The following is a 113941-nucleotide window of genomic DNA, read 5'->3' on the forward strand; positions in this document are numbered from 1 at the left end:
CGGCGTTGGAGGCGACGATATCGGCGTCGAAGGTGCGTCCGTCATGCAGCACGACGCCGGTCGCGCGCCGCCCGTCCACCGCGATGCGCGACACCTCCGCGTTCAGTTCGATCCGCCCGCCGATGTCGGTGAAGAGCTTCACCATGCCCTGGATCAGCGCGCCGGTGCCGCCCTTCGGGAACCAGACGCCCCATTCGCGCTCCAGCGCGTGGATCAGGGCATAGATCGAGGAGGTCGCGAAGGGGTTGCCGCCGACCAGCAGCGAGTGGAACGAGAAGGCCTGCCGGAGCTGGTCGTCCTTGATGAACTCCGACACCTTGGCATAGACCGAGCGCCAGGCCTGGAGCTTGGCGAGCTGCGGCCCGGCGCGCACCATGTCGCGGAACTGCAGGAACGGCACGGTGCCGAGCTTGAGGTAGCCCTCCTCGAACACCGCTCTGGAATAGGCGAGGAAGCGGCGGTAGCCTTCGACGTCCTCGGGGCTCTTGGCGCCGATCTGCCGGTCGAGCTCGGCCTGGTCGTTGGCGTAGTTGAAGGCGTAGCCGTCCTCCCAGCAGAGCTGGTAGAACGGGCTGACGGGCAGGAGCGTCACGTAGTCCGACAGCTTCTTGCCGGCGGCCTCGTACAATTCCTCCAGTGCCGACGGATCGGTGATCACGGTCGGTCCGGCGTCGAACACGAAGCCCTGGTCCTCGTAGACGTAGGCGCGGCCGCCCGGCTTGTCGCGCTTTTCCAGAAGCACCGTCTGGATGCCGGCGGCCTGAAGCCGGATCGCCAGCGCCAGTCCGCCGAAGCCCGAACCGATGACGACGGCGGACCGGGCGGGCGGGGGAACGTGCTTCATGCGGATTCCTTGGGACGGCGGGCGGCGAGGACCCGGAGGGCGCTCAGGACCGGAACCGGGGGCTTGCCGGCGAGAATGCGCACCTTGTCGCCAAAGTCCAGCCGTGCGGCATAGAACCGCGCCACCAGATCCTCCGGCAGACGGTGGAAATGCTCGAGGATCCGGTAGCGCTCCTCCGGCCGTCCGGCCTGGAACAGGAGGCGGTTCAGCATGCGGAAATAGCTGCGGTCGGACCAGATGTTGCGCGCGTGCGCGTCGAGAAGACGCGACAAACCTTCGGGCGAGATGTCCGGCGCGCGCGAGACGAGATCGGCGACATGGACGGCGTCGGGCAGCGAGTAGCCGGTGGTGGGGTGGAATAGAGCATGGGCGAGGCCCACCGTCGGCATGCCGCCGGCCGCCGCGATCAGGGCGTCGATATCGCCGCCGAGCGCGATCGGCAGGATGCCGTGCTCCTCGCGCACGAGGCGCCCCTCGCCCCAGTTCGCCGCCGCGGCATAGTCGGCGAGATGCCCGCGCAGGGTCGCGACGTCGAGATCGCCGCGGTCGGCATAGTAGGTGTCCTCGACGAGGAGGCGCGTCGGCGAGAAGGGCAGGAGATAGACGAAGCGGTAGCCGTCGCGCTGAGGCACGGTGGCGTCCATGATCACCGGGCGCTCGACGCCGTGCGGCCGGTCGAACTCCCATTCCTGGCCGAGGAACTTCTGGAAGCCGAGATCGAGATGCGGGCTCTGTCGCGCGCCCCGCCCGTCGATCACGGCGCGCGCGGTCAGCGTGCGCTGGTCGGCGAGCGTGACGGCGTTGGGCGTCACCGCCACCGCCGGAACGCCGGTCAGGAGACGCTCGCCGAGCCGCGCGGCGATCACCTCGCGGAAGCGCTCCGACGAGACCGAGGCGTAGCCGGTGGCAAAGCGGCGGCGCCGGCCGGGAAAGCGCACGTCGTAGTCGGCCCAGCGAGCCGAGACGAGCGGGGCGACCCAGTCCTGTTCGGCGGTCGACAGGTCGCCGTCGTGGAAGCTCCAGGTGTGGTTGCCGCCGAGCGCCTCGCCGCCCTCGACGACGAGGACCTTGAGATCCGGCCGGCGCATCGCGAGGCGAAAGGCGATCAGCCCGTTGGCGAGGCCGCCGCCTAGAAGGATAAGATCGGCGTCGAGGCTCATGCCACCTCCCGCGCGCGCGCCGGCCAGGCCGCTCCACCGGCTTCCGCCACCCAGGCCTCGACCGCCTCGGCCGCGCGCGTCGCTCCGCCCGCCGCGCCGATCGCCGCGCCGATGGCTGCGGCCTCCCTGCCGAACCGGGGCTCGGCAAGGAGGCGCGTCAGCGCGCGCTCCACGGCATCCGGCGTCAGGCGGCGTCGCGACAGCTTCAGGCCCGCGCCATGGTGGACGAGGCGGGCGGCGACGCCCGGCTGGTCGTAGGCGATCGGAATGGCAAGCGCCGGCACGCCGGCTTCCATCGCGTCGAGCGCGGTGTTCAGACCGGCATGCGTCACGCAGACGCTCGAAGCGCGCAGCATGGTGCGCTGGGGCAGGAAATCGGTCACGAGATCCGCATCGATGGTGGCCGCCTCCCCTGCCGTCAGACGTCCGCAATGAGCCACGACCAGACCGAGGTCAAGCCGCCGGCAGGCTTCGGCGACTACCCGGAAGAAACCGACGCGATGCCCCTGCAGCGTGCCGAGCGAGGCGAAGACGAGCGGCCGCGCGGGATCGGGCGCGAACGGCAGCGGCTCCTGCCCTTCGCCGGGCGATCGCAGGGGGCCGACGCCGAGGATCCGGCGCGCGCCGCCATAGGGAAAGTCGAAGGCCGGCAGCGTCTGCGAGATCGTGCCGAGCGGCGACAGCCAGTCCTCCATGCCGCCGAGCGGCTGGAGGCCGAGCGAGACGGCGCAGCGACGAATCGTCTCGGCCTGCCGGCGCATCAGGAGGCCCGCGACGTAGCGCCCGCCCCGGTTGCGCTTCAACCCGTCCGCGCTGTCGTCGAACGGCCAGTCGAGATAGGGCGGCGGGAGGGCCGCGTCGGGATCGATCGGCAGCGCCGAGGCGAGCGACACGAAGGGCAGGCCGAGATGGGTGGCGAGAAGGCCGGTCGCCGGCTCCATCTGGTCGCCGACGAGGGCCTCGACGCCCGCCGCGCGCAACACCGACACGCCGCCGGACACCAGCCCTTGCGTGCGCTCCGCCGCCTCCGCCACCGTGCGCAGGATGCCGAGGAGCCCGGTGGACCCGGCCTTCGGCGGCGGACGGGCCGCTGCGCCGAGCTCCGCCTCGCGGACCTCCCAAGGACCGGCACGCACCATCTCGCCGACGCCGGCGTTCATCAGGAAGGTCGAGCGGTGGCCACGCTGGGCGAGCGCCAGCGCCAGAGCCTCGAACGCGCGCGCATGGCTCGGAAACGGAGGGCAGACGAGACCGAAATGCAAAGCGGTATGCCGAGGTTGGTGCGGGCGACGAGATCACAGATAGCGTGAAACGCCCGCGGGGCGACGCAGAAGACTGTGGACGGCCATCGCATCGTCCGCAACCGGGAGAGCAACCCACGCGTTCACCCGCCATGACAGACATGGCTCCTCGCCCCGCCGCCCGCGCTTCCAACGTGCTTCTGTCCACTCCGGCGGGCCGGATCGTCGTGGGGGCTTCGATCGTCCTCGTGATGGCGGCCATCCTGGACCTGATGGGACGGCCGCTGGTCTGCGACTGCGGCACCATCCGCCTTTGGGACGGCGACCCGCACTCGCCGGGGTCCTCGCAGCAGTTCGCGGACTGGTATTCCGCGCTTCACGTCGTCTTCGGCATCGGCCTCTACCTGGCGCTCCACCGCGCGCGGCCGCACTGGCCGACGAGCTGGCTTCTTCTCACCGCCCTCGCCTCCAGCGCCGTCTGGGAGGCGATGGAGAACTCGCCCTGGATCATCGCGATGTTCGGCCAGGCGGTCGGCGCGCCGGAATACAACGGCGACAGCGTCTTCAACGCGCTGGGAGACACCGTGTTCGTGGCGCTCGGCTTCCTCGCCGCGCGCGCGCTTCCCCTCAAGGGAACGATCGCGCTGGTGCTCCTCCTCGAACTCGCCATCGCGCTCGCCATCCGAGACGGGTTCGTGCTCGGCACGCTCCGGCTTCTCGGGGTCTCGGTGCCGCCGGTCTGAGCGTCAGCGGGCTTTGGCGAACATCCAGCAGTCGCGCGGGGTGTCCTCGATGTTCGGATGCACCATCCAGCGCTTGAGCAGCCCCTCGCGATCGAGGCCGGCCTTCTCCATGACGCGCGCGGACGCGACGTTGTCGACGTCGCAGGTGGCGCCGATGCGCCAGACGTCGCGCTGCTTCATCGCCCAGGCGACGACCTCGGTCAGCGCCTCGGTCATCAATCCCTGGTTCCAGGATCGGCGCGACAGGACGTAGCCGAAGCCGATCCGTCCCGGCACGTCGCGCCGGATCGTCAGCGCCCCGCGCAGCTGCCGGTCGCGCCGGCCGAGAAGCGTGAAGGTGCGCGACGTCTCGCTGGCGATGCAGCCGGTGATGAACTCCTCGGTCTCGCGCACCGAGGTGTGCGGCGCCCAGGTCAGGTAACGCGTGACCTCGGGGTCCTGCGCGTACTCGTCGAAGATCGCACCCGTGTCGCCGAGGGCGATGGGGCGGAGGATCAGGTCTTCGGTCCAGAGCGTGTCAGGAAACATGCGGCCCTTCTGGCACGGATCACGGGCGGGGACGAGCCCTCGACCCGCGCATCATTTCACGCGGCGAAGGCGCGGGGCGGCGGCAGGCCCGCGCGGCTTGGCGCTGCCCGCCCCGGTGCGCCAGTTGTTGCCGGCGATGGTGACGACGCGGTTGCCGCGAAAGTCCGTCTCGGCGGCGATATAGCCGCGCTCGGCCATCCAGGTCAGAAGGAAGCGCCCGCGCGAGGGCGAATGGCTGCCGTAGGCGCGCGCCAGCACCTCGTCGCCGGGGCAGGGCTCGGCGTCGCGTGCCGCCTTCGCCAGAAGGAGATAGACGCCCTGCATGTCCTCCGGCAGCTCCTCCGATCGCGCCACGACCTCGGTCCAGGCCTCGTCCTCGCCGTCGGCTCCGACCCCGGCCCGCGCCAGCGCGAGCTTGCGCCGGAAGCCGGCAAGATCGAGCGCACCCGGCGACAGCCGCTTCAGCCGGCAATGGGTGAGAAAGTCCTGATAGAGGGTCTGGACGGGGCGGAACGCCGCCTCCGGGTCGGCCATCAGCTCGGTGAAGATGGAATCGATCCGCTCCTGGCGCTCGGCCAGCGTCTCCTCGTCCTCCTCCGGCTCGTCCTCCAGCGGGGCGGGCGCGGCAAAGCGCGGCGCCGAGACGCGCTCCAGAAGCTCGCGCGTCGCCACCGCCGGCTCGCGCCGAACCGGCGCCGGCAGGGCGACCGGCTCGTCCGCGCCGGCGGTGAAGATGAGATCGGCCATCTCGGCCGGGCTCGCCTCGGGCAGCGCCATCAGCACCGGGCGGCCCGAGCGTCCGGCCGTCTCCACCGGGCCGATGCGCAGCGGAATGGGCTTGCGCGACAGCGCCGGCCCGAGCGCCACGAAGTGGCCGGGCTCGAGGTCGCGGAAGCGCTCGGCCTGCCGCCGGTCCATGCCCAGAAGGTCGGCCGCGCGCGCCATGTCGATGTCGAGAAAGGTGCGGCCCATCAGGAAGTTCGAGGCCTCCGCCGCCACGTTCTTGGCAAGCTTGGCGAGGCGCTGCGTCGCGATCATGCCGGCCAGCCCGCGCTTGCGGCCGCGGCACATGAGGTTGGTCATCGCGCCGAGCGAGATGCGACGCGCCTCGTCCCCCACTTCGCCGGCGATCGCGGGCGCGAAGATCTGCGCCTCGTCCACCGCGATCAGCATCGGGAACCAGTGGTGCCGGTCGGCGTCGAAGAGACCGTTCAGGAAGGCGGCAGCGCAGTTCATCTGCACCTCGGCATCCAGCCCTTCGAGGTTGAGGACGACCGAGGCGCGATGCTGGCGGATGCGCGTCGCGATGCGCGCGAGTTCGGCGGGCGTCCGGTCTGCGTCCACCACGACATGCCCGAACCGGTCGGAGAAGGACACGAAGTCGCCCTCCGGATCGATGATCGCCTGCTGCACCCAGCCGGCGCTCTGCTCCAGGATGCGCCGGAAAAGGTGCGACTTGCCGGAGCCGGAATTGCCCTGCACCAGAAGGCGCGTGGACAGGAGTTCCTCCAGGTCCATCTCCGCCGGCTCGCCCGTGGCGGTCGTTCCGAGATCGACGGCGACCTTGGTCAAACGGCTTCACTCCGAAATGCGAACGGTCCCGCACGGCTCAGCGCACGGGCCCGCGATGTTCATGGTCGAGGAAGCCCTAATCTAGCGGAGCGGGTGTCCGATCAGGAGTCCCGCGCCGCCCGGCGTCCACAGTTATCGCTGGTTGCCCAGCCACTTGTCGTAGTCGGACACGAGAAGGTGCACCGGCGCCTCGTCCTCCTCGATCTCGGCGAAGCGCCCGATCGGCTCGGCGAAGACGTTGTCGGTCAGGTCGTCGTTGACGGTCGAGACCTCGCCGATCAGGACGTCCCCGCCCTCGCCCCAGAAGGCGTGCCAGTCGGTGCGCGGCATCAGCGTCACGCTCTCGCCCGGCGACAGGCGCAGGATGTCGCCGCCCTTCATCTGGCGCCGCATGCCGTCGGTGACGACATTCACGGGCAGTGACTTGTCGATCTCGCCGTCCGGCCCCGCCGTGTAGAGCTTCAGCGCCAGCGTCGCCCCGCCGCGGTTGATGATGTCCTCGGCCTTGAGATCGTGCCGGTGCATCGGCGACAGCTGATCCTTCCGCGAGATCATGATCTTCTCGGCATAGAGCATCCCGCGCCCCGCCTTCAGGTCGGCATTGTCGCCGTTGCGCGTCGTGAACAGGAACAAGCCGAGATTGTCGAAGTCGCCGCGCCCGTAATCCGTGATGTCCCAGCCGAGCCGCCGCTCCACGACCGCCGAAAGATCATCCCGCCGCGCCTGCATCTCGGCTGGCGAGAGATAGGCGAACGGCGGCATCACGTAGCCGAACGACCGGATGAACTCGTCGCTCTGCCGGATGATCTCGTTGACCCGCGATCTCTTCATGCTGCCCTCCTCCGGCACGCCCTCGTTGCCGATGCCCTAGCACGAGACGGGGCCGGGGCGAGAGTGCCAACGTCGATGGCAGGGGCGCTGCCCCTGCACCCCGCCAGGGGAAATGATTTCCCCTTGGACCCCTCCTCATTTGAGGCTTGTCCGAGATCGGGACGGGCCAACGGCTCGTCCCGATCTCGGAAGAGGTCACAAACGAAAAGAAGGGTTCGGGAATTCTTTCCCGAGCGGGGCTCGGGGCGGCAGCCCCGCTAACCCACCCCCGCGCCCTCACCCCAGCGCGATCTCGGGCACGTAGGCTTTGGCGCGGTCCATGTCGGCGTGGAAGGCTTCGCGCTCGCGCGCCTGGGCCTGCGGGTCGGGCAGGCGAAGGATGTAGGCGGGGTGGACGGTGACGAGGAGCTTGGTGGTGCCGCCGGGCAGGTCGATCAGCTTGGAGCGCGTGTCGCGGATCGTCACGGTCTTGCCGAGGACGGACGCGGCGGCGGTGGCGCCGAGCGCCACGATGAGCTTCGGCTTGATGAGCTCGCGCTCCTGTTCGAGCCACCAGCGGCAGACCTTGACCTCGCCCATGTTGGGCTTGGCGTGGATGCGCCGCTTGCCGCGCGGCTCGAACTTGAAATGCTTCACGGCATTGGTGACGTAGGCTTGGGAGCGGTCGATGCCGGCGGCGGCGAGAGCCTCGTCGAAGACCTTGCCGGCGGGGCCGATGAAGGGCTCGCCGGCCAGATCCTCCTGGTCGCCCGGCTGCTCGCCGACGAAGATGACCGGCGCGTCGGCGGGGCCCTTGCCGAAGATGGTCTGGGTCGCGGGCTCCCAGAGCGGGCAGGCCTTGCAGTGCTTCGCCTGCTCGCGGGCCTCCTCGATGTCTTCCGGCGGCTTGTTGAAGCCGTTGAAGGCCGGAGCCTGTGATGCCGCGCGTGCCATGTCGTTTCGCTCCGCCTGTTTCTCGTGGCGGAAACTCGGGAGCGTCGGCTGGGTTTCGATCATGCGGCGCTGCGCCGCCTCGGCGCCCCGGATCAGCGGCTCGATCAGGGTCGCCTCGGGCAGGTTGTGCCAGTACTTCTTCGGCATCTCGGCTTGCATCGCCTTCACCTTCAAGCGCGCCGGATTGAAGATCGAGGCGTAGTAGGTGAGCCAGAGCGCTTCCATGTCGTCGTCGGCGGGCTTCTGGGAGGGGTCGGCGCCCGGCGCGAAGACCATCTCGACGCCGTCCCAGTGGACGGAGCGCTTCGGCGTCAGGATGCTCCAGACCATGCCGGCGAAGCGTCTGACGAAGAACGGGGCGGTGAGTTCGACCACGTGGTGGAAGGGCTCGAACCAGGCGATGTACTGGCGTTGGCCCTCGGCGTCCTCGATCTCGCGGAAGCGCACGAAGGCCTTCATCTTGTGGCTGTCGCGATAGACCGCCTTCTGCATCTCGACGGCGCGGCGCGTGTCGGAGTCGGAGACGATCTCGAGGAGCTTCTTCTCCGACTGGAGGCGCCAGAGGAGGCGATAGGCGAAGACGAAGCGCTCAGGGTCGGCGTGGCAGATGAGCTTGCGCGCGACGTCCGGAAACGCCTTCGGAACGTTGAAGGGCGCGGCGTCAGCAGCGCGGTCCGGCAACGGCTCGGCAAAGAGGGGCGCGGGATCCTCGCCCACGGCAAAGGCCATCTCCTCCGGCGGCACACCGAGCGCCAGCGCGGTGCGGGCCGCCTCGCGCCAGCCGTCGAAATCCGCCGGGTGGTCGAGGCGCGCCAGAAACATCAGAAGAGGCTCAGCTGCTCGGCCTTGGGTGCCACCAGCCCGCGCAGGTTCTCCCGGTCGGTGAGGCCACCAGGCGTCCAGTCCAGCGCCTGCACGAAGGGGCGCACCTTTTCCACCGAGTGGCAGAGCCGGGCGACGTCGTCGAGACGCAGCGACCGATGGCGGCGCGTCGAGAGGATGCGGTCCACCGCCTTGGCGCCGAAGCCCGGCACGCGCAGGAGCATCTCGCGATCCGCCTTGTTGACGTCGACCGGGAAACGCCCGCGGTTCTTCAGCGCCCAGGCGAGCTTCGGATCGATGGCGAGATCCAGCATCCCGTCGGCCGAGCCGCCCGAGACGATCTCGTCCCGCCCGAACCCGTAGAAGCGCATCAGCCAGTCGGCCTGATAGAGGCGGTGCTCGCGCATCAGGGGCGGCTTGGCGAGCGGCAGGCGCGAGGAGGCATCCGGGATCGGCGAGAAGGCGGAATAGTAGACACGGCGCAGCCGGTAGTTGCCGTAGAGGTTCTCGGACCGGCCGAGGATCAGGTCGTCGTTCGCCCCGTCGGCGCCGATGATCATCTGCGTCGACTGGCCGCCCGGCGCGAACTTCGCCGGCTTGGCGCGGTCCTTCGCCTCGCCCTTGTGTTCGTCGATCTTGAGCCGGAGGTGCCCCATCGAGCGCTTGATGTCGCGCGGCTTCTTCTCGGGCGCCAGCGCCTCCAGCGCGATGTCGGTCGGCAGTTCGATGTTGATCGACAGGCGGTCGGCGAAGAGCCCGGCCTCCTCGATGAGCTTCGGCGATGCGTCGGGGATGGTCTTGAGGTGGATGTAGCCCGAAAAGTTCTCTTCCATCCGCAGCTTTCGCGCGATGCGCACCATCTCCTCCATCGTGTAGTCGGAGTTGCGGATGATGCCCGAGGAGAGGAACAGGCCCTCGATGTAGTTCCGCTTGTAGAACTCCATCGTCAGCTTCACGACCTCCTCCACCGAGAAGCGCGCCCTTGCGACGTTGGAGGACGAGCGGTTCACGCAGTAGACGCAGTCGTAGATGCAGAAGTTGGTCATCAGGATCTTGAGCAGCGAGATGCACCGCCCGTCCGGCGCATAGGCGTGGCAAATCCCGGACCCTTCGGTCGAGCCGATGCCCTTGGACTTCGACGAATCCCGTTTCGATGTCCCGCTGGAAGCGCAGGACGCGTCGTACTTGGCGGCGTCCGAGAGGATCGCCAGCTTCTGCATCAGGGTCGGCTTGCTCATTTTCTTTATATAGTGTTCCCGCTTCGTTCGGGCCATGCATGGCAACGGCTTTTCCACCGCCTGCGACCAGGACGCTCGAACTCGACGTGTTCAGGTCGCGTTCAGGTTGCGCCGCTCATTTTATGACCATGGATGGAACCGGATGACCGATCCCCGGTTCCTGCGGTCCGTCACTCCGGTCAGTAGCCGCGACGCTACCGCCACTCTTGGGAGAAAGCCCTTCATGCGTAAGCTGTTCCAGTCGTTCATGGCCGCCGCGGTGCTGGCCACCGGCGTCGTCACCTTCTCGGCCCCGCAGGCCGAGGCCCAGAGCTTCCGCGAGCGTCAGCGCTTCGTCGAGCGCTTCTGCGCCCGCAACCCCGGTGCCCGCGATTGCCGCGACTTCCGCCGTGACGGCCGTCGCTGGGACGACCGCCGCTACAATCGCTGGTACCGCGAGAGCTATCGTGACCGGAACCGCGGCGATGCCGCCGCTGCCGCGATCTTCGGCTTCGCCGCCGGTGCTGCCGTGGGTGCGGCCGCCAACGCCAACCGCGCGCCCGCCTATCGCGAAGGCGTCGTGGTGAGCCGCTCGCAGGCCGCCCGTTGCGCCGCGCGCTACCGCACCTACGACCCGCGCACCAACACCTACGTCGCCAACAGCGCGGGCGAGCGTCGCTACTGCAACCTCTAAACCGCAGCGATCTCTTTGCAGAAAAGGCGTCGGGCACTTGCCCGGCACCTTTTCGCATATCGGCACCTTTCCGTCATTTAAGGGTCCACGGCGGAAACTTCCGCGTTCAGCTATCGTTCATCTGCGATCGTGCTTCATCACCGTCGACAGCCGGGCGAGCGCCCGGCATTGAACGAACCGGCGGTGCCGGATGGGAGCTTTCCATGCGCAAGACGTTTCTTGCTCTCGTAACCTCTGCCCTCGCCCTGACCGCCGCCGTGCCGGCGGCGCAGGCCGATCCCTGGCGCCATCGCGACCGGGGCAACGCGGGCGACGTGCTGCTCGGCGGCGCGGTGGGCCTGGCCGCCGGCGCGCTGCTCGGCTCGGCCCTGTCGCAACCGCAGCAGCCCCGCTACTACGAGCCCGCGCCGCGCTACTACGAGCCGCCGCCGCGCCCGGTCTATGTCGCGCCGCCGTCCTACGAGGACACGATCCCCGCGCCGCCGCGCTACTATCAGCCGCGCCAGGCCCGCTATTACGATGACTACGGCACCTACACGCGCTCGAGCCATGTGGATCGTTGCCTCGCGCGCTACCGCTCCTATGACCCGCGCACCGACACCTATGTCGGCTACGACGGCTACGAGCGTCGCTGCAATCTTTGACGGGTCGTTCCGTCGGATAAGAGAAAGGGGCGGCCCCGCCGGGCCGCCCCTTCTTGCTTTCGCAGGGTCGGGAAGCGTCAGCCGCGCGCCGAGCGCACCGCCCGCTTGGTGACGACCGGCACGAGATTGGCGCGATAGGCCGACGAGCCGTGGAGATCGCCGATCATCTCGCCCTCGTCGACCGAGACGCCGTCGAGCGCCTCCGGCTCGAAGCGGGCGGAGAGAGCCGCCTCGCCCTCGTGCCAGCGGAAGGCGCCGTTGGAGCCGGCGCCCGTGACGGCTACGCGGGTCTCGCCACCGCGCCGGGCGACGAAGACGCCGCACATGGCGTAGCGCGAGGCGGGATTGCGGAACTTCTCCCAGCCCGCTGCGTCCGGCGCCTCGAACGAGACGCCCGTCACGATCTCGTCCTCCTCCAGCGCCGTCTCGAACAGGCCGAGAAAGAAGTCGTCCGCCCCGATCTCGCGCCGGTCGGTGTGGATCGTGCCACCGAGCGCGAGGAGCGCCGCCGGGTAGTCGGCCGCCGGGTCGAAGTTGGCGACGACGCCGCCGATCGTGCCCATGTGGCGCACGGCGGGATCGCCGATCAGGTTGGCAAGCTCGCAGAAGATCGGGCAGACCGCCTCGATCTCCTTGGAGGCCGCGACCTCGGCATGGGTGACGCCGCCGCCGATCCGCACGCGCCGTCCCTCGACCGAGATCCCCTTGAGATCGGCGATGTGACGTAGGTCGATCAGCGCCGAGGGGCTGGCGAGCCGCGCCTTCATGGTCGGGATCAGCGTCATGCCGCCCGACAGGTACTTGCCCTCGCCGCCCGAGGCGCCGACCAGCGCCTTGGCCTCGTCGAGCGATCCGGCACGCTTGTATTGCGTCTGGTACATGCGTCCCTCCTCAGGCCGGGTTCGACACGGCGCGCAGCGCACGCCAGACCTTTTCCGGCGTCGCCGGCATGGTCAGCGCGTTGTTGCCGATCGCATCGGTGATGGCGTTGATGACGGCCGGCGGCGAGCCGATCGCGCCCGCCTCGCCGCAGCCCTTGATGCCGAGCGGATTGGTGGTGCACGGCGTCTCGGTGGTGAGCACCTGGAACATCGGGAGGTCCCAGGCGCGGGGCATCGCGTAGTCGTTGTAGGAGGCGGTCACGAGCTGTCCCGAATCGTCGTAGTGGACGCCTTCCAGAAGCGCCTGACCGATCCCTTGAGCGAGGCCGCCATGGACCTGGCCCTCGACGATCATCGGGTTGACCACGGTGCCGAAGTCGTCGGCCGCGACGAACTGGACGATCTCGGTCTTGCCGGTCTCCGGGTCCACCTCGACCTCGCAGATGTAGCAGCCGGCCGGGAAGGTGAAGTTCTGTGGGTCGTAGAACGCGCCCTCCTTCAGGCCCGGCTCCATGCCGTCCGGCAGGTTGTGGCCGGTATAGGCGCCGAGCGCGACCTCGTGCCAGGCAAGCTTGCGGTCGGTCCCCGCGACCTTTACCTCGCCGCCCTCGATCACGATGTCCTCGTCGGCGGCCTCGAGGAGGTGCGCCGCGATCTTTTTGGCCTTGGCCTCCACCTTGTCGAGCGCCTTGGCGATCGCCGACATGCCGACCGCGCCCGAGCGCGAGCCGTAGGTGCCCATGCCGAACTGCACCTTGTCGGTGTCGCCGTGGATCACCTGGACGTTGTCGACCGGCAGGCCGAATCGCTGCGAGACGAGCTGGGCGAAGGTGGTCTCGTGCCCCTGGCCGTGGCTGTGCGAGCCGGTGAGGATCTCGATCGTGCCGACGGGATTGACCCGCACCTCGGCCGATTCCCACAAGCCGACACCCGCGCCGAGCGAGCCGACGGCCTTGGACGGGGCGATGCCGCAGGCCTCGATATAGCAGCTCATGCCGAGCCCGCGCAGCTTGCCCTTGGTCTTGGCCTCCGCGCGCCGGGCCTCGAAGCCCGCGACATCGGCCGCCTTCATGCTGGCTTCCAGCGAGGCGTTGAAGTCGCCCGTGTCGTAATTCATGATCACGGGGGTCTGGTGCGGGAAGGACGTGATGAAGTTCTTGCGGCGGAACTCGGCCGGCGACTGCTTCAATTCGCGCGCCGCCGTCTCGACCAAGCGTTCGACCACGTAGGTCGCCTCCGGCCGCCCGGCGCCGCGATAGGCGTCCACCGGCACGGTGTTGGTGTAGACCGCCTTCACGTTGGCGTAGATCGCCGGGATGTCGTACTGGCCGGACAGGAGCGTCGCGTAGAGGTAGGTCGGCGTCGCCGACGAGAAGAGCGACATGTAGGCGCCGAGATTGGCGATCGTGTCGACGCGAAGCGCCGTGATCTTGCCGTTCTCGTCGGTGGCGAGCTCCGCCTTCGTCTGGTGATCGCGCCCGTGCGCGTCGGTCAGGAAGGCTTCGGAGCGGTCGGACGTCCATTTCACGGGAACGCCGGTGCGCTTGGACGCCCAGAGACAGACGATCTCCTCCGGGTAGATGTAGATCTTGGAGCCGAAGCCGCCGCCGACATCCGGCGCGATGACGCGCAGCTTGTGCTCGGGGGCAACGTTGTAGAAGGCGCTCATCACGAGCCGCGCGACGTGCGGGTTCTGCGACGTCGTCCAGACCGTGTAGTGGTCGTCGGCCGGGTCGTAGAGCCCCAGCGCGGCGCGCGGCTCCATCGCGTTGGGCACGAGGCGGTTATTGACGATGTCGAGGTGCGTGACGTGCGCGGCCTTCGCGAACGCCGCCTCCGTCGCGGCCTTGTCGCCGAGCTCCCAGTCGAAGCAGAGGTTGCCCTGCGCCTCCGGGTGGAGCTGCGGCGCGCCGGCTTCCAGCGCCCTCGCGCCGTCCACCACGGCGTCCAGCACCGCGTAGTCGACCTCGACGGCTTCCGCCGCGTCGCGCGCCTGCGCCCGCGTCTCGGCCACCACCACGGCGACGGCCTGGCCGACATGGCGCACCGTGCCGACAGCGAGCGCCGGCCAGGCGCCCATCTTCATGCCGGTGCCGTCCTTCGACGTCACCGCCCAGCCGCAGATCAGGTTGCCGATGCCGTCGCCCGTCAGCTGCTCGCCGTCGAGCACGTCGATCACGCCCGGCATGTCGCGCGCGGCCGAGGCGTCGATGCCCCGGATCGTCGCATGCGCGTGCGGCGAGCGGACGAAGGCGGCGTATTTCATGCCGGGGACGACCATGTCGTCCGTGTAGCGGCCGCGACCGGTGATGAAGCGCCGGTCTTCCTTGCGCAGGACGCGCGCGCCGATGCCCTCGATACCCATGAGATCCTCCCGAGATCGAAACTGGTAGGTCGGCACGCGCCTGGCGTGCCGGAACGGTCGGCCCTGACGCCGGCCCTATTCGGCCGCAACGCGCTGCGGCTCGGCGGCAGCGCCCGAGCCTTCGGCGGCGGCCAGGATCGCCTTGACGATGTTGTGGTAGCCGGTGCAGCGGCAGATGTTGCCGTCGAGCTCGTCGCGCACCGTCTTCTCGTCGAGCGAGGCGCCGTGCCGCGCGATCATGTCGACCGCGGTCATGATCATGCCCGGCGTGCAGTAGCCACACTGCAGGCCGTGATGCTCGCGGAACGCCGCCTGCACCGGATGGAGATCCTGCCCCTTTGCGATGCCCTCGATCGTGGTCACCTCGGACCCCGAGGCCTGCACCGCGAGCAGCGAGCAGGACTTCACCGCCCGCCCGTCGAGATGCACCACGCAGGCGCCGCACTGCGACGTGTCGCAGCCGACATGGGTGCCGGTGAGCCCGAGGCCCTCGCGCAGGAACTGGACGAGCAGCGTGCGGTCCTCGACCGCGCCCGTCATCCTGCGCCCGTTCACCACCATGGAGACTTCGGTCATACGCGTCCTCCCGAGACGACCTTGCCAAAGCGCCCCGAGACCGGGGGCCCTTGCCCGCCGCGCGGCTCGAGGGCGCATGGGGCGCCGCCGCGTTCTCTTGTCGGGCAGGCCGAGACTGCAACGGCGGGCCGCCGGGCCGCAAGCGAATTCTGGAACCGTTCCAGCGCGAGCGGCGGGATGTCCGGAAACGGGCCGCCGGACGCCCGCGCGACGCAAGGTCGCGGATGCCCTGCCGGGAGGCCCTGGTGCCGGGACCGGGACTGTGGCGCAACTCCCACAAAACCTCTCGTGAATCTTGCGCGAGGCTCACCAAGCGGTTGTTATTTGAGCCCGGTCCGGCATTTTGAATCGGTGTCGCTCGGGGACGGCGGCCAGGGTTTTCCTGCCTCGAGAGGCGGGCCGCAGCGGCTCCAAACCGCTGGAAAGCCGGCCTTCGCCCCGAACCCGAAGAGACCGCCTGGGCGAAGAGAGCATCCGCGTTGATTTCTGGATTGACCCGTCTTGCCCGCCCCGTGGCGGTGATCGCGTCCCTGACCGTGGCGCTCGGCCTTGGCCTCGGCGCACCCGCCGCCCGCGCCCTCGACCTCGGCTTTCTCGACCCGTTCAACCTCTTCGGCCCGTCGGACGACGAGAAGGCCGCCGCCGAACTGCCGGACCCCGTCCGCTACGAGGTGACGATCAACGTCTCGCCCAACGAGGACGACCTGCAGGACACACTGGAGGCCGCGTCGACCCTGAAGGCCGACGAGGACGAGCCGGTGTCGGGCTCGCTCGGCCTTCTCGCCAAGGCCAAGGGCGACCGGCGCCGTCTTGTCGGCACACTGTACGAAAACGCGCGCTACGACGGGCTCGTGACCATCCGCATCGAGGGCCAGGACATCGCGACGCTGGCGCCTGACGCGACCTTCGACACCTCGCGCCCCGTGCCGGTAACGATCGACGTCAATCCCGGCCCGCTGTTTGAGGTCGGCACCGTGCGCCTCGACGCCAACGGCGTGCCGCTCGATCCGGCGACCTACGACCTGACGCCGGGCTCCTCGGCCGATTCGGTGCGCATCCTGCAGATCGAGAAGCGCATCGTGCAGGACCTGCGCAACGAAGGCCGCCCCTTCGTCGCCGTGACGCGCCGCGACATCGTGGCCGATTCGGCCACGCAGCGCCTCGACATCGCGATCACCCTTTCGCCCGGCGAGACGATCCCGTTCGGCCAGACCTTCGTCACCGGCAACGAACGGATGGAGCCCGGCTTCATCGCCTACATGACCGGCATCCGCCCCGGCGAGACCTACTCGCCGCAGGCGCTCGAAAAGGCGCGCGAGCGGCTGCGCAAACTGAACGTCTTCTCCACCGCCACGATCCGCGAGGCGGACGCGCAGGCGCCCGACGGCACGCTGCCGATCCAGGTGACGGTCGCCGAGCGGCCCCGCCGCGTGATCGGCGCGGGCGCCACCTTCTCCAACACCGAAGGCGCGGGCGCCAACGCCTACTGGGAGCATCGCAACCTGTTCGGCCGGGCCGAAAGCCTTCGCATCGAGGGCTCGGTCTCGCGCATCGGCGCCAACACCCTGTCCGACACCGGCCGCGAGACCGACGGCTTCGACTACAAGGCCTCGGCCGTCTTCCGCAAACCCGGCGTCCTCGGGCCGGACTCGGTCTATGTCGGCTCCATCACCGGCCTTCGCGAGCAGCCGCTCGCCTACGACCGCCAGTCGATCGCGGTCAGCAACGGCGTCGAGTACATGATCGACGACCAGCAGAAGGTGGCCGTCAGCCTGCTTGCCGAATACGAGACCGTCGGCACCTATCTCGGCGAGAACGAGTTCCTGCTCGCCTCCGTGCCCTTCACCTACACCTACGACGGGCGCGACAACGAGCTGAACCCGACCGAGGGCTTCCTCGCCAAGCTCTATGCCGAGCCGACCTACGAGATCGAGGACGGCACGCCCTTCATCAAGGCGCGCGGCGACGTGTCGGCCTATCTGTCGCTCGACGAACGCGACCGCTTCGTCGTCGCCGGACGCGTCGGCTACGGCGTCATCGCCGGGGCCGACCTTGCCGACGTGCCGACCGACCGGCGCTTCTTCGCGGGCGGCGGCGGCTCGGTGCGCGGCTACGTGTTCCAGTCGATCGGCCCCTACTATCCGCCGTTCCCGCTGCCCGGCACCAATCCCCTCTTCGTCGACACGCCGACCGGCGGCCTGTCGGTGTTCGAGGCCTCGGCCGAGCTGCGCTTCAACGTCACCGACAAGATCCAGGTCGTGCCCTTCGTCGATGCCGGCACGGTCGGCGACGACTTCGCGCCCGACTTCGGCAACCTGAAGATCGGCGCGGGCGTCGGCGCCCGCTACCTCACCGGCTTCGGCCCGATCCGCGTCGATGTCGGCATTCCGCTCGACCCCGGCCCGCGCGACGGTTCGTTCCAGATCTATGCCGGCATCGGACAGGCCTTCTGAATGATCGCGATGCGCCTCCTCTCCGCCCTCCTCCTGAAGCTGCGCCTGCTCGCGCTGGTGGCGGCCGCGCTCGTCGCGGCGCAGCCGGCGCACGCGCAGTTCCTCGCCGGCCAGCTCGAGAATCTCCTGTCGACCGAAGACCGGCAGGTGAAGATCCAGGGCCTCTCCGGCGCCTTCAGCGGCGAGGTGCGCATCGACGAGGTGACCGTCGCCGACCGCGACGGCGTCTGGCTCACGCTGCGAAACCTCGCGCTCGACTGGTCGCCGCTGGCGCTGGTGCGCAAGACCGTCGAGGTGCAGAACCTGTCGGCCGGTCAGGTGGTGATGGACCGCCTGCCGCGCGCGGCCCCACCGACGACTGAGGAAAGCTCCGAGCCCTTCTCCCTCCCCTCGATCACCGCCCGCATCAACCGCATCGCGATCAACGAGTTCGTCCTGAACGAGGCGGTCGCCGGCATCCCGGCGCGCCTTGCCGCCGAGGCCGCGCTCAACCTGTCGCCCGATCCGACGCAGCTCGACGCCTCCGCCACGATCCGCCGCCTCGATCAGGGCGGCGACATCGCGCTGAAGATCGGCTTCCAGCCGGACGCCAACCGTCTGGAGATCGCGGTCAACGCCAGCGAGCCGGCCGGCGGCCTGGTCGCCGGGCTCCTGAAGCTGCCCGGCGCGCCGCCCGTCAGCCTGTCGATCAACGGCACCGGCCCGTTCGACAACTTCGCCGCCGACGGCACGCTGGACCTCGGCGCCGAGCGCGCCGCGACCCTTCGCGCCACCGTCCAGAACGGCGCGGACGGCCGGCGCATCGGCGTCGACCTCACCGCCCTCTCCGCCCCCTTCGTGCCGCTCGCCTATCAGGGCGTCGTCGGCGACAACCTGCAGCTCGCCGCCAACGTCCTCCTGCGGACCGACGGGGTGATCGCGATCGACAGCGGCCGTCTCCAGTCCGGCCCGCTCGACCTGTCTGCCTCCGGCACGTTCGACCGGACGGGCGCCGGCAACGACCTCACCGTCGCCCTGCGCACGGATGCCGCCAACCCGGTGCCGCTCGCCTTCGGCAATGAGGGCGCGCGCACCGCGCTCGAGATTTCCTCGATCGACGCGACGCTGCGCGGCAGCCTGTCGGTGGCGACGCTCGATGTTGCGGCGAGCGCGCGCACCGCCGGCTTCGAGGACTATGTCGCCAACGCCGTGACCTTGAAGGCGACGAGCCCGGGCTTCGATCTCAACAACCTGATCGGGCAGATCGTCGTCGACCTCGGCGCCCAGTCCGCCTCGGTGCCGGACGGCATCGCCGCGCGCGTCCTCGAAGGGCCGATCGCCGTCAATGTCGACGGCGCGCTGACGGCGGACGGATACACGTTCAACACGGCGAAGCTCACCACCGGGGCGGCCAATCTCGCGCTCTCGGGCAACGCCGCCTCCGATTTCTCGACCTTCCAGCTACGCGTCGACAGCGACATCGAGACCGCCGCCCTGTCGAGCGACGCCGTGCCCTATGTCGGCCCGCGCGTCGCGATCGCGGGCTTTGCCCGGCGCGCGGCGGACGGCTCGCTCAGTGTCGAAGCCTTGCGTGTCGACGGCGATGCGCTGGACCTGTCGGGGTCGGTCAACCTCACCGGCGAGGAGATCGCCGCCGCGATCACCGGCCAGATCAACCAGGCCGCTATCGCCGACGCCGCCCTCAACGGCCAGGCGCAGTTCGACCTCAAGGCCTCCGGCACCACCAGCGCGCCCGCGATCGACCTCACCGCCAGCGCCTCCAATCTCGAGGTCGTCGGCCGGCAGCTGACCGATCTCCGGGCCCGTGTCCAAGGCACCTTCGCGCCCGAGGCGCCCGCCGGGACGGTCGCCGTCAACGGCACGTTCGACGGCGCGCCGCTCTCACTCTCGGCCGATCTCGCGACCGAGGGCGACGTGCGGCGCCTGCGAAACCTTCTCCTGCGCCAGGGCCAGAACCGGGTGGAGGGTGAGGTCGCGCTCGACGGAGAGAACCGGGCGACCGGCGCGATCCGCCTGGCGATTGAGGACGCGACGACCCTTCTCGCGCTCGCGGGGCAAGATGGCTCGGGCGATCTCAACGGCACCGTGTCGCTCGCGGTCGGCAACGGCGGCACGCCGGTCGCCGATCTCGACCTCACCAGCAACGCGCTGACGCTGACGCGCAACAATGCCGAGACGGCGCTGCGCGGCGCCCGCATCCAGCTGCGCGCGACGGACTACCTCACCGCGCCGCGCGCCACCGGCACCGTGGCCGCCGCCTCGATCACGGCCGGCGGCCTGACGGTCGCGCGGCTGAACGCCGCGCTGGAGGAGATCAACAACGCGACCGCCCTGAACGCCTCGGCCCGGATCAACGGCGTGCCGACCGAGCTGTCCGGCGATCTCGCCTTCACCGACGCCGGCACCGTGATCGAGCTGCGGCGGCTGACCGCCGCGATCCCCGATGCACCGGTCGCGCTCGCCGCCCCCGCGGCGGTGACGCTCGGAAGCCTGCGCACGACTTTGAGCGAAATCCGCCTCAACGCCGGCGCCGGCTCGCTCACCCTGTCCGGCTCGGCCGGCGACCAGCTCGACCTTGATCTCGCGCTCGACCGTTTCCCGCTCGCCATCGCCAATCCGTTCGTGGCAGGCCTCGATGCCGCCGGTACGGCGAGCGGCACGGTGGCGGTGGGCGGCCTGTCGTCGGCGCCCGACCTCGACTTCGATCTTCGCGCCGAGGGCGTGGCCACCGCGCAGACGCGCGCCGCCAATCTGCAAGGCGTGAACGCCGCCTTCGCCGGCCAGTACCGCGACGGGACGGCGACCCTGTCGGCCGCGCGCGTCGATCTCGGCTCCGGCTTCATCGAGGCCACCGGCACGGTCGGCGAGGCGCTCGACCTCGACCTCAACATCTCCAACCTGCCGGTCGCCCTCGCCAACGGCTTCGTCGACGGGCTGGGCGCGGAGGGCACGATCAACGGCACGGCCTCGGCCACGGGATCCCTGGAAAACCCGGCCGTCACCTTCGATCTTGCGGGACGCGGCATCACCGCCACCGAGATCCGGCGCGCCGGCGTCGAGCCGGTCTCGCTCGACCTTGCGGGTCTCTATCGCGGCGGCACCGCGCGGCTCGACCGGGCGCTCCTCACCGCAGGCACCGGACGGATCGAGGCGACGGGCACGGTCGGCCGGGCGCTCGACCTTCGCCTCGAGATCGTCGACCTGCCGGCCGCGCTCGCCAATGGCCTGCGCCCCGGCCTCGACGCGCGCGGCACGCTGAACGGACAGGCCACCGCGACGGGGACGCTCGCCGCCCCGAACGGGACCTTCGCGCTCACCGGCAACGGCCTTTCCGCCGCGCCGCTGCGCCAGGGCGGGGTCGAGACGGTCACGCTCGACATCGCCGGCACGTTTGCCGACGGCACGGCCCGTTTCGAACGGGCGCGGGTCGACACCGGCGCTGGGTCGCTGGACGCCAGCGGCACGGTCGGGCGCGCGCTCGACCTGCGCGTCGTCCTCGACCGGCTCCCGGTGGCGCTCGCCAACGCCGTGCAGCCAAGCCTCGACGCGCGCGGCACCCTGTCGGGCAATCTCGCGGCGACGGGATCGATCGCGGCGCCCCGCGCGACCTTCGACCTCCAAGCCGCGGACGTCTCGGTGGCGCAGACGCGCGCCGCCGGCGCCCCGGCGATCAACGCCACCGCCGCCGGCACCTATGCCGACGGCAGCGTCCAGCTGCAGACCGCCCGCGTCGACCTCGGCACCGGCTCGGTGACGGCGTCCGGCACGGTCGGTCAGCGTCTCGACCTCAACGTCGCCTTCGACAACGTGCCGGCGTCGCTGGCCGCGGCCGCGGCGAGCGGCATCGACCCGCAGGGCACGCTGAACGGGACCACGCGCGCGACCGGCACCTTGTCCGCGCCGCGCGCCGACTACGACCTCCGCCTCGGCGGCTTCTCGGTGACGCAGACGCGCGATGCCGGCGTCGGCCCGCTCGACATCGCCGCGCGCGGCACCTACGCCGACAACCGCGTGACGGTGGACAGCTCGCTGTCCGGCTCCGGCCTCGCCTTCACCGCCAACGGCTCGGTCGGCCTGTCCGGCACGCCGACCTTCGATCTTGCCCTGAACGGCACCGCCCCACTGTCGATCGCCAACCGCATCCTCGCCGAGGGCGGCCGCTCGGTGCAGGGCACGGTGCGCGTGGATGCCCGCGTGCAAGGGACGGCGGCAGCGCCCAATGTCACCGGCACGATCTCGACCGCCGGCGCGTCCTTCGTCGATACCGGCGCCAACCTGTCGCTGAACAACATCAACGCGCAGGTCTCCCTCAACGGACAGACCGCGACGCTCACCAGCGTCACGGCGCAGCTCGGCGCCGGCGGCACCGTCAGTGTCGCGGGCACGATCGGCATCGGCGCCGGCTTCCCGGCAGACCTGCGCATCCAGGTTGCGGACGGACGCTACGGCGACGGCGAACTCTTCACGGTGCGCCTCGATGCGGGTCTGACCCTGACCGGCCCGTTGACCGGCAACGCGCTTCTTGCCGGCACGGTGAATGCGCAGGAGATCGCAATTATCGTGCCGGACAACCTGCCAAGCTCGGTCGCCGAGATCGACCTGAAGCGTCGCAACACGCCGCCGGCCGTGCAGCAGCAGATCCGAGAGATCGACCCGCCGGGCAAGGGCGGGGGGGGGGCGAGCGGGGGCATCCGCCTCGATGTCACGCTGAACGCGCCGAACCGCGTCTTCGTGCGCGGCCGCGGTCTCGATCTCGAACTGGGCGGAACGATCCGCGTCACCGGCCCGATCTCCGATATCGCGGTGAGCGGCGGGTTCGAGCTGCAGCGCGGGCGCTTCCAGCTCCTGTCGCGCCGCCTCGACTTCCAGCGCGCGACGCTGACCTTCGACGACGGTCTCGTCCCGACGCTGGACTTCCTGGCCGCGTCCGACACCGGCGAGGTGACCGTCTATATCGCGATCACCGGGCCGGCCAACGATCCCGCCTTCAACTTCACCTCCTCCCCCGCCCTGCCGCAGGACGAGGTGCTGGCGCGGTTGATCTTCGGCCAGGGCACGGCCGACCTGTCGCCCCTGCAGATCGCCCAGCTCGCCTCGGCCGCCGCCCAGCTGTCGGGCGTCGGCGGCTCGACAGGCCTTCTCGACAACCTGCGCTCGCAACTCGGCGTCGACGATCTCGACATCCGCACCACGGCGGACGGCAAGACGTCGGTCGGCGTCGGCCGCTACATCAACGAGAACACCTATGTCGGCGTCGATTCCACCGGCCGCGTCTCGATCGACCTAGAGCTCGGGGCCGACATCAAGGCGCGCGGCGCGGTGACGGCGAACGGCGGCGGCGAGGTCGGCGTCTTCTACGAAAAGGAATACTGAGCCGCGCAACCGGGACCGGGCGTTCCACGTTTCCGATTGTCTTCCCGAAAGGGGTTTGTCAGCAGGAGTGGACCCATGAGCACCGAGTCTCTGAAGCACGCCAAGTTCGACCGCGACGACGGCACGTCGTTCGATTCGCCGATGGCCGTGGTCGAGGACGGGTTCCTGGACGGCCACGAGAAGCACTCGATCCTCGGCGAGTGGAAGCGCCGCGTCGATGCCGAGAACCGGGCCGACGGCATCGACCCGATGTCGCAGACGCTCGACCACGCCATCGAGAAGCTGGCAGGACTGAAGACCTGAAGCGCCATCACGCGGCCGTGACGCGATTGGCGATTGCGTAACGGCTTTGCGCTAGCCTCCCCTGGCTTCGGGCACGAGGCGATGGTCGGGTTCGATGCAGGCTTTTCGGGAAACTGTTGGGCACTGCGGCAAAACGCACTATCCTTCGGCGCCCAAGCGCGAGCCCGCCGGCTCGCCCCCAGAAGCCATGGACCGAGCGCGTGACCGATCAGTCTTCGAACGACGCATCCCTTGACCAGTTGAAGGCCCGCGGCGAAGCCGCCGCGGCAAGGGGGATCCGGGCCCTGTTTGCGGCCGACGCCGAACGCTTCCGCCATTTCTCGTTCCGCCACGACGACCTCCTTCTCGACGTCTCCAAGACCGCGCTGTCGGCCGACGATCTTTCGGCGCTCCACGCCTATGCCGAAAAGGTCGGCGTCCTCGAGCGCCGCGACGCGATGTTCGCGGGCGCCCGGATCAACACGACCGAGAACCGCGCCGTGCTGCATGTCGCGCTGCGCGCCCAGCCCGAGGACGGGTTCGCGGTCGAGGGCCAGGCAGTCGGCGCCGAGGTCGAGGCGGTGCTCGCCGCCATGGCGCGCTTTGCGGGTGGCATCCGCGACGGCTCGATCCGGGGCGCGACCGGCGAACGCATCACCGACATCGTCAACATCGGCATCGGCGGCTCGGATCTCGGGCCCGTCATGGCCGCGATCGCCCTCTCGCCCTACCACGATGGCCCGCGCGCCCATTTCGTGTCGAACATCGACGGCGCCCACATGGCCGACACGCTGAAGGGCCTCGATCCCGCGACGACGCTCTTCATCGTCGCCTCCAAGACCTTCACCACGATCGAGACGATGACCAACGCGCAGACCGCGCGCGCCTGGGTCGCGAAGACGCTCGGCGAGGCCGCCGTTGGCGCCCATTTCTGCGCGGTCTCGACGGCGCTCGACAAGGTCGGCGCCTTCGGCATCGGCGAGGACCGCACCTTCGGCTTCTGGGACTGGGTGGGCGGACGCTATTCCGTCTGGTCGGCGATCGGCCTGCCGCTGATGATCGCGATCGGCCCCGAGCGCTTCCGCGAGTTCCTGGCCGGCGCGCGCGACATGGACTGCCATTTCCGGCAGGCGCCGGCGGCGGAGAACCTGCCGCTCATCCTCGGGCTCGTCGGCTGGTGGCACCGCGTGCCGCAGAAGCACCGCACCCGCGCCGTGATCCCCTACGACCAGCGCCTCGCTCGCCTGCCGGCCTATCTCCAGCAGCTCGACATGGAATCGAACGGCAAGCATGTCGGCCTCGACGGGCGCCGCGTGGAAACCGCGACGGGACCCGTCGTCTGGGGCGAGCCCGGCACCAACGGCCAGCACGCCTTTTTCCAGCTTCTACACCAGGGCACCGACATCATCCCGGTCGAGTTCATCGTGGGCGCCAACGCGCACGAGACGAGCCCGGAGATGCGCGTCCACCAGGACCTGCTTCTGGCCAACTGCCTCGCCCAGTCGGAAGCCCTGATGAAGGGCCGCACGCTGGAGGAGGCGAGGCGACAGCTTCTGGACGCCGGCTGCCCGGCCGACGAGGCCGAGCGCATCGCCCCGCACCGCGAGTTCTCCGGCGACCGTCCGTCGCTGACGATTCTCTACGACAAGCTCACGCCCTTCGCCTTCGGCCGCCTCGTCGCGCTCTACGAGCACCGCGTCTTCGTCGAGGCCCAGCTCTTCGGGATCAACGCCTTCGACCAGTGGGGCGTCGAGCTCGGCAAGGAGCTGGCGACGGGCCTCCTGCCGGTCGTACGCGGCGAGGCCTCGACCGACGGCCGCGATTCCTCCACCGCGGGCCTCGTGTCCGCGATCGCCACCTTGAGAACCTGAGACCCGCCATGACGCCATCCAGCCTCGCCGTCCGCCAGGATCGTCTCGAGCCCGGCGACAAGTCGCAGCCCCGGCTCAACGATGCCGACACGATCGCCAAGGAGATCGTGGAGAAGCTTACCTACTCGATCGGCAAGACCACCGGCGCCGCGCGCCTGCACGACTGGCTCGAAGCCACGACGTTGGTGGTGCGTGACCGCATCATCGACAACTGGTTCAACTCGACGATCGAGACGCGCCGCTCCGAAGCCAAGCGCGTCTGCTACCTGTCGATGGAGTTCCTGATCGGCCGCCTCCTGCGCGACGCGATCTCGAACCTCGGCCTCACCGATCCGATCCGCGAGGCGCTGGCGCGCTACGACGTCGAGCTCGACCTCGTCGAGCTCCTGGAGCCGGACGCCGCGCTCGGCAACGGCGGCCTCGGGCGCCTCGCCGCCTGCTTCATGGAATCCATGGCCTCCACCGGCGTGCCCGGCTACGGCTACGGCATCCGCTACGTCCACGGCTTCTTCCGCCAGGAGATCGTCGACAGCGCGCAGGTCGAGCTGCCCGAGACGTGGCTCAAGCACGGCAACCCGTGGGAGTTTGAGCGCCGCGAGAGCTCCTACGAGATCGGCTTCGGCGGCAAGGTCACCTCGATCGAGGAGAACGGGCGCACCCGCTTCGTCTGGCGCCCGGCCGAGCGTGTGCTCGCCGTCGCCTACGACACGCCAGCGGTCGGCTGGCGCGGCAACCACGTCAACACGCTGCGCCTCTGGTCGGCCCAGTCGCTCGACCCGATCCTGCTCGACGCCTTCAACGCGGGCGACCACATCGGCGCGCTTCTGGAATCCAACAAGGCGGAGGCGATCACCCGCGTCCTCTACCCCGCCGATTCGCACCAGGCGGGCCAGGAACTGCGCCTGCGCCAGGAGTTCTTCTTCTCTTCGGCCTCGCTGCAGGACATCATCCGCCACCATCTCGCGCAGTACGACGACCTCACCAACCTCGCCGATAAGGTCGCGATCCAGCTGAACGACACCCACCCGGCGGTGTCGGTCGCCGAGCTGATGCGCCTTCTGGTCGACGTGCACGGCATGGAATGGGACGCGGCCTGGACGATCACGCGCGCGACCTTCTCCTACACCAACCACACGCTCCTGCCGGAAGCCCTCGAGACCTGGCCGATCCATCTCTTCGAGCGGCTGCTGCCGCGCCAGATGCAGATCATCTACCAGATCAACGCGGGCGTCCTGCGCGAGGCGACGCAGGGCCAGGGCTTCGACGACAGCACGATCTCGGCGATCTCCCTGATCGACGAGGGCAACGGGCGCCGCGTGCGCATGGGCCAGCTCGCCTTCGTCGGCAGCCATGCCGTGAACGGCGTGTCGGCGCTGCATACCGAGCTGATGAAGCAGACCGTGTTCCACGACCTGCACCGCCTCTATCCCTCGCGCATCGAGAACAAGACCAACGGCGTGACGCCGCGCCGCTGGCTGCACCAAGCCAATCCCGGCCTGTCGGAGCTGCTCGACGAGACCATCGGACCGGGCTTCCGCGACCATATCGAGGAGATCGCCAAGCTCGACGCGCATGCGGACGACGCCGCGTTCCAGGAACGCTTCGCCGCCGTGAAGCGCGAGAACAAGCAGCGCCTCGCGACGCTGGTGCAGGAGCGCCTCGCGATCACGCTCGATCCGGGCGCGATGTTCGACATCCAGGTCAAACGCATCCACGAATACAAGCGCCAGCTCCTCAATATCCTCGAGACGGTGGCGCTCTACGAGCAGATCCGCTCGCTGCCCCATCTCGACTGGACGCCGCGGGTCAAGATCTTCGCCGGCAAGGCCGCGCCGTCCTACGTGCAGGCCAAGGAGATCATCCATCTGGCCGGCGACGTGGCGCGCGTCGTCAACTCCGACCCGACGGTGCGCGGGCTCCTGAAGGTCGTCTTCATCCCGAACTACAACGTCTCGCTCGCCGAGATCATCATGCCGGCGGCGGACCTGTCGGAGCAGATCTCGACCGCGGGCCTCGAGGCGTCGGGCACCGGCAACATGAAGTTCGCCCTCAACGGCGCGCTCACGATCGGCACGCTCGACGGCGCGAACGTCGAGATGCTGGAGCATATCGGCGAAGACAACATCTTCATCTTCGGCCTCAAGGCCGACGAGGTGGCGAGGATGCGTGCCGAAGGCCATGGCGGCCAGGCGGTGATCAACAGCCAGCCGCTCCTGCGCTCGGCGATCGATTCCATCTCCGCCGGCGTCTTCAGCCAGGGCGATCCCGGCCGCTACGCCAACCTGATGAACTCGATCCGCGACCGCGACTGGTGGATGATCGCCGCCGACTTCCGGGCCTACTGGGACAAGCAGCGCCAGCTCGACGTCCTGTGGAAGGACCGCGGCGCCTGGAACGCGATCGCCGCCCGCAACACGGCGCGCATGTCCTGGTTCTCCTCCGATCGGTCGATCCGCGAATACGCGCGCGACATCTGGAAGGCGGGCCCCGACGCCGTGTGAGGCGACGCCTACACCCGCCCAATCCGACCCGACGGAAGGGCCGATGTCCCGCATCGGCCCTTTTTCGTGCGCGCAAGGCGGCTCGCCCGTGCAAAATCTCTGTGCAAAGGGCGACAGCCGATAGTTGCCGCGCGATCATCGGCTCTATCTTTCCACCGTGGAAACGAAGAAGACTGGCAGTCGGCATGCCCTTTGCGCGGGAGCGAGGGGAACTGCGCAGGAGGAGACGAGGATGGCAGATCACCGGCGCGCGGGGCCGATCTCGCGTGACACGATGGCCTATGTGCTGGCCGGCGGGCGCGGATCGCGCCTGATGGAGCTGACCGACGACCGCGCCAAGCCGGCCGTCTACTTCGGCGGCAAGTCGCGCATCATCGACTTTGCCCTGTCCAACGCGATCAATTCGGGCATCCGCCGCATCGGCGTCGCCACGCAGTACAAGGCGCACTCGCTCATCCGCCACCTCAACCGGGGCTGGAACTTCCTGCGTCCGGGCCGCAACGAGAGCTTCGACGTCCTGCCCGCCTCGCAGCGCGTGTCGGAAGACCAGTGGTACGCCGGCACCGCCGACGCGGTCTATCAGAACATCGACATCATCGAGGCCTACGCGCCCGAATACATCGTGATCCTTGCAGGCGACCACGTCTACAAGATGGACTACGAGATCATGCTGCAGCAGCATGTCGACACCGGCGCGGACGTGACGATCGGCTGCCTCGAGGTGCCGCGCATGGAGGCCGTCGCCTTCGGCGTGATGCATGTCGACGAGAAGAACCAGATCACCGCCTTCGTCGAGAAGCCGGCCGATCCCCCCTCGATTCCTGGCCGTCCCGACACGGCGCTGGCCTCGATGGGCATCTACGTCTTCAACACCAAGTTCCTGGCCGCGCAGCTGCGGCGCGACGCGGCCGACCCCAATTCCAGCCGCGACTTCGGCCACGACATCGTGCCTTACGTCGTCAAGCACGGCACGGCCTACGCCCACACGTTCTCCTCGTCGGTGGTGCGCTCGGAGGCCGAATACGGCTCCTACTGGCGCGACGTCGGCACGGTGGACGCCTACTGGCAGGCCAATATCGATCTCACCGACGTCGTGCCGCAGCTCGACATCTACGACCGCGACTGGCCGATCTGGACCTATGCCGACGTGACCCCGCCGGCCAAGTTCGTCCACGACGAGGACGGGCGCCGTGGCATGGCGATCTCCTCGCTCGTCTCGGGCGACTGCATCATCTCCGGCGGCTCGCTGCACCGCTCGCTCCTGTTCACGGGCGTGCGTCAGAACTCCTACTCGGTCCTGGACGAGGCCGTGGTGCTGCCGCACTGCCATATCGGGCGGGGCGCGCGCGTCACGCGCGCGATCCTCGACCGGGGCGTCCACATTCCGGACGGACTGGTGATCGGCGAGGATCCCGAGCTCGACGCCAGCCGCTTCCGGCGCTCGGCCGGCGGCGTCTGCCTCGTCACGCAGTCGATGATCGACCGGCTCAGCCAGGGATGACCACGGTTCTCTCCGTCGCGTCGGAGGTCTTTCCGCTGATCAAGACGGGCGGGCTCGCCGATGTGGCGGGTGCGCTGCCGCTGGCGCTCGGTGCGATCGGCGTCGACGTGACGACGCTGATGCCCGCCTATCCGTCCGTGCTCGCCCAGATCGGGGGCGCCGAGACGGTCGCCGCGATCGACGATCTCTTCGGCGGGCCGGCGCGCATCCTCGCCGCCGAGGTCGCGGGGCTCTCGATGCTCGTCCTCGACGCGCCGCATCTCTTCGACCGGCCGGGCGGCCCCTATGTCGGGGCGACGGGCTACGACCATCCCGACAACTGGGCGCGCTTTGCCGCGCTCGGCCGCGCCGCGGCCCTGATCGGCACCGGCCTCGTGCCGGGCTACCGGCCCGACATCGTCCACGCGCACGACTGGCAGGCGGCGCTGGCGCCCGTCTATCTCGAGGCGGCGGGGAGCGAGCGTCCGCGCACCGTGATCACCATCCACAACCTCGCCTTCCAGGGCGCCTTCCCGCAGACGATCTTTCCCGAGCTCGGCCTGCCGCAAAGCGCCTGGGGCGTCGACGGCGTCGAATACTACGGCTCGGTCGGCTTCCTGAAAGGCGGGCTCCGGGCGAGCGACCGCATCACCACGGTCAGCCCGAACTACGCGCGCGAGATCCTGACCGCCGAGGGCGGCATGGGCCTCGACGGCCTGCTGCGCGGCCGCGAGGACCGACTGTCGGGCATCGTCAACGGGATCGACGTCGAGACCTGGGACCCGAACACGGACCCCCACGTCGCGGCGACCTTCGACCGCGACGCGCTGTTCCGCCGCGTCATCAACAAGCGGGCGCTCGAAGCCGAGTTCGCGCTGGAGGAGGACGACACGCCGCTGCTCGCCGTCGTCAGCCGCCTGACCTGGCAGAAGGGCCTCGATATCCTCGCCGAGAGCTGCGACGACATCGTCGCCGCCGGCTGTCGCCTTGCCGTCGTCGGCTCGGGCGACCGGATGCTGGAGGGCGCATTCCTGTCGGCCGCCGCGCGTCATGCGGGCCGCATGGGCGTTCGCATCGGCTACGACGAGGTCCTGTCGCACAAGGTGCAGGCGGGCGCCGATGCGCTGCTCGTCCCTTCCCGCTTCGAGCCCTGCGGCCTCACCCAGCTCTATGCGCTGCGCTACGGCTGCCTGCCGGTCGTCAGCCGCGTCGGCGGCCTTGCCGACACGGTGATCGACGCCAACTTCGCCGCGCAGACGGCGGGCGTCGCCACCGGCATCATCTTCGCGCCCGTCACGCGCGAGGCGCTGATAGAGGGCGTCCAGCGCCTCATCGCGCTCTACGCCGACGCGCCGCTGTGGCGCGACATGCAGCGCACCGCCATGGCGAGCGACGTGTCCTGGACCGCCAGCGCACGGCGCTACGCCGACCTCTACAACGGCCTTCTCCAGGAACGAGCCTGATGATCCGAACCGTCGCGACCAAGCCCTTCGACGACCAGAAGCCCGGCACGTCGGGCCTGCGCAAGAAGGTCCCGCATTTCGCGCAAGAGAACTACGCCGAGAACTTCCTGCAGGCGATCTTCGACGCGACGGAACGCCCGGCGGGCTCGGCGGTCGTGATCGGCGGCGACGGGCGCTATCTCAACGCCACCGTGATCCGCAAGGCGATCCGCATGGCGGCCGCCAACGGCGTCGCCAAGGTGATCGTCGGGCAGAACGGGCTCCTGTCGACGCCCGCCGCCTCCAACCTCATCCGCCAGCGCAAGGCGGCCGGCGGCATCGTCCTGTCGGCCTCGCACAATCCCGGCGGCCCGGACGGCGACTTCGGCATCAAGTACAACATCGCCAACGGCGGCCCGGCGCCCGAAGGCGTCACCGACGCGATCTACCGCCGCACGAAGGAAATCCAGGACTACCGGATCTGGGACGGCGAGGCGCCGGACCTCTCGGTGATCGGCACCAGCCGATTGGGCGACATGGAGGTCGAGATCGTCGATCCCGTCGCCGACTATGCCAGCCTGATGGAGACGCTCTTCGACTTCGGCAAGATCCGGCAGGCGATCGAGGGCGGCCTCACGCTGCGCTTCGACGCCATGCACGCCGTCACGGGTCCCTATGCCAAGGAAATCCTGGAGAAGCGTCTCGGGGCGCCGGAGGGCACCGTCCTCAACGGCGTGCCCTCCGAGGACTTCGGCGGCGGCCACCCCGATCCCAACGTCGTCTGGGCGGCGCCGCTGGTCGATCTCATGATGGGCCCGACGGCGCCCGACTTCGGCGCGGCGTCCGACGGCGACGGCGACCGCAACATGATCCTCGGGCGCGGCATCGTCGTCACGCCCTCCGATTCGCTCGCGGTTCTCGCCGCCAACGCGCATCTGGCGCCGGGCTACGCCAAGGGCATCGCCGGCATCGCCCGTTCGATGCCGACCAGCGGCGCGGCCGACCGCGTGGCGCAGAAACGCGGCATCGGCATCTACGAGACGCCGACCGGCTGGAAGTTCTTCGGCAACCTCCTCGACGCCGGCAAGGTGACGATCTGCGGCGAGGAGAGTGCGGGCACCGGCTCCGACCACGTGCGCGAGAAGGACGGGCTCTGGGCGGTGCTCCTGTGGCTCAACATCCTTGCAGAGCGCGGCCAGTCGGTCGCCGAGATCGTCAAGGCGCACTGGGCCGAGTTCGGCCGCAACTACTACCAGCGCCACGACTACGAGGAGGTCGACAAGGCGGCGGCAGAGGAGCTGATGAACTCGCTTCGCGGTCGCCTCGCCTCCATGGCCGGCCAGCGCTTCGGCACGCTCGTCGTCTCCGAGGCCGACGACTTCTCCTACAAGGACCCGATCGACGGCTCGGTCTCGACCGGCCAGGGCGTGCGCATCGTCTTCTCCGGCGGCTCGCGCATCGTCTTCCGCCTATCGGGCACCGGCACGGTGGGCGCGACCTTGCGCGTCTATCTCGAGCGCTTCGAGCCCGATCCGTCGCGCCACGACCTCCCCGTCGAAGAGGCCTTGAAGGAACTCGTCGAGACGGCGGACGCGATCGGCGAGATCAAGGCGCGCACCGGCCGCGCCGAGCCGGACGTTCGCACCTGAGCGCAGCCGCATCCATGGTCGGCGCGCGGCGCATCTCGCCGCGCGCCGTCTGCCTCGTCGCCCTGATCGTGGCCGCGACCGCCGCAACGCTGCTTGCCATGGGCCGCGTGCCGATCTGCGAATGCGGCACCGTGAAGCTCTGGCACGGCGCGGTGGCGAGTTCGGAAAACTCGCAGCACCTGTCGGACTGGTACTCGCCGTCCCACCTCATCCACGGCTTCCTGTCCTACGGGCTGACGCATCTCGTGATGCGGCGCTGGTCGCTCGGCGCGCGCCTCGTGGTGGCGACGGCGATCGAGGCGGCGTGGGAGATCGCCGAGAACACCGACGCGGTGATCAACCGCTACCGCGAGGCGACGATCGCGCTCGACTATTTCGGCGACAGCGTGGTGAATTCCGCGGCCGACATCGGCTTCATGATCGCGGGCTTCCTTCTCGCCTCGCGCCTGCCGGTCTGGGTCACGATCGCGATCGCGGTGGGCTTCGAGGTCCTCACCGCCTGGCTGATCCGCGATAACCTTACCTTGAACGTCCTGATGCTTCTCTATCCTCTCGAGGCGGTGCGCGACTGGCAGGGCGCCTTGTAGGGACGGGCGGGCGGGATGACGATGATCACGGCGGAACGGGGCGTTCCCCAGCGACTCGGCGCGAGCGTTGCGGCGGACGGCGTCCATGTCGCGGTCTTCTCCGCCCACGCGACCCGCATCGAACTCTGCCTCTTCGATCCGGCCGGCATCAATGAGCGCGAGCGCCTCGCGCTGCCGGGCCGTGCGGGCGACGTCCATTTCGGCTTCCTGCCGGGGCTGGCGGAGGGCGCCCTCTACGGCCTTCGCGCCCACGGGCCCTACGATCTCGCGCGGGGGCATCACTTCGATCCGGCGAAGCTCCTCGTCGACCCCTATGCCCTTCGGCTCGATCGACCCTTCGTCTACCATGCGGCGCTCGGCGCGCCGGTGGAGCGGCAGCTCGACACCGCCGCCCTCGTGCCGCGCGCCGTGGTCTGTCGCCCCGACGCCGGTGCTTTGGCGCTGCCGTCCCGGGCGCCCGGCTTCACCTACGAGCTTCTGGTGCGCGCCTATACGCAGCGCCACGAGGGCGTGCCGGCTCCTCTGCGCGGCACGCTCGGTGCTCTCGCCGAGCCCGCCGTTCTCGACCATCTCGAGCGCCTCGGCGTCGAGACGGTGGAACTGATGCCGCTCACGGCCGCGATCGACGAGCGGCATCTCGTCCATCTCGGCCTGTCGAACGCCTGGGGCTACAATCCCGTCTGCCAGATGGCGCCCGACCCGCGCCTCGTGCCGGGCGGCTGGGCGGAGGTGCGACGGGTAACGGAGGCGTTGCACGCGCGCGGCATTCGCGTCCTTCTCGACATGGTGCTGAACCATTCGGGCGAAAGCGACCATGGCGGGCCGACGCTCAGCTATCGCGGCCTCGACAACGCCAGCTACTACGCCGCCGACCCGCATGAACCCGACCGGCTCGTCAACGACACGGGCACCGGCAACACCTTCGCCTTCTGGCGCGAACCCGTGATGCAGCTCGGGATCGACGCGCTGCGGGCCTTTGTCGAGTTCGGCGGCATCGACGGGTTCCGCTACGATCTCGGCACCATCCTCGGGCGCGGCCCCGAGGGTTTTGCGCCCGATGCGCCGTTCCTCCGGCGCCTCGCGGGCGATCCGGTGCTCAAAGATCGCCTCCATGTGATGGAGCCGTGGGACATCGGTCCCGGCGGCTATCAGGTCGGCCGGTTCCCGGCACCCTTCCTCGAATGGCAGGACCGGTTCCGCGACGACGTCAGGCGCTTCTGGCGCGGCGACAGCGGCCTCCTGTCGGCGCTCGCCACGCGCCTGTCGGGCTCGCCCGACCTCTTCGCCGGGCCCGGCCGCGATGCGGCATTCGGCGTCAACTTCATCGCCGCTCACGACGGGTTCACGCTCGCCGACGTCGTCGCCTACGAGGACAAGCACAACGAGGCCAACGGCGAGGGGAACCGCGACGGCCACAACGAGAACCATTCCTGGAACAACGGCACGGAAGGGGCGAGCGCCGACCCCGCGATCCTCGCGGCGCGGCAGCGCGACATCCGGGCGCTTCTCGCCACGCTCTTCGTCTCGCGTGGCAACCCGATGATCGTCGCGGGCGACGAGCTTGGCCGATGCCAGGGCGGCAACAACAACGCCTATGCGCAGGACAACGAGACGGTCTGGGTCGACTGGGCGGCGGCGGACGAAGGGCTCGTCGCCTTCACCGCGCGCCTCGCCCGGCTCCGGGCGGACACGCCGGCGCTCCGCTCCCCGGCCTTCCTGACGGGAGCCGAGATGGAGGACGGTCCGGACGTCACCTGGCTCGGGGCGGACGGCGCGGCGATGGCGCCCGCCGACTGGCAGGACGGGGAGCGACACTGGCTCGGCGCGCGCATGGCGGTGGACGGCTCGGTCGCGACCGTCGTATTGAACGCCGGCCACGAGGCGTTTTCACTCCAGCTTCCCCCTCCCTCGCCCGGTCGCGCGCATCGCCTCGCGCTGGCTTCCGACCAGCCGGTCGCGCCCGAGCGAACGCTGTCGGCGGGCGCTCCCCTCCTTGTCGGCGCGCGCTCCGTCGCGATCGTCGTGGAAGGCTGAGCCCGGCCGTTTGCTCCAGCGCGCCGAGGCGCCTATGTGACGGCGGACAGAATGCCGGCCGAAGGGGCCCGAATGCCGATCCGCCAGCTTACCGAGACCCTGATCGACCAGATCGCCGCCGGCGAGGTGGTGGAGCGGCCGGCGAGCGTCGTGAAGGAGCTCGTCGAGAACGCGCTCGACGCCGGGGCGCGCCGCATCGAGATCGCGACGGCCGGCGGCGGCAAGAGCCTCATCCGCATCACCGACGACGGCTGCGGCATTCCGGAGGCCGAGCTGCCGCTCGCCGTCCGGCGCCACTGCACCTCCAAGATGGAGGGCGGCCTTCAGGGGATCGAGACACTCGGCTTTCGCGGCGAGGCGCTGCCCTCGATCGGCTCGGTGGCCCGGCTTTCGCTGCGCTCGCGGGCGCGCGGCGCAGACGGCGCGCACGAGATCCTCGTCCATGGCGGGCGGCAGGAGGGGCCGCGCCCCGCCGCGCTCTCGGGCGGCACGGTGATCGAGGTGCGCGACCTCTTCCACGCCGTGCCCGCACGCCTCAAGTTCCTGAAAAGCGACCGGGCGGAGTCGGCGGCGATCACCGAGGTCGTCCGGCGCATCGCAATCGCCTTTCCCTCCGTGCGCTTCGAGCTGACCGGCGAGGACCGCAGCCCCCTCGTGCTGCCCGCGGTCGACGAGGCGGCGGCGCTCCAGCGCATCGGCGAGATCGTCGGCGAGACCTTCGCCGACAACGCCTTCACGCTCGACGCGGGGCGCGAGGGCGTGTTTCTTGCCGGCCACGCGGGTCTGCCGAGCTTTCATCGCGGCACGGCGCAGCACCAGTATGTCTACGTCAACGGGCGTCCGGTGCGCGACCGGCTGATCCTCTCGGCGATCCGCGGCGCCTATGCCGACGTCATGCCGCGCGACCGGCATCCGGTCTGCGTCCTGTTTCTGCAGGTCGATCCGCGCGACGTCGACGTCAACGTCCATCCGGCCAAGGCCGACGTGCGCTTCCGCGACCCCGGCCTCGTGCGCGGGCTCGTCGTCGGCGCGATCCGGGCGGAGCTCGCACGCCTGTCGCTTCGCGGCTCGACGGAGGGCGCGGACGGGCTGATGGCGCGCTTTCGCGCTGGCGGCACGGACGAGCCGGCGGCGGCTCCCACGGATGCCGCCCATGCCCCACGGCCGGCTTTCAGCTTTTCCGAACGGCCCGCCGCTCCTTACGATCCCGCCCGCTCCCCCTCGCGCCCGCTGGACGACCGGAGGGCGGATTTCGGCGGCTTCCAGCCCTCCGCCCGCACCGACCGCTTCGAGGAGGCGGCCCCCGCCCCGGTCCGGGCCGAGTTTCCGCTCGGCGCCGCGCGCGCCCAGATCGGACGCGCCTTCATCGTCGCCGAGACCGAGGACAGCCTCGTCCTCATCGACCAGCACGCCGCCCACGAGCGCCTCGTCTACGAGGCGCTGAAGGGGGCGATGCACTCGAGCGCCCTGCCCTCGCAGATGCTCCTAATCCCGGAAGTGGTCGACCTCACCGAGGCGGAGGTCGAGCGCCTCGTGGCGGAGGAGGCGGTGCTGCAGCGCTTCGGGCTCCATCTCGAGCGCTTCGGGCCGGGCGCCGTGATGGTGCGCGAGACGCCGGCGATCCTCGGCGAGGTGGATGCGCCGACGCTGGTACGCGAGATCGCCGACGAACTGACGGAAACGGGCTCGGGCTCGGGGATCCGCTCGCGCGTCGACCACGTCGCCGCCACCATGGCCTGCCATGGGTCGGTGCGCGCCGGGCGTCGCCTGCAGGCGAGCGAGATGAACGCGCTCCTGCGTCGCATGGAGGCGGTGCCGGCGTCGGCGACCTGCAACCACGGGCGCCCGACCTTCATCGAACTGAAGCTTGCCGACATCGAACGTCTGTTCGGGCGGCGTTGACATGGACGCCCGTTTGGCCCGAACAACGCCACAACAGCTTTCCGGAAGAAGACCTACCCGATGATGAACCGAATGGACGGCGGCGGCGAAGCCAAGCTGCGCTACGGAGACGGCGACTTCGAGGTGATCCGCCCCGGCGCCTTCGTGCGCTGCGCGGTGACCGGCGAGGCGATCGCGCTGGACCTTTTGAAATACTGGAGCGTCGAGCGCCAGGAGCCCTATGCCGACGCCGCGGCCTCGCTCAAAGCCGAGACGGGCACGGCGACCGGCGGCTGAACCGCGGGCGGCCGCGCGCGAAACGCCGCCTCGGCCGCCAGAAGGATCGCCTCGGGCGCGGCCGGCTCCTCGAACCGCAGTGCGACGCGCAAGACCCGCGAGGCCTCGCCGAGCAAGCGCGCCTGCGGCCCGCCGGCCAAGAGCCGGACATGGTCCTTGGCCGTCGTCACCGGCACCAGTCCCCTGGCCTCGGCGTCCGACAGAAGCGCGTGCGCCTCGCCTTCCGTGAAGGGGTGGTGGTCGGGAAAATCGCGCCGCATCTCGACCTCGGCACCCACCTCCTCCAGCGAGGCCTGGAACTTTCCGGGGTTCGCGATGCCGGCAAAGGCGAGGCAGCGTGCGCCGCGGAGCCCTGCCGCGTCGACCGCCGCAAGGCGCGCGCGATGGACCGGCTTGCCGTCGGCGGCCGCACGGCGCGCCACGGCATCGCCCGACTCGCCCGCGCCGACCACGAGAACAGCGTCGACATGCGGCCATTGAGCGCCTAGCGGCGCGCGCAAGGGGCCGGCGGGAAAGGTGCGCCCGTTGCCAAGGCCCGTGGCCCCGTCGACCACGAGAAGCGCCAGGTCCGGCCGGAGCTGCGCGCTCTGGAACCCGTCGTCCATCAGGAAGAAGTCGCAGCCGGCATGACGAAGGAGAAGCGCCCCGGCCGCGCGGTCGGGCGAGGCGGCGGTCGGCGCGCGCGCCGCCAGAAGCAGCGCCTCGTCGCCGACGAGCGCCGCGCCGTGGCGGTCGGGCTCGACCAGAAGCGGCAGGCGCGACGCGCCGCCATGGCCGCGCGTCAGGAAGCCGGGCGTTCGCCCGAGCGCTCGCGCGGCCTCCGCGAGCGCCATCGCCGTCGGCGTCTTGCCGCCGCCCCCCAGCGTGAAGTTGCCGATGCAGATCACGGGAGCCGCGGCCGGGCGGCGCGGGGCCTCCGCCATGCGACGCCCGGCCACGCGCCCGTAGACGAAGGCGGCGGGCTCGAGGAGCGCCGCCTGCCAGCCGAACGGCTCGAACCAGAAGCGGGGCGCGCGCCAAGGGATCAACGCCGGTCTCCCCCGCGATCCATCGAGACGGCGAGGCGCAGCGGCAGGAGATAGGGGTCGAGGGCCGAGAGCGTCCGGCGCAGCGCCCCGCCCATTTCCTCGACGCTGTCACCAGCGGCGCTCGCCATCGCGCGCCGCGTCTCGGGATGGGCGAAAAGCTCGGCCACCGCCGCCTGCAGGGCGGGCGCGTCCGGCACGATCCGCGCGCCGCCGCGCTCGATTAGCCGGCCGTAGATGTCGCGGAAGTTCTGCACCAGCCGCCCCGACAGGATCGCGGTGTTCAGGCGGGCGGCCTCGAGCGGGTTCTGGCCGCCCTCGGAATGGATCGACTTGCCGATGAAGGCAATGTCGGTGAGACGGAGATAGAAGCCCATGTCGCCGATCGTATCGCCGAGCAGCACGTCGGCGGTCGGGTCTGGCAACTCGCCCCGGCTCCAGCGCGCGACGCTGAGGCCGCGCCCCGTCAGCATCCGGAACACCGCCTCGGCGCGCTCGACATGGCGCGGCACGATCACGGTCAGAAGGCGCGGCCGCTCCTCGCGCAGCGCCAGATGAATGTCGGCGGCCATCGCCTCCTCGCCCTCGTGGGTCGAGACGGCGGCCCAGACCGGGCGCAGGCCGATCATCCGGCGCGCCTCGTCGAGGTCCTCGCGGTTCACCGGCGGGGCGGCGATGTCGGCCTTGAGATTGCCGACCGTCGTCACCGCGCGCGCGCCGAGAAGATGATAGCGCTCGGCATCGACCTCGGACTGCGCGGCCACCAGGGCGAAGCTTTCCATGATGGATTCGGCCAGCCGCGGCGCGGCGCGCCAGCGCTGGAACGAGCGGTCCGACAGGCGAGCGTTGACCAGCACCTGCGGCACGCGGCGACGCGCGAGCTCGCCGAGCGTCACCGGCCAGATCTCGCTTTCGGCGACCAGCGCGAGATCGGGCTGCCAGTGGTCGAGGAAGCGCGCCACGCAGGGGCGAAGGTCGAGCGGCACGTATTGATGGATCATGCCGGGCACCAGCCGCTCGGCGATCATGTTGGCCGAGGTCACGGTGCCGGTGGTGACGAGGACGCCGATGCCCTCGCCGGCCAGCGTCTGGGCGAGCGGCATGATGGCCAGGCTCTCGCCGACGCTCGCGGCGTGCACCCAGACCAGCGGCCGGTCGTGCGGGCGGATTTCGGACGGGAAGCCGTAGCGCTCGCGGCGGCGCGGGCGCTCCTCCTTGCCCTTCGACGCCCGCCAGGCGACGTAGGGGCCGATCACCGGATAGGCGAGCGAGCCGGCGACGCGGTAGGCGCCGAGCGCCCGTCGGGCCCAGAAGTCGCTCATGGCCGGTCTCCGTCGGCCAGGGCGAGGGCCTTCTCGTTGGCGGCCTCGATGGCGCGCGTGATGACGGCGCGCAGGCGCTCCATCTCCTCCGGCCCCGCATCGGGCGGCACGGTGATCGGATCGCCCATCACGACGGCGATGCGCCCGAACGGCAAGGGCAGCGTCGTCCTGTCCCAGCTGCGCCGGACGACATGGCGCCGGCTGGTGACCGCCGCGCTCGGGATGATCGGGCGTCCCGACAGCTTGGCGAGCGTGACGATGCCAAGGCCCGCCTCGCGCGGGGTGCCCTTCGGCACGTCGGCGATCATGCAGACGCCGAAACCCTCGCCGAGGCTGCGACGCAGCTGGATCAGCGCGCGCGCCCCGCCCTTCTCGCGCACCGCCTCGCGCACGCGCCCGCCGGACCCGCGCACCGTGCGGATTCCGAAACGCTCCACCACGGCGGCGTTCATCTCGGCGTCGGCGCTGCGCGACAGGAGGGCGACATAGGGAAGCTCGATCGGCCGGAAGAAGGGAGCCAGGAGATGCTGCCCATGCCACAGGCCGACGATGGCGGGATGATGGCGGGTGAGGATCGCGCGGAAATCACTCGAGCCGGGCGCGGTGCGCTGGGCGAGGCGGATGAAGCGCAGCGCGCCATGGATGACCCCGGCGCCGAGGCCGACCGCCGCGCGCGAGCGCAGCCAGGACTTCGAGCGGCGCTGCAGGCGCACGCGCCAACGCTTGCGCGGCGCCTTGCCCCCGCCCGAACCCGCGATCTCGTCCACGCGCGCCGGCGCCCGCTCGTCAGACCGTCTCGGGGTCGAGGAGGCGGTGGAGATGGACGATGAAATAGCGCATCGAGGCGTTGTCGACGGTGGCCTGCGCCTTGCCGCGCCAGGCGGCGAGCGCCGAGGCGTAGTCGGGGAAGATGCCGACGACGTCGAGCGCCGACAGGTCGCGGAAATCGACGCCCTGGAGGGAGGAAAGCTCGCCGCCGAACACGAGGTGAAGGCGCTGGCGGGGTTCGGCTTCGCTGACCATGAAACGGGATCCGATGTTGCGGGCGGGCCGGTGCGCCGCCGGGAGTTTCGTCAGGCCGCGAGAGCGGCGTAGGCGCGCAGGCGCTCCACGATGTCCGGCGCGCCGGCGACCAGAACGCCATGCCTTCTGGGGACGGGATTGTAAAGGTGGGGGCCGGTGTCCAGCCCCGCCAGGACGCCGCCGGCCCGCTCCAGGATCAGGTCGGCGGCGGCGATGTCCCAGTCGTTGGCGCGTGCGCCGACCAGCGTTCCGTCGAGCCGGCCGCAGGCGACCATGGCGAGGCGAAGCGCCAGCGAGGGGATGTTGGGCGCGTAGTAGACCGGCGCCTGCGTGCGCCCCGCGATCTGCCGGCGCATCGGCTCGGGCATCGAAAGGCGCAGCGTCTCACCTAGCCCGCCAGGCGACTGCACTGCGATCGCCGCGCCGTTCAACTCGGCCGCGCCGTTCGCCGAGGCCGAAAAGACCTCGCCGAGCGAGGGTGCGTCGAGGACGCCCGCCACCGGCCGGCCGGCGGACACCACCGCGATCGAGACGCACCAGGTCGGCTCCCCGCGCAGGAACGCGCGCGTGCCGTCGATCGGGTCCACCACGAAGAAGCGCTCCTCGCCGCCATCCGAGGGCCGCGAGGCGGTTTCTTCCGAGATCCAGCCGTAGCCCGGCCGTGCGGAGAGAAGCGCCGAACTCAGGTAGTCGTCGACCGCCAGATCGGCCTCCGAGACCGGGGACTGCCCCTTCCACCAGACGCGCGGGTCGCGACGCCAGAAGCGCGCGGCGATCCGCCCGGCTTCCGCCGCGACCTCGCGCAGGAGGTCGAGATCGGCGAGGGCGTCCGCCACGCTCAGCGTCCCGCCACCGTCATCTCGCCGATGCGCAGCGTCGGCACGACAACCGAGAAGCGCTCGTCGCGATCGTCCGCCGGCTCGACGGCGGCGAGCATGTCGAGGAGGTTGCCGGCGACCGTGAACTCCGACACGGGACCGGCCAGACGGCCGTTCTCGATCAGGAAGCCCGAGGCGCCCCGCGAATAGTCGCCGGTCACGAGATTGGCGCCGGAGCCGATCATCTCGGTCACGTAGATGCCCGAATGCGTGTCGGCGACGAGGGCCTCCGGGGACCGGGCGCCCGGCGTCAGCGTCACGTTGGTCGAGGAGGGCGAGACGCCCGACGACGAGCGCGAGGCGCGGCCGTTGGTCTGGAGCTTCAGCTCGCGCGCCGTGGCGCTGTCGAGGATCCAGTGGCGCAGCATGCCGTCCTCGACGAGGGCGAGACGCTCACCCGCAACGCCCTCGCCGTCGAACGGACGCGAGCCGGCGCGGCGCTGAAGGCGCGGCTCGTCCACGAGGTCGAGGCCGGCGGGCAGCACGCGCTCGCCCATGCGGTTCTTCAGGAAGCTCGTGCCGCGCGCGATCGCCGCGCCGTTGATCGCGCCGAGAAGGCTTCCGATCAGCCCGCGCGAGACGCGCGGATCGAGCACGATCGGGTAGCGGCCCGTCGCGACCTTCTGCGGGTTCACCCGGCGCACCGCGCGCTCGCCGGCGCGCCGGCCGATGGCGGCGGCATCCTCGAGATCGGCGGCGTGGATGCGCGAATCGAAGTCGTAGTCCCGCTCCATGCCGGTGCCCTCGCCCGCCACCGCGCTGACCGAGCGCGAGAAGCCCGAGCGCTGGCGCGAGCCGGAAAAGCCGGTCGAGGTGACGAGGACGAGGCCGGTGACGCCGTAGCTCGCCGAGGCGCTGCCGGATTTCGTCACGCCCGCCACGCCGAGCGCGGCCGCCTCCATCTCGCGCGCCGTCTCGATCAGCGCCTCGCTCGAGATCTCGGTCGGGTCGAAGAGGTCGAGGTCGGGCCGGTCGGGGGCGAGCAGCGCCGGGTCGGCCAGACCCGCATAGGGATCTTCCGGCGAGACGCGCGCCATGGCGACGGCGCGCTCGGCCAGCCGGTCCATGTCGGCGCGAAGGTCGGCCGAGACGGTCGCGACCCGCCCGCCGACGAAGACGCGCAGCGACAGGTCGTCGCTTTCCGAGGATTCCAGTTCCTCCAGCTTGCCCATGCGCACCTGCGCGCCCTGCGAGCGCGAGCGCACCACGGCGGCATCCGCCGCGTCCGCGCCGGCCCGTTTGGCGGCCCCGATCAGGCGCGCCCCGAGGTCTTCGAGCCGTCCGATGTCGTCATTCATGGGGAAACCGCCGAACCTTTTGCATCCGCACCATCTATTATGCCATTGGCTGCCTTCAAGCCGTCGTCAAGCCGCCGCGCCCGGCGCGCCCGCGCCGGTCATCCCCCGGAGCCGGCCATGGCAGAGACCGCACCGCTGTTTCTCGAGATCCTCCTGATCCTCGGCGGCGGGATCGTGGCCGGCACGCTGTTCAAGCGGATCGGGCTCGGCACCATCCTCGGCTATCTTTTCGCGGGCATCGTCATGGGGCCGATCCTGCGCCTCGTGCAGCACGGGCAGGACGAGATCCTGCATATCGGCGAACTCGGCGTCGTGTTCCTGCTGTTCATCATCGGGCTGGAGCTGAAGCTCTCGCGCCTCTGGGCGCTGCGGCGGCAGATCTTCGGGCTCGGCCTCGCGCAGGTCGTGGTGACGGGCGGCATCCTGACGGCGGGCCTGTCGTTCATCCTGCCCGGCTGGAACGCGGCGGTCGTGATCGGCTTCGGCCTCGCGCTGTCGTCGACCGCCTTCGCGCTGCAGCTTCTGGAAGAGTCCGGCGAGATCAACCTGCGCTTCGGCCAGACCTCGTTCTCGATCCTCCTGTTCCAGGATCTGGCGATCGTGCCGCTCCTCGCCATCCTGCCGGTGCTGGCGCCCGGCACCGACAGCACCGCCGCCTTCGACCCGTGGGCGATGGCGCGCTCGGTGGGCGCGCTGGTGGCGCTCGTCGTGGTCGGCCGCTACCTGATCAACCCGCTGTTCCGGGTGCTGGCGAACTCCGGCGCGCGCGAGGTGATGATCGCGGCGGCGCTCTTCGTGGTGCTCGCCTCGGCGCTCCTGATGGGCCTTGCCGGCTTCTCGATGGCGATGGGCGCCTTCATCGCGGGCGTGCTCCTGGCCGAGTCCTCCTATCGCCACGAACTCGAGGCCAATATCGACCCGTTCCGCGGCCTGCTGCTCGGCCTGTTCTTCATCGCCGTCGGCCTGACGCTCGATCTCACCGTGATCGCCGACTACGCCTGGATCGTGCTTCTGGGCGCGCCTGCGCTGATGGCAGCGAAGGCGGCGATCCTCTACCCGCTCTGCCGCCTGTTCGGCGAAAGCCATGCCGTGGCGCTGCGCACGTCGCTGGTGCTGCCGCAGGGCGGCGAGTTCGCCTTCGTCCTGTTCTCGGCCGCGACCGCCTCGGCGATCCTCGACGGGGCGACCGGATCGATCCTCGTCTCCATCGTCACGCTCTCCATGGCGCTTACGCCGCTCGCCGACCGGCTGGCGCGCCGCCTCGTGCCAGACGAGGAGCGCGCCGACGAGATGGTGGAGGACTTCTCCGGCGCCGAGCAGTCCGACGTCCTGATGATCGGCTTCTCGCGCTTCGGCCAGATGGCCGCCCAGGTCATGCTGTCGAGCGGGCTGGAGATGACGATCATCGACTCCTCGGCCGAGCGCATCCGCGCCGCCGGCCGCTTCGGCTTCCGGATCTATTTCGGCTCGGGGCTCCGGCGCTCGGTGCTGGAGGCAGCCGGCATCCGGCAGGTCAAGATCGTCGCCGTCTGCACCAACAAGCCGGAAACCACCAACGCCATCGTCGACCTCATCCATTCGGAGTTCCCGAACGTCGCGATCTTCGCGCGCTCCTACGACCGCAACCACTCGCTCTCGTTGCGCGAGCGCGGGGTGACGTTCGAGCTGCGCGAGACGCTGGAATCGGCACTGCGCTTCGGCGGCAAGACACTGGAAGCCCTCGGGCTGGAGCGCGAGGAGGCGGGCCGTATCGTCAAGGACGTGCGCCGGCGCGACGCCGAGCGTCTCGCCCTCCAGCAGGCCCGCACGGCCGGAACCGGCTCGACGGTACTCGGCCGGGGCCGCGTGTCGCCCGAGCCGCTCACCAAGCCGAAGGACGGCGCGCGGGTGCGCCAGCCGCGGGGCGCGGTGCCCGCGCATCTCGCCAATTCGGGCGAGAACCAGCCGACCTGACGGCCGGCCGGTTCGGTCATCGCCGCGGCGTCGGGCGCGCGGCTCAGTGCGCCTTCTTCTTGTGGACCTCGCTCTCGCTCTTCAGTGCCTTCGAGCCGGTCTTGGCCTTCACCAGGACGGCGGGCTCCTCCTTCGACGCGTTGCGCGTGATCTCCTTGCCCTTGATCGTCTTCGTCACCTTCTTGGTGAAGCGCGCCTCGACCTTTCCCTCGGCCTTGCCCTTGCCGTAGGACCACTCGACCGTGTCACCCTTGGAAACCGTGCTCATCGCAAGCTCTCGCTGATCCGTTTCGATGGGTGGGCAAGTCGCCAGCCGCCCGCCGCGTTCCCTGTCTCCGCCGTTCGTCCACCGACATTCGGTCGCACCCACCGAGGCCGGAACCGCGCTTTGATCCGCCGCGTTCCCGACGGCTGATCCGCCACGTGAACCCCGCCCCATGAACAAGCGCCTCGACTCCCACGCCGAACGGTTCGGCCTCACCATCGTCGACCCGGCCGACTTCGGCGTCGAGATCCACCCGCACGGGCGTGGGCAGCGCATCTGCTTCACCAACGGCGAGACGATCACCGACAAGACGCTGAAGGCGCGGATCAAGAAGCTGGTGCTGCCGCCGGCCTGGCGCGACGTGAAGATCTGCGTCGAGGAGAACGGCCACATCCAGGCGACCGGGCGCGACGAGAAGGGGCGCCTGCAGTACCGCTATCACGACGACTGGGTGAACGTGCGCAACGCGGTCAAGACCGAGCGGCTCCTGCGCTTCGGCCGGGCGCTGCCGAAGCTGCGCAAGCGCATCGCCCGCGACCTGAAGCGCCAGGGCACCGACCGGCGCGGCACGGCGGCGGTGGCCGCCCGCCTCATCGATGTCGCCGCCATGCGCCCCGGCCACGAGAAATACGCCAAGGACGGCGGGCGCGGCGTCGCCTCGCTGCGCCGCGAGAACCTGAAGATCGCCAAGAAGCGCGCGGTGCTACGCTTCGTCGGCAAGTCCAACAAGGCGCATGTCATCGAGATCGCCGAACCGGCGCTGGTGCGCTCGCTCGACCGGATGCGCCGCGAGCGCGGCGCCAAGCGCCTGTTCCGTTTCCGCGAGAAGGGCGCGACGGCGGCCCGGGACCTGACGGCTACCCTCCTCAACGAGTACCTGCGCGACTCGTCGGGCAAGAAGGTGTCGGCCAAGGACTTCCGCACCTTCCACGGCTCGGCCGAGGCGCTACGCTTCCTTCTGGAGGAAGTGCCGCCGGAGAAGGCCGATACGCCGCCCAAGCGCAAGCGCGCGGTGGCCAAAGCCATGAAGTCGGTGTCGGAACTCCTGCGCAATACGCCGACCGTGGCGCGCGCCTCCTACGTTCACCCCGAGATCGTCGCGGCCTTCGAGGAGGAGCGGCTGCCGGCGGATCTGATGAAGGGCCGGGTGCGCGAGGGCCTGACGCGGGTCGAGACCGGCCTCATGCGCTTCCTGGAAGAGACGGCGACGCAGTAGCGCCGCGGCCGTCGAGGAGGTCGCCGAGCCGGCGCTTCACCTCCTCGCGCACGCCGCGCGTCTCCAGAAGGATCGTGCGCGCGCGCAGGAAATCGAGCACGCGGTATGGCGAGACCGGCGGCTGGACGAGGATGTCGGGCGCGGCGCAGGCGAGCTTTGCCCGGATCACCGCCGACATCATCAGCTGCGAGGCGCCGAACATCGCCTCGACCGGCGTCGGCAGCGGCAGCACCCCGCGCTCCGGCCCCCCCGTGACGTCGCAGGCGACGACATGGGTCACGGACCCGCCGAAGACGTCGAACGGCAGGGGATTGGTGATGCCGCCGTCGACCAGCACGAGACCGTCGCGCCGCACCGGCCGGAACAGCGCCGGGAGCGCCGCCGAGGCGGCGAGCGCGCTGACGAGATCGCCCGTCTCGATGGCGCATTCGAGCCCGCCGTAGAAGTCCGTCGCCATCACGGTGAGCGGGATGGCGAGCCCGTCGAAACCAACGGGAAGACCGGGCGGCAGGAAGGCGGCGACGACCCGCTCGGCGTTGAGCTGGCCGAGGCGCAGGCCGCCCTCGGCGCGGAACTCGGCGAGCGTCGGCGGCCGGGTGCGCCACAGCGTACCGAAGACGTGCCGGCGCGTGGCGAGCACCGCGAGGACGTGATCCTCGATCGCGGCGGCCGAAAGGCCGCTCGCCGCCACCGCCCCGACGATCGCGCCGATCGAGGCGCCGGCGATGCGGCTCGGCCGGACCCCGAGGTCCTCGAAGGCGGCGAGCACGTGGAGATGGGCGAGCCCCCGTGCGCCGCCCCCGCCGAGCGCCAGCCCGATCCGGGTCTCGGACGCGGATCGGCCGCCCGCAAGGGACGGCCGCCGGGTGTCGGGAGGGGTCACGCGGCCGCTCAGGCGTCGGCCGGGCCGACCGTGATGATCGTCGGATCGACCGACAGGAGCCGCCTGGCCTCGGCCTTCACCTGGTCCAGCGTCACCGCGTCGATCAGGCCCTGGCGCCGCTCGATATAGTCGGTGCCGAGATCGTCGAGCTGGATGCCGACCAGGGTCGAGGCGATCGACAGCGACGACGACAGGTTCTGCACCGCGTAGGAGCCCTTCACGAAGGCCTTGGCGCGGTCGAGCTCTTCCTGGCTCGGGCCCTCGTCGGCGAGGCGCTTCAGCTCGGCCCGGATGATCGCGATGCTCTCCTGCGCCTTGTCGGCGCGGGTGGCGGTGGAGCCCGCCAGCATCGCGGCATGGTCGTAGTTGGTGAGATACGAGCCCGCGCCGTAGGCAAGGCCGCGCTTCTCGCGGATTTCCTTGTAGAGGCGCGAATCGAACGTGCCGCCGCCGAGGATGTGGTTGGCGAGATAGGCGGCGAAGAACTCCGGCGCGTCGCGCTTCACACCCGGCAGCGCGAACTGGATCTGCGTCTGCGGCAGGTTGAGCGCGACGTTCGCCTGCTGGCCGGTCACCGGCTGGATGTCGGGCACCGGAACGAGGTCGGCCTTCTCGCGCAGCGGCAGGAAGATCTCGTCGAGCCGCGTCTTCAGCGTCGCCTCGTCGATCGCCCCGACGACGCCGACGACGAGATTGTCGCGGCCGAACGTCTTTTGGCGGAAAGCGCGGAGGTCGTCGGCGGTCACGGTCTTCAGCGTGTCCACCGTGCCTTCCGAGGGGCGCGCATAGGGATGGCCGGGGAAGACGGTCGAGCGGAAGGCCTTGGCCGCCAGCGTGCCGGGGTCCTGCTCGTTGGCCACGATGCCGGCGAGAAGCTGGCCGCGGATGCGCTCCACCGGCTCCTGATCGAAGCGCGGCTCGTTGACCGCAAGACGCAGGAGGTCGAAGGCCGCGTCCTCGTTCTCGACGATGGTGCGGAAGTTGCCGGAGAAGTTGTCGTAGCTGGAATCGAACGACAGGGAGACGCCGAGCTCGTCGAGCTTGCCCTGGAAGGCCGCGCTGTCGATGTCGCCGGCGCCTTCGTCGAGAAGGCCGGACAGGAGGTTCGCCGTGCCCTCCTTGCCGGGCGCATCCTGCGTCGAGCCCGCGCCCTTGAAGGCGAAGCGCATGGCGATCAGAGGGTTGGTGTAGTCCTCGACCAGAAGGGCGTGGATGCCGCCGGGGCTCGTCACCTCCTTGATCTCGACGGCGTGGGCCAGCGAGACGAGGCTGAGCGAGAGGCCGGCGACGAGGCCGAACACGGCGGTGGCGCGGCGGAAAGGCTTGAAAAGCGCGTTCATGGCTGGGGATCCGTCGTCGCGAAGGGTCAGGAGCGGGTGTCGCCGGGGACCGGCGCGCCGTCGGTGGGAGCCACCGCGCCGGCCGCCTCGGGCGATCCGGCGGGGGCCTTCGCCTCGGCGCTGGTCTCGGCATCCGCCGGCAGGAGGTAGCCGGTGACCGAGCGCTTCGGCTGGAGATAGGCCTTGGCGGCCGCGTTCACCTGATCGACCGTCACCGCCTCGATCCGGTCCGGCCAGCTCTCGACCTTCTCGATCGTACCGCCGGTGGAGAGCGCCGCGCCATAGCGCCGGGCCATCGAGGTCTGGTTGTCGCGCTGGTAGATCAGCGCCTTGCGCACGCGGTTCTTGGCGGCTTCGAGCTCGGCCGCGGTCACGCCGTCGCGGGCGATCTTCTCGACTTCCGCATTCACCGCCTTCTCGACCTGATCGAGCGTGGCGTCCCCTCGCGGCGTGCCGTAGGTCATGAACTGGCCGTCGTCGAGCGCGGTGCCCTGGTAGTAGGAACCCGTGCCAGCCGCGATCCCCTGGTCGACGACCAAGGCGCGGTAGAGACGGCTCGTCGTGCCGCCGCCGAGGATGTCGGCGAGGAGATCGAGCGCCTCGGACTCGCCGGGCTTGGCGTTGTTGTCAGAGGGCACGAGCCAGGTCGTCTGGACGCTCGGCTGCGTCACGCGTGCGTCGCTCAAGGTGACGCTGCGCGCGGCCAGCGGCTCGGGCTCCTGCGGGCGCTGGCGCACGCCGGGATCGGCCCGGCGCGGTACCTTGCCGAAGGTCTCCTGCGCATACGCCTTCACCTGATCGAGCGTCACGTCGCCGGCGATCAGGAGGGTCGCGTTGTTCGGGGTGTAGAAGCGGTCGTAGAAGGCGATGGCATCGTCCTTCGACAGCTTCTCCATCTCGTTGCGCCAGCCGATCACCGGCGTGCCGTAGGGATGGTTCTGGAACAGCGCCGCGTCGACGGCCTCCGAGAGCTGGGCGCCCGGCTCGTTGTCGATGCGCATGCGGCGCTCTTCGAGGATCACATCGCGCTCGGGCAGCACCACCTCGTCGGTGAGGACGAGGTTCTCCATCCGGTCGGCCTCGAAGCTCATCATCTCCTTCAAGGACTCGACCGGCACCTGCTGGTAGTAGGCGGTGTAGTCGTAGGAGGTGAAGGCGTTCTCCTCGCCGCCGATCGCGGCGACGGCGGCCGAGAACTCGCCCTGTTTGTGCGTCTTCGTGCCCTTGAACATCAGGTGTTCGAGGAAGTGGGCGATGCCCGACACGCCCTTCGGCTCGTCGGCGGAGCCCACCTTGTACCAGATCATCTGGGTGGCGATCGGGGCGCGGTGGTCGGGCAGCACCACGACCTGCAGCCCGTTGTCGAGCGTGAAGCTCTCGATCGCCGGGCGCATCGCCTCGGCCTTGGCGGCGGCTGCCTCGCCCGCCGGGCTCGCAGCCGTGGTCGGGGCGGGTGCCGGCTGCGTGCCTTGCGCAAGGACCGGGGTCGCCAGCGCGATCGCCAGCGCGATCGCGGATACGCCGGCACGTCGGATCGGGAAGCTCATCGAGGCGGGTGTCCTTGGGCTCAGAGAATCCGGGGGCTCTGGAAATCCGGGGGCTCGGAAAGTCCGGTTCCTCCGGGGATATGGAGGAGCGCGAGAAAAGGCACCAATTACGATTTTGTAAGGGCGTGCCTCGGTTTCGGCGTCAGCTCGCGGGCCGCAGGAAGCGCAGGCGCGTCTCGCCCATCGCCCGCTCGTCGAGGAGGTCGAGGCCGGGCACCGGCTCGAACGGGGCGTCGAGCGCCTCCTCGAGGACAATCATCGCCCGGGAGGCCAACCAGCCGCCGGCGAGAGCGCCCGCCAGCGCCGCTTCGCCGAGGCGCCGGCCGTAGGGCGGGTCGGCGAGCACGAGGTCGAACGGATCGATCGTGCCGGCGTCGCCCAGCCGCGTGGCATCGCGCCGCAGGATCTTGGTACGCCCGCCAAGGCCGAAGGCCTCGATATTGGTGCGGATCAGCCCGCGCCCCTCGGCGCTGTCCTCGACGAAGACGCCGTAGCGGCAGCCGCGCGACATCGCCTCCAGCCCGAGCGCCCCGGTGCCGGCGAAGAGGTCGAGGACGCGCCCGTCCTCGAAGCGCACCCCGAACCCGTGGGCGAGAATGTCGAACAGCGCGCCGCGATGGCGCTCGGAGGTCGGCCGGATCGCGTCGGTCGAGGGGGTGGCGAGCGGACGCCCTTTCAGGGCGCCCGCCACGATGCGCATGCCCACGCGCCGTCAGCCCTTGCGCGGGCCGGACCGGGGCGGACCCGAGCGGGGACCGTCGCCCTTCGGCCGGAACGGCTTGTCGCCGCCCGTGCGCGGACGATCGCCGCCGCGCCCTTCGCCGGAGCGCTCACCGCCGAAGCGTCCCTCACTCCGGGGCGGACGGCTGCCGCGGCTCTCGTCCTCGGCCGCGCGCCGGGCGGCCCGCTCCTCGCGGGCGGCCTTGGTCTTCTCGCCGACCGCGCGCGCCCCCGGTGCCATCCAGACATTGGCGGTGCGCTTGGGCGCCGACGGCGGACGACGTGTCGGCCGATCGCCCGCGTCGTCACGATCCCGCCCGCCGGCCGGCTTGTCGCCGAAGGCGCGCGGCTTGCGCTCGCCGAACGGCTTGGTCTCGCGCTTCTCGAACGACCGCTTCTCGCCGTCGTCGCGGCGAGGGCGCGGCGCCTGCGTGTCGAGGCGGCCGAGGGCCTCCTCGCGCTTGGCATTGCCGAACTTCTTGCGGTTCATGCGCGGCGCGTCTTCGGAGTTGCTGACCCACTCGCTTTTCGCCCCGGCGGAGCGCTTGGGCGTCTCCTCGCCCTCCTCCGACCGGCGGCGCTCGGCCGCCACCGGCTTGTTGGAGAACGGGTTGACGATCGGCGCGTCGAAGTCGGCGCCGGCTTCCTCGATGAGGGTCGGCCCGAGCTGGTCGCGCAGCATCCGCCCCTTGATCTCCTGCACCGCGCCCTCTTCGAGCTCGCCGAGCTGGAACGGACCGAAGGAGAGGCGGATCAGGCGATTCACGTCGAGGCCGAGATGGCCCAGCACGCGCTTGACCTCGCGGTTTTTGCCCTCGCGCAGCCCGATCGTCATCCAGACGTTCGACCCTTGCGTGCGGTCGAGCGTCGCCTCGATCGCGCCGTAGAAGACGCCGTCGACCGCGATGCCCTGGCGCAGCTCGTCGAGCTTCTCCTGGCTGATCTCGCCGTGCGCGCGCACCCGGTAGCGCCGCAGCCAGCCGGTGGACGGAAGCTCCAGGATGCGGGCGAGGCCGCCGTCGTTGGTGAGGAGCAGCAGCCCCTCCGTGTTGATGTCGAGCCGCCCGACGGTCAGGACGCGGGGCATGTCCTCCGGCAGGCGGTCGAACACGGTCGGGCGCCCTTCCGGGTCGCGGTTGGTGGTGACGCTGCCCGCCGGCTTGTGGAAGAGCCACAGGCGCGTGCGCTCGATCGGCGGCAGGGGCTTGCCGTCGATCTCGATGCGGTCCGAATTCGTGACGTCCTGCGCCGGGCTGTCGAGACGCTTGCCGTTCAAGGTCACGCGCCCGTCGGCGATCATCCCTTCCGCGTCGCGGCGCGAGGCGATGCCGGCGCGTGCCAGCCGCTTGGCGATGCGCATCGTGCCGGGTGCGCCGTCCTCGCCGTCCGTCGCCCCGCTGCGCGGCCGCTCGCCCATCGGCCGGGCGCGGCGCTCGGTCTCGGCGCCGTCATGGCTGAGACGACCGTAGGAACGCGGACGCTCGCCGCCCTCGCCCTCGCGCTTCGCTCCAGCATGCGAGAACATGCCGCGCGAGCGGGGCGCGAAGGGCTTGTCGCCGTCGCGGCGGGGCGCGCGTTCGCCGCCCTCGGAGCGCTCTTCGCGCGGGCGGAACGGACGCTCGCCCCGCGGCGGACGATCGCCCCCTTCGGTGCGCGGCTTGAAGCTGCGGGCCGGACGGTCGCCGCCCTCGCTGCGGTCACGGAACGGGCGCTCGCCGCCCTCGGTGCGCGGCTTGAAGGACCGGGCAGGACGCTCGGCCCCACCCTCGTCGCGCGGACGGAACGGACGGTCGCCCCGCGGCGGACGATCGCCCCCTTCGGTGCGCGGCTTGAAGCTACGGGCCGGACGGTCGCCATCCTCGCTGCGGTCGCGGAACGGACGCTCGCCGCCCTCGGTGCGTTCACCGCGCGGCTTGAAGGACCGGGCCGGACGCTCGGCCCCGCTCTCCTCGCGCGGACGGAACGGACGGTCGCCCCGCGGCGGACGATCGCCGCCTTCGGTGCGCGGCTTGAAGCTGCGGGCCGGACGTTCGCCACCCTCGGTGCGCTCGCTGCGCGGCTTGAAGGCGCGTGCCGGGCGCTCGCCCCCGCTGTCCTCGCGCGGACGGAACGGGCGGTCGCCACGCGGCGGGCGGTCGCCGCCCTCGGCACGATCGCTGCGCGGCTTGAAGGCGCGGGCCGGGCGCTCGCCCCCGCCGCCCTCGGGGCGCGGCCGGAAAGGACGGGCCGGCCGATCGCCGCCCGCGCCGCCCGGCTTGCCCTTGAAGCCGCCGGGCTTGCCGCCGCGCGGACCCGAGCCGCCTTTGGACCCACCCTTGGACCCGCCTGGGCCGCGTCCTGCGCCGCCGCGGCCGGAACGGCCGCCCTGGTTCTCGTCGCTCATCTTTTCGCTATGCCTTGTGTTCTGGGGCACGCATAGCAAACTCCCGTCGATCAAACGAGAGACCTTGCATGTCGCGCTGGAATTCCATGGATGAGGCGCTTGTCGAGGCCCGGTCCGCCGAGGCCCGCGGCGAGACGCCGGTCGGTGCCGTGGTGGTGCTGGACGGGCAGGTCATCGGCCGCGGCGGCAACGAGACCCGCGCCCTCTTCGACCCGACGGCGCATGCCGAGATTCTGGCGATCCGGCGGGCCTGCGAGGCGATCGGCTCGGAGCGGCTGGTCGGGGCCGATCTCTACGTGACGCTGGAGCCCTGCGCCATGTGCGCGGCGGCGATCTCGTTCGCGCGCATCCGGCGGCTCTACTTCGGCGCGGGCGACGCGAAGGGCGGCGCGGTGGAACACGGTCCCCGCTTCTACGCCCAGCCGACCTGCCACCACGCGCCGGAGGTCTATTCCGGCATCGGCGAGACGGAGTCCGCCGCGCTGCTGCGCGACTTCTTCCGCGCCCGGCGCGACTAGCGCCGCGTCAGAAGGGCCAAAGGCTCTTGAGCTTCGAGCCGAGAGTCTTCGTGCCGTTGGCGTTGCGCTGCTTGGCATCCTCGTCGACGCCGGGATCGCCGGCGGGCGCGGTGGCGGCGGGCTGGCGATAGGTCAGCGGCGGCTCCGACAGGTAACGGCGCTGGCTCGGGTCGCCCTGGCGGCCGACGCGCGCGCGCTCGTTGGCGGCCACGCGCTGTCCGGCCATCTGCTTGGACGAGATCCAGCTGCCTTCCATCTCGGCGCGCTTGCCGACGGTCGAAGAGACGGTCGCCTCCTCGCGCGTCATGCCCTCCTTGTCGGCGGTCATGAAGGCGACCGGAAGGGCGCCGTCGCTGCCGTCGGGCGCGGCAGCGCGCAGCCGGGCGCGGCGCTGCTCGGGCGATTCCGGCCAGTTCGCGTCCATGCTCGAGGCCGACGCCACGCGCGGCGGCGGCAGCACGTCGCGCTTCTGCGACTTCACGAGTTCGGGGCGGGGCGAGTAGTCGACGCGCGTCCGGTTCGAGGACCCCAGCGTCAGCATGCCGTCGAGGTCGTTGAACAGCTGCTGGCCCTGGCTGGTGCCCGTGCCGTAGGTCGGGCCCATGCAGCCGCTGAGCGCCAGCGCGGCAGCGCCGAGGGCCAGCATGCGCGAGCCGACGCGAACGGTGGTGTGTGTCATGCCGGGCGTTTCCCCTTGTGTCTCGTGACCGCTCGGGCCCCATCGAGGTCGCGCGGGGACCCCTCCCCCCGCGCCTTTACTCAGGACAATCCGGCGATTTTACGAAGAGCTTCTAGGCGAGAGCGCGTTCCGAGTCCAGAAACGGCAACGATCTCGTGACCATAAGGCAACGGCCGCGCTTCAAGCGGCCGCCGCCTTGAGTTCGCGCAGCGCGTCGGCGTCGCGCGGGGTGACGTCGGGATACTCGGGGTCGGTGCCGACGAGCGGCGAGACCTTCCACGACCGCGCGCACTTGCGCCCCTCGGCCCTTGCCGGCACCACCGCGATGCCCGGCGTATCGGGCAGCGTGAAGGCACCTTCCGGAGCGGCTGCGCCGGTGAGGGCGATGTCGCTGGTGATCGCGATCTCGGCGAGGTCGACCTCGCCGAGGAGCGCGCGCAGGCCTTCGTCCGCGACATGCACCACGGGCGCCGCCTCCAGCGAGGAGCCGATGCGCTTGGCGCGGCGCTCGTCCTCCAGGGCGCCGGTGACGACGCGGCGCACGCGCCGGATCTGCCGCCAGCGCTCCGCCAGCGCGTCGTCGACCCAGGCCGGATCGCACGGCCGGAACGCTTCCAGATGCACCGAGCGCGCTTTCGGATAGCGGCTCAGCCACGCCTCCTCCATCGTGAACGGCAGGAGCGGCGCCAGCCACGTCACGAGGCGGTCGAACAGGATGCGCACGACCTGGAGCGCCGCCCGGCGGCGCACCGAGGACGGCGCGTCGCAGTAGAGCGCGTCCTTGCGGATGTCGAAGTAGAAGGCCGAAAGCTCCACCACCATGAAGTCGAGGAGCGTGCGGGCGATGCGCTTGAAGTCGAAGGCGTCGTAGCTTTTCAGGACCACGGCCTCGATCTCGGCGAGGCGGTGGAGCATCAGGCGCTCGAGCTCGGGCATCTCGGCAAGGGCCAAGTCGTCGCCCCGGTCGTGCGCGAGCGTGCCGAGCATCCAGCGCACCGTGTTGCGCAGCTTGCGATAGGCGTCGACATTGGTCTGGAGGATCGTCTTGCCGAGGCGCAGGTCCTCCGAATAGTCGGACGAGACCACCCAGAGACGCAGGATGTCGGCGCCGGACTGATTGATCACCTCCTGCGGCGTCACGACGTTGCCGAGCGACTTCGACATCTTGCGCCCGTCCTCGTCCATCACGAAGCCGTGCGTCAGCACCGCGTCGTAGGGCGCGCGGCCGCGCGTGCCGCAGGCTTCGAGCAGCGAGGAATGGAACCAGCCGCGGTGCTGGTCGGAGCCTTCGAGATAGAGGTCGGCCGGCCATTTCAGGTCGGGGCGCTTCTCCAGGCAGAAGGCGTGGGTCGAGCCGGAATCGAACCAGACGTCGAGGATGTCGCGCACCATCGACCAGCGCGATGCGTCGTGCTCGTTGCCGAGGAAACGCTCCTTGGCGCCCGCGGCGAACCAGGCGTCGGCGCCCTCCTTCTCGAAGGCTTCGCGGATCCGCGCGTTGACCGCCTCGTCCTTCAAGACTTCGCCGTCCTCGTCGACGAAGACGCAGATCGGCACGCCCCAGGCGCGCTGGCGCGACAGGACCCAGTCCGGCCGGTCGGCGATCATGCCGCGCAGGCGGTTCTGCCCGCTGGCCGGCACGAAACGCGTGTCGTCGATGGCCGCAAGGGCCCGGCCGCGCAGCGTGTCGCCGCCCGACGGCTTGGCCCCGTCGAGCCCGTAGCCGGCCAGGTCCTTGTCCATGTGGACGAACCATTGCGGCGTGTTGCGGAAGATCACCGGCTTCTTGGAGCGCCAGGAATGGGGATAGGAATGCTTGAGGCGTCCGCGCGCCAGCAGCCGGCCGGCCGCCACCAGCGCGTCGATCACCCGCTTGTTGGCGTCGCCCTTCTTGCCCTTGTCGTCGATGACGCGGCCGGCCCCGCCCTCGGCGTCCGGTCCGAAGCCCGGCGCGTCCTTGGTGTAGAAGCCGTCGTCGTCCACCGGGAAGGGGATCGACGCGTCGATGCCGCGCGCCTCGATCTCGCGGCGCGCCGAGGTCCAGGCCTCGAAGTCCTCGCGGCCGTGGCTCGGCGCGGTGTGCACGAAGCCCGTGCCCGCGTCGTCGGTCACGTGGTCACCGGCCAGAAGCGGCACGGCGAACCCGTAGCCGCCGCCGAGACCCTTCAGCGGATGGTCGCAGAGGAGGGCGGCAAGGTCGGCGGCGGACACGTCGCGCAGGCGGCGGAAGCCGCCCTCCGGCACCCGCGCTTTCGCGAAGACGTCGGCGGCCAGCGCATCGGCGATCACCAGGCGCTCGCCGTGGGCGGCCCAGCGCGGGTTCTCCGCATCGTCCGGCGCGCTCACCTCGTAGAGGCCGTAGGCGATGCGATCGGAATAGGCGATGGCGCGGTTGCCGGGGATGGTCCAGGGGGTCGTCGTCCAGATCACGACGCTCGCGCCGTCGAGCGGGCCGACATCGGGCGAGCCCGCCTTTGGGAAGCTCGACACGCCGCCGTTGAAGGCCGGCGTGAAGCCGTTGGCGGCCGGACGGACCGCAAACTTCACCCAGATCGTATCGGACTCGTAGTCCTGGTACTCGACCTCGGCCTCGGCGAGCGCGGTCTTCTCGACCACCGACCACATCACCGGCTTGGAGCCGCGGTAGAGCTGGCCGGACATGGCGAACTTTAGGAGCTCGCCCGCGATCACCGCTTCGGCCCCGTAGTTCATGGTGAGATAGGGGTTCTTGAAGTCGCCCTCGACGCCGAGGCGGCGGAACTCGGCCGACTGAACGCCGACCCAGTGTTCGGCATAGGCGCGGCACTCGCGGCGGAAGGCGATCATCGCCGAGGCGTCCGTCAGGTCCGGCTTCTGCCGCCCCTTGGCGCGGTAGTTCTCCTCCTCGATCTTCCACTCGATCGGCAGGCCGTGGCAGTCCCAGCCGGGCACGTAGTTGGCATCAAAGCCCCGCATCTGGAAGGAGCGGGTGATGACGTCCTTCAGCACCTTGTTCAGCGCATGGCCGATGTGGAGATGGCCGTTGGCGTAAGGGGGGCCGTCGTGGAGGACGTATTTCGGACGACCGGCGGCCTCGCGGCGCAGCGTGCCGTAGAGATCCATCTCGTCCCACTTGGCGATCCACTGCGGCTCGGCCTGGGGCAGGCCGGCCCGCATCGGAAACTCGGTCTCCGGCAGGAACAGGGTCTTGGAATAGTCGGTCTCGGGACGCTCGGTCATGGCGGCAAACTCGTTCAGGGGCTGCGTCGCGGCTGCGGAGACGGAAGCCTTGAGGCTTCGGGCGGCGAAGCCCAGCGGCAAGGGAGGGGGCATGGGGAGGGCCCGGAGATCATCGTCCGGGCGCGGCACGTCGTCCCGGCTCCGGCGGCACCTGTCAGCGCCGGCGCGGAACCGGGCGGCTAATTCGCGATCCGGCGTGCGCGGGGGCGCCGGGCGGCAGGGCGGCCGTTCTGTCCATCGCCGCTTCCTATCAAAGGGACCGGCCCGGTTCCAAGGACTTTTCTCAGATCAGAAGGCGAGCGCGGCGTCGAGCGGCGACAGCGGGCGGACACCGGAGAGAAGCGCGCGCGCTTCTGCGGCATCGATGTCCATGCGCGCGATCAGCGCCTCGGCCGATTCGAAGCGTTCCTCGCCGCGGATGAAGCCGAACAGCGAGACCGAGACCGCCTCGCCGTAGAGATCACCGGAAAAGTCGAACAGGAAGGTCTCGAACAGCGCCGCGCCGTTGTCGAAGGTCGGGCGGCGCCCGTAGCTCGCCACCCCGTCGTGGAGCGAGCCGTCGGCCCGGCGCAGGCGCACGGCATAGATGCCGTGGGCGAGCAGACCGTCGTCCGGCAGACCCAAGTTGGCGGTGGGATAGCCGAGCGTGCGCCCGAGCTTCGCCCCGTGGCCGACCGTGCCCTCGATCGTCCAGCGGTATCCCAGAAGCCCGGCAGCGGCCGCGACATCGCCGTTCATCAGGTCTTCGCGGATGCGGCTCGAGGAGACCGTGTTGGCGCCCTCGTCGACGAAGGGCGCGATCGAGGTGACGCCGATGCCGAGGTCCCGGCCGCGTGTACGCAGGAAATCGAGGTCGCCCTGCCGGCGAGCGCCGAAGCGGAAATCATAGCCGACGACGACGTGACGCGCGCCGAGGTCGCGGTGCAGCGTCTCGGCGACGAAGGCGTCGGCCGGATGGGCGGCATAGTCGAGATCGAAGCACTGCTCGACCACGGCCTCGACGCCGAGGAGGCCGAAGAGCCGGGCCTTCAGGGGCGCGGGGGTCAGGCGCTCCACCGGATGCTGGGGCCGGAACACGGTGCGCGGATGCGGCTCGAAGGTGAGCACGAGGCGCGGCGCGCCGGTCTCGGCGGCGAGCGCCGTCAGCGTCTCGACCACCGCCTGATGGCCGCGATGGACGCCGTCGAAATTGCCGATCGCGACGACACCGCCGCGAAGCTCCGGCGGCAGGGCGGCCGCACCCGGAATGCGCTGGGCCGGCCCCGTCATCGGAGCGCGGGCATCACGAAGCGGGCATGGACGCCGCGCGCCAGAAGCTCGGCCGACAGGAGGATGGGATCGCCGATCACCTCGGACAGTTCGTCGCGATGGATGCCGTGCGAGATGAAGAGGCAGTCGGCGCCGTGGTTCACGGCGCCGAGGACATCGGTCATCAGCCCGTCGCCGATGCACAGGACCCGGGCGCCCTCGCCCACCACCCGCCGGGCGACCGCGTAGATCGGAGCATGTGGTTTGCCGGCGAGATGCACCGTGCCGCCGATCGAGGCGTAGACCGCGGCGACCGCGCCGGCGCAGGGGATCAGCTGGTCGCCGATGTGGACCACGAGATCCGGGTTGGCGCAGATCATCGGCAGGCCGCGCGCCGCGCAGCGCTCCAGCAGGGGCCGGTAGGCCTCCGGGTCCTCGACGCGGTCGTCGAAGAGGCCGGTGCAGACGATCGCTTCGGCGCCCGTCTCGTCCTCCAGTTGCAAACCGAGACCGTCGAAGATGTCGAGGTCGCGCTCCGGGCCGATATGCAGCACCCGCCGCGAGCCCGCCTCGATCAGCGCGCGCGTCGCGTCGCCCGAGGTGACGATGGCGTCGAAGCTGTCGCGCGTGACGCCGAGCGCGGCGATCTGGCGCTCCACGCCGTCGGCCAGGCGCGGCGAGTTGGTGAGGAGTACGACCGTCTTTCCGGCGCGGCGCGCGGCGGCGAGCGCCGAGACCGCGGCCGCGTGGCTCGCCACCCCGTCATGGACAACGCCCCAGACGTCGCAGAACAGGGCGTCGTAGCCCGCCAGCACCTCGTCGAGGCTGCGAATCGCGCGCATCGCGCCCTCGGTCATCGGGTGGCTCCGGCTCATGTCCATCAGGAGCCCCGCGATATCGGAGCGCGGGGGGCGGGGTCAAGCGAGCGGCGGGGCGCGGCGACCTTGCGCGAAACTGGCCGCGCCCTTGACACGGACGGGGCCGATCTCCTATCTCCCCCGTCGTTAGCACTCGGCCGAGCTGAGTGCCAGAGATCGGAACGGGCGCGCTCCGGCGGCCCGTTTCTTCATCCAGCCTTTTGAGAAGGTTCGACTGAGATGGCCAATGTGAACTTCCGCCCCCTGCATGACCGCGTCGTCGTGCGGCGCGTCGAGTCCGAAGCGAAGACCGCCGGCGGGATCATCATTCCGGACACCGCCAAGGAGAAGCCGCAGGAAGGCGAAATCGTGGCGGTCGGCGCCGGCGCGCGCGACGAGACCGGCAAGGTCAACCCGCTGGAGGTCAAGGCCGGCGACCGCATCCTGTTCGGCAAGTGGTCGGGCACCGAGATCAAGCTCGGCGGCGAAGACCTCCTGATCATGAAGGAATCCGACATCCTCGGGATCGTCGGCTGACCTTGTCGGCCTGAGACAGAAATTCTCAAACCCCAACGGGAGCCGCAGGCCGAACGGCCGCGCCCCAGGAGAGAACGAAAATGGCAGCCAAAGAAGTCAAGTTCGGCCGTGATGCCCGCGAGCGCATGCTGCGTGGTGTCGACATCCTCGCCGACGCGGTGAAGGTCACGCTCGGCCCCAAGGGCCGCAACGTCGTCATCGACAAGTCGTTCGGCGCCCCGCGGATCACCAAGGACGGCGTGTCCGTCGCCAAGGAGATCGAGCTGGAGGACAAGTTCGAGAACATGGGCGCCCAGATGGTGCGCGAAGTGGCCTCGAAGACCAACGACAAGGCCGGCGACGGCACCACCACCGCGACCGTTCTCGCCCAGGCGATCGTCCGCGAGGGCGCCAAGGCCGTGGCCGCCGGCATGAACCCGATGGACGTCAAGCGCGGCATCGACGCGGCCGTCGCCAAGGTCGTCGAGACGCTGGTCTCCTCGGCCCGCAAGATCGAGACCTCCGACGAGGTCGCCCAGGTCGGCACCATCTCCGCCAACGGCGAGAAGGAAATCGGCCAGATGATCGCCTCGGCGATGCAGAAGGTCGGCAACGAGGGTGTCATCACCGTCGAGGAAGCCAAGACCGCCGAGACCGAACTCGAGGTCGTCGAGGGCATGCAGTTCGACCGCGGCTACCTCTCGCCGTACTTCGTGACCAATGCCGAGAAGATGGTGGCCGACCTCGAGGACGCCTACATCCTCCTGCACGAGAAGAAGCTCTCCAACCTCCAGGCGATGCTGCCGGTCCTCGAGGCCGTGGTGCAGTCGTCGCGTCCGCTCGTCATCATCGCCGAGGACGTCGAGGGCGAGGCTCTGGCCACGCTCGTCGTCAACAAGCTGCGTGGCGGCCTGAAGATCGCCGCCGTCAAGGCGCCGGGCTTCGGCGATCGCCGCAAGGCGATGCTCGAGGACATCGCGATCCTCACCGGCGGCCAGGTCATCTCCGAGGATCTCGGCATCAAGCTCGAGAACGTCACGCTCGACATGCTCGGCCGCGCCAAGAAGATCTCCATCACCAAGGAGAACACCACGATCGTCGACGGCAACGGTGAAGCCGACGGCATCAAGGCCCGCGTCAGCCAGATCAAGCAGCAGATCGAGGAGACCACCTCGGACTACGACCGCGAGAAGCTCCAGGAGCGTCTGGCCAAGCTCGCGGGCGGCGTCGCGGTGATCCGCGTCGGCGGCTCGACCGAGGTCGAGGTCAAGGAGAAGAAGGACCGCGTCGACGACGCGCTCAACGCGACCCGCGCGGCCGTGGAAGAGGGCATCGTCCCGGGCGGCGGCGTGGCGCTCCTGCGCGCTTCGAACGCCGTGGACCTCAAGGGCGAGAACGCCGACCAGGACGCCGGCATCGCCATCGTCCGCAAGGCACTCCAGGCCCCGATCCGTCAGATCGTCCAGAACGCCGGTGGCGAGGGCTCGATCGTGGTCGGCAAGATCCTCGACAACTCGTCGCTGACCTACGGCTACAATGCCCAGACCGGCGAGTACGGCGACATGATCCAGGCCGGCATCGTCGACCCGGTCAAGGTCGTGCGCTCGGCGCTTCAGGACGCGGCCTCGGTCGCGGGTCTCCTCGTCACCACCGAAGCCATGATCTCCGAGGCCCCCAAGAAGGACTCGGCCGGCGGCGGCATGCCGGGTGGCATGGGCGGCGGCATGGGCGGCATGGGCGGCATGGACTTCTAAGTCCGACAGGACGCGGAAGGTCATCAAGCCGCCCATCACGAAAAGTGCCGAAACCGGGCAGGCCCGGTTTCGGGCGGCGGCATGGGCTTCCAACTCCGGCCGTTCAGTTCAGCTGAATGCAGGAAGGCCCGGCGGAGCGATCCGCCGGACCTTTTCAGTCTATTAGAACAAGGCATCGCCTCGGCCCGCCGGGAACGTCACTCCGGCAGGAAGTCCTGGTCGCGAAGCTGGGCGAGTGAATAGGGGCAGACCTGCGGGAACGTGTTCCGATCGAAACCTGTCTCCACGGATGCTTCCCTGCGCGCGTCGCCATAGATATCGGCGACGATCTCGCTGGCCTTCGCCGCAAGACTTGGATTGCGTTTCTCCCGACGCGCGATGTTGCTCCGCTCCCTGAGAATGGTCAGCTGCCAGGATCGAGAGCGCCGCTCCACCTGGAACTGCCATTTGAGAAGATGGAAGATCAGGAGACGGTAGCTGGATTCCAGCGCGTGCCTCTGCTCGCTTCCCATGCTCTCCACCTCCTCCACCAGATTCGCCAGATCGAGTTCCCCGAAGCGCTTGAGGCGCAGGAGCTCGGCCTGTTCGAAGGCCCAGGCGTGGAAGTCGTCCTCGTAGTCGGTGGGCGAGGCGAAGTAGGGCGTCTCTTTGGCAAGGCTCATGGGCGGCCCTTCCGGTTCCCGTCGTTCATAAACTAGCGTCCCATCGAGCGATTTGCACGCGGGCGTGCATTGTCAGCATCCTCGCCCGCTTCCATAAGCCCTTCGGCGCAAACGCGGGGGCGGTCCTTTGAGCGATTTCTTCATCTTCTTCTTCGTCGGCGCGCTCGCGCAGCTCGTCGACGGCGCGCTCGGCATGGCCTACGGCGTCATCTCTTCGACCGTGCTGCTCGGCTTCGGTGTCCCGCCCTCGGTCGCCTCGGCCTCGGTGCATACGGCCGAACTCTTCACCACCGCCGCGTCGGGCACCGCACACATCGCCAACCGCAACATCGACTGGAAGCTGTTCCGCCGCCTCGTGCCCTTCGGCATCCTCGGCGGGGTGCTCGGAACCTATGTCCTCACCTCCGTCGACGGCGCCACGATCCGCCCCTTCGTCGCCGCCTATCTCGGCATCATCGGCGTGATGCTGACACTGCGCTCGTTCCGCAGGATGCCGCGGGCGCAGACGCCGATGCATCTCGTGCCGCCGCTCGGGGCCGCCGGCGGCTTTCTCGATTCGGTCGGCGGTGGCGGTTGGGGACCGATCGTCACCTCGGGGCTGCTCGGGGCCGGCGGTCAGCCGCGCTACGTCATCGGCACGGTGAATGCGGCGGAGTTCCTCGTCACGCTCGCCGTCTCGCTGTCGTTCCTCCTTGCCCTCGTGACCGGGCACTGGGAGGAAGCGGGGGATCTGTCGACGCACGCTCTGTCGGTGCTGGGGCTGATCGCCGGCGGCATCCTCGCCGCGCCGCTCGCGGGCTTTGCCGTGCGAAAGATCCCGGAGCGCCTGCTCCTGCGAATCGTCGGCGTCCTGATCTGCGGCCTCTGCGTCCAGCAGATCGTCACGCTCCTTACATAAATGTAATTCTTGGCCAGGAACCTAATTTCTCGGCTCCCGTTTTTTCCCCGACGCCAGCATGAGCTGGCCCAACGAAACGGAGCAATTCCATGGTCGACAAGAATCAGGTCCAGGGCGGCGCGAAGGAAATCGGCGGCAAGATCAAGGAAGCCGCCGGCAAGCTGGTCGGCAACGATCGCCTTCAGGCCGACGGCATGGCGGATCAGGCCGAGGGCAAGACCCAGAAGAACTACGGCAAGGTCAAGGACGCCATGAAGGACCAGGTCGGCCTCAAGAAGCACTGACCCGCGTACGAATCGTTTGAGTGGGAAAAGCCGGCCGGAAGGCCGGCTTTTTCGTGTGCGCGACGGGTTTCTCGCCGCCGCACGGCATGGTAACGCCGCCCGGACGGCCCGGCGTTCTGCGGGCGCCTTTCCGAGGGGAATGCGATGACCAAGACCCGCCGCGAGACCGATTCCATCGGCGCGATCGACGTTGCCAGCGATCGCTACTGGGGCGCCCAGACCGAGCGCTCGCTGAACAACTTCCGCATCGGCACCGACCGGCAGCCGATCGCCGTGATCCACGCGCTCGCCACCGTCAAGAAGGCCGCCGCGCGCGTCAACCAGGGTTACGGCAAGCTCGACGCGACGCTCGCAGACGCGATCGTCGCTGCGGCCGACGAGGTGATCTCGGGCCGGCTCGACGACCATTTCCCGCTCGTCGTCTACCAGACGGGCTCGGGCACGCAGACCAACATGAACGTCAACGAGGTCATCTCGAACCGCGCCATCGAGGCGCTGGGCGGCGAGATGGGCTCCAAGAAGCCCGTGCACCCGAACGATCACGTCAACATGGGCCAGTCGTCCAACGACGTGTTCCCGACCGCGATCCACGTCGCCGTCGCGATCGAGGCGACGAACCGCGTCCTGCCGGCGATCGACAAGCTTCACGATGCGCTGGATGCGAAGGCCAAGGCCTTCGACCACATCATCAAGATCGGCCGCACGCACACGCAGGATGCCACCCCGATCACGCTCGGCCAGGAATTCTCCGGCTACGCCGCCGCGCTGAAGCTGGGCAAGCGCCGCATCGAGCAGGCCATCGAGGACGTCTACGCGCTGGCTCAAGGGGGCACGGCGGTCGGCACCGGGCTCAACGCCCCGGTCGGCTTCGACGTGAAGATCGCCGACGAGATCGCCAAGCTCACCGGCCTGCCCTTCCGCACGGCCGAGAACAAGTTCGAGGCGCTCGCCTCGCATGGCGCGCTGACCTTCTTCCATGGCTCGCTGAACGCTCTCGCCACCGACCTCTTCAAGATCGCCAACGACATCCGCTTCCTCGGGTCGGGCCCGCGCTCAGGCCTCGGCGAGCTCTCGCTGCCCGAGAACGAGCCGGGCTCCTCGATCATGCCGGGCAAGGTGAACCCGACGCAGGCCGAGGCCCTCACCATGCTCTGCGCCGAGGTGTTCGGCCACGAGACGACGGTGACCGTCGCCTCGTCCCAGGGGCATTTCGAGCTTAACGTCTTCAAGCCGGTGATCGCCAACGCCGTCCTGTCCTCGATCCGGCTTTTGGCCGACGGCATGGATAGCTTCCGCGAGCATTGCGTCGAGGGCATCAAGGCCAACGAGGACCGCATCCGGTCGCTGATGGAACAGTCGCTGATGCTGGTGACGGCGCTGGCGCCGACCATCGGCTACGATAACGCCGCGACGATCGCCAAGACCGCTCACAAGAAGGGCACGACCCTGCGCGAGGAGGCGCTCGCCTCGGGCCTGGTGTCGGGCGAGGACTACGACCGGATCGTCGACCCCGCGGCGATGACGCGTCCGGGCTGAGACGGCACGGAAGACATGACCGAAGGGCCGCCTCGCGCGGCCCTTTCTCGTTTCAGGCGCGCGCTGCGGGCGAGCCGGTGTAGAGCTGCGTGCTCTCGGCCTGCGTCAGGATCTGGTAGCGCTCGAACTGGGCGAGGACGTCGGACAGGACGTCGGCCTTGGTGAAGCCGGTCACGTCGTAGCCGCGGCTGCCGTCGGAGAAGATCGTCCGCGCCGCCCAGATCATCCGCCGTCCGTCCGACGAGGCGCGCGTGTCGGCGGCCGAAAAGGCCATGGCCGGCTGCGCCACCGGCTCGACCCCGTACACGAAGTCGCGCGTGCCGTCGGCCGGCACGGTCAGAACCACCGGGCCGTCGCCCTCCCCCTCGAGCCGCGCGTCGAGCCCGCGCCGCACGAGTTCGTCGCGCACGTCCGACAGGGCGGGCCGGGCGGTGTGTTCGAGGAAACGGCGCACGTCCCGCTTGTTGGGCTCGTGCAGGATGGCGCCGAGCCGCGCCTGCCAGTTCGCCCCGCGCACGAGGACCGCCGGCTGCGCCTGCCGGTGCTCCCTCGCCCGCGCGACATCGGCCTGCATGCCGCGCAGCAGGCCGAAGGCGAGGAGAAGAAGAATGATCGCAAAGGGCAGCGCGGCGATCAGCGTCATCGTCTGCAGGCCGACGAGCCCGCCGGCGAACAGCAGAAGCGCCGCCACCGTCCCCTGCACGACGCACCAGTAGATGCGCTGCCAGACGGGCGTGTCGTCGCGGCCGCCCGACGCCAACGCATCGACGACAAGAGAGCCGGAATCGGCCGACGTGACGAAGAAGATGCCGACGAGGACGACGGCAAGCGTCGAGGTCACGCCGCTGAGCGGCAGGTACGCGAAGAACTGGAACAGGGCGACCGGCAGGTTCTCCTGCACCTCGCGCGCGAGCGCGCCCGCCGCCGGGCCAAGGTCGAGCGCGATGGCCGAGTTGCCGAAGACGGTCATCCAGAAGAAGGTGAAGGTCGAGGGCACGAAGAGGACGCCGAGCACGAACTCGCGCACCGTCCGTCCGCGCGAGATGCGGGCGATGAACATGCCGACGAACGGCGACCAGGAGATCCACCAGGCCCAGTAGAACAGCGTCCAGTCGCTGATCCAGGCGCGCGGCTCGTAGGCGTAGAGCGTGAAGGTGCGCGGCAGGAGGTCGTCGAGATAGGCCCCGATGTTCTGGACGAAGGCCTTGAAGATGAAGGTCGTCGGCCCGACCACGAGCACGAAGAGCATCAGGACGATGGCGACGACGAGGTTGCCCTCCGACAGGCGCCGCACCCCCGCGTCGAGGCCGGAGACGACCGACAGCGTCGCCGCGCCCATCACCACGACGATCAGGAGGATCTGCACCCAGACCGCATTCGGCACGCCGAGGAGGTGGTTGAGGCCGGCGTTCATCTGCAGGACGCCGAGGCCGAGCGAGGTCGCGATGCCGAACACGGTGCCGCAGATCGCGAAGACGTCCACCGCGTGGCCGATCGGCCCGTCGATGCGCTCGCGGATCAGCGGATAGAAGCCCGAGCGGATCGTCAGCGGCAGGTTGTAGCGAAACGAGAAATAGGCGAGCGACAGGCCCACGACGGCATAGATCGCCCAAGCATGCAGCCCCCAGTGGAAGAAGGTGAATTCCATCGCCTGGCGCGCGGCCGCGATGGTGCGCGGTTCGGCTTCGGGCGGCACGGAATAATGCAGGATCGGCTCGGCGACCGCGTAGAACATGAGGCCGATGCCCATGCCGGCGGCAAACAGCATCGCCAGCCATGAGGCATAGGGGTAGTCCGGCTCGGCGTCGTCCGGCCCGAGCTTCAGGCGGCCGAAACGGCTCAGCGCGAAGAACAGGACCGAGAACAGGAGGATGCCGACCGTCAGGAGATAGAACCAGCCGAACGTGTCCAGCACGAAGGCCTGCGCCGCGCCGAAGAGACGCTCCGCGTCGCGCGGGAAGAGGACGCCGACGAGCACGAGGGCCGCGATGATGGCGCTGGCCGGAAAGAACACGGGCGGGCGGATCTTGGATGTCATCGTGGGCTGGAACTCGGTGGACGAGAGAAACGACGGACGGCGGCGTGAGCCGCGCCGAACGCGTCCCGCCGATTGTCCCGTCTACGGATCCAGCTAGGGCACAACCCGGACGAACACAGCGGTTACGGCACGTTGTCGAGGCATCCCGAGGGGATTGTCGCGCATCCTGCTGCCAATCGCGTCGATTGGTGGTCTGCGCGTTGACGATCAGTCGCTTTCCAGACGCCTATCCCGCGCTGCGGCGCTGCGTCAGAAGATCGGTCACGGATTTCCTCAACGCACCCACGGAGCCAGACCCCATGAATTCCGCCGCCCTTCTCGCCGGACGCGTCCTCCTGTCGATCCTCTTCATCGTGTCCGGCTTCGGCAAGCTGACGGGCGCGGCCGGCTTTGCCGGCTATCTCGCCAGCCTCGGCGTGCCCGGCGGCATCGCCATGGCCTATCTCGTCGGCGCGGTGGAGTTCTTCGGCGGCCTCGCGATCCTCGTCGGCTTCCAGACCCGCATCGTCGCCTACGTGCTCGCCGTCTTTACGGTGGGCACGATCCTGACCGCCCACATGGGCGACGCCACGCAGGCGATGAAGAACCTGTCGATCGTCGGCGGCTTCCTGGTGCTCGGCGCAGTCGGCGCCGGCGCCTACTCGGTGGACGCACGCCGCGGCACGCCGACGCTCGCCCGCGTCTGATCGCCCGCCGTCATCCCTGACTCTTGAGCGGCCGCCCCTCGGGGCGGCCGTTCTGCGTAGGTCAGAACCGCGCGATGAGCGCGTCCAGCGCCGCCGCGCGGCCCGCATCCCCGTCGGTGCGATGGGCAAGGGCGAGGCACGCCTCGGAGCGCAGGATCACGCCGTCCTTCAGGACGCGCAGCCGGTTGGCCGTCAGCGTCGATCCGGTCGAGGTGATGTCCACGATGATGTCGGCCGAACCCGCCGCAGGCGCCCCTTCGGTGGCGCCGAGGCTCTCGACGATCCGGTAGCTCTGGATGCCGTGGCTTCTCGTGAAGAACCCTTGCGTGAGCCGCCAGTACTTGGTCGCGATGCGCAGGCGTCGCCCGTGCCGTTGGCGGAACGAGGCGGCCACATCGCCGAGATCCTCCATCGTCTCGACGTCGATCCAGCTGTCGGGCACCGCCACCACCACGTCGGCATGGCCGAAGCCGAGCCGCGAGACGATGCGCCCGCGCCGGTCGAAGTCGGGCATCGTCTCGCGCAGGAGGTCCTCGCCGGTGACGCCGAGATCGATCGCCCCGTCGCGCAGCTCGCGCGCAATCTCGGACGCCGAGAGAAGCAGGACCTCGAGCCCATCGGCGCCCTCGACGCGGGTGCGGTAGGATCGCGCGTCCTCGCTCGGATGGACCGTGATGCCGGCTTCTCTGAGCGCCGCGACGCACTGGTCCTTGAGGCGGCCCTTGGATGGAATGGCGAGCGTCAGGGTCATGGCCGGCCCTCCCCCCCGGCGGCCACGGCCGCCGCGATCCGGTCGAGATCGAGCGCGAACCCGACCGCCGGGATTGGCGTCGGCGCGCCGAGATAGGAGACGAGCCGGTCGTAGCGCCCGCCGCCGACGAGCGGCGGCGTACCGGGCGCGGCGGCGATCTCGAACACGAGGCCGGTGTAGTAGTCGAGCGTACGCCCGAAGGCGGCGCGATAGCGGATGGGGCCGAGATCGACGCCGGCCGCCCGCAGCGACGCGGCGCGAGCGCGAAACAGCTCCAGCGCCGGCCCGAACTCGACGCCCGATTCCGCCTCCATCGCCTCCAGCCGGGTGGTCGCCTCGTCCAACGGGCAGTCCAGCGCCAGAAACGCCCGCAGCCGGTCGAGATAGGTCGAGCGCAGCCGCGTGTTGGCGAGCGCCATCTTCTCGACCAGCCGCTCGGCGATCTCCTCGGGGGTCCGCCCGCGGTTTGGCGGCAGGCCGCCCGCGTCCATCAGGGTCCGCACGTGGTCGGCCAGCGCCGTCGTGTCGCCGGTGCGCAGGAGTGCGCGCACCGCCGGGTCGAGATCGAGCGGGTCGCTGTCCGCCTCGCGCGACAGGGCGGCGAGCGCAGCCTCCAGAAGATCGTCGCGGCCGAAGCAGCGCACCAGCCGGCGCTGCCAGCCGGCCGGCAGGTCGAGTGCGGTGAGAAATGCCTCGAACAGCGCCTGATCGCCGACGGTCACCGCGGCCGGCTCCGGCAGCCCGCAGGCGCGCAAGGCGGCCAACGCTTCCGCTAGCGCCTGCGAGTCGGCGGCCGCGCGGTTCTCGTCGCCGAGGTTCTCGATGCCCGCCTGACGGAACTCGGCCGGCTCGCCCCGGCGCTGGCGGAACACGGATCCGTTGTAGGCGTAGCGCTGCGGCAGACCGGCGGCCCCTTCGATATGGGCCAGGCACACGGGGATCGTGAAGTCGGGCCGCAGGCACAGCGTCTCGCCGCCCTCGCCGCGCGTCAGGAAGATGCGCCGGCGCAGGTCCTCGCCGGCCGTGTCGAGATAGGGCTCGGCGCGCTGCAGGAGCGGCGTCTCCACCGTCACCGCGCCGAGATCGGCAAACAGCGCGGCGAGCGCGGCGTCGAAGGGCGCCGGGCTGCCGCCCGGCCGCGCGGCGCCCGATCCGGACAGGAGGCTCATCGCGTCAGGCCGCCCCGCCGGCGCGCTCGAGGATCGCCCGGACGGCGGCCACCAGATCGGCCTCGTCGACGAGTTCCTGACCGGCGCGCATCTCGCGCCATTCGGCGTTGTCCTCGACGCCGGCCGACAGTTCCTTGCCGAGCGCGAGGTCCTTGACCTGCACCTTGCCGGCCGCCTTCTCGTCGCCGCCCTGGATGACGACGACGGGCGCGCCGCGCCGGTCGGCATATTGCAGCTGCTTGCCGAACTGCTTCGGATTGCCCTGGAACACCTCGACCGGCACGACGGGCTGGCCGGGGCCGTTCAGCGCGGCGCGAAGCTGCGTCGCCATCGCCTGGTAGTCGGCCATCCGGTCGCGGTCCATCACGGTGACGACCACCGGGCCGGTGCGCCGCTCGCCTTCGAGGCGCCCGAGGTTCTTCAGCGCGGTCTGGAGGCGCGAGACGCCGATCGAGAAGCCGGTGGCGGGCACGGGCGTCGCGAGGAAGCGCGAGACGAGGCCATCGTAGCGCCCGCCGCCGCCGACCGAGCCGAACTGGACCTTCTGGCCCTTCTCGTTGACGACGTCGAACAGGAGCTCGGCTTCGAAGACGGGGCCGGTGTAGTATTCGAGGCCGCGCACGACGGACGGGTCGATCTTGACGCGATCGGCCTCGTAGCCGGCGGTGCGCGCGAAGCTCTCGATCTGGGAGAGTTCGTCGAGACCGCCGTCGACGCCCGCATGGCCCCCGAAGGCCTGGCGCACGCCCGACAGCCCGTCTGCGTCGAAGATCCTGAGGACGCGCGCGATCGTCGTCTCGTCGAGCTCCGCGCCCTTGGTGAAGTCGCCTTTGCCGCCGCTCTCGTCGAGGCGTCCGGCGCCGAGCAGAAGCTTCACCCCGTCCGCGCCGAACTTGTCGAACTTGTCGAGCGCGCGCAGCACCGTCAGCCGCCGCCCCTGGTCGCCCTCGAGGCCGATCGCGTCGAGAATGCCGTCCAGCACCTTCCGGTTGTTGACCCGGATGACGTATTGGCCGCGCGCGATGCCGAGCGCTTCCATCGTGTCGGCCATCATCATCGCCATCTCGGCGTCGGCCGAGACGTTCGGCGCGCCGACGATGTCGGCGTCGAACTGCATGAACTGGCGGAAGCGGCCGGGACCCGGCTTCTCGTTGCGGAAGACATAGCCCGCGCGATACGACCGGTAGGGCTTCGGCAGATCCTCGAAACTCTCGGCGACATGGCGTGCCAGCGGCGCGGTCAGGTCGTAGCGCAGGCTCAGCCACTCCTCATCGTCGTCCTGCAGGGAGAAGACGCCCTCGTTCGGGCGATCCGAATCGGGCAGGAATTTGCCGAGCGCGTCGGTGTATTCGAAGAAGGGCGTCTCGACCGGCTCGAACCCGTAGGTCTCGTAGACGTGGCGGATGGTGGCGAGCATCCGGTCCTGCGCGTAGAGGTCGCTCGCGCTGCGATCCACGAAGCCGCGCGGCTGGCGCGCCTTGACGCGGGAGGGCTTCTTCGGGGCCATGGGTCGTTCCAGACGTGACGGGGCGGGGCGCCGAGGAGCACCCCGCGAAATGTATGCGGATGGCACGCGTCCTAGCCCATCCGGCGCCCCAGCGGCAAGGTTTGCGGGGTCTAGACCGGCCGCTTGAAGGCCGCGCGCGCACGCCGGCACGCGTCGTGTGCGCAGCATCCGGCGAGATGATCGTTCACGAAGCCCATGGACTGCATGAAGGCATAGGCCGTGGTCGGGCCGAAGAAGGTGAAGCCTCGAGCCTTCAGGGCCTTGGCAAGGCGCTGGGAGGCGGGAACCTGCGGGTTCGCCCGCGCCCAGTCGAGCGTGACGCTGGCTGGCCGCTCCTCCTCCGGCGGCTCGAAGCGCCAGAGGAAGGCGGCGAGCGAGGCGCCGGTCTCCTCGCGCAGGCGCCGCGCCGCCTTGGCGTTGTTGATCGCGGACGCGATCTTGCCGCGGTGGCGCACCACGCCGGGGTCGGCGAGGATACGCTCGACGTCCGCCTCGCCCATCTCGGCCACCGCCTCGATCGCAAAGCCCGCGAACTGGCGGCGGAAGGCCTCGCGCTTGCGCAGGATGGTGATCCAGGACAGGCCGGACTGGAACCCTTCGAGGCAGATCTTCTCGTAGAGGCGGTCATCGTCGGCGCTCGGCCGGCCCCATTCGCCGTCGTGATAGGCGACGTAGTCCGCCCCCTCGCCCGCCCAGGCGCAGCGCGCCGTCCCGTCCGAGCCGGTCCGGAGGCCCTCCGCCGTCGTCTCCATCCCGCGCTCCCTCGTCTCCATTCGTGATGCGGCACATTTGCCGTGGACTGTCGCCGGTCGCCGCTTGCGCGTCGCCCTCGCCGCCCGCCAACTGACGGCGGGCCGGCAGCATGGGCATGTGAGCGCGATGGTTTGGGGCAAGCGGGGCAGAAGGGCAATGGCAGGACGCCTCGGCGGCGCCGTGCTTGTCGCCGGTCTCCTGTCCGCCGGCCCGGCGGCGGCCCAGCGCCTGCCGCCCGACGCCGCCCTGATCGACGGGTTCGAGCGGGTGGTGTTCGGGGCGGAGATCACCGGGTCCCTCAGCGATTCGACCTATCTCAAGCGCTTCGCCGGCCCGGTGCGCTACCGGATCGACAACACCGCGGCGACCGACCGCCGCGCGGCCGTGCGCGCCTTCATGCGCCAGATCCGCCGGCAGATCGGCGGGCTCGAGGTCGCGGAAGCCAGACCCGGCGAGGACGCGAACTTCGTCGTCCACGTCGTCGACCGCAGCGACTACCAGCGCATCGGCCGCGAGGTCTATCGCAGCCCGTTCATGCGCGTGCCCGGCAACTGCGTGGTGCGCGCCTCCTACGGGCGCGCCGGCATCACGCGTTCGGACGCGATCATCGTGTCGAACGAGGGCGACGCGCTGTTCCGCCGCTGCCTGATCGAGGAGGTGCTGCAGGGGCTCGGGCCCCTCAACGACAATGCCGACGCGCCCGACAGCGTCTTCAACGACACCTCGAAGCTGACGAACTTCGGGCCCTACGACCGGGTGCTGATGAACATGCTCTACGATCCCCGGCTGAAACCCGGCATGAGCCAGGCCGAGGCCGCGCCGCTCCTGCCCGCCGTCCTGCGGGACGCTCGCCGCCGCGCGCGCGGCTGAGGCGCCGGAGGCTTTACCGCCCGTTCACCCTGCCCGGCGGAAGCGCGGGACAGCGCATCTCCGGGGCCCCGCGATTCACCTTTCGCTGGCGATTGGCCCGGCATCCTCGACCCTAGGTTTTCGCGCGCCTCCTTGAGGGTCGCTGCGCCGTTTGAACGAGGTTCCCGGATGCGCCTGCTCCTCGCGTTCTCAGCCCTGTCGCTGATCGGCTCCATGACGCTTGCGGCCGAAGCCCGCGACCGCCGTCCGCTCGCCGTGCCGCCCAGCGTCGCCGAGCCCTGGGTGCGCCAGCTCTCGCCGGGCTCGGGCGTCGTGCCGGGCTACGCCCGCCGCCATCTCGCCGCCCCGATCGCACCGGGCACGGTGGTCTTCGAGGGCAACATCCCGGTCGGCGTGATCCCCGAGGGCGGCGGTCCGATGCAGCCGCTGGGCGCCTATCGCCAGGGCCGCGCGCCGGTCGTCTTCGGGGAACCGGCCCGTCGCGCCGCGCCCGTGTTCGGGAGCACGCGCCGCACCGGCGGCCCGGTCTACGCCTCGGCGTTCGCGGCCCCGCGCGCGGCGGCCCGCCGCGAGGCGCCGCCGCGCGGCATGGACCCGGCCTTCCTGCCGCAGCGCGTCGACTATGCCGGCGGCTATGCGCCCGGCACGATCGTCGTCGATACGCGCTCGCACTACCTCTACCACGTCGAGACCGGCGGTCGGGCCATGCGCTACGGGGTCGGCGTCGGCAAGGAGGGCTTCGGCTGGTCCGGCAGCCACAAGGTCACCCGCAAGGCCGAATGGCCCGGCTGGACGCCGCCCGCCGAGATGATCGCCCGCGAGCGCGCCAAGGGCCGCATCCTGCCCGACCACATGCCGGGCGGCGAGGCGAACCCGCTCGGGGCGCGCGCACTCTATCTCGGCTCGACGCTCTATCGCATCCACGGCACCAACCAGCCCTGGACGATCGGCCAGTCGGTGTCGTCCGGCTGCATCCGCATGCGCAACGAGGACGTCATCGACCTCTTCGATCGCGTCGACGTCGGCACCCGCGTCGTCGTGCTCTGACTGCAACAGAGAGTTGCAAATCCGCGACTGGGGACTCGGCATGGGCGACGACGCGCTCCACCATTGTCCGTGACCCTTAACGAACCCGTCCTCCGCTCTCCTGCCAAGGGAATCCGCCCATGAAGACGACGCCTCTCCTCCTCGCCCTCATGGTGGGCCTCGCGCCCTTCGCGGCTCCGTCCACCGCCAGCGCGCAGGCACAGGTGCGGGTCTACGACCACGCCAGCGGCCAGTGGATCTCGGGTGACCGCGCCCGCATCCGCACCGAGACCGTCCAGCGCAAGACGCAGATGATGAAGAAGCCGGACGCGCGCTTCGCCCGCCAGTCGGTGCGGATCGCGACCAAGGAAAAGCCTGGCACGATCGTGATCGATACCGACCGCAAGTTCCTCTACTTCGTCGAGGGCAACGGCCTGGCGACGCGCTATGGCGTGGGCGTCGGCAAGGAAGGCTTCTCCTGGGGCGGCACCATGTCGATCGGCCGCAAGGCCGAATGGCCGGGCTGGACGCCGCCGGCCGCCATGCGCGTGCGCGAGAAGGCCAAGGGCCGCATCCTGCCGGCCTACATGCCGGGCGGCCCGGAAAACCCGCTCGGCGCGCGCGCCATGTATCTCTATCGCGGCGGCGGCGACTCGATGTTCCGCATCCACGGCACCAACCAGCCCTGGACGATCGGCCTCAACATGTCGTCGGGCTGCATCCGCATGATGAATGACGACGTCGCCCATCTCTACGAGCGGGCCAAGCGTGGCACCAAGGTCGTCGTCATCGGCCCGGGCCAGCCGAACCGCCTCGTGCAGGAGACCGGCACCGTGCGTCCGGCCGGCCGTAAGCCCGGCCTCTTCGCTGGCGTCTTCGGCTGATCGCAGTCCCTCTAAGCGATATCGAACGGCCCGCCTTCGCGCGGGCCGTTCGCCGTTCCTACTCCGCCGCGACGGCCGCGGGGCGCGGCGTGAACCCTTCGAGCGCGGCGGGCCTCTCGCCGCCGAAGGCCCAGTCGAGAAGCTCGACCGTGTGGACGATCGGGATCGCGGTGGCCGAGCCGATCTGCGTCATGCAGCCGATATTGCCGGTCGCGATGATGTCGGGCCGGATGCTCTCGATGTTGGCGACCTTGCGGTCGCGGAGCTTCGCCGAAATCTCCGGCTGCAGGATGTTGTAGGTCCCGGCCGAGCCGCAGCACAGGTGTCCCTCCGGCACGTCGCGCACCGTGAAGCCGGCCTGCGCCAGAAGCACCTTCGGCGCTTGGCCGATCTTCTGCCCGTGCTGCATCGAGCAGGCGGAATGATAGGCGACGACGGCGTCCACCGGCCGCTCGGGCAACGGCAGGTCGAGCGTCGCCAGATACTCCGTCACGTCCGTCGCCAGCGCCGAGACGCGCGCGGCCTTCTCGGCATAGGCCGGATCGAGCCGTAGCATATGGCCGTAGTCCTTGATCGTCGTGCCGCAGCCCGACGCCGTGATCACGATGGCTTCGAGCCCCCGCCCCTCGATCTCGGCGGTCCAGGCGTCGACGAGGCGCCGCGCGAAGCCGAGCGCCTCGTCCTCGCGCCCCATGTGGTGGACGAGCGCGCCGCAGCACCCCTCGCCCGGCGGCGAGACGACCTCGATGCCGAGCCGCCCCAAGAGCCGGACGGTCGCCGCGTTGATGCCGGGATCGAGCACCGACTGGGCGCAGCCGGCGAGGATCGCGACGCGCCGCCCTGCAGACGCGGGCGCGACGGGCCGCACCGGCACGGCCGGCAGATGCGTCGGCGCGAGCCTCAGCATGGCCGCAAGGGGTTTGAGCGGCTTGATCCCGTCGAGCGCGCCCGCCAGCGGCCGCCCGAGCCGCGCGGCCTGGAGCGCCAGGCGGAAGCGGCCGGGATAGGGCAGCACCTTGGCGAGAAGCCACCGGATCAGCCGGTCGGGGAGCGGACGCCGATAGGTCCGCTCGATATGCACCCGCGCATGGTCCACGAGATGCATGTAGTTCACGCCGGACGGGCAGGTGGTCATGCAGGCGAGGCAGGAGAGGCAGCGGTCGATGTGGGTGACGGTCTTCTCGTCCGCCGGCCGGTTGTTCTCCAGCATCTCCTTGACGAGGTAGATGCGCCCGCGAGGGCTGTCGAGTTCGTTGCCGAGCGTGACATAGGTCGGACAGGTCGCCGTGCAGAAGCCGCAATGCACGCACTTGCGCACGATGCCTTCCGTATGGGCCGTGTCCGGATCGCGCAGGGCTTCGGGGGAGAAGGCGGTTTGCATGGGGCTTTCATCTTTCGAAGAGCGTGTGCAGCCTTCGGCCGAACGATATTGATACCGCTATTCGGCCTGGCTCGCGCCGGCTCCCAGCGATCGTGCGCCGAACCGGATTGCGGTGACGACCTGCCATCGCTCCACCGTCGGGAAGTTTTCCAAAAACTCGTCGATCGACATGTTGTCGATGAGATGGTCGATCAGAGCATCGACGGGAACACGGGTCCCCGCGAAGACGGGGGTTCCCGACAAAATATCGGAGTCGCACGAGATCGCTTGATCGATCGTCATCTCGCTCATCTCGTTTTCGGCGGACATATCAGCCCATCCGTCCGGGATTGAGGATGCCCTTGGGGTCGAACTGGTCCTTCAGGCGCTGCGACAGGGCCGCGAGCGGGCCAGGCTGGGGCTGGAACACCGGGACGGCCGCACGCTCGGCGAGGCTCGCGCGCACGAGGGTCGCGTGGCCGCCGCCGTGGCGGGCGAGCTCGGTGCGGACCGTCTCGGCTTGCGGTCCTCCATCGAGGCGCAGCCAGACGAGACCACCCTGCCAGTCGTAGAAGGCGTCGGCGGCGAGCCGCATCCGCAGCGCCATGACGAAACCCGGCGCGCGCGTCGGCGTCATCGAGATGCGCCAGACCGGTCGCTCGGTGCCGTCCGCAAAGGGCATGACATCGCGCACGTCGCGCCAGAAGGCGGCGGACGCCTCGCCCTCCAGCCGCTCGAGCGACCCGACGCGCTGGAGACCCACGCCGAGGTGCGCGGCGCGCGCCTCGACCGACGGGCCGAACCCGTCGAGCCGGATAGCGGTGGCCGCCTCCCGCCCGAGCGCGCCCTCGGCAACGCGCGCCGGAATGCCGTAGGGCAGGTGCGCGGCGCCGGACGCCTCCGCCGAGGAGCCCATCGCCGCGGCCATCGCGCCGGCCGCCGCCTCGTCGTCGAGCCCGCGCACCACCAGCGTCGTCTCGGCCGGGGGCTTCGGCATCACCTTGATCGTCAGGTCGGTAAGGACGGCGAGCGTGCCGAAGGAGCCGGTCATCCCCTTGGACAGGTCGTAGCCCGTCACGTTCTTGACGACGCGCCCGCCCGCCTTGAAGGCCTCGGCCCGGCCCGAGACGGCCGACAGGCCGAGGATGTGGTCGCGCGCCGCTCCCTGCTTCAGCCGGCGCGGACCGGACAGGTTGCAGGCGATCGCGCCGCCGAGCGTGCCGAGGCCACGCGGGCGGCCGTGCAGCGGGCCGTAGTCCATCGGCTCGAAGTCGAGGCGCTGCCCCTTCGCCTCGACCAGCGCCTCGATCTCGGTGATCGGCGTGCCCGCTCGGGCCGACAGGACGAGCTCTTCTGGCTCATAGAAATGGAGGCCGGACAGCGCCGACAGCGAGAGCGTGCGGGCCGCCTGGACCGGGCGCCCGAACCCGGCCTTGGACCCCGAGCCCTCGACGGCGAGCGGTGTCTCGTCGGCGAGCGCCGCGGCGACGATCTCGAGGACCTCCTCCGGCGAGCGGGGACGAAGCGTGTCGCCGGACGGGCGCGCATGGGATGCTGAGGACATCAGAACCGCGGCAGTTCGGGGAAGGGCAACTGCCCTTTGTGGACATGGAGCCGGCCGAGTTCGGCGCAGCGGTGCAGCACCGGGAACATCTTGCCGGGATTGAGAAGGTGCTTGGGGTCGAAGGCGCATTTCACCCGCTGCTGGTGCCGCAGGTCGTCCTCGCCGAACATCTCGGGCATCAGGTCGCGCTTCTCGATGCCGACGCCGTGCTCGCCGGTCAGAACGCCGCCGACCGCAACGCACAGGCGCAGGATGTCGGCGCCGAAGTCCTCGGCGCGCTGCAGTTCGTCGTCCTTCGAGGCGTCGTAGAGGATCAGGGGGTGGAGATTGCCGTCGCCGGCATGGAAGACGTTGGCCACCGCCAGGCGGTGCTTCTGCGACAGGGCGCGCATGCCGGCCAGCACCCGCGGCAGTTCCTTGCGCGGGATCGTGCCGTCCATGCAGAGATAGTCCGGCGAGATGCGGCCCACCGCCGGGAAGGCCGCCTTGCGTCCCGCCCAGAAGGTCATGCGCTCGGCATCCGACTGCGAGACGCGCGCGGTGGTCGCGCCGTTGCCCTGCGCGATGCCCTCGACTTCCCGCAGGAGATGGTCGACCTCGGCGCCCGGCCCGTCGAGTTCGACGATCAGGAGCGCCTCGACGTCGAGCGGGTATCCCGCATGGACGAAATCCTCCGCCGCGCGGATCGCGGGCGCGTCCATCATCTCCATGCCGCCGGGAATGATGCCGCGCGCGATGATCGCGGCGACGCAGGCCCCGGCCTGCTCCGATGTCGGGAAGCCGATCAGGACGGCGCGCGCCGTCTCCGGCTTTTGCAGGATGCGCACGGTGACCTCGGTGACGACGCCGAGCAAGCCTTCCGAGCCCGTCAGGAGGCCGAGGAGGTCGTAGCCTTCCGAATCGAGGTGCTTGCCGCCGAGGCGGATCACCTCGCCCTCGATGGTGACGAACTCGACGCCGAGAACGTTGTTGGCCGTCAGGCCGTACTTCAGGCAGTGCACGCCGCCCGAGTTCTCCGCGACATTGCCGCCGATCGAGCAGGCGATCTGCGAGGACGGGTCGGGCGCGTAGTAGAAGCCGGCGTGTTCGACCGCCTTGGTGATCCCGAGGTTCGTCACGCCCGGCTGCACCACGGCGCAGCGGTTGTCGAAGTCGACCTCGAGGATGCGGTTGAACCGCGACAGGACGAGGAGCACCCCGTCTTCCAGCGGCAGCGAGCCGCCGGACAGCGACGTGCCGGCGCCGCGCGGCACGACGGGGACCTCGGTCTCGTGGCAGTAGCGCAGCACGGCGGCCACCTGCGCCACGGTCTCGGGCAGCACCACGACGAGCGGCATCTGGCGATAGGCGGTCAAGGCGTCGGTCTCGAAGACGCGCATCTCGACGCCGGCGTCGACCACGCCCTCGCCCGGCACGATGGCGCGCATGGCGGCCACGATCGCGGCCCGCCGGGCCATGATCTCGGGCCGCGGCTTCGGCATCGCGATGGTCATCGGCGCCTCCCGTGATTATGTTGTCGATTGGTCTTGGACGCAGATTAGAGCAATTCCGAGCCTCCACGAAACCCGGACGCCGCAATTTGTGACGGGAGATACGGGAGGACCCGGCGGCCGAGGAGGACGTCATGGTGCGGATCGAGCGGGCCGGCACGGTGATCGAGGTCACGGTCGACGACATCACGGAATGCAAGCTCGACGCGATCGTCACCGCAGCCAACCCGAGCCTTCTCGGCGGCGGGGGTGTCGACGGGGCGATCCATCGCGCGGCCGGTCCCGAGCTTCTGGAGGAATGCCGCACGATCGGCGACTGTCCGCCGGGCGAGGCGCGGATCACCTTCGGCTACCATCTGGCCGCCGCTCGCGTCATCCACACGGTCGGCCCGGTCTGGCACGGCGGCACGCAGGGCGAGGACGAGGTGCTGGCGAGCGCCTACCGGGCGTCGTTCGCGCTGGCGCACGAGAACGGCCTCCGCTCGATCGCCTTCCCGGCGATCTCCACCGGCGTCCACGGCTTCCCGAAATGCCGGGCCGCCCGCATCGCGGCGCGCGAGGCGCTGGCGGCGGCCGACACCGGCCATTTCCGGCGCATCGTCCTCGTCTGCTTTTCCCCAGCGGATGCGGCGACCTACGGCCGTGCGCTTGAGGTGGCCGAAAACAAAGATAGTTGAGCCGGGAGGCGCCGGGCTTCATCGGTTTGAAACGGAGGCGACCTAGCGTCCGCGCCCATGAAGCTGACCCGCCTCTTCGCCCGTCCCGGCGAGCGCATCCTTGCGATGTCCATTTTGTGCGTGTCCCTCGTGATCGCAACGATTACGTCGGTGCGACATACGCCGATCGACTGGTCCGGCTACGCGCTGCAGGCGGCGCTCGTCCTGGCGGTAGGCTTGGTCGGAGCCGCCTATCGCTTCAGCGGGAGGGACGAGCGCCTCGCTTCCGCAGCGCTCTCGACGGCCCTGCTCCTGCAGTTCACATCGGTCCTTGCGACGTACAACTACCTTCTTCTGCCCAACTCCGGTTTCGCGCTCGATCCATGGCTGGCGCGAAGCGATGCGCTGATCGGCTATCGTTGGAGCGACTGGGTGGAGTGGAGTGCCGGCTGGCCGCACCTCGCGAGGCTTCTGGGATGGATCTACGCCTCGACCCTGGCTCAGATCGCAGTGCTTATTCTGGCACTGGCCGGACTGCGTCTCTGGACAATGCTGGACCGGATGCAGGTGACGCTCGTCTTCGCGGCGATCGCGACCGTCGTCTTCTGGGGTGCCTTCCCCTCGATCAGCATTTCCGCCTTCCAGACGATCTCAGCGGAAGCCGCCCGCATCGTAGCGCCGATGGTGGGGCCGGACGTCGGCTCCATGCTCCTTCATCTGCTCCGGCACGGGCCCGATAGGATTTCTCCTGACGAGATGACCGGCGTTATCGGCTTCCCGTCGTTCCACACCGTGCTGGCGCTCTTGTGCACGCGATTCGCCTGGCCTGTTCGTGCTCTGAGATATCCGTTCCTAGCGATCAATCTCGCGATGGTCCCCGCAATCCTGCTGCACGGCTCCCATTACGTTCTGGATCTCTTCGGCGGCCTCCTATTTTTCGTGGTGGCGAACGCGGCGGCCCGCAGAACGGTCGCCGCGCTGGATGCAACGTCCGGCGCCAACCGCGTGGAGACGGCGCTCGCCCCCAGTCTCTAGTTCTGCACGGCCTGCACCGATCCGCCTTCGACGCGCATGTTCGCGCCGTTGACGAAGGACGCGCGCTCCGAGACGAGGAGCGCGATCGCGGCGGCGACCTCCTCGGCCTCGCCGCGCCGCTTCTGGACGATGCCGGGTCGCTCCTCCTCGAGGGAGGTTCGATCGCCTCCTCGAAGAAGACGCCCTTTTCCTCCGCTCGCTTCTTCATCATCTCGTCGGTCATTGGCGTCGCGATGAAGGCGGGCGCGACCGTGTTGACGAGGACGCCGTCGGCCGCGAGTTTGTAGGATAAGCCTTTCACAAAGACGGCTAACGCCGCCTTGGCTGTATTGTATGTCGCTTCCTCCGAGCAGGGCTGCACGACGTTTTCCGACGCGACACAGACGAAGCGCCCTCAGCCGCCCCGCTTCATCACCGGCACGGCGGCCCGCGCCACGCGCACGGCCGACAGAAATCGGTCCGGCAGGCCTCCTCGTCGTCCGCGTCGGTCATCTCGAGCGGGTCGCCCTTGGCGCCGGTGTTGACCCCGACGTCGACCGTTTCGAAACGCTCGACCGCCGCTGCGACGAGCGCATCGACCTCGCCTGGCTCGTCACGTCCGCCTTCACCCCGATCGCCTCGCCGCCGAGCGTGGCGACCTCGCGTTCCAGCACGTCGGTCTTGACGTCGCTGACGACGAGCCGCACGCCCTCCTGCGTCAAGAGCCTGGCCGTCGCCCAGCCCATGCCGTCGCTGGCGCCGGTGATGATGGCGACGCGCCCGCCGATCCGAGGATCCATGTCGAGTTCCTCGAAGGGTTTCCCGCGCGCGCCCGGCGGCGCGGGTGGAAATCGCCGGGCGGCTCGCTACAACGAAGGAAGCCGGCGCGCTCGATGAAGCCACGGCGAACCGTCCGCAGCCCGTCGGGCGCCGCCCGACGCCTCGAGGAATTGCATGCCCGACTACGATTTTTCCGGCCAGCGCCTGTTCCTCGATGCACCCCTTGCCGCGGGCGAGGCGGTCGAGGCGGATGCCGGCCAGACGAACTACCTTCTGAATGTCCTGCGCCTTGACGACGGCGCGGGCGTCCTCGTCTTCAACGGACGCGACGGCGAATGGCGCGCGCGGCTGAAGCGCGAGGGCAAGAAGCGCCTGTCGCTCGTTCCCGAAAGCCAAGTCCGCGAGCAGACCCGGGCCGCCGACCTCCACTACTGCTTCGCCCCGCTGAAGAGCGCGCGCCTCGACTACATGGTCCAGAAGGCGGTGGAGATGGGCGCCGGCGTCCTGCAGCCAGTCCTGACGCAGCACTGCCAGGCGCCGCGCGTCAACGTCGAACGCATGGCGGCCAACGCCGTGGAGGCGGCCGAGCAGTGCGGCATCCTGTCCGTGCCCGAATGCCGCGAGGTGCTGCGATTCGATCGGTTCCTCGCGGAGCGGGACAGCGCACGGGCCCTGATCTTCTGCGACGAGCGCGCGGACGCTGCGAGCCCGCTCGAGACGCTCGGGGCGCTGAAAGGGCAGCCGCTCGCGCTCCTGATCGGCCCGGAAGGCGGGTTCTCGGCAGGCGAACGGGCCAGCCTCCTCGCGCTGCCGAACGTTCATCGCATCTCGCTCGGCCCCCGCATCCTGCGCGCCGATACCGCGGCGGTGGCAGCCCTTGCCGCCATCCAGGCGAGCGCGGGCGACTGGATCGCCGCGTGACGCGGCCGCACCGTTCACCGGATGCCCCTTGCCTGCCGCCCGGAAAGCGGACAGACACCGCCCCTATATGCAGGGGTCCTACGACCCCGGCGATCCCGACTTCTGCCCGGAGCCTCCGATGGCGCGCGACACCACCGACCTGACCCCGATCCGCTCCGTCGACGAACTGGTCGCCCATATCGCCGAGGGCGAGAAGCCGCCGCAGGATTTCCGGATCGGCACCGAGCACGAAAAGTTCGGCTTCTACACGGCCGACCTGTCGCCCGTGCCCTACGAGGGCGATCGCGGCATCCGTCGCCTTCTGGAGGGCATGGCCGCGCTGTCGGGCTGGGAGCCGATCCTCGACGAGGGGCGGATCATCGGGCTGGCGGGCGCCAGCGGCCAGGGCGCGATCTCGCTGGAGCCCGGCGGGCAGTTCGAGCTGTCGGGCGCCCCGCTGGAGACGCTGCACGAGACGTGCATCGAGACCGGCCGCCATCTCGCCGATGTCAGAGAGATCGCCGATCCCCTCGGCATCCGCTTCCTCGGGATCGGATCGAGCCCGCTCTGGCGGCTCGACGAGACGCCGGTCATGCCGAAATCGCGCTACGCCATCATGGCGCGCTACATGCCCAAGGTCGGCACGCGCGGCCTCGACATGATGTTCCGCACCACCACCATCCAGGTGAATCTCGACTTCGCCTCGGAAGCCGACATGCGCGCCAAGATGCAGGTCGGCATGCGCCTGCAGGCCGTCGCCTCGGCGCTGTTCGCCAACTCGCCCTTCACCGAGGGGCAGCCGAACGGGCTCCTGTCCTGGCGCTCCGACGTCTGGTCCGACGTCGACAACCAGCGCTCCGGCCTCCTGCCCTTCGTGTTCGAGGAGAGCTTCGGCTATCGCGACTATGTCGAGTGGGCGCTGGACGTTCCGATGTATTTCGTGATGCGCGAGGGGCGCTACCACGACGCGACCGACATCACCTTCCGCCAGTTCCTCGACGGCGCGCTCAAGGGCCGGGTCGCACAGCCCGAACCCAACATGGGCGACTGGGCGAACCACCTGTCGACGCTGTTCCCGGACGTGCGCCTCAAGCGCTTCATCGAGATGCGCGGCGCCGACGGCGGGCCGTGGCGCGGCATCTGCGCCCTGCCCGCCTACTGGACCGGCCTTCTCTACGACGAGGGCGCGCTCGACGCCGCGATGGAACTGACGCGCGACATCGACTTCGACGAGGCCTCGCGCCTGCGGGCGGGCGTGCCCCGCCTCGGCCTCGCGACCCCGTTCCGGGACGGCACCGTCCTCGATCTCGCGCGCGAGACGCTGGAGATCGCCCGGCAGGGTCTTGCTGCGCGCGCGCGCCTCAACGAGGACGGCCACGACGAGACGATCTTCCTCGCGCCGCTCGCCGACATCCTGGCGCGCGGCGAGACGGCGGCCGAGGAGCTTCTGCGCCTCCATCGCGGGCCCTGGGGCGGGCGGATCGATCCCCTGTTCCAGCATCTCGCCTACTGAAACGGGGCGAACGGCGGCGACATGCCGCCAACCGGCTTGGCAGCGCCGCCAGGGCGCGTCATGTTGCCCCTTCGCGCCGTGCGGCGTCTCGCACGGGGGAATACGGGGACCGGAATGACCGATTTCTTCGACTGGCTCACCGCCACCGACGCGGGCGTCCTGGCCGACCGGCTGGCGACGCAGTTCCGTCTCAGCCAGGAGGAAATGCGCCGCACGACGGACGCGCTGGTGCCGGCCTTCATGCTGGGCTTCCAGCGCTCGATGCTCGACCCCGATGCCTGGGGCAAGCTCCTGCGCGGTTTCGCACCGTCGTTGCCCTTCGGCACGGCGTCCCCCCTGCCCTCGCAGGAAGCGGGCGAAGCCTTCGTGCGCACCCTGTTCGGACCCGAGCTCGCCGGTGCGGTGGCGCGCCAGGCCTCGCTCCTCAGCGGTCAGGCGCCGGACGTGATCGAGAAGATGATGCCGGCCCTCGGGCTCCTGTCGTTCCAGTCGATGCTGCAGACCATGGCCGCCTTCGGCCGGCAGGCGCCGGGCTCCTATCCGAGCGACCCGGCGGGGCAGGCGATGGCGGAAGCCATGCGCCGGTCGGCCAACGCGCTGGAAGCCTTCAGCCGCCCCGCCGACGCGCCACGCTCGCAGCAGCAGGCGATGACCGATCTCTTCGCCGGCGCCTTGCGCGGCTGGCCCTGGATGAACGCGGCGGCCGCCCAGCTGATGGACCCAATGGCGCTGATGACGGCCTGGACCACCGGCTGGATGCGCCCGTCGGCGCCCGCCGCACCCCCGCCGCCGCGCCAGCCCGCCCCGGCGCCCGAGCGAGGGAGCACCGCGCCGTCCGGTCCCTTCGCGTTCGCCGGGATGCTGGCCAACGCGCAGTCGCTGCAGGCGGAGTACATGCGCGAGATGCTCGGGCTGTTCGATCGGTACGGCGCCGGCCCGCGCGCGCCCGGAAGCTGAACGGAGCGGCGGAGGCCCGATCCTGCAAGGCTTGGGGCGCGCCGACGCAAGTTTGCACGCGAACGCTATTGGAAGAGCGGGGCCCTGCCGCCTATAATCCCGCGCATCGTCAATCGAGGGACTCGAGGTCCCTCACGGATACCGGATGCTAGTCGCTAACCTTCTGATCGTCGTCTTCCTGATTCTTCTCAACGGCTTTTTTGCGATGTCGGAACTGGCGGTGGTCTCATCCCGCCGCGCCCGTCTCCAGCAGATGGCACAAAGCGGGAAGCGAGGGGCGGAAGGGGCGATCAAGCTGATCGACGACCCGACGAGCTTCCTGTCCACCGTCCAGATCGGCATCACGCTCGTCGGCATCTTCGCCGGCGCCTACGGTGGCTCGGTGTTCGCCGGCCCGCTGGCCGAGTTCCTGGCGCCGCTTCCGGTGATCGGCGCCTATGCGGAAGGCTTCGCCTTCGGCCTCGTGGTCGTCCTCATCACCTATTTCTCGCTGATCCTCGGCGAGTTGGTCCCCAAACGCTTCGCGCTGGCCAATCCGGAGGCGATCGCCTGCTTCGTGTCGTCGCCGATGCGTGCGCTCGCCAAGATCGGAGCGCCGATCGTCTGGTTCCTGCGCGTCTCGACCGAGACCGTGGGCAAGCTCGTCGGCGCCAACGAGAAGAACGAGAACGCCGTGACCGAGGAAGAGGTCAAGGCGATGATCGCCGAGGGCACCGAATCGGGCGTCTTCGAGGAGAAGGAGCGCGAGATGATCGAGGGGGTGCTGCGCATCGCCGATCGCAACGTGCGTTCCATCATGGTGCCGCGTCCCGACGTCGCCTGGATCTCGCTGGCCGATTCGCCGGACGCGATCCTCGACGAGATCCATTCGAGCGGCCACTCGCGCTTCCCCGTCGCCTCCGAGGACGTCGACGACCTCGTCGGCGTGGTGCAGGCCAAGGAACTCCTGGAGCAGTACCGCCAGACCGGCTCGATCGACGTGCGCACCGCCGTGCGCGAGCCGCTCTACGTCAACGAGACCATGCCGGTCCTCAAGCTTCTCGACCGGTTCCGCGCGGTCAACATCCACATGGCGATCGTGCTCGACGAGTACGGCTCGTTCGAGGGCGTGGTGACGCCGACCGACATCCTCGCCGCCATCGCGGGCTCGCTGCCCGAGGGCGCCGAGGAGGACTATTCGGCCGTGCGCCGCGACGACGGCTCCTATCTCATCGACGCCGGCATGCCGATCGACGACGTCGAGCGGACGCTCGGCTCGGCACAGCTGCCGCGCGAGCGCGACTACGAAACGCTGGCCGGCTTCATCCTCGACCAGTTCGGCCACATCCCCGAGGTCGGCGAATCGATCCAGTACGGTGCCTGGCGCTTCGAGGTGGTCGATCTCGACGGGCGGCGCGTCGACAAGATCCTCGCGGTGCAGACCGGCGAACTCGTGGGCGCGATGCGCGAGGACGCCTGACCGCGCCGGCGCAGCTTGACGCCCGGACATGAAAAAGGCCGCCGCGGTTCCTCGCGGCGGCCTTTTCTGTTGGGGCTTGCGACGCTCAGTCCCGGCGGGGGCTGACGCGGCCGCGCCGGCGGGCGGCGGCGAGCGCCAGCTTGAAGGTCGGGTCCTCGCGCCAGTCGGCGTGCAGCGCCTCGTGCACGTCGTCCCGCTTCAGACCGATGTCCTTCAGGAGGTGGTCGGGAAGCTCGGACACGCGATAGGCGGCGCGGCGATTGAGGAGCGTGCGGACGATCGCGCGGAAGGCGGGAAAGGCCAGGCCACCCTTGGTCGGGGCGAGCATGTCCATCACGGACGGGCGGGGCGTCTTCGTAGCGAGCGTCATGGCGAGGTCTCCTTTCGAGGGCCATACGGTGCGTCGGGACAAGGCGGGGCCGTTCCGCCGGACGGAGGGTCCGGCGGCGGAAACGATCGGCGCGGTGTTGACGAGGATGGAGATAGATCGGCTTGACGGATCAGGCCAACGAATGTTCCTTATGAACAGCATCATCAATCCTGATGGGTCGCCGCCATGGCCTCGCCGCTCGATCTCGACCAGCTCCGCACCTTCGTCGCCATCGTCGACACCGGAAGCTTCACCCGCGCGGCGGAGGAGGTGTTCAAGACGCAGTCCGCCGTCTCCATGCAGGTGCGCCGGCTGGAGGAGCGGCTCGGCGCCGATCTCTTCGAGCGCAACGGGCGGACCGTGAAGCTTACCGACGACGGGGCACGGCTCCTGACCTATGCGCGGCGGATGCTCTGCCTCAGCCAGGAAACCCTATCGGCCTTCGACGAGGAGACGATCGAGGGCCACGTGCGCATCGGCCTGCCGGACGACTATGCCGAGCGCTTCCTGCCGGAGATCATGGCCCGCTTCGTGCGGTCCAACCCGAGAGTGGAACTGCAGATCGCCTGCGAGACGACCTCGAGCCTGATCGAGCACGTCGAGAAGAACCATCTCGACGTCGCCCTCGTCTGCCCGACCAAGACCCATGCCTGGTCCGAGATCGTGCGCACCGAACCGCTGCACTTCGTCACCTCGGCCGCCCATTCGGTGCACGAGGAGCCCGTGCTGCCGCTGGCGATCGGCCGGCCGGACTGCGGCTGGCGCCAGCAGGGCATCGAGGCGCTGCGGCGCGTCGGGCGCGAGCACCGCATCCTCTTCACCTCGTGGTCGGCGCAGATCGTCACCTCCGCCGTGCTCGCCGGGCTGGCGGTCAGCGTGCTGCCGGAATGCGCGCTGCGGCCGGGCATGCGCGTCCTCACCGAGGCCGAAGGCTTCCCGCGGCTCACCGACGCCCAGATCGCCCTCATGCGTGGGCGCAACAGCCAGTCCTCGGCGGTCGCGGCGCTCGTCCAGCACATCCGCGAGAGCCTGCAGAACCTGCCGGTAACGCCGCGCGAGACCATCGCGTCGCGCCTGCCGGAAACGCGGATGATCCGCTCGCAGCGCCTGCGTCCGGGCGTGGGGCTTGCCGGATGGTGAAGCGTGCACGCGCGGCGATCGCGCCGGTCGAGGACGTCGTGGAAGCCAAGGCCGGCAGCAACGTCGCGGAATATTCCGTCTCGGAGATTTCCGGCGCGCTGAAGCGAACGGTCGAGGACACGTACGGGCACGTGCGGGTGCGCGGCGAGGTGTCGGGCTATCGCGGGCCGCATTCGTCGGGCCACGCCTATTTCGCCCTCAAGGACGACCGCTCGCGGCTCGAGGCCGTGGTCTGGCGCACGACCTTCTCCAAGCTTGCCTTCAAGCCCGAGGAAGGGCTCGAGGTCGTCGTCACCGGCAAGCTGACGACATTCCCGGGCTCGTCGAAATACCAGATCGTGGTGGAGGCGATGCAGCCGGCCGGGGCCGGCGCGCTGATGGCGCTCCTCAACGAGCGCCGGCTGAAGCTGGAGGCCGAGGGGTTGTTCGCGGCGGACCGGAAACGCCCGCTGCCCTTCATGCCGCGCGTCATCGGCGTCGTGACCTCGCCGACCGGCGCGGTGATCCGCGACATCCGGCATCGCATCGCCGACCGCTTCCCGCTCCACGTCCTCGTCTGGCCGGTGCGCGTGCAGGGCGAGACCTGCGGCGAGGAGGTCGCGGCCGCAATCGACGGGTTCAACGCCATCGAGCCGGGCGGCCCGGTTCCGCGGCCGGACGTCCTCATCGTGGCGCGCGGCGGCGGCAGCCTCGAGGATCTCTGGGGCTTCAACGACGAGGGCGTGGTGCGCGCTGCCGCCCGCTCCGCCATCCCGTTGATCTCGGCGGTCGGGCACGAGACGGACTGGACGCTGATCGACCATGCGGCCGACCGCCGGGCGCCGACGCCGACCGGGGCCGCCGAGATGGCCGTGCCGGTGCGCGCCGACCTCGTGGCGACGCTCGCCGCAATGGACGCGCGCGCCTCGGCCGCGGTCTCGCGCACCCTGCAGGCCGAGCGCCGCGCCGTTGCCCACCTCGCCCGCGCCCTGCCCTCGCCCGACCTCCTCCTGTCGCTGCCGCGCCGCCGGCTGGACGAGGCCGAGACCGGGCTTGGACGCGCGCTGCGCTTCTACACCGCCGAGCGCCGGCGGATGCTCGGCGACGCGGCGGCCGAACTCTCGCCCACCCGCCTCGAAGCGGCGATCCGCGACCGCCGCGCCGACCTGCGCCACGCCGAGGCCGGCATCTTCCACGCCCTCACCCGTGCGCTCACGCGGCGCCGCCACCAGCTGGAACGACTGGAAGGATCGCTCCGCCCGCATGTCGTCGCCGCGCGCTCCGACCAGGCGCGCCTGCGTCTCGCGCAGGCTGGCGAGCGCATGGACCGGGCGTTCGGCGATCTCGTCTCGCGCCGCAAGGTGGCGCTCTCGGGAGCCTGGCGCGTCGCCGCCAGCCTCGACCCCCGGCAGGTGCTGGAGCGGGGATACGCCATCGTGCGCGGGGCCGACAACACGCCGATCACGAGAGCCGAGGACCTGAAGCCCGGCACCGCGTTCGAGGTGGAGTTCGCCCACGGCCACCGCCGCGCGGCCGTCGCGACCGAGGGGGACGGCGAGGCACCGCGCCCTGCCAGGCCGGGACGGCGCAAGTCCGTGCTTGCGACGGCGACGGACCAGGGCGACCTGTTCTGATCGCCCGCTATGCGGTCAGTGCATCGATGTTGTGCCGTTCAGCGATCTTGAATTGAAAAGTTGATTCCCATACGCGTGATAGTTGACGGCTGAACACCCGATCGATCAAATCAGTCCCGAAACGATTCTCGTTTGTCCGGAGCCTGCGTTGTCCGCCCAGCTGCCTCCCCAACATCAGCCGAGCGGTCGGGGTTCGAGGCGGATGCTGACCGGGGAAATCATCTGGGAGTTCGGGCAGAACACCATGTCGGTCAGTCCGGAGCTCGCCGAGCGGCTGGGTTTCGAGCGCACCAGTGCTCATGCGGTCGAGATCACGAGCTTTCGCGATCGCGTCGTCCGCGAGGACCTTGTCGTCCTCTACGAGCGCATGTCGCGCAGCTTCCTGCGCTCGGAACCGATGGTCAACGTCTACGGGCTCCATCTCGCCGACGGGACGGTCCGCCGGGTGCGCAGCCTCAGCCAGTGGAAGATGAGCGACGCCGGCCAGCCGACGCTCTACACGGCCTCCATCGCGGAGGTGCAGAGCCGGCTCCACAGCGGGATCGAGGACGAGTTCATCGAACGCATGATCGACCTGCGCTTCCTCGCCGAGCGGGCCGAGGACGACCGCTACCGGCAGATCGTCGACCGGATGCTGCGCGAGATCTGGACGCACCGCCGCCCGACTTGAGGCCGGGCGGCGGTGCGGCGATCAGGCGGCCTTCTTCAGGGTCGCCATGTCGATCACGAAGCGGTACTTCACGTCGCTCTTCAGCATCCGCGCATAGGCCGCCTCGATATCCTTGATGTCGATCATCTCGATGTCCGAGGTGATGTTGTGCTCGGCGCAGAAGTCGAGCATCTCCTGCGTCTCCGCGATGCCGCCGATCAAGGATCCCGCGAACGAGCGGCGCTTCCAGATCACCGAGAAGGCGGCGACCGAGAGCGGCTTCTCCGGGGCGCCGACCTGGCACATCGTGCCGTCGCGCTTCAGGAGGTTGAGGTAGGCGTTGACGTCGTGGTCGGCGGCGACGCAATCGAGGATGAAGTCGAAGGAGGTCGCGTGCGCCTCCATCTGCTTCGGATCGGTCGAGACGATCACCTCGTCGGCGCCCAGACGCTTGGCGTCGTCGGCCTTCTTCGGCGAGGTCGTGAACAGGACGACATGCGCGCCCATCGCATGGGCGAGCTTCACGCCCATATGGCCAAGACCGCCGAGACCCACGATGCCGACCTTCTGGCCCGGCTGGACGTTCCAGCGGCGCAGCGGCGAATAGGTCGTGATCCCCGCGCACAGGAGCGGCGCGACGGCGGCGAGCTCGAGGTTCTCCGGGATGCGCAGCGTGAAGCCCTCGTCCACCACGATGGCGTCGGAATAGCCGCCCATCGTGACCTTGCCGGTTTCCTTCTCGATGCCGTTGTAGGTGCCGACGAAGCCGTTGTCGCAATACTGCTCGAGGCCGTCGGCGCAGTTCGGGCAGTTCTGGCACGAGCCGACCATGCAGCCGACGCCGGCGAGGTCGCCGACCTTGAACTTGGTGACGGCGGAGCCGACCTCCGACACGCGGCCGACGATCTCGTGGCCGGGCAGGCAGGGGTAGATCGTGTTCTGCCACTCGTTGCGGGCCTGGTGCAGGTCGGAATGGCAGACGCCGCAGAACAGGATGTCGATCTTGACGTCCCGCTCGCCGACGTCGCGGCGCTCGAACGTCGTGCGCGACAGCGGCTTGTCGGCGGAGTCCGTGGCAAAGCCTTCGCAGCGGAACATGGGCAATTCTCCGTTGATGGGTATGGGCGCGCAAATAGGTCCGACCGGTCGCGCGCAAAGGGTCATGGCGCGATGGCGCCGACAGGGGCGTGACAGCCGTGCGGGGCGACAGTTTGCAGCAGGCGCAGGCGGAACCCGTTGGCCGCCCAAACTTTAGACGGGCTCGAAGATTCCATTTCGGTCCTGCGGAGCCCATGCCCCCATCATCTTCAGCCGACCGCCCGGCGCTGGTCTTCCTCCACGCCCTCGGCTCGAGCCGCCACGCCATCGACGGCGTCGCCGCGCGTCTTGCCGACCGTTTCGACGTCATCGGCATCGACCTGCCGGGTTTCGGCGAAACCCCGCTCAGCCGAGGCACCAGCGTCGAGGACATGGTCCGCCACGTGGCGGGCGAGGTGTCCGGACGCCTGCCCTCCCGCTGGCTGCTGGCCGGCCACTCGATGGGCGGAAAGATCGCCACCGTGCTCGCCGCGCGCACGCTCGCCGGCGAGGAGCCGCTGTTCGGCCTCTCCGGCATCGTTCTCCTGGCGGGCTCGCCGCCGTCACCTGAGCCGATGGACGAGGCGCGGCGCGAGGACATGCTGGCTTGGGTCCGCGGCGGAGAGACGCTCGGCGACGAGGCCATCCGCCAGTTCATCGACGCCAATGTCGGCGCGCCGCTGGCCGCCGAGGACGACGCACGGATGGAACAGGACCTTCGCCGCACGACGGGGGAAGCCTGGGCCGCCTGGCTCGAGCGCGGCAGCCGCGAGGACTGGTCAGAGATGGTCGGGACCCTGCCGCTGCCCGCCCTGATCCTCGCCGGCGGCGCGGACGGCGACCTCGGGCCCGACGGGCAGCGCGAGACCAACGCGCGCGTCTATCCGCAGGCGGTGATGGAGGTGCTCGACGGCGCCGGACACCTCCTGCCGCTGGAGCGCACGGGAGAGGTGGCGGACGCCATCATCCGCTTCTGGGACGAGCGCGCGGGGCTCGGGCCGACGGTTCCCCGGGAAATGACGCAGCTTATCGCCTCGCCGCGCGTCAGCGCGCGCACCCGGGGCATCTTGGCCCGCCGGCTGCTTCCGGCCGACGCCGCGCCACGGTTCCTGAGCGACGCGCAGCGCCGGACGTTGCGGGCGCTCGCCACGCGCGTCGTGCCGCAGGACGGCCCGCCGATCGACCTTGCGACCCTCGTCGAGGGGCAGATCGTGGAGGGCAAGGGCGATGGCTGGCGCCCCGCCGTTCTGCCGAACGACAGGGAGGCCTACACCCGCGCGCTCGATGCGCTGGAGGGGCTCGACGCCCTGCCGGAAGCGGAACAGGACGCGCGTATCACTGACGTCGCCGAGGGGCGCTTCGCACCGCCGGCCGGGGGTTTGAGCGCCGATCAGATGTCGGCGTGGTTCGAGGACGCGCGGGTCGATCTCGTGCGCCACTGGCTCGCCCATCCCGCCACGATGGCGCGGATCGGCTTCGATGGATTTGCCAACGGCGGCGACGGCGCGCGCAAGCAGGGCTTCGAGCGCCTCGGCGCCGGCGAGCGCGAAGGCTGGGAACCGGTTTTGGAGACGGCCCGATGAAGCTTGACAACATGCGCACCCACGGCGTCAACGACACGGTCGATGTCGTGGTCGTCGGCACGGGTGCGGGCGGCGCGCCGCTCCTCGCCATGCTGGCCGCCAAGGGCCTCAGCGTCGTGGCGCTGGAGGCCGGCCGCAATTTCGAGCCCGGCGAGCATACGCCGGACGAGATGGAAGGCTCCGACATCAACTGGATGGAGGAGCGCCTGTCGGGCGGCGACACGCCGACCGCCTTCGGCCCCAACAATTCAGGCATGGGCGTCGGCGGCTCGACGCTGCACTGGGGCGCCTTCACACCCCGCCCGAGCGAAGCCGACCTGACGCTGCGGTCGGGCAGCGGCGAGGGCCTCGACTGGCCGATCGTCCATGCCGAGGTGATCCGCTACATCGAACGGGTCGAGCGCTTCATCGGCGTGTCCGGCCCGGCGGACTACCCGTGGGACCCGGCGCGCCGCTATCCCCTGCCGCCGGCCAAGCGCAACGCCTCGGCCGACATGATGGCGCGCGGCTGCGAGGCGCTCGGCATCCGCGCCACCGACGCGCCCGCCGCCCTCGTCTCGCGCGACTGGGCCCAGGAGGCGGCGCCGCTCCGGCAGGCCTGCGTCAACTGCGGCTCGTGCCACCAGGGATGCCGCAACGGCTCCAAGGCGAGCATGGACACGACCTACCTGCCTCTCGCCGTCTCGATGGGCGCCGAGATCCGGCCGGAGGCGCGCGTCCACACGATCGAGCGCGATGCCGCGGGCCGTGTCACGGCTGTCGTCTACCGCCGCAACGGGCGCGACGAGCGCCAGCGCTGCCGGCACTTGATCCTGGCCGCCGGCGGCGTCGAGACGCCGCGCCTTCTCCTCCACACGGGGATCGCCAACGGCAGCGGCCAGGTCGGGCGCAACTTCATGGCGCACGGCGCGACGCAGGTCTGGGGTCGTTTCGATACCGAGATGCGCGGCTGGCGCGGCTATCCATCCTCGCTCCTGACCGAGGACACGATCCGGCCCGAGGACGCGGATTTTGCCGGCGGCTACCTCATCCAGAGCCTCGGCGTCATGCCGCTGACGATCGCGACGACGATGACGCGCGGCGCCGGCCTCTGGGGCAAAAAGCTCGTCGAGGCGATGGACCAGTACCGCTTCATGGCGGGCGTCGGGATCAACACCGAGTGCCTACCCTACGACGACAACCGCCTGGAGCTCTCGGACGAGGTCGACGACTTCGGCGTGCCCAAGGCGAAGGTCACCTTCAGTCTCAAGGACAACGAGCAGCGGATCGACCGGCACGCCGTGCGCACGATGAAGGCCATCGTGGAGGCGGCCGGCGGACGCGACATCCGCGTCCTGCCGCGCACGGCCCACACGATCGGGACCTGCCGGATGGGCACCGACCCGTCCGCGTCGGTGGTCGATCCGGACGGTCGCAGTCACGAGATCGAGAATCTCTGGATCTGCGACAACTCGATCTTCCCGAGCGCGGTGATCGCCAATCCGGCCCTCACCATCATGGCCCTGTCGCTGCGGACCGCCGAGCGGTTCCTCGCACGAGCCTGATCAGGCGGTCGCCGCGATCACCTCGGCAAGCGTTGCCGCCATCTCGTCGATCTGCCCTGCCTCCACGATGAGCGGCGGGGACAGGGCGATGATGTCGCCGGTCACGCGGATCAGGAGACCGCGTGCCAAGCACTCTGTGAAGACGTCGTAGGCGCGCGTGCCCGGCGCGCCGTCGCGGGGCTGGAGCTCGATGCCGGCGACGAGGCCGATCGTGCGCACGTCGACGACATGCGGCGCATCGGCCAAGGCGTGCATCGCGTTGGCGAAGTGATCGGCGAGTTCCCCCGCCCGGGTCAGGAGGCCTTCGCTCTCGTAGATGTCGAGGGTCGCAAGGCCTGCGGCGCAGGCGGCCGGATGCCCGGAATAGGTGTAGCCGTGGAAGAGCTCGATCGCGCCCTCCGGCCCGTGCATCAGGGCGTCGTGGACATGGCGCCCGGCAAACACGGCGCCCATCGGGATGACGCCGTTGGTGAGGCCCTTGGCGGTCGTCACGAGGTCGGGCACGACGCCGAAGTGGTCGGTCGCAAAGGGCGAGCCGAGACGGCCGAAGCCGGTGATCACCTCGTCGAAGATCAGAAGGATGCCGTGGCGCGTGGCAATCTCGCGCAGGCGCTGGAGGTAGCCCTCCGGCGGCAGGAGGACGCCGGTGGAGCCGGCCACCGGCTCGACGATCACCGCGGCGATCGTCTCCGCGCCGTGCAACGCGACGAGGCGCTCCAGATCGTCGGCAAGCTCGGCGCCGTGCTTCGGCAGGCCGTCCGTCGTGAAGGCGTTGCGGGCGATGTCGTGCGTGTGGCGGAGGTGATCGGTGCCCGGCAGGGTCGGAAAGACGCGGCGGTTGTTGACGAGACCGCCGACCGAGATGCCGCCGAAGCCGACGCCGTGATAGCCGCGCTCACGCCCGATGAGCCGCGTGCGCGTGCCCTGCCCGATCGCGCGCTGGTAGGCGACCGCGATCTTCAGGGCGGTGTCGACGGACTCCGAGCCGGAGCCGGTGAAGAACACGCGGTCGAGCTTCTGGCCCTCCGGTCCCGGCGCGATGGCCGCGAGGCGTTCGGCGAACTCGAAGGCGATCGGGTGACCCATCTGGAAGGACGGCGCGTAGTCGAGCGTCATCAGCTGGCGCTCCACCGCACTCGCGATCTCGCGGCGCCCGTGCCCGGCATTGACGCACCAGAGGCCGGCCGTGCCGTCGAGGACGCTTCGCCCGTCCATGTCGGCGTAGTACATGCCGCTCGCGCTCGCGAGGAGCCGCGGCGCCTGCTTGAACTGCCGGTTGGCCGTGAACGGCATCCAGTAGCTGTCGAGGGCGGGCATGTTCGGGCGGGCGTGATGGTTCATGGGATCGGCTCCTGACGATGCCGAAGGGAAACCCGGATCGCTCGCCGCAACAAGTCCTTTTCTGGCGGTCGCCAAGACCTTGATCGCGTTGACCCGGCCCGCCGGCATGTTCGATATGTCGAACGGCTGCAACGGGGAGAATGGTCGTGGATGCAATCGATATCGGCGGCCGGCTGCGCCAGCTCCGCCTCGCTCACGGCCTGTCGCAGCGCCAGCTCGCCAAGCGCGCCGGGGTGACCAACTCCACCGTTTCGCTGATCGAGGCGAACGCCACGAACCCGTCGGTCGGGGCGCTGAAGCGCATCCTCGACGGGCTGCCGGTGGGTCTCGCGGAATTCTTCGCCTTCGAGCCGGCGCCCGACGCGCGCGTCTTCTTCCGCGCGGACGAGCTCGTCGAGATCGGCAAGGGCCCGATCTCCTACCGCCAGGTCGGCGAGAGCCTGTTCGGCCGGGCGCTGCAGATCCTGAAGGAATGCTACCAGCCGGGCGCCGACACCGGACAGGTGCTCCTCGTCCACGAGGGCGAGGAGGGCGGCATCGTCCTGTCCGGGCGGCTGGAGGTGACGGTGGGCGAGGAGCGCCGGATCCTCGGACCCGGCGACGCCTATTATTTCGAGAGCCGCAGGCCGCACCGCTTCCGCTGCGTCGGTCCCAACCCTTGCGAGGTCGTCAGCGCCTGCACGCCGCCGACCTTCTGACGACGGGCGTTACAGACCGCCCATGTGGAGAGACTTCAGCTCCAGGTACTCGTCGATGCCGTAGGCCGAGCCTTCGCGCCCGAGGCCCGACTGCTTCACGCCGCCGAACGGCGCCGATTCCATCGACACGGTGCCCGTGTTGAGGCCCACCATGCCGAACTCCAGCGCCTCGCCGACGCGCCACGCGCGGCCGATGTCGCGCGTGTAGAAGTACGACGCGAGGCCGAAGGGCGTGTCGTTGGCGATCCGCACCGCCTCGTCCTCGGCGCCGAAGCGGATCAGCGGGGCGAGCGGTCCGAACGTCTCCTCGTTGGCGATCAGCATCGAGGTGTCGGCACCGGTCAGAACGGTCGGGGCGACGAAACGGCCCTTCGTGGCGTCGCGGCCGCCGGTCACGAGCTTCGCTCCCTTCGACAGCGCGTCCTCCATGTGGCGGACCACCTTCTCGGCCGCCGCATCGTTGATCAGCGGGCCGACGGTCACGCCGTCGTCGAAGCCGTTGCCGAGCTTCAGCTTGGCGGTCTCGGCGCCCAAGCGTTCGGCGAAGCGGTCGTAGATCCCGTCCTGCACCAGGATGCGGTTGGCGCAGACGCAGGTCTGGCCGGCATTGCGGAACTTCGACATCATCGCGCCGGCCACCGCCTGGTCGAGGTCGGCATCGTCGAAGACGATGAAGGGCGCGTTGCCGCCAAGTTCGAGCGAAAGCCGCTTCAGCGTCTTGGCGGACTGCTCCATCAGGAGGCGGCCAACCGGGGTCGAGCCGGTGAAGGAGAGCTTGCGCACCGTCTCGTTGCCGGTCATCTCGCCGCCGATCGGCGCGGCCTTGCCGGTGACGACGCTGAAGACGCCCTTCGGGATGCCGGCGCGCTCGGCGAGGACCGCCAGCGCCAGCGCACAGAAGGGCGTGAGGTCGGCGGGCTTCAGGACGATCGGACAGCCGGCGGCAAAGGCCGGGGCGGCCTTGCGGGTGATCATCGCGATCGGAAAGTTCCACGGGGTGATCGCGACGCAGACGCCCACCGGCTCGCGCAGCACGAGGATGCGCCGGTCGCCCGTCGGGCCGGTGAAGGCGTCGCCGTAGATCCGCCGGGCTTCTTCCGCGAACCACTTGGCGAAGCTCGCGCCGTAGGCCACCTCGCCCCGCGCCTCGGCGAGCGGCTTGCCCTGCTCGGCCGTCATGATGGCGGCGAGGTCGTCGGCGTTCTCGAGAATGAGGTCGTTCCAGCGCTCCAAAATCGCGGCGCGCTTGGCCGGCGGCGTGCGGCGCCACGCCGGAAACGCCTCGTTCGCCGCCTCGATCGCAGCCCGCGTCTCGGCCGCGCCGCAGTCGGGCACCGTGGCGATCACCTCGCCGGTCGCGGGGTCGACGACGTCGATCGTTCCGGCCGTGTCGATCCATTCGCCGGCAACGAGAGCCTGCGTGCGCAGGAGGGACGGGTCTTTCAGACGGCTCTGGAGCTGCATGCCGGCTTTCCTTCCAAGTCTGTTCACAACGAGATGCGGGACGCGGGCGCCGATCTTGCCCTTTCGCAGGCGCATCGCAAGCGCGAAAGCGGTGCGATGCGCGGGCCGGCGTCGGCAAGGCCGCGGCACACGACGCATGCCGGATCGGTCTCCGATCCACCGGCGCCTGGATACAGTCGATGTCCAATCCATACGGCACGACGAAATCGCGCGGCCGGCACGCAACCAATCGACCTCACGCGGACTTGATAGCCGGCTGAACGCAGGCGGCGCGCACGTGCGCCCAGGTCACCGGGGACGAAACCGCATGAGCACCATCGCCGCCGCGCCGGGCGCGCAGGTCAAGTCCACGCCCTCGCGCTCGATCCGGGCGCTGGGGGCGGTCAACTTCTTCCTGGCAGACGTCCGGGATGGTCTCGGGCCGTTCCTCGGTATCTTCCTGGTCGGTCAGGGCTGGAGCGCCGCGGAGATCGGCCTTGTCATGACGATCGGCGGCATCGCCGGCATGCTGGCGACGACGCCGCTCGGGGCGCTGGCCGACGCCTCGCGCGCCAAGCGCTTCATGGTCGGCTTCTGCGCCGCCCTCGTGATCGTCGCATCGCTCGCCATCCTCTTCGTGCCGACCTTCGCCTTCGTGACCGCCTCGCAGATCGCGACCGGCATCGCGGGCGCCGCGATCGGCCCGGCGCTTGCCGGCCTGACGCTCGGCCTCGTCGGCCAGAAGGGCCTTGCCCCGCAGCTCGGGCGCAACGAAGCCTGGAACCACGGCGGCAACGTTTTTGCCGCCGCCGGCGCCGGTTTCTTCGGCTACGAGTTCGGCCTGCCCGCCGTGTTCATCCTGATGACGATGATGGCGGTCGGATCGATCGTCGCCGTCCTGATGATCCGCCCGGACGACATCGACCACGACGTGGCGCGCGGTCTCGACCGCAAGGAGGGCGCCGAGCGCGAGGCGCCGTCGGGCTTCAGCGTCCTGTGGAAGTCGCGCCCGCTCCTGATCCTCGCCGCGACCCTCATGCTCTTCCACTTCGGCAACGGTGCGATGCTGCCGCTTCTCGGCCAGCAGGTGGCAGCCCAAGCCGAGCAGGATACGACCATGGGAGCGGCAACCGGCACCGCCAGCGCAACGCCGAACGCCGCAGCCGACACGACCACGACGGCCGTCTCGCCGGGTCAGTCCACCGCCGGTCGCCCGGCTTCGGAGCCGGTGCGCCAGCCCTCGACGCTGCAGACGCTCCTCTCCGATCCCGTGTCCTACACGGCGGCCACCGTCATCATCGCGCAGCTGACCATGATCCCGATCGCGCTGGTCGCTGCCGGGTTCGCCAGCCGGCGCGGCTACTTCCTGCTGCTGGTGGCCGCCCTCGTGGCGCTGCCGGTCCGCGGGCTGATCGCGGGCCTCTGGCCGAACCCCTATGCGCTGATCCCGGTGCAGATGCTGGATGGCGTCGGCGCCGGCCTCCTCGGCGTCGCGGTGCCCGGCCTCGTCGCGCGGATGCTGCGCGGCACCGGGCACATCAATGCGGGTCTCGGCGCTGTCATGACGGTCCAGGGCGTCGGCGCGTCGCTGAGCCCCGCGATCGCCGGCGCGATCGTCACGAGTTTCGGCTATTCCACCGCCTATCTGTCGCTCGCGGCCTTTGCGATGTGCGGATTGGTGCTATGGCTCGTCTCCTCGCCCAAGGTCGCCGCCGCCTGTTCGGGCGACTGACGACGAACCTGCAGCCATCGCCCGTTTTCGACCACCGCCTCGGGGCGTGCCGCCCGCGAGCCCAAGACCCTGCGGCCCATGACCCAAAGCCTTCCCATCGCCATCTGGGTGGTCAGCGCCCTCACTGTCTTCGGCGTCATCTTCCGGCCGGGAAACTGGCCGGAGTGGATCTTCGCGGTGGCGGGCGCGGTGATCCTCGTCGTGCTCGGCCTCCTGCCCTGGCAGGAGGCGGCCCAGGGCGTCGAGATGGGGACCGACGTCTACCTGTTTCTTGCCGGCATGATGCTGCTCGCCGGCACCGCGCGGCGCGAGGGGCTGTTCGACTATCTCGCGGCCTTTGCGGCACGCTCGGCGAAGGGCTCGCCGCAGCGCTTGTTCCTTCTCGTCTACCTGATCGGCACGCTCGTCACGGTGTTCCTGTCGAACGACGCGACGGCCGTGGTGCTGACCCCGGCGGTGATCGCGGTGGCGCGGGCCGCCAAGGTCGCCTCGCCGCTGCCCTATCTCCTGATCTGCGCCTTCGTCGCCAACGCCGCCTCGTTCGTGCTGCCGATCTCCAACCCCGCCAACCTCGTGGTGTTCGGCTCGGACATGCCGGCGCTCGGCGAATGGCTGGCGCGCTTCACGCTGCCGTCGATCCTGTCGATCCTTGCGACGTTCTGGCTCCTGCGCTGGACGCAGCGGAACGAACTCGTCGGCACCACCGACACCGATGTCGCCATTCCGCGGCTCTCGGTCGGCGGCCGCATCGCGGCGATCGGCCTTGTCGCCGCCGCACTGGTGCTCCTCGTCTCCTCGGCGATCGGACTGGAGCTCGGACCGCCGACGCTGGTCGCGGGCCTCCTCACCGCCCTCGCGGTGACGATCGGCGAGCGCTCGAGCCCGCTGCCGCTCGTCCGGGAAGTGTCCTGGGACACGCTGGTGCTGGTGGCGGGCCTCTTCGTTATCGTGCGTGCGCTCGAGGTGAGCGGATTGCAGGCGACGCTGATCGACACGCTGCAGGGGCCGCTGAACGCAGCGCCCGATGCCGGCGCCTTCGCCTCCGGCGCCGCGCTCGCCTTCGGCACCAACCTCACCAACAACCTGCCGCTCGGCCTTCTCGCCGGCGCCTTCACGACCGCCGCGGACCTTCCGCAGAAGGTGGTGGACGCGATCCTCGTCGGCATCGACATCGGCCCGAACCTGTCGGTCACCGGGTCGCTCGCGACCATCCTCTGGCTGACGGCGCTGCGCCGCGAAAACCTCGATTTCGGGGCCATGGCCTTCCTGAGGCTCGGCTTCGTGGTCATGCCGCCCGCGCTCGTCCTCGCGCTCCTGGCGGTCGTCTACCAGCCTTGGGGCTGATCGCCACAACGGGGCGGGTCCGGGTTGCGGGCCGCTCGAAGGAAGCGCATTCTCGATCCCTCACCGGGGAGACCGTCGATGTTCCTCGAATACCGAAACTGGCGACCGCCCGAGCCGATCAAGCCCACCCCCCGCCTGTCGAAGCGCGGGGAGCGGGTGCTCTTGTGGGTGCTCGGCGTGAATTTCGCGATGCTGCTCTTCGGCCCGCTAGCCGGGACCAGCGTCTTCCAGGGCCTCTGGGCGCTGGTCTTCGGCTGACGGCGCGCGCCGTCAGGCGTCGCTCGCCTGCGCGTTGACCGAGCTTTCGGCAAGGTCCGACAGGATATCGTCGGTGTTCTCCTCCTCGATCAGCGTTTCCTTGAGGAGATCGGCAGCTTCGTCGAGGCCGAGCTGGCCGGCCCAGGCGTAGAGCGTGCCGTAGCGCGTGATCTCGTAGTGCTCGACAGCCTGCGCGGCGGCGATGATCCCGGCGTCGAGCGCCTCGGACCCCGCGAACTCCTCCATCACCTCCTGCCCTTCCGCGATGATGCCGAGGATCGCCTGGCATTCGACGCCCTCGGGCTTGGTGTCCAGAAGCCCGAACACCTCGTCGAGGCGCGCGACCTGCCCCTCGGTCTCATCGAGATGGACGCCGAGCGCCGACTTGAGATCGGTGGAGACGGCAGCTTCCATCATCTTCGGCAGCGCCTTCAGGATCTGGTTCTCCGCGAAGTAGGTGTCCTTCAGCTGATGGAGGAAGAGGTCGTGCAGCGTCTTGTCGGCCATGGGGCGCCCTCGATGTCGGTTGCGGACCGGGCGTTGTCGCCGGGATCCTCGGCGGGTGAAGCCGCCGTCCGCCGCCCGCGTTCCCCGCCGTCTTCGTAGCCGTCTGCCAACATGGGCGGCCCTGCGACATTCCGGCCCGTGCCCGATCGCCGTGCCCTGGCGTTGCCTCATGAGCCAATTCCGCATGACCCGAAGAGATCCGCCTTGCCCCTTCGCTTCCTGATCGTCGCCAGCGAGACCCCCGACCAGCGGGAGGCCCGGCGAAAGGACGTCGGCGCCGCGTCCGACGAGACCTATGCCGACACGCTGCGGACGATCGAACCGGAGATCGTGTGCGAGACCGTCTCCTGCGTCGACGGGACGACACCGCCCTCGCCCGAGACTCTCCGCGCGTTCCACGGCATCGTCCTGTCGGGATCGCCGATCCAGATGCACGCCGACACGCCGGAAACGCGCTCGGCGGCCGCGTTCATGACGCGCGTCTTCGAGGCGGGCGTACCCGCATTCGGCTCCTGCGCGGGTCTTCAGATCGCAAGTGTCGCGGCTGGGGGACGGTGCCAGCCGCGCTCGCCGCGCATGGAGGCCGGGTTCGTGCGCGGCATCGTCGCGACCGATGCCGGGCGCGTCCATCCGCTGCTCGCCGGGCGCCCGCTGACCTGGGACGCGCCGGCCATGCATTCCGACGAAGTGTCCGTCCTGCCCGACGGGGCGAGGATCCTTGCCGGCACCCGCACGACGCCCGTCCAGGCGGTCGAGATCCGCCACGGGGCCGGCACGTTCTGGGGCGTCCAGTATCACCCCGAACTCTCGCTTGCCGAGATCGCCGCCGCGCTTCGCCGCCAGAAGGAGGACCTTCTGGAGGAAAAGCTCGTCGCCGACGAGGCGGCGCTGGAGGCCCATGCCCGGCGGATCGAGGCGCTCGATGCCGAGCCGGAGCGGCGCGATCTCGCCTGGCAGCTGGGTCTCGACCGGGAGGTGACGGAGCCCGGGCGTCGCATGCGCGAGATCGGCAATTTCATTGCCCACGCGGCGTCTCGGAAAGCCTCATAACCGTTGTAGATCAAGGGCTTGATACCCATATCAGGGAGGCGAAACAAACCCCCGGAACCCTGATGAAACCCGACCTTCTCCATGCCCTTTTCCACGACCTTCAGGCCTATGGCTCTGTGCGCCTCAAGAAGTCGAAGCTCCTCTGGATGCTCGGCCGCGTGCTTGAGACGCCGACCGTCTGGGACATGCTGATGCGCGAATGGGCCGAGTTCGGCCAGACGAAGCCGCTTTACGGCTTCCAGCACGGCGACGAGATCACGCTCGCGGTGCAGGCGAGCGAGGACATCGGCGCGCGCTGGACGACGCGGCGCGAGCCGGCCCATCGTCCCGTCCCGCTCCTTCAGCATCTCGAGCCGGCGGCGGCCTGAGGCCGCCGTTCAGCGCACGAGGATCGCGCGGAAGTCGTTGACGTTGGTGAAGGTCGGACCCGTCACGACCAGCCGATCCAGCGCCGCGAACGGCGTGTAGGCGTCGTGGTCGGAGAGGTGCCGCGCGAGATCGATCCCGCGCCGTGCGGCGTCCGCCGCCAGCGAGGCGTCGAACCAGGCGCCGGCATTGTCCTCCGACCCGTCGATCCCGTCCGTGTCGCAGGCGATCGCGGACATGCCGGGTTGCCCGTCGAGGGCATGAGCCAGCGACAGGAGATACTCGCTGTTGCGCCCACCACGCCCGCCCTTCTTGTCGGCTCCCACCGTCACCGTGGTCTCGCCGCCCGACAGGAAGAGGGTCGGCCGGCTGACATGCGCGGCGCGAACGCGGGCCGCATGCTCGGCCCCGACCGCGCTCGCCTCCCCCTCGATCGCATCACCCCAGATCACCGGCTCGAGCCCGAGGCCGCGCGCCGCCTCGGCCGCCGCCTCCAGCGCCATCATCGGCGTCGCCAGCATGTGGAAATCGCCGTAATCCTCGCGCAGCGCCGTGTCCGCATTGGCGAGGATCGCATCGCGGATGCGGTCGTCCACCGCGATCTTGTATCGGTCGAGGATCACGAAGGCCTCGTCGGGACCGCTCGCTGTCGCGACGGTCGGTCCCGAACCGATCGTGCCGGGATCATCGCCCGGGACGTCCGAGATCGCATAGGTCACGAGGCGCGCCGGGGAAACGGCCCGGGCGAGACGCCCGCCCTTGATCCGTGAAAGCGCCTTGCGGACGGTGTTCATCGCATCGATCGGGGCGCCGCTCAGAAGCAGCGCGCGGTTGATCGCCTGCTTGTCGGCGAGCGTCACGCCGGGCGCCGGCAGGGCGAGGAGCGACGACGCGCCACCCGAGATCAGGACCACCACGAGATCGTCGGCACCTGCGCCTTCGGCGAGGTCGAGGATGCGCCGTGCGGCCGCCTCACCGGCCGCGTCCGGCACGGGATGGGAGGCCTCGACGACCTCGATCCGACGGGTCGGGACCGCATGGCGGTAGCGGGTGACGACCAGCCCCTCGCAAGGGCCGTCCCAGACGTCCTCGAACGCGGCGGCCATGGACGCCGCAGCCTTGCCGGCGCCCAGCACCAGCGTGCGCCCGCGCGGGCGCTCCGGCAGGCGCCCCTCGAACCGTCCGGCCGGCATCGCATGGCGCAGCGCCGCCTCGAAGACCTCGCGCAGGATCGCGCCGTCACCCTCGGTCATGAATGCCCTCCCCCTTCCGCCCGCCGGCCCGCATGCCGTCGACGAAGACGTCCATCAGGCGGATCACGTTGTCCTCCCAGTCCGGCTGCTTGGCCATCAGGCAGAGGCCGATCAGCGTCTGGAGAAGGTCTTCCGCGCCGACGTCGTCCCGGATCTCGCCGGCCTCGACGCAGCGCTGGAGCAGCATGCCGACGGCGCGCGTCAGGTGCCGGAAGGAGAACGCGTAGATCTCCGAGCCGCTGTCGATGGCGAGCGCCAGCGTCGTCAGCATGCCACGCTTGGTGGCGACGAGGCGAACCTCCTCGCGCAGCCACAGGCGGAGCGCAGGCAGCGGCGGCTCGCTTAAAGCCAGCGTCTCGGCGAGTTGCGCGAGCTGCTCGACCTCGCGGCGGTAGACCGCCTCGAACAAGGCTTCGCGCGTCGGGAAATGGCGATAGAGCGTCCCGATGCCCAGCCCCGCGCGGCGCGCCACGGCCTCGAGGCTCGCGCTCCCGTCGGCGACGCGGAAGACCTCCGCCGCAGCCGTCAGCAGGCGATCGCGGTTTTTCGCCGCGTCCGCCCGGACCTTGCGCGTTGCCTTCGGAGCGTCAGTTTCCATTTCCGGAATTGGAATGCCTCCAGTCTTGTAAACGGAGGCTGCCTCCGTATAATTGGCGTGCGGCGCATCGGCCTCTGAAACCGGCCGGCCCGCCTCAGCCTGATCGGCGCCGAGCCCTGCAGCCCCCGGTTCCGACACATCCGGTTCGACATATCACCGAAAGGGTGACGGCATGAACCACTCGATTCAACTGACCATCAACGGGGAACGGCGCGAGGTGATCCTCGACGATCCGCGCGTCACCCTCCTCGACCTCCTGCGCGAGCGAGAGGGCCTGACCGGCACCAAGAAGGGCTGCGATCGCGGCCAGTGCGGCGCCTGCACCATCCTCGTCGACGGGCGGCGCGTCGTGTCCTGCCTGTCGCTCGCCCTCTCCCACGACGGCGCCGACATCGTCACCATCGAGGGCCTGGCAAAAGACGGCGAGCTGCATCCCGTCCAGGCCGCCTTCATCGCCCATGACGGCTTCCAGTGCGGCTACTGCACGCCCGGCCAGATCATGAGCGCAGTGGGCCTCATCGCCGAAGGCCAGACCGACGGCGACCCCGAGCGCATCCGCGAGGGGATGAGCGGAAACCTCTGCCGTTGCGGCGCGTATGCCGGCATCACCGAGGCGGTGATCGAGGCAGAGGCCACGATCGCGGGCCCGCGTCAGGAGAAGGCGGCATGAACCGCTTCGACTACATTCGCCCCGAGACCGTCGCCGAAGCGGTGGCGGCCGCCGCCCGGCCGGGCTCGGCGTGCCTTGCCGGCGGCACCAACCTCCTCGACCTGATGAAGGGCGGCGTCACGCTTCCCGAACGGATCGTCGATCTCACGTGCCTGCCGGGCCTGTCGGCGGTCGAGACCCTGGGCGACGGCAGCGTGCGGATCGGCGCCCTCGTGCGCAACGCCGATCTCGCGCACGACCGCGCCTTCGCCGCGCGCTTCCCGGCCGTCGCCGAGGCGCTGCTGTCGGGCGCCTCGGGACAGTTGCGCAATGCGGCGACCGCCGGCGGCAACATCCTGCAACGCACGCGCTGCCCCTATTTCGCCGACACCGCGAGCGCCTGCAACAAGCGCGAGCCCGGCTCCGGCTGCGATGCGCGGGGCGGCGAGAACCGCTCGCACGCCATCCTCGGATGGAGCGACAGCTGCATCGCCACCCACCCGTCGGACTTCTGCGTACCGCTGGCAGCGCTCGGTGCCGTGGTCGAGCTCGAAGGGCCGGAGGGCCGGCGCGAGGTGCCGCTCGTCGACTTCCACCGCCTGCCCGGCGACACGCCCGAGATCGAGACCGAGCGGCGCGCGGGCGAGATCGTCACGGCGCTGCGTCTGCCGGCGGACGCCGCCGGCTTTGCCGCGCACGCCCGCTATCTGAAGCTGCGCGAGCGCACCTCCTACGCCTTTGCCGTGGTCTCCACCGCCGCCATGCTGCGGATCGAGAACGGGCGGATCGCGGAGGCGCGGATCGCGCTCGGCGGCGTCGCCCTGAAGCCGTGGCGCGCGGTCGAGGCGGAAACGCGTCTCCACGGCACCGAGCCCGGCATTGCGGCCTTCGAGCAAGCCGCCGAAGCGGCGCTCGCGGGCGCCCGCCCCTCCGGCGACAACGCGCACAAGATCGAACTCGCCCGCCGCCTCGTGGCGCGGGCCCTGCAGCTGGCGGCTGCCGGCACGCCCGAGCGCGTGCCCGCCCTGCCCGGCTCTCCCTTCGCCCCGGTTCCGGAAGGAATGCTCCATGTCTGAGATCGGCCTCACCAACGATCCGGCGCGCATGCGCCATGGCTCCAACATCGGCCAGCCGATGACGCGCCGCGAGGGCGTCCTGAAGGTGACGGGCGCCGCGACGTTTGCCGCCGACAACCATCCGCCCGGCATGCTCTACGCCGTGCCGGCCACCGCCACGGTGGCGCGCGGGCGGCTCGTCTTCCTGGACGAGGCGGCGGCGCGCGCCCATCCCGGCGTCGTCGACGTGATGACCACCGCCAACCGGCCAAAGCTGGCGATGGACCCGGACGCCAAGACCAACCCGTTCATGTTCCGGCTCGACCTCCTGCAGAACGATCACGTGCGCTATGCCGGCCAGCCGATCGCGGTGGTGATCGCCGAGACGCTGGAAGCCGCGTCGGAAGGCGCGCGGCTCCTGAAGCCGCGCTTCGAGGCCGAGCCGGCGCGCGTGACCCTCGACGACGCCGAGAGCTTCGTGCCCGAGGTCGTCGGCGCCGGAAACCCGGCCGAGGCGGCGATCGGCGACGTCGAGGCCGGGATCGGCGAGGCCGCGCTCGTGGTGGACACGACCTACGAGACGCCCGCCCAGTACCACAATGCGATGGAGCCGCATGGGGTCGTCGCGCGCTGGGAGGGCGACAAGCTCATCCTCGACATGCCGACGCAGGCGCTCGCCATGGCCCAGCAACGTCTTGCCGGCCTCTTCGGCATCGCGCCGACCGACATCCATATCCGCAGCCCGTATCTCGGCGGCGGTTTCGGCTCCAAGGGCTTTCCGGCCGGTCCCCAGGTACTCGGCATCATGGCGGCGCGCATGACCGGGCGACCGGTCAAGCTGGTTCTCCGCCGCGACCAGATGTACGGCCCCGTCGGCCATCGCGGACCGACCCGCCAGCACATCCGCGTCGGCCTCCAGTCCGACGGCGCACTGACGGCGATCGAGAACCGCACCCGCACGGCGTCCTCGACCTTCGACGACTTCTTCGAGCCGGCGGCCGACGTCGCCCATACGCTCTACGCCGCCCCAGCGATCCGCACCGCGCACGAGGGCGTGCGCCTCGACACCGGCACGCCGCTCTTCATGCGTGCGCCGGGCGAAGCGTCGGGCTCGATCGCGCTCGAATGCGCCATCGACGAGGCCGCGGAGGCTGCGGGGATGGATCCGCTGGCCTTCCGGCTGAAGAACTACGCCGAGCGCGAGCCCATTTCCGGCAAGCCCTTCTCCTCGAAGGCGCTGCGCACCTGCTACGAGGAGGGCGCCCGCCGCTTCGGCTGGGCAGGGCGGCCGTCGGAGCCCCGTTCGATGCGCGACAAGGCGGGACGGCTTCTCGGCTGGGGCATGGGCACGGCGACCTTCCCGGCGCTGATGTTCCAGGCCAAGGCTCGCGCCACCCTGCGCGCCGACGGCTCGGGGCTTCTCGAAACGGGCGCCCACGACATGGGCCAGGGTGCCTGGACGGCGCTGGCACAGATCGCGGCCGACGCCGTCGGGCTGCCGATCGAGCGCGTCGAGTTCCGCGCCGGCACGTCGGACCTGCCGGACGCCGGCATCGCGGGTGGTTCGGGCCACACGGCGACCGCCGGCATGGCGCTCCATTCGGCCGGTCAGGCGGTGATCGCCAAGCTTGCCGAGATCGCCACCGCCGACGAGGCCTCGCCGCTGTTCGGGGCGGGCAATATCGGCACGCTCGCGCGTGACGGTCGCCTCGTGCGCCGGGACGACGAGAGCCGGGGCGAAGAGTTCGCCGTGATCCTCAGCCGGGCCGGTCTGGAGACGATCGAGGCCGACGGCCAGGCGGCCGCCGACCCCGCCGCCCAGGAGACCTACGCCATGCACGCTCACGGCGCGGTGTTCGCCGAGGTCAGCGTCGATCCCGACCTCGGCCAGATCCGGGTAACGCGCCTTGTCGGCGCGTTCGCCGCCGGCCGCGTGATCAACCCGCGCATGGTGCAGAGCCAGCTTTATGGCGGCATGATCTGGGGCCTGTCCTTCGCCCTGCACGAGCACGCGGTGATGGATCGCCGGACGGGCCGTGTCATGAATGCAGACCTTGCCGAGTATCGCATTCCGGTGAATGCCGACGTGCCGCCGATGGAGGCGATCCTCGTCCACGAGGACGACCCGCACGTGAACGCGCTCGGCATCAAGGGTGTCGGCGAGATCGGCATCACCGGCACCGGGGGCGCCATCGCCAACGCGGTGCGCCACGCCACCGGTCGCCGCATCCGCCGCTTCCCGATCGGCCTCGCCGATCTCGTCGGCTAGCCGTCCAGCGGCCAAGGAACGGCCGCCCCCGCCTTGCCGTTGGCATCCTGGATGCAACGGGATGGCGGGGGCGACCCATGACGGACTGGAACATCGTCTGGCGGCTCGGGCTGGCGTCGCTCTCGGGGCTGGCGCTCGGTCTCGACCGCGAGTTGCGCGGCATCTCGGCCGGCGTGCGCACCCATGCCCTTGTCGCCCTCAGTTCCGCCCTCATCACCATCTCGGCGCTCGAGCTCCAGGCCAGCCTTTCGGCCCGGGGCGAAAGCGGGCTCGACCCTTTGCGGGTGATCCAGGGATTGGCGCAGGCCGTCGGCTTCGTCGCGGCCGGCGCGATCTTCGTCTCGCGCGGCAGCGTGCACAATCTTACCTCGGCCGCCAACATCTGGCTCGCCGCGGCACTCGGCATCGCATCGGGCGCCGGCCAGTTCCGGCTCGTCGCCATCGGGCTGGCGTTCGGGACCGTGATCCTGACCGTCGTGCGCATGTCTGAACGCTTTCTCCCCCGCCGTGACAGACGAAAAGGAGGTGCAGGGGACGAAACGCGAGGCCCGGACCGGGGCTGACCGTCAAGCCATCGGCACGTCCCAGACCTCGCCCGGCAGCATGGGGCGAAAGCGCTCGCGCGCGATGTCGCGGTTGCGCAGCGTCTCGGCGAGAAGCCGGCCGGGCTCGTCGATCGGCTCGTCGGTCAGCTGGAAGGTCGACCAGTGGTGGCCGGCCGCATACTGCGCCTTCGCCAACACCATGCCCGCCACGGCGTCTTCCGGCCCCTGGTGCTGGCCGGCCATAAACCAGCGGGGCTCGTAGGCGCCGATCGGCAGGATGGCGAGGCGAAAATCGCCGTGCTTGGCAGCGGCCGCGCGGTAGTTGATGCCCTCGTGGAAGCCAGTGTCGCCGATATGGTAGATCCGGCCGGCCGCCGTCTCGACGACGAACGCTGCCCACAGCGCCATGCGCCGGTCGCGAAGGCCCCGCGCCGACCAGTGATGCGCGGGCTCGACATGGATCACCGCACCTGGCGTCTCGATCCGGTCGCCCCAGTCCCCGACCTGAAGCCGCATGCCCGGCACCGCGTCGAGCACGATCCGATCGTTGCCGAGCGGCGTGACCACCAGCGGATCGTGCTCGGCCTTCAGCCGCGCCAGCGTGTCGACGTCGAGATGGTCATAGTGGTTGTGGCTGAGAAGGATGAGGTCGATCTTCGGCAGGCGCTCGAAGGCGATCCCCGGCTCGACCACGCGCCTTGGGCCGAGGAAGGAAACCGGTGAGACGCGCTCCGACCAGACCGGGTCCGTCAGGATGTTGAGACCGGCGACCTGCAAGAGAAGCGTCGCATGCCCGACCATGGTCAGCCTGAGGTCCTCGACCCGGGCGTCGGGCACGGCCGCCGGGAACGGGCTTTCGACCCGCTCCGGCCAAGCGGCGCGCTCGCTGCCCCCGCCGAAGCGCCAGCGCAGGACGTCGGTGAAGGGGCGCGGCTCGATGCCGCCCGGATTGAAGAAGCGCGTCCCGTCGAAATGGTCGCTCGGTGGGCCGTCGTAATAGCGGTTGCCGGCCATCGCGGTCCTCGTGCCTGCGACCGTGGCGGTCGCCGCGGCGCCGAGCCCCAGGAGCTGAAAGATCTGTCTTCGGTTCATCGGGGGCAAGATGAGGCGCGCCCGGCCATCGAACAAGGTCGCCGGAGCCACCGACCGGCACGATCACGCGAACGCGTCGAGCCGAACGAACGCCGGCGCGTCGTGATGCCTTTAAGGCGGCGAGAGTTCAGTGGGGCGGATGCGGACCCCGCAGCATCGGAATGGGCCGGCGGCGAGCTTGCGGACGATCGACGATCATCCCTGCGGCTCGGTGGTCGCCGGCAGCATCAGCCGGTTCCCGATCCCCTGGGTCGATCGTCAGATGCCGGACGCCACCCTGAGGATGCGCCTTGCCCCTCGCCTATTCGCCGCTCGTGACGGCGGCGCGCCCCACCGCCATCGCATCCTCGATCGCGGCCTGCAGCGACGAGGGCGAGGAGGGCTTCGAGCAGATCCGGGCCGAGGGATAGCGCTGGCGAAGCTGCTGGTCGTCGGCGTGGCCGGAATGGAAGATGATGGGAACCGCGGCGGCATGCAGCGCGTCTGCCACCGGAAACACGTCGCCGTCCTTCAGGCGGACGTCGAGGATCGCGCAGTCGGGGGTCTTAGCCGAGAGCCCGTCCCCGGCCTCACGCACGGTCGGATAGGGACCGTCCATCTCGTAGCCCATTCCGGTCAGCACATCCTCGATATCCAGCGCCACGAAGAACTCGTCTTCCACCACCATCACGACGCTAGACACGAGCAAGAACCTCCGCGGGCAAACGCATCTCGATCTGGAAACGCCCCTCGCCCGTCGAACGGCGGATCTGCGTGTCCAATTGACGAGAAGACGTTTGAACCAGAAGGGTTCCAAATCCCGGCTCGCCATCATCGGCCTTGGTTCGGTCGGATTGTTCCAGCCAGGAGAAGTCCAGCCCGTCGTCCTGCAAGGTCCACGACACGAGAAGCCGCCCGCTATCTGCTCCGAGCGCCCCGTATTTGTAGGAATTGGTCGCCCATTCGTGGAGAAGGAGGGCGAGCGGCGAAAGGTAGCGCCCGTCGATCGTGGCGCTCGGGCCTTCGAGTTCGATATCGGCCTGCCCGCGATAGGCCGCCAGCGTCGTCTCGAGAAGTTCGCCGAGATCGATCGCGTACTGCTCGCCCGAGGGGGCGGCCAGCGAATGGGCCCGGCCGAGCGCCGCGATCCGCTCGCGCATCCCGCGCGAGAAGGCCCGCACGTCGGAATGGGTGCGCGAACCTGCCGTGATCATCCCGCCGATGATGGCGAAGAGGTTCTTCACCCGGTGGTTCATCTCGCGCAGCATGATCTCGCGCGTGTTGGTCGCCTCGCGCTCGGTGGTCACGTCGATCGAGACGCCGACGAGGCGCCGGGGCGCAGAATCGGCGACGAGACGTCCGAACCCCTTGAGGTAGCGCGTCTCGCCGTCCTGCGCGGCCACGCGAAAACTCGCCTCGAAGTCCGCCTCGCCCGAGGCCGCGCGCCCGAGTTCCTCCTCGATGCGCTCGCGGTCCTCCGGCTCGATCGTCGCCAGGAGGTTCTCGATGCGATGCGTCTCGGCATCGTCCGCCCCGAAGAGGTCGCGCTCGGTGGGGTCGAGGATCACCTGGCCGCTGTCGGGCAGATATTCCCAGATGCCGATGCCGCCGGCCTTCACCGCCAGATCCAGGCGCTCGCGCTCGGCGGTCAGTTCGCGCTCCAGCGACAGGGCGTCGGTGATGTCGGTGAAGACCAGCGTCACGCCGTCGACGCTGTCGGTCTGCGTGCGGTAGGGCATGATGCGCAAGGACAGCGTCCGGTCGGCCTTGCGCAGCGTGACGCGCCTTTGCATCGGCGCATTCCCCTCGAGCACGGCCTCGGCGTCGCCGAGATAGGCGTCGTCGTCGAGGCGGCTCGTCATGTCGGCGAGCGGGCGACCGCGGTCGGAGGGCTGGAACGGAAAGAGCTTGAGCGCGGCGGCCGTGAACGAGCGCAGGCACAGGTTGCGATCGAGGACGACCACGGCGAGCTCGGTCGATTCGAAGAAGTTGCGAAGGTCGGCGTTGGCGACGGTGATCTGGTCGACCTTGCCCTTCAGCTCGTCGTTGACGGTGGACAGCTCCTCGTTCGTCGACTGAAGCTCCTCGTTCATCGACATCATTTCTTCATTGGAGCTTTTGAGCTCCTCGTTCGCCGTCTCCAGCTCCTCCACGGTCGAACGCAGGCGATGGCGCGTCGAGCGCAGCTCGTGCTCCAGCGTCTCCAGGTGATCGTCGCCGTCGCTCATCGCCACGAGGTCGGGGTCCGAGGCCGCGTGGAAAGGCGCCGTCTCGCGAAACACGAAGAGGAACGTGCCGTCCGGCATCGGATCGCACACGACCTGCACCTCCTGGGTGCCGTATTCGGACTTCACCTCGACCGCGTTCACGACGAGCCGCTTGCCGTTGTCGCGGACCTGACGAAGGAGCGGGCCGACGACGCTGCGAAGGCCCGGCTTGGCGAGCGAGGTCGCGCTGGAGCCGCCCGCCCGCGAGACGGGGAAGTCGAAGAAGCGGCTGAGCGGCCCGTGCGCGGCGGCGATGTTGCCGTCCTGATCCAGCACCAGCGTCGCCGGGGCGTAGCGGTCGACGATCCGGCGCAGGAGCGCCGTCTCGTCGCTGTCCTGACCGCCGAGCCGTCGCCCGCCGGCGTCGGCGGAGCGCACCGGGCGGCGCATGCCGCTGCCCGGCAGGTCGATCGGATATTGCGGCGCGCCGGGCGAGCGCTCGAAGAGGCGCGCCTGATGGTCGATCGCCGGAAACAGGTATTCGAATCGGCTGACGCTCTCGGACGGACCGAGGAAGAGGTATCCGCCCGGCCGCACGGCGTAGTGCATCAGCGGGATCACCGACTGCTGCAGGCGATCGTCGAAGTAGATGAGGAGGTTCCGGCACGACAGAAGGTCGATGCGCGAGAACGGCGGATCCTTGACGAGGCTGTGCGGCGAGAAGCGGATAAGGTCGCGGATCGCCGGGACGATCGCGAAGCTTTCCGCATGGGGCACGACGTAGCGCTCGCGCCAGTCGGCGGGAATGTCGGCGAGCGCGGAGGCGGGATAGATCCCGTCGCGGGCGATGCGCAGCATGCGCTCGTCGATGTCGGTGGCGAAGATCTGGACGCCGAGCGGCTGGCCGGTCTCGCGCGCGACCTCCGCAAAGATCATCGCGATCGAATAGGCCTCCTCACCGCTCGAGCAGCCGGGCACCCAGACGCGCAGGTCCTCCTCGCCCGCGTGCTCGCGCATCAGGAGCTCGATCGCCTTCTCGCGCAGGACCTTGAAATGTTCGGCGTCGCGGAAGAAGCGCGTGACGTTGATCAGGAGATCGCGAAACAGCGCCTCGCATTCGGCGCCGTCGGCGCGAAGGCGCGCGACGTAGCTGCGGCCCGTGTCGAGGCCGAGGACATGCATGCGGCGCTCCACCCGACGCACCAGGGTCGAGCGCTTGTAGCCGGAAAAGTCGTGCCCCACCGCGCTGCGCAGGACGCGCGTCAGGTCGCCCACGA

At 70.0% G+C, this 113941-nt stretch carries 96 protein-coding genes and 2 pseudogenes (2 of these 98 only partly in view); 48 read left to right on the plus strand and 50 right to left on the minus strand.

Going from position 1 to position 113941, the window contains the following annotated elements:
* The 3 genes in view from ASF65_RS14565 to ASF65_RS14575 are tightly spaced (each overlapping or abutting the next) and all read right to left on the minus strand, a layout consistent with a single transcriptional unit that may run on beyond the window.
* On the minus strand, positions 1–844 hold the 5' portion of the coding sequence (locus ASF65_RS14565; protein WP_055890517.1) for a phytoene desaturase. Its footprint begins 659 nt before the window's first position; only the first 844 of its 1503 coding nucleotides appear in the window; the start codon lies at positions 842–844; its stop codon lies beyond the left edge, outside the window.
* Positions 841–2004 carry a lycopene beta-cyclase CrtY gene (gene crtY, locus ASF65_RS14570; RefSeq protein ID WP_055890519.1) on the minus strand — a complete coding sequence of 388 codons (1164 nt, stop codon included), beginning with the start codon at positions 2002–2004 and terminating at the stop codon, positions 841–843. Before crtY ends, ASF65_RS14565 begins: the two co-directional genes overlap by 4 nt.
* Positions 2001–3266 carry a glycosyltransferase gene (locus ASF65_RS14575; RefSeq protein ID WP_055890521.1) on the minus strand — a complete coding sequence of 422 codons (1266 nt, stop codon included), beginning with the start codon at positions 3264–3266 and terminating at the stop codon, positions 2001–2003. Before ASF65_RS14575 ends, crtY begins: the two co-directional genes overlap by 4 nt.
* A 140-nt stretch (positions 3267–3406) precedes the next feature.
* On the opposite strand from ASF65_RS14575, the gene ASF65_RS14580 reads away from it, so the two are divergent.
* The gene (locus ASF65_RS14580) at positions 3407–3988 is read left to right on the plus strand and encodes a DUF2585 family protein (RefSeq protein WP_055890523.1); all 582 of its coding nucleotides are present in this window, start codon (positions 3407–3409) and stop codon (positions 3986–3988) included.
* A 3-nt stretch (positions 3989–3991) separates the two neighbouring features.
* On the opposite strand, the gene ASF65_RS14585 is transcribed toward ASF65_RS14580, so the two are convergent.
* The 5 genes from ASF65_RS14585 to ASF65_RS14605 form a co-directional block, all read right to left on the minus strand.
* Complete coding sequence (locus tag ASF65_RS14585; protein ID WP_055890525.1) at positions 3992–4516, minus strand: GNAT family N-acetyltransferase; 525 nt, start codon at positions 4514–4516, stop codon at positions 3992–3994.
* A 51-nt stretch (positions 4517–4567) separates the two neighbouring features.
* Positions 4568–6088, minus strand: coding sequence for an ATP-binding protein (locus ASF65_RS14590; protein ID WP_082505627.1), 1521 nt, complete (start codon positions 6086–6088; stop codon positions 4568–4570).
* Between the two features lie 132 nt (positions 6089–6220).
* A complete protein-coding gene (locus tag ASF65_RS14595; RefSeq protein WP_055890526.1) occupies positions 6221–6919 on the minus strand; it encodes a D-lyxose/D-mannose family sugar isomerase in 699 nt (232 codons plus the stop codon).
* 276 nt (positions 6920–7195) lie between these two features.
* Entirely contained in the window at positions 7196–8674 is a 1479-nt protein-coding gene (locus ASF65_RS14600; RefSeq protein ID WP_055890528.1) for a UdgX family uracil-DNA binding protein, read from the minus strand.
* Complete coding sequence (locus ASF65_RS14605; protein WP_055890530.1) at positions 8674–9912, minus strand: putative DNA modification/repair radical SAM protein; 1239 nt, start codon at positions 9910–9912, stop codon at positions 8674–8676. The genes ASF65_RS14600 and ASF65_RS14605 overlap by 1 nt, the downstream gene beginning before the upstream one ends.
* A 223-nt stretch (positions 9913–10135) precedes the next feature.
* Between ASF65_RS14605 and ASF65_RS14610 the strand changes: the two genes are divergently transcribed.
* Together ASF65_RS14610 and ASF65_RS14615 are read left to right on the plus strand one after the other, a co-directional pair.
* Positions 10136–10585: a BA14K family protein gene (locus ASF65_RS14610; protein WP_055890532.1), complete on the plus strand. Its 450-nt coding sequence runs from the start codon at positions 10136–10138 to the stop codon at positions 10583–10585.
* Positions 10586–10788: 203 nt separating this feature from the next.
* Positions 10789–11229, plus strand: coding sequence for a BA14K family protein (locus ASF65_RS14615; RefSeq protein WP_055890534.1), 441 nt, complete (start codon positions 10789–10791; stop codon positions 11227–11229).
* A gap of 77 nt (positions 11230–11306) precedes the next feature.
* Here ASF65_RS14615 and ASF65_RS14620 read toward each other — a convergent pair whose 3' ends face one another.
* The 3 genes from ASF65_RS14620 to ASF65_RS14630 all read right to left on the minus strand — a co-directional run bounded on the left by ASF65_RS14620 (position 11307) and on the right by ASF65_RS14630 (position 15051).
* The gene (locus ASF65_RS14620) at positions 11307–12110 is read right to left on the minus strand and encodes a xanthine dehydrogenase family protein subunit M (protein ID WP_055890536.1); all 804 of its coding nucleotides are present in this window, start codon (positions 12108–12110) and stop codon (positions 11307–11309) included.
* Between the two features lie 10 nt (positions 12111–12120).
* The gene (locus ASF65_RS14625) at positions 12121–14475 is read right to left on the minus strand and encodes a xanthine dehydrogenase family protein molybdopterin-binding subunit (RefSeq protein ID WP_055890537.1); all 2355 of its coding nucleotides are present in this window, start codon (positions 14473–14475) and stop codon (positions 12121–12123) included.
* A 75-nt stretch (positions 14476–14550) separates the two neighbouring features.
* Positions 14551–15051, minus strand: coding sequence for a (2Fe-2S)-binding protein (locus ASF65_RS14630; RefSeq protein ID WP_055890539.1), 501 nt, complete (start codon positions 15049–15051; stop codon positions 14551–14553).
* Positions 15052–15542: 491 nt separating this feature from the next.
* Here ASF65_RS14630 and ASF65_RS14635 point away from each other — a divergent pair, with 491 nt between their 5' ends.
* From ASF65_RS14635 to ASF65_RS14690, 12 genes are all read left to right on the plus strand, one after another.
* On the plus strand, positions 15543–17504 hold the full coding sequence (locus tag ASF65_RS14635) for an autotransporter assembly complex family protein (protein WP_055890541.1): 1962 nt from the start codon (positions 15543–15545) through the stop codon (positions 17502–17504).
* A complete protein-coding gene (locus ASF65_RS14640; protein WP_055890543.1) occupies positions 17505–22877 on the plus strand; it encodes a translocation/assembly module TamB domain-containing protein in 5373 nt (1790 codons plus the stop codon).
* Positions 22878–22952: 75 nt separating this feature from the next.
* The gene (locus ASF65_RS14645) at positions 22953–23180 is read left to right on the plus strand and encodes a hypothetical protein (RefSeq protein ID WP_055890545.1); all 228 of its coding nucleotides are present in this window, start codon (positions 22953–22955) and stop codon (positions 23178–23180) included.
* A 200-nt stretch (positions 23181–23380) separates the two neighbouring features.
* Positions 23381–25030 (plus strand): glucose-6-phosphate isomerase, encoded by a 1650-nt coding sequence (gene pgi / locus ASF65_RS14650; protein ID WP_055890546.1) that lies wholly within the window; start codon positions 23381–23383, stop codon positions 25028–25030.
* An 8-nt stretch (positions 25031–25038) separates the two neighbouring features.
* Positions 25039–27531 carry a glycogen/starch/alpha-glucan phosphorylase gene (locus ASF65_RS14655; RefSeq protein WP_055890548.1) on the plus strand — a complete coding sequence of 831 codons (2493 nt, stop codon included), beginning with the start codon at positions 25039–25041 and terminating at the stop codon, positions 27529–27531.
* A gap of 232 nt (positions 27532–27763) precedes the next feature.
* On the plus strand, positions 27764–29032 hold the full coding sequence (glgC, locus tag ASF65_RS14660) for a glucose-1-phosphate adenylyltransferase (protein ID WP_055890552.1): 1269 nt from the start codon (positions 27764–27766) through the stop codon (positions 29030–29032).
* The gene (gene glgA, locus ASF65_RS14665; protein ID WP_055890554.1) at positions 29029–30474 is read left to right on the plus strand and encodes a glycogen synthase GlgA; all 1446 of its coding nucleotides are present in this window, start codon (positions 29029–29031) and stop codon (positions 30472–30474) included. Before glgC ends, glgA begins: the two co-directional genes overlap by 4 nt.
* A complete protein-coding gene (locus ASF65_RS14670; protein WP_055890556.1) occupies positions 30474–32102 on the plus strand; it encodes an alpha-D-glucose phosphate-specific phosphoglucomutase in 1629 nt (542 codons plus the stop codon). Before glgA ends, ASF65_RS14670 begins: the two co-directional genes overlap by 1 nt.
* A 14-nt stretch (positions 32103–32116) precedes the next feature.
* Entirely contained in the window at positions 32117–32689 is a 573-nt protein-coding gene (locus ASF65_RS14675; RefSeq protein ID WP_055890558.1) for a DUF2585 domain-containing protein, read from the plus strand.
* Between the two features lie 15 nt (positions 32690–32704).
* Positions 32705–34723 (plus strand): glycogen debranching protein GlgX, encoded by a 2019-nt coding sequence (glgX, locus tag ASF65_RS14680; protein ID WP_055890559.1) that lies wholly within the window; start codon positions 32705–32707, stop codon positions 34721–34723.
* Between the two features lie 72 nt (positions 34724–34795).
* Positions 34796–36625 carry a DNA mismatch repair endonuclease MutL gene (mutL, locus tag ASF65_RS14685; RefSeq protein ID WP_055890561.1) on the plus strand — a complete coding sequence of 610 codons (1830 nt, stop codon included), beginning with the start codon at positions 34796–34798 and terminating at the stop codon, positions 36623–36625.
* 60 nt (positions 36626–36685) lie between these two features.
* Positions 36686–36901 carry a DUF2093 domain-containing protein gene (locus ASF65_RS14690; RefSeq protein ID WP_055890562.1) on the plus strand — a complete coding sequence of 72 codons (216 nt, stop codon included), beginning with the start codon at positions 36686–36688 and terminating at the stop codon, positions 36899–36901.
* Here ASF65_RS14690 and lpxK read toward each other — a convergent pair.
* From lpxK to ASF65_RS14720, 6 genes are read right to left on the minus strand one after another with little or no spacing between them, the layout of a single operon-like run.
* Entirely contained in the window at positions 36844–37929 is a 1086-nt protein-coding gene (lpxK, locus tag ASF65_RS14695; protein WP_244486720.1) for a tetraacyldisaccharide 4'-kinase, read from the minus strand. The two genes, ASF65_RS14690 and lpxK, sit on opposite strands and share 58 nt — an antisense overlap.
* Positions 37926–39248, minus strand: a complete 1323-nt coding sequence (locus tag ASF65_RS14700) for a 3-deoxy-D-manno-octulosonic acid transferase (protein WP_055890564.1) — start codon at positions 39246–39248, stop codon at positions 37926–37928. Before ASF65_RS14700 ends, lpxK begins: the two co-directional genes overlap by 4 nt.
* Positions 39245–40015, minus strand: coding sequence for a lysophospholipid acyltransferase family protein (locus tag ASF65_RS14705; RefSeq protein ID WP_055890566.1), 771 nt, complete (start codon positions 40013–40015; stop codon positions 39245–39247). The genes ASF65_RS14700 and ASF65_RS14705 overlap by 4 nt, the downstream gene beginning before the upstream one ends.
* Before the next feature lie 19 nt (positions 40016–40034).
* Positions 40035–40271: a DUF4170 domain-containing protein gene (locus ASF65_RS14710; protein ID WP_055890567.1), complete on the minus strand. Its 237-nt coding sequence runs from the start codon at positions 40269–40271 to the stop codon at positions 40035–40037.
* Positions 40272–40321: 50 nt separating this feature from the next.
* Positions 40322–41107 (minus strand): 3'(2'),5'-bisphosphate nucleotidase CysQ, encoded by a 786-nt coding sequence (locus ASF65_RS14715; RefSeq protein WP_156369327.1) that lies wholly within the window; start codon positions 41105–41107, stop codon positions 40322–40324.
* Between the two features lie 2 nt (positions 41108–41109).
* Positions 41110–42447, minus strand: coding sequence for a TldD/PmbA family protein (locus ASF65_RS14720; protein ID WP_055890570.1), 1338 nt, complete (start codon positions 42445–42447; stop codon positions 41110–41112).
* 117 nt (positions 42448–42564) lie between these two features.
* Here ASF65_RS14720 and ASF65_RS14725 point away from each other — a divergent pair, with 117 nt between their 5' ends.
* Positions 42565–44400, plus strand: coding sequence for a monovalent cation:proton antiporter-2 (CPA2) family protein (locus tag ASF65_RS14725; protein WP_055890572.1), 1836 nt, complete (start codon positions 42565–42567; stop codon positions 44398–44400).
* 43 nt (positions 44401–44443) lie between these two features.
* Here the strand turns inward: ASF65_RS14725 and ASF65_RS14730 are convergent, their stop codons facing one another.
* On the minus strand, positions 44444–44668 hold the full coding sequence (locus tag ASF65_RS14730; RefSeq protein WP_055890574.1) for a DUF2945 domain-containing protein: 225 nt from the start codon (positions 44666–44668) through the stop codon (positions 44444–44446).
* A gap of 169 nt (positions 44669–44837) precedes the next feature.
* On the opposite strand from ASF65_RS14730, the gene ASF65_RS14735 reads away from it, so the two are divergent.
* Entirely contained in the window at positions 44838–45881 is a 1044-nt protein-coding gene (locus tag ASF65_RS14735) for a DNA topoisomerase IB (RefSeq protein ID WP_055890576.1), read from the plus strand.
* On the opposite strand, the gene ASF65_RS14740 is transcribed toward ASF65_RS14735, so the two are convergent.
* The 5 genes from ASF65_RS14740 to ASF65_RS21850 all read right to left on the minus strand — a co-directional run bounded on the left by ASF65_RS14740 (position 45847) and on the right by ASF65_RS21850 (position 52754).
* Entirely contained in the window at positions 45847–46764 is a 918-nt protein-coding gene (locus ASF65_RS14740) for a patatin-like phospholipase family protein (protein ID WP_082505632.1), read from the minus strand. The two genes, ASF65_RS14735 and ASF65_RS14740, sit on opposite strands and share 35 nt — an antisense overlap.
* 8 nt (positions 46765–46772) lie before the next feature.
* Positions 46773–48104 carry a pitrilysin family protein gene (locus ASF65_RS14745; RefSeq protein ID WP_055890578.1) on the minus strand — a complete coding sequence of 444 codons (1332 nt, stop codon included), beginning with the start codon at positions 48102–48104 and terminating at the stop codon, positions 46773–46775.
* Positions 48105–48130: 26 nt separating this feature from the next.
* A complete protein-coding gene (locus tag ASF65_RS14750) occupies positions 48131–49651 on the minus strand; it encodes a pitrilysin family protein (RefSeq protein ID WP_055890579.1) in 1521 nt (506 codons plus the stop codon).
* Between the two features lie 142 nt (positions 49652–49793).
* Complete coding sequence (locus ASF65_RS14755) at positions 49794–50351, minus strand: RsmD family RNA methyltransferase (RefSeq protein ID WP_055890581.1); 558 nt, start codon at positions 50349–50351, stop codon at positions 49794–49796.
* Between the two features lie 12 nt (positions 50352–50363).
* The gene (locus tag ASF65_RS21850; protein WP_082505634.1) at positions 50364–52754 is read right to left on the minus strand and encodes a pseudouridine synthase; all 2391 of its coding nucleotides are present in this window, start codon (positions 52752–52754) and stop codon (positions 50364–50366) included.
* Between the two features lie 68 nt (positions 52755–52822).
* Between ASF65_RS21850 and ASF65_RS14765 the strand changes: the two genes are divergently transcribed.
* Entirely contained in the window at positions 52823–53272 is a 450-nt protein-coding gene (locus ASF65_RS14765) for a nucleoside deaminase (RefSeq protein ID WP_055890582.1), read from the plus strand.
* Positions 53273–53279: 7 nt separating this feature from the next.
* Here ASF65_RS14765 and ASF65_RS14770 read toward each other — a convergent pair whose 3' ends face one another.
* The 4 genes from ASF65_RS14770 to ASF65_RS14785 form a co-directional block, all read right to left on the minus strand.
* A complete protein-coding gene (locus ASF65_RS14770) occupies positions 53280–53951 on the minus strand; it encodes a hypothetical protein (protein WP_055890584.1) in 672 nt (223 codons plus the stop codon).
* 180 nt (positions 53952–54131) lie between these two features.
* Complete coding sequence (ileS, locus tag ASF65_RS14775; RefSeq protein WP_055890780.1) at positions 54132–57170, minus strand: isoleucine--tRNA ligase; 3039 nt, start codon at positions 57168–57170, stop codon at positions 54132–54134.
* A 288-nt stretch (positions 57171–57458) separates the two neighbouring features.
* Positions 57459–58439 carry a bifunctional riboflavin kinase/FAD synthetase gene (locus ASF65_RS14780; protein WP_055890586.1) on the minus strand — a complete coding sequence of 327 codons (981 nt, stop codon included), beginning with the start codon at positions 58437–58439 and terminating at the stop codon, positions 57459–57461.
* Positions 58436–59275 carry a TIGR01459 family HAD-type hydrolase gene (locus ASF65_RS14785; RefSeq protein ID WP_082505669.1) on the minus strand — a complete coding sequence of 280 codons (840 nt, stop codon included), beginning with the start codon at positions 59273–59275 and terminating at the stop codon, positions 58436–58438. The genes ASF65_RS14780 and ASF65_RS14785 overlap by 4 nt, the downstream gene beginning before the upstream one ends.
* 240 nt (positions 59276–59515) lie before the next feature.
* On the opposite strand from ASF65_RS14785, the gene groES reads away from it, so the two are divergent.
* Together groES and groL are read left to right on the plus strand one after the other, a co-directional pair.
* Positions 59516–59812 (plus strand): co-chaperone GroES, encoded by a 297-nt coding sequence (gene groES / locus ASF65_RS14790; protein ID WP_055890588.1) that lies wholly within the window; start codon positions 59516–59518, stop codon positions 59810–59812.
* Positions 59813–59892: 80 nt separating this feature from the next.
* Positions 59893–61545 carry a chaperonin GroEL gene (groL, locus tag ASF65_RS14795; protein ID WP_055890589.1) on the plus strand — a complete coding sequence of 551 codons (1653 nt, stop codon included), beginning with the start codon at positions 59893–59895 and terminating at the stop codon, positions 61543–61545.
* Between the two features lie 197 nt (positions 61546–61742).
* Here groL and ASF65_RS14800 read toward each other — a convergent pair whose 3' ends face one another.
* Positions 61743–62207 carry a DUF29 domain-containing protein gene (locus ASF65_RS14800; protein WP_055890590.1) on the minus strand — a complete coding sequence of 155 codons (465 nt, stop codon included), beginning with the start codon at positions 62205–62207 and terminating at the stop codon, positions 61743–61745.
* A 127-nt stretch (positions 62208–62334) separates the two neighbouring features.
* Between ASF65_RS14800 and ASF65_RS14805 the strand changes: the two genes are divergently transcribed.
* From ASF65_RS14805 to fumC, 3 genes are all read left to right on the plus strand, one after another.
* Positions 62335–63105 carry a sulfite exporter TauE/SafE family protein gene (locus ASF65_RS14805; RefSeq protein ID WP_055890592.1) on the plus strand — a complete coding sequence of 257 codons (771 nt, stop codon included), beginning with the start codon at positions 62335–62337 and terminating at the stop codon, positions 63103–63105.
* 89 nt (positions 63106–63194) lie between these two features.
* Positions 63195–63389: a CsbD family protein gene (locus ASF65_RS14810; RefSeq protein WP_055890594.1), complete on the plus strand. Its 195-nt coding sequence runs from the start codon at positions 63195–63197 to the stop codon at positions 63387–63389.
* Positions 63390–63533: 144 nt separating this feature from the next.
* Positions 63534–64925, plus strand: a complete 1392-nt coding sequence (fumC, locus tag ASF65_RS14815; RefSeq protein WP_055890595.1) for a class II fumarate hydratase — start codon at positions 63534–63536, stop codon at positions 64923–64925.
* Between the two features lie 52 nt (positions 64926–64977).
* On the opposite strand, the gene ASF65_RS14820 is transcribed toward fumC, so the two are convergent.
* A complete protein-coding gene (locus tag ASF65_RS14820; RefSeq protein WP_055890597.1) occupies positions 64978–66963 on the minus strand; it encodes a BCCT family transporter in 1986 nt (661 codons plus the stop codon).
* 299 nt (positions 66964–67262) lie between these two features.
* Between ASF65_RS14820 and ASF65_RS14825 the strand changes: the two genes are divergently transcribed.
* Positions 67263–67649: a DoxX family protein gene (locus ASF65_RS14825; protein ID WP_055890599.1), complete on the plus strand. Its 387-nt coding sequence runs from the start codon at positions 67263–67265 to the stop codon at positions 67647–67649.
* 61 nt (positions 67650–67710) lie between these two features.
* Here the strand turns inward: ASF65_RS14825 and hisG are convergent, their stop codons facing one another.
* The 4 genes from hisG to ASF65_RS14845 form a co-directional block, all read right to left on the minus strand.
* Positions 67711–68400, minus strand: a complete 690-nt coding sequence (hisG, locus tag ASF65_RS14830) for an ATP phosphoribosyltransferase (RefSeq protein WP_055890602.1) — start codon at positions 68398–68400, stop codon at positions 67711–67713.
* Positions 68397–69569 carry an ATP phosphoribosyltransferase regulatory subunit gene (locus tag ASF65_RS14835; protein ID WP_055890604.1) on the minus strand — a complete coding sequence of 391 codons (1173 nt, stop codon included), beginning with the start codon at positions 69567–69569 and terminating at the stop codon, positions 68397–68399. The genes hisG and ASF65_RS14835 overlap by 4 nt, the downstream gene beginning before the upstream one ends.
* A gap of 4 nt (positions 69570–69573) precedes the next feature.
* The gene (hisS, locus tag ASF65_RS14840; protein WP_055890606.1) at positions 69574–71076 is read right to left on the minus strand and encodes a histidine--tRNA ligase; all 1503 of its coding nucleotides are present in this window, start codon (positions 71074–71076) and stop codon (positions 69574–69576) included.
* A 110-nt stretch (positions 71077–71186) separates the two neighbouring features.
* Positions 71187–71828: a DNA-3-methyladenine glycosylase I gene (locus ASF65_RS14845; protein WP_055890608.1), complete on the minus strand. Its 642-nt coding sequence runs from the start codon at positions 71826–71828 to the stop codon at positions 71187–71189.
* 157 nt (positions 71829–71985) lie between these two features.
* Here ASF65_RS14845 and ASF65_RS14850 point away from each other — a divergent pair, with 157 nt between their 5' ends.
* From ASF65_RS14850 to ASF65_RS14860, 3 genes are all read left to right on the plus strand, one after another.
* Positions 71986–72699, plus strand: coding sequence for a DUF2927 domain-containing protein (locus tag ASF65_RS14850; protein WP_055890610.1), 714 nt, complete (start codon positions 71986–71988; stop codon positions 72697–72699).
* Between the two features lie 168 nt (positions 72700–72867).
* Positions 72868–73746, plus strand: coding sequence for a L,D-transpeptidase (locus ASF65_RS14855; protein ID WP_055890612.1), 879 nt, complete (start codon positions 72868–72870; stop codon positions 73744–73746).
* Positions 73747–73865: 119 nt separating this feature from the next.
* Entirely contained in the window at positions 73866–74609 is a 744-nt protein-coding gene (locus ASF65_RS14860) for a L,D-transpeptidase (RefSeq protein WP_055890614.1), read from the plus strand.
* A gap of 58 nt (positions 74610–74667) precedes the next feature.
* Here the strand turns inward: ASF65_RS14860 and glcF are convergent, their stop codons facing one another.
* The 4 genes from glcF to ASF65_RS14880 are packed head-to-tail and all read right to left on the minus strand — an operon-like array spanning position 74668 to position 79026.
* A complete protein-coding gene (glcF, locus tag ASF65_RS14865) occupies positions 74668–75990 on the minus strand; it encodes a glycolate oxidase subunit GlcF (RefSeq protein WP_055890616.1) in 1323 nt (440 codons plus the stop codon).
* Between the two features lie 57 nt (positions 75991–76047).
* The gene (locus ASF65_RS14870) at positions 76048–76299 is read right to left on the minus strand and encodes a DUF433 domain-containing protein (protein ID WP_200940060.1); all 252 of its coding nucleotides are present in this window, start codon (positions 76297–76299) and stop codon (positions 76048–76050) included.
* Position 76300: 1 nt separating this feature from the next.
* Entirely contained in the window at positions 76301–77533 is a 1233-nt protein-coding gene (glcE, locus tag ASF65_RS14875) for a glycolate oxidase subunit GlcE (protein ID WP_055890617.1), read from the minus strand.
* Positions 77533–79026 carry an FAD-linked oxidase C-terminal domain-containing protein gene (locus ASF65_RS14880; RefSeq protein ID WP_055890619.1) on the minus strand — a complete coding sequence of 498 codons (1494 nt, stop codon included), beginning with the start codon at positions 79024–79026 and terminating at the stop codon, positions 77533–77535. The genes glcE and ASF65_RS14880 overlap by 1 nt, the downstream gene beginning before the upstream one ends.
* A gap of 131 nt (positions 79027–79157) precedes the next feature.
* Between ASF65_RS14880 and ASF65_RS14885 the strand changes: the two genes are divergently transcribed.
* Together ASF65_RS14885 and ASF65_RS14890 are read left to right on the plus strand one after the other, a co-directional pair.
* Positions 79158–79700 carry a macro domain-containing protein gene (locus ASF65_RS14885; RefSeq protein ID WP_055890621.1) on the plus strand — a complete coding sequence of 181 codons (543 nt, stop codon included), beginning with the start codon at positions 79158–79160 and terminating at the stop codon, positions 79698–79700.
* A gap of 57 nt (positions 79701–79757) precedes the next feature.
* Positions 79758–80714 carry a phosphatase PAP2 family protein gene (locus ASF65_RS14890; RefSeq protein WP_055890624.1) on the plus strand — a complete coding sequence of 319 codons (957 nt, stop codon included), beginning with the start codon at positions 79758–79760 and terminating at the stop codon, positions 80712–80714.
* On the opposite strand, the gene ASF65_RS22345 is transcribed toward ASF65_RS14890, so the two are convergent.
* The 3 genes and pseudogenes from ASF65_RS22345 to ASF65_RS22140 all read right to left on the minus strand — a co-directional run bounded on the left by ASF65_RS22345 (position 80711) and on the right by ASF65_RS22140 (position 81493).
* A complete protein-coding gene (locus ASF65_RS22345; protein WP_348271180.1) occupies positions 80711–81004 on the minus strand; it encodes an SDR family oxidoreductase in 294 nt (97 codons plus the stop codon). The genes ASF65_RS14890 and ASF65_RS22345 overlap by 4 nt on opposite strands.
* Positions 80971–81075 (minus strand): annotated as a pseudogene (locus ASF65_RS22295) (ketoacyl reductase); the annotation flags it as partial. The gene ASF65_RS22345 and the pseudogene ASF65_RS22295, both read right to left, overlap by 34 nt.
* 127 nt (positions 81076–81202) lie before the next feature.
* Positions 81203–81493, minus strand: coding sequence for an SDR family NAD(P)-dependent oxidoreductase (locus ASF65_RS22140; RefSeq protein ID WP_156369328.1), 291 nt, complete (start codon positions 81491–81493; stop codon positions 81203–81205).
* A gap of 154 nt (positions 81494–81647) precedes the next feature.
* On the opposite strand from ASF65_RS22140, the gene ASF65_RS14900 reads away from it, so the two are divergent.
* The 4 genes from ASF65_RS14900 to ASF65_RS14915 all read left to right on the plus strand — a co-directional run bounded on the left by ASF65_RS14900 (position 81648) and on the right by ASF65_RS14915 (position 86302).
* Positions 81648–82394 carry a 16S rRNA (uracil(1498)-N(3))-methyltransferase gene (locus ASF65_RS14900; RefSeq protein WP_055890627.1) on the plus strand — a complete coding sequence of 249 codons (747 nt, stop codon included), beginning with the start codon at positions 81648–81650 and terminating at the stop codon, positions 82392–82394.
* A 118-nt stretch (positions 82395–82512) separates the two neighbouring features.
* Complete coding sequence (locus ASF65_RS14905) at positions 82513–83886, plus strand: glutamate--cysteine ligase (RefSeq protein WP_055890791.1); 1374 nt, start codon at positions 82513–82515, stop codon at positions 83884–83886.
* Positions 83887–84000: 114 nt separating this feature from the next.
* Positions 84001–84843 (plus strand): hypothetical protein, encoded by an 843-nt coding sequence (locus tag ASF65_RS14910; protein WP_055890629.1) that lies wholly within the window; start codon positions 84001–84003, stop codon positions 84841–84843.
* 145 nt (positions 84844–84988) lie between these two features.
* Positions 84989–86302 carry a hemolysin family protein gene (locus ASF65_RS14915; RefSeq protein ID WP_055890631.1) on the plus strand — a complete coding sequence of 438 codons (1314 nt, stop codon included), beginning with the start codon at positions 84989–84991 and terminating at the stop codon, positions 86300–86302.
* Between the two features lie 85 nt (positions 86303–86387).
* On the opposite strand, the gene ASF65_RS14920 is transcribed toward ASF65_RS14915, so the two are convergent.
* Positions 86388–86672 carry a DUF1127 domain-containing protein gene (locus ASF65_RS14920; RefSeq protein ID WP_055890633.1) on the minus strand — a complete coding sequence of 95 codons (285 nt, stop codon included), beginning with the start codon at positions 86670–86672 and terminating at the stop codon, positions 86388–86390.
* 186 nt (positions 86673–86858) lie between these two features.
* Here ASF65_RS14920 and ASF65_RS14925 point away from each other — a divergent pair, with 186 nt between their 5' ends.
* From ASF65_RS14925 to ASF65_RS14935, 3 genes are all read left to right on the plus strand, one after another.
* Positions 86859–87812, plus strand: coding sequence for a LysR substrate-binding domain-containing protein (locus tag ASF65_RS14925; RefSeq protein ID WP_055890635.1), 954 nt, complete (start codon positions 86859–86861; stop codon positions 87810–87812).
* Positions 87806–89425 carry an exodeoxyribonuclease VII large subunit gene (gene xseA / locus ASF65_RS14930; protein WP_055890637.1) on the plus strand — a complete coding sequence of 540 codons (1620 nt, stop codon included), beginning with the start codon at positions 87806–87808 and terminating at the stop codon, positions 89423–89425. Before ASF65_RS14925 ends, xseA begins: the two co-directional genes overlap by 7 nt.
* Before the next feature lie 202 nt (positions 89426–89627).
* Positions 89628–90095: a hypothetical protein gene (locus ASF65_RS14935; protein WP_055890639.1), complete on the plus strand. Its 468-nt coding sequence runs from the start codon at positions 89628–89630 to the stop codon at positions 90093–90095.
* Between the two features lie 21 nt (positions 90096–90116).
* Here the strand turns inward: ASF65_RS14935 and ASF65_RS14940 are convergent, their stop codons facing one another.
* The gene (locus ASF65_RS14940; RefSeq protein WP_055890641.1) at positions 90117–91172 is read right to left on the minus strand and encodes an NAD(P)-dependent alcohol dehydrogenase; all 1056 of its coding nucleotides are present in this window, start codon (positions 91170–91172) and stop codon (positions 90117–90119) included.
* A gap of 194 nt (positions 91173–91366) precedes the next feature.
* Between ASF65_RS14940 and ASF65_RS14945 the strand changes: the two genes are divergently transcribed.
* Both ASF65_RS14945 and ASF65_RS14950 read left to right on the plus strand, forming a co-directional pair.
* Positions 91367–92734: an alpha/beta hydrolase gene (locus tag ASF65_RS14945; protein ID WP_055890643.1), complete on the plus strand. Its 1368-nt coding sequence runs from the start codon at positions 91367–91369 to the stop codon at positions 92732–92734.
* Positions 92731–94278 carry a GMC family oxidoreductase gene (locus ASF65_RS14950; RefSeq protein ID WP_055890646.1) on the plus strand — a complete coding sequence of 516 codons (1548 nt, stop codon included), beginning with the start codon at positions 92731–92733 and terminating at the stop codon, positions 94276–94278. The genes ASF65_RS14945 and ASF65_RS14950 overlap by 4 nt, the downstream gene beginning before the upstream one ends.
* On the opposite strand, the gene ASF65_RS14955 is transcribed toward ASF65_RS14950, so the two are convergent.
* On the minus strand, positions 94279–95619 hold the full coding sequence (locus ASF65_RS14955; protein ID WP_055890648.1) for an aspartate aminotransferase family protein: 1341 nt from the start codon (positions 95617–95619) through the stop codon (positions 94279–94281).
* Positions 95620–95765: 146 nt separating this feature from the next.
* Here ASF65_RS14955 and ASF65_RS14960 point away from each other — a divergent pair, with 146 nt between their 5' ends.
* The gene (locus tag ASF65_RS14960) at positions 95766–96317 is read left to right on the plus strand and encodes a cupin domain-containing protein (protein WP_244486722.1); all 552 of its coding nucleotides are present in this window, start codon (positions 95766–95768) and stop codon (positions 96315–96317) included.
* 9 nt (positions 96318–96326) lie between these two features.
* Here the strand turns inward: ASF65_RS14960 and ASF65_RS14965 are convergent, their stop codons facing one another.
* Positions 96327–97781 (minus strand): NAD-dependent succinate-semialdehyde dehydrogenase, encoded by a 1455-nt coding sequence (locus tag ASF65_RS14965; RefSeq protein ID WP_055890653.1) that lies wholly within the window; start codon positions 97779–97781, stop codon positions 96327–96329.
* Between the two features lie 307 nt (positions 97782–98088).
* On the opposite strand from ASF65_RS14965, the gene ASF65_RS14970 reads away from it, so the two are divergent.
* The 3 genes and pseudogenes from ASF65_RS14970 (at position 98089) to ASF65_RS14980 (ending at position 101094) form a co-directional block, all read left to right on the plus strand.
* Positions 98089–99492: an MFS transporter gene (locus ASF65_RS14970; protein ID WP_055890655.1), complete on the plus strand. Its 1404-nt coding sequence runs from the start codon at positions 98089–98091 to the stop codon at positions 99490–99492.
* A 60-nt stretch (positions 99493–99552) separates the two neighbouring features.
* A pseudogene (locus ASF65_RS14975) lies at positions 99553–100836 on the plus strand (arsenic transporter); the annotation flags it as partial.
* Positions 100837–100914: 78 nt separating this feature from the next.
* A complete protein-coding gene (locus ASF65_RS14980; RefSeq protein ID WP_055890658.1) occupies positions 100915–101094 on the plus strand; it encodes a hypothetical protein in 180 nt (59 codons plus the stop codon).
* A 12-nt stretch (positions 101095–101106) separates the two neighbouring features.
* Here the strand turns inward: ASF65_RS14980 and ASF65_RS14985 are convergent, their stop codons facing one another.
* On the minus strand, positions 101107–101601 hold the full coding sequence (locus tag ASF65_RS14985) for a ferritin-like domain-containing protein (protein ID WP_055890660.1): 495 nt from the start codon (positions 101599–101601) through the stop codon (positions 101107–101109).
* A 204-nt stretch (positions 101602–101805) separates the two neighbouring features.
* On the opposite strand from ASF65_RS14985, the gene ASF65_RS14990 reads away from it, so the two are divergent.
* Both ASF65_RS14990 and ASF65_RS14995 read left to right on the plus strand, forming a co-directional pair.
* On the plus strand, positions 101806–102651 hold the full coding sequence (locus tag ASF65_RS14990; RefSeq protein ID WP_055890662.1) for a type 1 glutamine amidotransferase: 846 nt from the start codon (positions 101806–101808) through the stop codon (positions 102649–102651).
* A 62-nt stretch (positions 102652–102713) separates the two neighbouring features.
* Positions 102714–103019: a hypothetical protein gene (locus ASF65_RS14995; RefSeq protein ID WP_055890664.1), complete on the plus strand. Its 306-nt coding sequence runs from the start codon at positions 102714–102716 to the stop codon at positions 103017–103019.
* Positions 103020–103028: 9 nt separating this feature from the next.
* Here the strand turns inward: ASF65_RS14995 and ASF65_RS15000 are convergent, their stop codons facing one another.
* The gene (locus ASF65_RS15000) at positions 103029–104270 is read right to left on the minus strand and encodes a glycerate kinase (protein WP_055890666.1); all 1242 of its coding nucleotides are present in this window, start codon (positions 104268–104270) and stop codon (positions 103029–103031) included.
* Positions 104257–104868 carry a TetR/AcrR family transcriptional regulator gene (locus tag ASF65_RS15005; protein WP_055890670.1) on the minus strand — a complete coding sequence of 204 codons (612 nt, stop codon included), beginning with the start codon at positions 104866–104868 and terminating at the stop codon, positions 104257–104259. The genes ASF65_RS15000 and ASF65_RS15005 overlap by 14 nt, the downstream gene beginning before the upstream one ends.
* Before the next feature lie 172 nt (positions 104869–105040).
* Here ASF65_RS15005 and ASF65_RS15010 point away from each other — a divergent pair, with 172 nt between their 5' ends.
* The 4 genes from ASF65_RS15010 to ASF65_RS15025 all read left to right on the plus strand — a co-directional run bounded on the left by ASF65_RS15010 (position 105041) and on the right by ASF65_RS15025 (position 109404).
* Entirely contained in the window at positions 105041–105538 is a 498-nt protein-coding gene (locus ASF65_RS15010) for a (2Fe-2S)-binding protein (RefSeq protein WP_055890672.1), read from the plus strand.
* Complete coding sequence (locus ASF65_RS15015) at positions 105535–106593, plus strand: xanthine dehydrogenase family protein subunit M (protein WP_055890675.1); 1059 nt, start codon at positions 105535–105537, stop codon at positions 106591–106593. The genes ASF65_RS15010 and ASF65_RS15015 overlap by 4 nt, the downstream gene beginning before the upstream one ends.
* Positions 106586–108841: a xanthine dehydrogenase family protein molybdopterin-binding subunit gene (locus ASF65_RS15020; RefSeq protein WP_055890678.1), complete on the plus strand. Its 2256-nt coding sequence runs from the start codon at positions 106586–106588 to the stop codon at positions 108839–108841. The genes ASF65_RS15015 and ASF65_RS15020 overlap by 8 nt, the downstream gene beginning before the upstream one ends.
* Positions 108842–108918: 77 nt before the next feature.
* Complete coding sequence (locus ASF65_RS15025; protein WP_055890680.1) at positions 108919–109404, plus strand: MgtC/SapB family protein; 486 nt, start codon at positions 108919–108921, stop codon at positions 109402–109404.
* A gap of 3 nt (positions 109405–109407) precedes the next feature.
* Here ASF65_RS15025 and ASF65_RS15030 read toward each other — a convergent pair whose 3' ends face one another.
* From ASF65_RS15030 to ASF65_RS15040, 3 genes are all read right to left on the minus strand, one after another.
* Positions 109408–110400 (minus strand): MBL fold metallo-hydrolase, encoded by a 993-nt coding sequence (locus ASF65_RS15030; protein ID WP_055890794.1) that lies wholly within the window; start codon positions 110398–110400, stop codon positions 109408–109410.
* A gap of 379 nt (positions 110401–110779) precedes the next feature.
* A complete protein-coding gene (locus tag ASF65_RS15035) occupies positions 110780–111160 on the minus strand; it encodes a response regulator (RefSeq protein WP_244486726.1) in 381 nt (126 codons plus the stop codon).
* Positions 111153–113941, minus strand: the 3' portion of a protein-coding gene (locus ASF65_RS15040; protein WP_082505673.1) for a CheR family methyltransferase. 661 nt of this gene lie beyond the right edge of the window; the window shows 2789 of its 3450 coding nt (coding positions 662–3450); the start codon falls outside the window, past its right edge; it ends in the stop codon at positions 111153–111155. The genes ASF65_RS15035 and ASF65_RS15040 overlap by 8 nt, the downstream gene beginning before the upstream one ends.

Origin of the sequence: Aureimonas sp. Leaf324 (assembly GCF_001423245.1) — a bacterium.
Classification (GTDB): Bacteria; Pseudomonadota; Alphaproteobacteria; order Rhizobiales; family Rhizobiaceae; genus Aureimonas.

What these genes read in the sequence shown, in the direction of transcription:
- ASF65_RS14690 (WP_055890562.1), top strand. Translation starts at nt 36,686, where the DNA reads ATGATGAACCGAATGGACGGCGGCGGCGAAGCCAAGCTGCGCTACGGA.
- ASF65_RS14900 (WP_055890627.1), top strand. Translation starts at nt 81,648, where the DNA reads ATGCCCGACTACGATTTTTCCGGCCAGCGCCTGTTCCTCGATGCACCC.
- glgA (WP_055890554.1), top strand. Translation starts at nt 29,029, where the DNA reads ATGACCACGGTTCTCTCCGTCGCGTCGGAGGTCTTTCCGCTGATCAAG.
- ASF65_RS14585 (WP_055890525.1), bottom strand. Translation starts at nt 4,516, where the DNA reads ATGTTTCCTGACACGCTCTGGACCGAAGACCTGATCCTCCGCCCCATC.
- ASF65_RS14675 (WP_055890558.1), top strand. Translation starts at nt 32,117, where the DNA reads ATGGTCGGCGCGCGGCGCATCTCGCCGCGCGCCGTCTGCCTCGTCGCC.
- ASF65_RS14720 (WP_055890570.1), bottom strand. Translation starts at nt 42,447, where the DNA reads ATGAATGACGACATCGGACGGCTCGAAGACCTCGGGGCGCGCCTGATC.
- ASF65_RS14615 (WP_055890534.1), top strand. Translation starts at nt 10,789, where the DNA reads ATGCGCAAGACGTTTCTTGCTCTCGTAACCTCTGCCCTCGCCCTGACC.
- fumC (WP_055890595.1), top strand. Translation starts at nt 63,534, where the DNA reads ATGACCAAGACCCGCCGCGAGACCGATTCCATCGGCGCGATCGACGTT.
- ASF65_RS14745 (WP_055890578.1), bottom strand. Translation starts at nt 48,104, where the DNA reads ATGAACGCGCTTTTCAAGCCTTTCCGCCGCGCCACCGCCGTGTTCGGC.
- hisG (WP_055890602.1), bottom strand. Translation starts at nt 68,400, where the DNA reads ATGACCCTGACGCTCGCCATTCCATCCAAGGGCCGCCTCAAGGACCAG.
- glcE (WP_055890617.1), bottom strand. Translation starts at nt 77,533, where the DNA reads ATGTCCTCAGCATCCCATGCGCGCCCGTCCGGCGACACGCTTCGTCCC.
- ASF65_RS14970 (WP_055890655.1), top strand. Translation starts at nt 98,089, where the DNA reads ATGAGCACCATCGCCGCCGCGCCGGGCGCGCAGGTCAAGTCCACGCCC.
- groL (WP_055890589.1), top strand. Translation starts at nt 59,893, where the DNA reads ATGGCAGCCAAAGAAGTCAAGTTCGGCCGTGATGCCCGCGAGCGCATG.
- ASF65_RS14945 (WP_055890643.1), top strand. Translation starts at nt 91,367, where the DNA reads ATGCCCCCATCATCTTCAGCCGACCGCCCGGCGCTGGTCTTCCTCCAC.
- ASF65_RS21850 (WP_082505634.1), bottom strand. Translation starts at nt 52,754, where the DNA reads ATGAGCGACGAGAACCAGGGCGGCCGTTCCGGCCGCGGCGGCGCAGGA.
- ASF65_RS15000 (WP_055890666.1), bottom strand. Translation starts at nt 104,270, where the DNA reads ATGACCGAGGGTGACGGCGCGATCCTGCGCGAGGTCTTCGAGGCGGCG.
- ASF65_RS14870 (WP_200940060.1), bottom strand. Translation starts at nt 76,299, where the DNA reads ATGTCCGCCGAAAACGAGATGAGCGAGATGACGATCGATCAAGCGATC.
- ASF65_RS15030 (WP_055890794.1), bottom strand. Translation starts at nt 110,400, where the DNA reads ATGGCCGGCAACCGCTATTACGACGGCCCACCGAGCGACCATTTCGAC.
- ASF65_RS14630 (WP_055890539.1), bottom strand. Translation starts at nt 15,051, where the DNA reads ATGACCGAAGTCTCCATGGTGGTGAACGGGCGCAGGATGACGGGCGCG.
- ASF65_RS14920 (WP_055890633.1), bottom strand. Translation starts at nt 86,672, where the DNA reads ATGACGCTCGCTACGAAGACGCCCCGCCCGTCCGTGATGGACATGCTC.
- ASF65_RS14950 (WP_055890646.1), top strand. Translation starts at nt 92,731, where the DNA reads ATGAAGCTTGACAACATGCGCACCCACGGCGTCAACGACACGGTCGAT.
- ASF65_RS14810 (WP_055890594.1), top strand. Translation starts at nt 63,195, where the DNA reads ATGGTCGACAAGAATCAGGTCCAGGGCGGCGCGAAGGAAATCGGCGGC.
- ASF65_RS14600 (WP_055890528.1), bottom strand. Translation starts at nt 8,674, where the DNA reads ATGTTTCTGGCGCGCCTCGACCACCCGGCGGATTTCGACGGCTGGCGC.
- ASF65_RS14860 (WP_055890614.1), top strand. Translation starts at nt 73,866, where the DNA reads ATGAAGACGACGCCTCTCCTCCTCGCCCTCATGGTGGGCCTCGCGCCC.
- ASF65_RS15015 (WP_055890675.1), top strand. Translation starts at nt 105,535, where the DNA reads ATGAACCGCTTCGACTACATTCGCCCCGAGACCGTCGCCGAAGCGGTG.
- ASF65_RS14595 (WP_055890526.1), bottom strand. Translation starts at nt 6,919, where the DNA reads ATGAAGAGATCGCGGGTCAACGAGATCATCCGGCAGAGCGACGAGTTC.
- ASF65_RS14850 (WP_055890610.1), top strand. Translation starts at nt 71,986, where the DNA reads ATGGCAGGACGCCTCGGCGGCGCCGTGCTTGTCGCCGGTCTCCTGTCC.
- crtY (WP_055890519.1), bottom strand. Translation starts at nt 2,004, where the DNA reads ATGAGCCTCGACGCCGATCTTATCCTTCTAGGCGGCGGCCTCGCCAAC.
- ASF65_RS14750 (WP_055890579.1), bottom strand. Translation starts at nt 49,651, where the DNA reads ATGAGCTTCCCGATCCGACGTGCCGGCGTATCCGCGATCGCGCTGGCG.
- ASF65_RS14765 (WP_055890582.1), top strand. Translation starts at nt 52,823, where the DNA reads ATGTCGCGCTGGAATTCCATGGATGAGGCGCTTGTCGAGGCCCGGTCC.
- ASF65_RS15020 (WP_055890678.1), top strand. Translation starts at nt 106,586, where the DNA reads ATGTCTGAGATCGGCCTCACCAACGATCCGGCGCGCATGCGCCATGGC.
- ileS (WP_055890780.1), bottom strand. Translation starts at nt 57,170, where the DNA reads ATGACCGAGCGTCCCGAGACCGACTATTCCAAGACCCTGTTCCTGCCG.
- xseA (WP_055890637.1), top strand. Translation starts at nt 87,806, where the DNA reads ATGGTGAAGCGTGCACGCGCGGCGATCGCGCCGGTCGAGGACGTCGTG.
- ASF65_RS14625 (WP_055890537.1), bottom strand. Translation starts at nt 14,475, where the DNA reads ATGGGTATCGAGGGCATCGGCGCGCGCGTCCTGCGCAAGGAAGACCGG.
- ASF65_RS15010 (WP_055890672.1), top strand. Translation starts at nt 105,041, where the DNA reads ATGAACCACTCGATTCAACTGACCATCAACGGGGAACGGCGCGAGGTG.
- ASF65_RS15025 (WP_055890680.1), top strand. Translation starts at nt 108,919, where the DNA reads ATGACGGACTGGAACATCGTCTGGCGGCTCGGGCTGGCGTCGCTCTCG.
- ASF65_RS14935 (WP_055890639.1), top strand. Translation starts at nt 89,628, where the DNA reads ATGCTGACCGGGGAAATCATCTGGGAGTTCGGGCAGAACACCATGTCG.
- ASF65_RS14980 (WP_055890658.1), top strand. Translation starts at nt 100,915, where the DNA reads ATGTTCCTCGAATACCGAAACTGGCGACCGCCCGAGCCGATCAAGCCC.
- ASF65_RS14800 (WP_055890590.1), bottom strand. Translation starts at nt 62,207, where the DNA reads ATGAGCCTTGCCAAAGAGACGCCCTACTTCGCCTCGCCCACCGACTAC.
- ASF65_RS14880 (WP_055890619.1), bottom strand. Translation starts at nt 79,026, where the DNA reads ATGACCATCGCGATGCCGAAGCCGCGGCCCGAGATCATGGCCCGGCGG.
- glgC (WP_055890552.1), top strand. Translation starts at nt 27,764, where the DNA reads ATGGCAGATCACCGGCGCGCGGGGCCGATCTCGCGTGACACGATGGCC.
- ASF65_RS14580 (WP_055890523.1), top strand. Translation starts at nt 3,407, where the DNA reads ATGGCTCCTCGCCCCGCCGCCCGCGCTTCCAACGTGCTTCTGTCCACT.
- ASF65_RS14780 (WP_055890586.1), bottom strand. Translation starts at nt 58,439, where the DNA reads ATGACGGGGCCGGCCCAGCGCATTCCGGGTGCGGCCGCCCTGCCGCCG.
- ASF65_RS14700 (WP_055890564.1), bottom strand. Translation starts at nt 39,248, where the DNA reads ATGAGCGACTTCTGGGCCCGACGGGCGCTCGGCGCCTACCGCGTCGCC.
- ASF65_RS14855 (WP_055890612.1), top strand. Translation starts at nt 72,868, where the DNA reads ATGCGCCTGCTCCTCGCGTTCTCAGCCCTGTCGCTGATCGGCTCCATG.
- ASF65_RS22140 (WP_156369328.1), bottom strand. Translation starts at nt 81,493, where the DNA reads ATGGATCCTCGGATCGGCGGGCGCGTCGCCATCATCACCGGCGCCAGC.
- groES (WP_055890588.1), top strand. Translation starts at nt 59,516, where the DNA reads ATGGCCAATGTGAACTTCCGCCCCCTGCATGACCGCGTCGTCGTGCGG.
- ASF65_RS14940 (WP_055890641.1), bottom strand. Translation starts at nt 91,172, where the DNA reads ATGTTCCGCTGCGAAGGCTTTGCCACGGACTCCGCCGACAAGCCGCTG.
- ASF65_RS14770 (WP_055890584.1), bottom strand. Translation starts at nt 53,951, where the DNA reads ATGACACACACCACCGTTCGCGTCGGCTCGCGCATGCTGGCCCTCGGC.
- ASF65_RS15005 (WP_055890670.1), bottom strand. Translation starts at nt 104,868, where the DNA reads ATGGAAACTGACGCTCCGAAGGCAACGCGCAAGGTCCGGGCGGACGCG.
- ASF65_RS14670 (WP_055890556.1), top strand. Translation starts at nt 30,474, where the DNA reads ATGATCCGAACCGTCGCGACCAAGCCCTTCGACGACCAGAAGCCCGGC.
- ASF65_RS14605 (WP_055890530.1), bottom strand. Translation starts at nt 9,912, where the DNA reads ATGAGCAAGCCGACCCTGATGCAGAAGCTGGCGATCCTCTCGGACGCC.
- ASF65_RS14755 (WP_055890581.1), bottom strand. Translation starts at nt 50,351, where the DNA reads ATGCGCATCGTGGCGGGCGCCCTGAAAGGGCGTCCGCTCGCCACCCCC.
- hisS (WP_055890606.1), bottom strand. Translation starts at nt 71,076, where the DNA reads ATGGCCCCGAAGAAGCCCTCCCGCGTCAAGGCGCGCCAGCCGCGCGGC.
- ASF65_RS14820 (WP_055890597.1), bottom strand. Translation starts at nt 66,963, where the DNA reads ATGACATCCAAGATCCGCCCGCCCGTGTTCTTTCCGGCCAGCGCCATC.
- ASF65_RS14835 (WP_055890604.1), bottom strand. Translation starts at nt 69,569, where the DNA reads ATGAGCCTCCTGTCCGGATCGGGCGCCGCGCGGCCGGGCGGCAGCCCG.
- glcF (WP_055890616.1), bottom strand. Translation starts at nt 75,990, where the DNA reads ATGCAAACCGCCTTCTCCCCCGAAGCCCTGCGCGATCCGGACACGGCC.
- ASF65_RS14925 (WP_055890635.1), top strand. Translation starts at nt 86,859, where the DNA reads ATGGCCTCGCCGCTCGATCTCGACCAGCTCCGCACCTTCGTCGCCATC.
- ASF65_RS14640 (WP_055890543.1), top strand. Translation starts at nt 17,505, where the DNA reads ATGATCGCGATGCGCCTCCTCTCCGCCCTCCTCCTGAAGCTGCGCCTG.
- ASF65_RS14785 (WP_082505669.1), bottom strand. Translation starts at nt 59,275, where the DNA reads ATGACCGAGGGCGCGATGCGCGCGATTCGCAGCCTCGACGAGGTGCTG.
- ASF65_RS14985 (WP_055890660.1), bottom strand. Translation starts at nt 101,601, where the DNA reads ATGGCCGACAAGACGCTGCACGACCTCTTCCTCCATCAGCTGAAGGAC.
- ASF65_RS14730 (WP_055890574.1), bottom strand. Translation starts at nt 44,668, where the DNA reads ATGAGCACGGTTTCCAAGGGTGACACGGTCGAGTGGTCCTACGGCAAG.
- ASF65_RS14825 (WP_055890599.1), top strand. Translation starts at nt 67,263, where the DNA reads ATGAATTCCGCCGCCCTTCTCGCCGGACGCGTCCTCCTGTCGATCCTC.
- ASF65_RS14890 (WP_055890624.1), top strand. Translation starts at nt 79,758, where the DNA reads ATGAAGCTGACCCGCCTCTTCGCCCGTCCCGGCGAGCGCATCCTTGCG.
- ASF65_RS14955 (WP_055890648.1), bottom strand. Translation starts at nt 95,619, where the DNA reads ATGAACCATCACGCCCGCCCGAACATGCCCGCCCTCGACAGCTACTGG.
- ASF65_RS14905 (WP_055890791.1), top strand. Translation starts at nt 82,513, where the DNA reads ATGGCGCGCGACACCACCGACCTGACCCCGATCCGCTCCGTCGACGAA.
- glgX (WP_055890559.1), top strand. Translation starts at nt 32,705, where the DNA reads ATGACGATGATCACGGCGGAACGGGGCGTTCCCCAGCGACTCGGCGCG.
- ASF65_RS14845 (WP_055890608.1), bottom strand. Translation starts at nt 71,828, where the DNA reads ATGGAGACGACGGCGGAGGGCCTCCGGACCGGCTCGGACGGGACGGCG.
- ASF65_RS14735 (WP_055890576.1), top strand. Translation starts at nt 44,838, where the DNA reads ATGAACAAGCGCCTCGACTCCCACGCCGAACGGTTCGGCCTCACCATC.
- mutL (WP_055890561.1), top strand. Translation starts at nt 34,796, where the DNA reads ATGCCGATCCGCCAGCTTACCGAGACCCTGATCGACCAGATCGCCGCC.
- ASF65_RS14885 (WP_055890621.1), top strand. Translation starts at nt 79,158, where the DNA reads ATGGTGCGGATCGAGCGGGCCGGCACGGTGATCGAGGTCACGGTCGAC.
- ASF65_RS14910 (WP_055890629.1), top strand. Translation starts at nt 84,001, where the DNA reads ATGACCGATTTCTTCGACTGGCTCACCGCCACCGACGCGGGCGTCCTG.
- ASF65_RS14645 (WP_055890545.1), top strand. Translation starts at nt 22,953, where the DNA reads ATGAGCACCGAGTCTCTGAAGCACGCCAAGTTCGACCGCGACGACGGC.
- ASF65_RS14965 (WP_055890653.1), bottom strand. Translation starts at nt 97,781, where the DNA reads ATGCAGCTCCAGAGCCGTCTGAAAGACCCGTCCCTCCTGCGCACGCAG.
- ASF65_RS14915 (WP_055890631.1), top strand. Translation starts at nt 84,989, where the DNA reads ATGCTAGTCGCTAACCTTCTGATCGTCGTCTTCCTGATTCTTCTCAAC.
- ASF65_RS14610 (WP_055890532.1), top strand. Translation starts at nt 10,136, where the DNA reads ATGCGTAAGCTGTTCCAGTCGTTCATGGCCGCCGCGGTGCTGGCCACC.
- ASF65_RS14725 (WP_055890572.1), top strand. Translation starts at nt 42,565, where the DNA reads ATGGCAGAGACCGCACCGCTGTTTCTCGAGATCCTCCTGATCCTCGGC.
- ASF65_RS14655 (WP_055890548.1), top strand. Translation starts at nt 25,039, where the DNA reads ATGACGCCATCCAGCCTCGCCGTCCGCCAGGATCGTCTCGAGCCCGGC.
- ASF65_RS14620 (WP_055890536.1), bottom strand. Translation starts at nt 12,110, where the DNA reads ATGTACCAGACGCAATACAAGCGTGCCGGATCGCTCGACGAGGCCAAG.
- ASF65_RS14710 (WP_055890567.1), bottom strand. Translation starts at nt 40,271, where the DNA reads ATGGTCAGCGAAGCCGAACCCCGCCAGCGCCTTCACCTCGTGTTCGGC.
- ASF65_RS14995 (WP_055890664.1), top strand. Translation starts at nt 102,714, where the DNA reads ATGAAACCCGACCTTCTCCATGCCCTTTTCCACGACCTTCAGGCCTAT.